The organism is Megasphaera vaginalis (ex Bordigoni et al. 2020) (assembly GCF_900240295.1).
GTDB classification, from domain to species: domain Bacteria; phylum Bacillota; class Negativicutes; order Veillonellales; family Megasphaeraceae; genus Megasphaera; species Megasphaera vaginalis.
Map to the genome: position 1 here is coordinate 1 of NZ_OEQB01000008.1, position 107,527 is coordinate 107,527.

Here is a 107,527-nt window from a genome sequence, read left to right on the forward strand (position 1 = left end):
GAGAGGAATTCAGTGACGATAGCTGTAGGGATCCACCTGTTCCCATACCGAACACAGCAGTTAAGCCTACAAACGCCGAACGTACTTGGGGGGAGGCCCCCTGGGAGGATAGGAAGTTGCTGATTACGAAAAAAGAGAGACACACGATCGTGTGTCTCTCTTTTTTTGTCACCAATGGGGTGTAACCACTAACTACTAACCACTAACTACTAACCACTAACTACTAACCACTAACTACTAACCACTAACTACTAACCACTAACTACTAACCACTAACTACTAACTACTAACTACTAACTACTCGCCTTGCTAGTGTGCAGGTGATGTATTATAATAATCATATATTTTATGTTTTTTATTTTAGGGAGGTACGATTATGACGAAAGAAGAGTTAGTACAGGTCGTTAAAGATATGATAGCAGCGCCTTCCTGTTATGGCGCGTTGAAAGAGCTGGGAGCGGAGTGGCTCAATGCAGTCGGCACGGAAAAAGAGGTCGCTGTATTCAAGAAACTGCTCGCTGAAGTGGAAGGTGATATCATGCCTGTTGACGGAGTGATTGCCTTTGCGGGATCGTCGGCTGGCATCTCCCTTTTCGGCGAAGAAAAAGCGAAAGCCCTTTTGGCGCATGCCGAAGAAATTAAGGCGGCAGGTGCTGTGTATTGCGATTGTCCGGCCTGTTCTGCCGGTATTAAACTATTAGAAAATAAGGGCGTAATTCTGGGGTAAGCAATTGGTTTTCATTAGAGAACACGGCTGTGTTTTTGTACGGCCGCGTTCTTTTTTTGCATTATGTTCGGACAGGAGGATTATGATGGCTCATATTTTACCTTTTAAGGGAATTTATCCTACCATTCATCATACTGCCGTGTTAGCTGACACGGCGGTCATCATCGGCGATGTCACCTTGGGACCGGGTGTCAGTATCTGGCCGAATGCCGTTATTCGCGGTGATTTCAGTGCGATTACAGTCGGCGCTTACACGAATATACAGGATAACGTTACCGTTCACTCCGATATTCGCACGCCTCATCATATTGGCGATCATGTACTGATCGGACACAACGCCATTATCCACGGACAGTCCATCGGCGCCGGCGCGTTGATCGGTATGGGCGCCGTGCTGATGAGCTACAGCAGCATCGGTGAAAACTCCATTATCGGCGCCGGCACGATTATTACGCAGGGGAAACAAATCCCGGCCGATTCGCTGGTATACGGAAATCCCTTCCGTATTATCCGTTCCGTTACGGAAGAGGAAAAGGAAGAGACTCGCAAAGAAGTAGAGGCATATCACCAGTTGAGTTTGCAATATCCTATGTGGAAGGGGTCTTGGTAATGTTTTCGTATGAAATGCCGACGAAAGTATTTTTCGGCAGAGATTGTCTGCAACATTCGGGAGAAGCGATCAGCGCATTAGGGCATAAAGCCATGCTTGTAACCGGACGCCGTTCAGCAAAGGCCAATGGCGCACAAGATGCTGTGCAAGCGTGTTTGCGGAACTTGGAAATAGACTGGTGCCTTTTTGATGAAGTTGAAAGCAATCCGTCGATTGAGACTGTGCGACGGGCCGCAAATTTGGCCAAGGCGGAAGCCTGTGATGTTATCATCGCCATTGGCGGCGGTTCACCGATGGATGCAGGCAAAGTGATTGCGCTGCTTTGTACGAATACATTGGATGATGAACGTCTTTTTACAGGACCCTATGCTCGGCCTTTGCCAATCGTAACGGTACCGACGACAGCGGGAACCGGTAGCGAGGTGACAAAAGTCGGCGTACTGACGAATCATTGTAAGGGGACAAAGGAATCGGTTGCCGATCCCCTTCTTTTCCCGACTCTTTCTTATGTTGATCCGTCTTTTACGATGAGCGTCAGTGAGAAGGTGACGATTGATACCGCCATTGATGCGTTGTCGCATGCCGTTGAAGGCTATCTTTCGAAAAGGGCGACGCCCATGAGTGACGTCTGGGCTGAAGAAGCGATGCGGTTTATCGGCGGCCATCTGACGGAACTGAAAGGGAAGCTTCCCTATTCTGTGCGCGAAGATTTGTTGTACGGATCGATGTTGGCAGGGATTACGATTGCGCAGACGGGAACGACGTTGGTACATGGCATGGGGTACCAGTTGACATATTATAAAGATTTATCCCATGGCCGTGCCAACGGGCTGCTGCTTCCCGCGTATATGGCGTTAATGTCGGAAACGATGCCGCATAAGACGGAACGCATATGGGATATCCTGAGCCTTTCCGGAATTACGGATTTCAGGGCGTTAATGGTTGATTTGATGCCTGAACACGTAGCGCTGACTGCGGCGGAAATCGATGCGTATGTGGAGTTGACCATGCGGAAGACCTCGGTGGCAGTAACGGCGTATCCTGTTACGGCCGCTGTCGTTGCCGAGTTGTACAAGAGTCTGTCGTAAGGCGTGGAAGAAATTTCGGCAGGTATGATATAATAATAAACTAAAGTAGAGATTACCTTAAGCAAGAGGAGAAATGCAATGGCAGAATTATTAGCACCGGCAGGGTCGCTGTCGCATGTTTGGACGGCGATCAACGCCGGCGCCGATGCCGTTTATTTAGGCGGCAAAGCTTTCGGTGCCAGGAAATTCGCACATAATTTGGATCACCGTGAGCTGGAGAGAGCCGTTGAAACGGCGCATATGTTTGGCGTCAAGGTTTACGTGACTGTCAATATCGTTATTGCCGATACGGAACGGGAAGACTTGAAAGCGTATTTGCAGTATCTGGACGTTATTGCCGTTGACGGGGTCATCGTCCAGGATCTTGCCGTCGCCGCACTGGCGCGTGATGTGGCGCCTGCGCTTCCGCTGCACGGCAGCACCCAGATGACTATTGCCGACCTGGCAGGCGTGCGGCAGTTGGAGGCCCTGGGATTTACGCAAGTCGTTTTGGCAAGAGAACTGTCATTGCCGGAGATTTCCTCTATTTGCAGTCAAACGAAGATGGCCGTCGAGGTTTTCATTCACGGCGCTTCTTGTATGTCCTATTCGGGGCAATGCCTGATGAGCAGTTTTATGGGCGGCCGCAGCGGTAATCGCGGTTCTTGCGCGCAGCCCTGCCGCCTGCCATTCCGACTCCTAAGGGACGACAAAGCGGTGACGACGAAGGACGTCTATTTGCTGAGCTTGAAAGATCTGTGCGCGGCAGCGTATATTCCGGACCTCGTGGCCGCCGGCGTTTCGTCCTTTAAAATTGAAGGCAGAATGAAAAATAACGGGTATGTCCGAAATACGGTTTTCGCTTATCGGCGCATTTTGGATTCCTGTACGTTGCCGGAGCGAAAGCGGCAAGAAGCTGTAGAAGAAGGCCTTCAACTGCTCAGGGAAACATTTAATCGTTCCTATCAGGCAGATTTTTTGGCCTACACGGTCGGGAGGAAGACCGTTACGGAAGGGGAGAGCGGCAACAGGGGCATGTATGCAGGCGTCTTGTTGGAATGGAACGAAAGGGAAGGACTTGCCGCGTTGACAACGGAGCTTCAGGCCGGAGATATCGTCAAGGTCTGTCATTCCGACGGCAGAGAACGAATTGATGAAATAAAAGCCGTCAATCCGTCAAAGGAGAAGGGGAGTATCCTGGAATTTCGCTGCCGTGATTTGTTTCCGGGGGATTTGTATCGCCTCGCGCGGCAGACGGATCGGGAACAGTCCGCTGAAGCGCTGCGGCAGTCGATCCCGCTGTATTGCCATTTGGGAACGACTGCCGACGGTCGTTTGGTTCTCACTGTTTGGGATGAAGCGGGGCATAGCGGCGAAGTTTATTCCGCTTATGTGCCGGAACCGGCGCATAAGCGTCCGGCGACGCGGCTTTGGCTGAAGACACAGCTTGACCGGTTGGGCGACACCGTTTTTTCATTGGCCGATGCAACCATATGGGATGAAACGATGATGATTCCCTCCAGTGTCATCAATGAGTTGCGCCGTCGAGCTGTTGAGTTGATGAAAGCGGAAATACGCGGCGAGTATAAACGCCCCCGCAGCGGTCAGGCCGTTTCTCTGGCCAGCCCCGTCAGCGGGGAGGCGCTGGAGGCTATGGAGGTTACGGTCCGTTGTGACACGGTTGCGGCTGTAAAGGCAGCTGCCGCCAATGGCGCTGATCGGGTCATTTTCGGCGGTGAATCCTATCATCACCGCCCGTTCGGAATCGCCGAATGGCGTGAAGCCGCCGCCGCCGTACGTGCCTACGGCTGTCAGTTATGGGCGTCGACGCCGCGGATAGAACGGCAAGAGAATGCGGAGGCCGTCAGCAGAGAATTGGCGCTTGCCGCCGCTTGCCATATAGACGGCGTATATATCGGCGCCTTAGGCGCTATGGAATTGTTGCGGCAGCTGCGTATCGACTTGCCTGTTAACGGCGATATGTACTTGAATATTTTTAATGCGACGGCAGCAGCGTATGTAGCCATGGGTTGTACGGGTCTTGCTCTTTCACCGGAACTGACGCTGCGGCAAATCGGAGAAATCGCGGCAGAGCTTGCTGTTCCCGTGGAGATCTGCGTTGCCGGCCGGCAGGAATTGATGGTAACGGAATATTGTCCTATAGCCGCATTTGCCGGCACAGGTCGGAAGCGGTCATGTCCCGCTGTCTGCATGACCGGGCATTTTTCGTTGGCAGACAGAAAAGGTGAATCATTTCCGCTTATGACGGATCAATATTGCAGGACGCATATTTTAAACGGGAAAGAGCTGAATATAGTTCCTTATTACCGCGACCTGCAAAAAATGCAGGCGATGCGCTTGCGGCTCGAAGCTCGCGGCTGCAGTCCGCAGTGGGTTGCGGCGACAGTGCGTCAGTACCGGAAAATTTGTGACGGTACGGAAACGATGCTTTTTACCAAAGACGACAGACATGTCACGCGCGGACATTTCTTTCACAGCATTATAGGAAAGTAGGCGTATCAATAGAATGAATAACCGAAGTATCCGCATTCTCGGATTTTATCAAATACAGAATATGCTCATTCAGCTGGCGCCTTCCAAGGTGTCGAAAGAGATCGCCAAGCATTTGCGTCCCAGCAGTGATGCGGATATGGTCCGGACAAGTCTGAATGATACGGAAGAAGCCCTGCATTGTCTGCAACGTGAAGGAACGGCTCCTTTCGGCGGCATTACCGAAATTAGGCCGGCTTTGGAAAAAGCGAAACGCAGTGTGACTTTGGAAGGTTATGAATGCGTCGATATTTGGCTGAACTTACAGCGCTACGGCGAAATTCACCGTTTTTTTTCCGAGAAAAGGGAAGCGTACAGTCAATTAGCGGAGCGAGCTGAAGGGATTGCCGATTTCACGATGCTCATTCATTCTTTTGCTTCCGTATTTGACAAGGACCACCAGTTGCGCGACAATGCGTCTCCTGAATTGCTCCGTCTTCGCAATCGCATCAATGATCTGGAGCGGCAGACAAAGCGATATATGAACGGCGTTCTCAACAATAAGGAGTATCAGAAATATTTTCAGGATGTTTTGGTAACAGTTCGCAATAATCGGTATGTCGTACCGATCAAGCAGGAATACAGGCACGCTTTTCCCGGCATTGTTCACGATACCTCTGCCAGCGGCGCGACGCTCTATGTAGAACCGTTGGCCATTGTGCAGGCGAATAATGACTTACAAACGGCACGCTTAGGCGAGAGCAGGGAAATTGAGCGGATCTTTCATCGACTTACGGCCGCCGTCGCCGAGGAGTATGAAGCGATCCGCACGGCGACGCAGGCAGTGGGGCAGCTGGAATTCGCTTTTGCCAAGGCTCAGCTGGCTGTTCGCATGAAAGCGGTCAGACCTGAAATATCGCCGACAGGCACAGTCAAACTCTATCAGGCCAGGCACCCCTTAATCGACGGCGACTGCGTTGTTCCGAATACGATCTTTCTCGGCGGCGATTACCGGATATTGCTGATTACGGGGTCAAATACCGGCGGGAAGACGGTTGCCATGAAAACGTTGGGGCTAATCGTTTTAATGCACCAGGCGGGACTGTTCATTCCGGGTCTCGACGGTTCGGAATTGCCGGTTTTTCGCAACGTTTTTGCCGATATCGGTGACGAACAGGATATTGCGCAAAATTTAAGCACCTTTTCCAGTCACATGAAGCAGCTCATTTACATCATTAACCACAGCGGTCCCGCCGATCTGATTCTGGCTGATGAGCTCGGTTCGGGAACAGATCCGGCCGAAGGCAGCGCCATTGCCATTGCGATCATGGAAGCACTTTATGAAAAGGGCGCGCTCGTCATGGTTACGACCCATTACAATGATTTGAAAAACTATGCCTATCAGACTGCCGGCATTGAAAACGGCCATGTCGAATTTGATGTGGAAACGTTGCGTCCTACGTATAAGCTCCGCATCGGTTCCGCCGGCAGCAGTCACGCTTTCAGCATCAGCGAGCGTCTCGGCATGCCGTTGCCGGTCTTGGCTAAGGCGCGGGAACTGCGCAGCCGGTCGCAAGATGTTGATATGGAAGCGATTTTGACCAAGCTCAATGCGCAATCTCAGCAAATGGATGAAGAACAACAGCAGCTGGAGCAACGATTGGCTGCAGTGCGGCAGCTGGAGGCGGAATTGCGTCACGAAAAGGATAAAGCGGCGGAAAAACGGCAGGACATCATTGCCGCCAGCAGGCGTGAAGCGATGGAATTAAAGCGGAGCCTGCGCTTGGAATCGGAGCGGATCATCCGCGAATTAAAACAGCAGGCCAGAGAAGGCGGAGAAAGTGACAGAGCCAAGGCGATCGATAAAGCGCGCCGCGCTGTTCAGCAGATCTCGTTGCCGGCAGAGGAAAAGCAGCGGCGTGATCCGGTCGATATGGCTCGGCTGAAGGTGGGGCAGCTAGTCTTTATTAATTCTCTTGACGGTTTGGGAACGGTTACGGAATGCAGAGGAAAGAAGGCGACCGTCTCTGTTCGAGGGATGACTGTGCGGGTGACGGATAAGGATATTAGCGCACCGTTTTTGGAAGAATTGAAACAGGAACGGCGGGCTGAAAAGAAAGCGGCGGCAGAATCGTCATTCAGGCCTGTACGGACCGTTCAGGTCAACACGGAAATCAACATTATCGGCAAGACGGGACAGGAAGCGATTCCTCTGGTGGAGCGTTTTTTGGATCAGGCGTTATCGGCAGGCTTCAGTCCTGTGCGTATCATTCACGGCAAAGGAAGCGGCGCATTGCGACGACAGATTCACGATTTTTTGTCGGAACAACCTTTTGTCACGCGTTTCGCACCGGAAGATTCGCAAAATGGCGGCGACGGAGTGACGCTTGTTTACTTTTAGCGGCAGCAATTTGATGAAGGTATAGTGAAGGGGCAGATAGAGATGAAAGAGTTGGAAGAAAAGATTTTGCAGGACGGGACAATCATTGATAATCGTATTTTGAAAGTTGATAATTTTTTGAACCAACAAATTGACGTTTCCCTGATGCTGCGCATGGGGCAGGAACTTGCCGCAAAGTTTCGCGATTGTAAGATTGATAAGATCGTGACGATCGAGTCTTCCGGCATTGCCGTGGCAATGGCGGTCTCCATCGCCTTAGGTAACGTCCCCGTCGTTTTTGCCAGAAAAAAAGCGTCGCTACTGATGAACGACGGCATGTATATGACGGAAATCTATTCTTATACCAAAGAAGAGACCTATATGGCATCAATCAGCAAACGATTTATTGCCAAAGGCGAGGATATTTTGCTTATTGATGATTTTTTAGCCAGCGGTACGGCGGCGTTGGGACTGTCGCATTTAGTCGAAGCAGGCGGCGCCCATATTGCCGGGATCGGTATTGTCATTGAAAAATCTTTTCAACCGGGACGGCATCTCTTGGAAGCGGCAGGCTTTCACGTTGAATCACTGGCGCGAATTCAGTGCTTTGAGAATAACCGGCCTGTCTTTGCACGGGACTGAAACAAAAAAACGCTCTAGAATCAGAGCGTTTTTTTGTTTCCGCTTTATATAACCAGTTGGCTGAATACGTTGCCGATGGCGTCGGAAATGACCAGATCGGCGGAGGTGTCAAAATCGGTCGGCGATTTGTTGATAAGAACCAGCTTATGCCCTTTGTAGTAGCGGATGAAACCGGCTGCAGGATAGACGACGAGCGATGTGCCGCCGATGATCAGCATGTCGGCGTGACTGATGTAGTAGAGCGCTTGTTCGACGACGCTGTTGTCGAGGCCCTCTTCATAGAGGACGACATCGGGCTTGACCGGACCGCCGCAGGCATTGCAGACGGGAACGGAATCGGCAGCTTTCATATAGTGGGCGTCAAAAAATTTATGACAATGCTCGCAGTAATTTCGATGGACACTGCCGTGCAGTTCCAGCACGTTTTTACTGCCGCCTTTCTGGTGGAGACCGTCGATATTTTGCGTAATGACAGCTTTTAACTTTCCGGCCCGTTCCAATTCGGCGAGTTTCAAATGGGCGGCGTTCGGCCGGGCGTCGAGACAGAGCATTTTGTCGTGGTAGAAGCGGAAAAATTCGTCTTTATTATGAACGTAAAACGTATGGCTGAGGATTGTTTCGGGACGGAATTTGTAGTGTTGATTATAGAGACCGTCAACGCTGCGGAAATCGGGAATGCCGCTTTCCGTCGAGACACCGGCGCCGCCGAAAAAAACGATATTATCCGATTCTTTGACCATAGCACAAAATTTTTCGATATCTGTCATTATCTGTTCCCCCTTTTAAATCGCAAAGGTATCCTGCAACAATGCGAGACCGCTTTTACTTTTGAAGAAGCGCTCTGCTGCAGCCATGATTCCCGTTGCTGTCAGACCGTCTTCATAAGCGTTGACCAGGAAATCGGCTTCCAGCAGAAGCTGCCAATCAATACCGTTTACACCGGTGTAGGTATGATGATGGCCGATGAGAAAACAGACGCGGTCGATCAATGCGGCATCATCGGTCAGGCTGGTGAGTATCTTACGCGCTTCGACGGGGCCCGTCTTTTCTTGAAACTTACCGGCAGCGGAACCGTACTGTTTTTCCGCCTGATGAATTCCTATATCATGCAGAATCGCCGCCGTGTTCAGGATCTCTTTCGTTCTGCCGTCAATGCCTTCCAGGGAAGCAAGCAGATCGGCATAGGCATAGACCTTTAACAGGTGTTGTATGCGTCGGGCGTCTCCCCGGTCATAGGCGATCACTTTTTTCAAGAGTAATGCTGTATCCATTAGCACCCTTCTTCCTTTTGTTATCACTATATCATGATTATGATGATTCTGCCACCGATGGAAAAAAAGGCGAGAAACAGGAGTCGGATAAATATGAAATAAATGTCGTATAATTTCATATTATGAAATTTCATATTGAGGAAATAATTTGTAAAAAAATAGAGAAAAAAGGAAAAAAATAGGAAAATAAGAGATTTTTTTGGTAGATAATAAAATGATGATATAGAAAAAACCTATTCTATGCCAAATCAATAAGATATAATCAGGTATAATTATTGACATTAAACAGAAAAAATATTACTATTTCTATATATGAAAACGAGTTTTATGTTTTGACTTGGCAACGATTGCGTGCTGGGGGAGCAATCGGCCGGTCTCATCTAAGGAGAGGAAGATTTATTATGGAGTCCAGTTTTTTTGATTCATTATCGCCTGTCGTTATGCCTGTTCTTGACTGGCTTGACGGGTTTTTGTATTACCCCGTTCTCGTTGTCGTGCTATTGATTGCCGGTCTGTATTTTACGTCGTTGACGGGATTGGTACAGTTTCGGATGTTTGCTGAAAGCATTCGCGTCGTCGCGGAAAAGCCGCAGACTGAAGGCGCCATTTCCTCTTTTCAGGCGCTGATGGTTTCCACGGCGTCCCGAGTCGGTACCGGTAATATTGTCGGTGTTTCGACGGCTATCTGTCTGGGCGGCGCCGGGGCCGTGTTCTGGATGTGGGTCGTAGCCGTTATCGGTGGCGCCAGTGCCTTTATTGAAAGCACCTTGGCGCAGATTTACAAAAAAAAGGATTCACAGGGCGGCAGCTACGGCGGTCCGGCGTATTATATCGAAAATGCGCTGCACAGTCGCTTTTTTGCCGTTATTTTTGCCGGATTGCTGATTATGACCTATGCAGTCGGTTTTAATCTGGTCGCTTCTTTCAACTTGCAGTCGACTTTTGCCGTATACAGCTTTTATAATCCCGATTCGACACCGATGGTGATTGGGGCCGTGTTGGCCGTTATTACAGGGTACTGCATTATTGGCGGCGGCAAGCGCATCGTTCATACTGCAGCGCTTATCGTTCCGCTCATGGGGCTGATTTATGTTCTTGCCGCCGTTATCGTCATCATCATGAATATTTCAATCTTGCCGCACGTTTTCGCCATGATCTTGTCCGATGCCTTTAATTTTGAGGCCATTTTCGGCGGCATTTCCGGTTCCTGTCTGCTGTACGGCGTTAAGCGCGGTCTTTTTTCCAATGAAGCCGGTATCGGATCGGCGCCGAATGCGGCGGCCACGGCTGATGTCAGTCATCCCGTAAAACAGGGGCTGGTACAGATGCTTTCCGTCTTTATCGACACCTTGCTGATTTGTACGGCAACAGCGATGATGTGTCTTTGCTCGGGGATTCCTATTACGAAGGAAGCGGCCGGCGCCGTTTATGTGCAGCAGGCCCTGACCGTCGATTTTGGCTCTTTCGGTCCGCTCCTGGTTACGATTTGTATGGTGCTTTTTGCCTTCACGACTTTGATCGGCAATTTGTTCTACGTTGATAATTGTCTGACCTATTTACACCGCAGAGAACCGAGTAAGGAATTCATGTTTGCTTATCGCATTATTGCAACATTCATCATTTTCATCGGCGCCATTATGCCGATGGCCGCCGTCTGGGATGTGGCCGATATCTTCATGGCCGGTATGTGCTTGATCAATATCCCCGCATGCGCGCTTTTGGGCAAGACGGCAATTAAAGCTATGAAAAATTATGAAGAACAGAAAAAGGCGGGGAAGAATCCCGTGTTCAAGGCTGCCGATATCGGTCTCGATTCGAGAGAACTGGATTTCTGGAAATAAGCGAAACGAACCGGGCCGCTCAGGTGGCAAGATCTCCGGGAGATGCCGTTCTTTTTCTTGACAAAGGCGTCAATAGCATTTACAATTTGTCTATATACAAGGCTTTCCTTGTAATATTACAGGTAAAAGCGATGAAAAAGACGGTCAATACGAAGGGTCTTGACAGCGAGCCGGAGAGAGTGGGAGTCCGGTGAGGACCGGTGTTGACAGATCACTTTGAAGCTGCAGCCGCGGGACGGCTGCCGGTTTGCACCGTTATCGGCATCAAGTGGCTGCTGCGGCAGTCAATAGGGTGGTACCACGGTGACTGGCGTCTTCGTCCCTTGCGGGGCGAAGACGTTTTTTGTTTATGTTGAGGAGGAAGGAAAATGGATTACGGTAAGACCTTGCATTTGCCGGAAACGGATTTTCCCATGCGCGGCAATTTGCCGAAACGGGAACCTGATTTTTTGAAGTTCTGGCAGGAAAACAATATTTATGAAAAGCGTTTGAAAAAAAGAGAAGGGGCGCCGAAGTTTATCCTTCATGACGGCCCTCCATATGCCAACGGCAAACTCCATATCGGCCATGCGCTGAATAAAGTGCTGAAAGATGTCATTTTAAAATATAAAACACAAACGGGGCATTATACGAAATATATTCCCGGCTGGGATACGCATGGGTTGCCGATTGAGCATGCCGTTATTAAAGATACCGGGCTTAACCGACACGAAATGTCGCCTCTCGATCTGCGGAAACGATGCCATGACTATGCGTTGGAACGCGTTGCCGAGCAGAAGGCCGATTTTATCCGCTTTGGCGTGCTCGGTGATTGGGATCATCCGTACTTGACGCTTCTCAAACATGTCGAAGTAGCACAGATCGGCGTATTCGGCAAAATGGCCAAGAACGGCCACATCTACAAGGGGATGAAGGCCGTATACTGGTGTCCTCATTGTGAAACGGCGTTGGCAGAAGCGGAAATCGAATATAAAGAAGTCAAATCCTTCTCTCTTTACGTTCGCTTTAAGGCCGTTGACCTCGGTTGTCATGGGCCGCACGGTTTCGATTTGGATCATGTTTATGCGCTGATCTGGACGACAACGCCGTGGACGATTCCCGCCAATCGGGCCATTTGCGCTAATGAAGAAATTGAGTACGTTTGGGTCAACGTAGGCGGCGACGCCGTGCTGATGGCTAAAGAACTGGTTTCCTCAACACTGGCTGCGGCCAAGATTACGGATTACGTTGTCTTACCGGAGGTGATGACGGGCAAGCAGATTGAAGGCCTTGTCTTCCAGCATCCGTTCTATGGCGATCGTAAAGTTCCCGTCATTCTCGGCGCCCATGTCACACTCGAAAGCGGTACCGGTCTGGTACATACTGCGCCTGATCACGGCGCGGAAGACTTTGATGCCTGTAAGAAATATGCGGCTTGGGATTTGGGGCCCATCGGTACTGTCGGTCCCGACGGCCGGTACACGAAAGCCGTGCCGCAGTATGAAGGCCGCTTCGTCCTTGATGACGATACCCAGGTTCAGATTATCAAGGATTTGGCGCATTGCGGCGCGCTGTTTGCCAAAGCGACGCTGCGCCATCAGTATGCCCATTGTTGGCGCTGCAAAAATCCGATTATTTACCGGGCGACGGAGCAATGGTTTTCTTCCGTCGACGGATATCGGCAGAAAGCGCTGGCCGCCATTAATCAGGTAAAATGGATTCCGGACTGGGGGCATGACCGCATTTACAATATGATTCGCGACCGCGGCGACTGGTGCATTTCCCGCCAGCGCGTCTGGGGTGTGCCGATTCCTATTTTTTATTGCAAAGAATGCGGAGAAGCTATCATTAATGACGAAACCATTGCACAGCTGCAGAAAATTTTTGCTGTAGAAGGTTCCGATGCCTGGTGGGCTCATACAGAAAAAGAATTGCTTCCCGAAGGCTATACCTGCCCTCACTGCGGCAGCGGAGAATTCCGCAAAGAAAGCGATATCATGGATGTCTGGTTCGACAGCGGTTCGACACATCAAGGGGTTTTGTGCCATGATCCGGACTTGGATTATCCCTGTGAAATGTATTTGGAAGGCTCTGACCAACACCGCGGCTGGTTCAACTCGTCTTTGTTGACATCCGTCGCCATCAACGGATATGCGCCGTATAAATCGGTTTTGACCCACGGGTTTACTGTTGACGGTGAAGGGCGTAAAATGAGTAAATCCGTCGGCAATACGGTGGCACCGCAGGAGATCATCGACCAGTACGGCGCCGACGTCATGCGGCTTTGGGTGTCATCTGCCGATTATCAGGGAGACGTCCGTCTTTCGCCGAAAATACTGAAGCAACTCAGTGATGTGTATCGGAAGATCCGCAATACGTTCCGGTTCCTGTTGGGGAATTTGGCTGATTTTGATCCCGAAACCGACGCGGTACCTTATGCGGCAATGGAAGAGATTGATAAATGGGCGCTGCTGCGGCTGGAACAGGTTTTTGAAACGGTATCGGAAGCGTATGAAAATTACCAGTTCCATACGATGTACCACGCTATTCATAACTTCTGTACCGTTGATTTGAGCGCCATTTATCTGGATATTATCAAGGATCGGCTTTACACGGAAAAAGCGGCGGCACCGATTCGCCGCAGTTCGCAGACTGCGATGTATCAGATTCTCGATACGCTGGTTAAAATCATTTCTCCTGTTCTTTCCTTTACGGCTGAAGAGGTCTGGCAGTATATGCCGGCAGTTTCCGGGAAAGAAGAAAGCGTACTGCTTACCGATTGGCCGCAAGCCCACCCGGAATATCTGGATGCTGATCTGGCAGCCCGCTGGAACAAACTCCTGTCTTATCGCAGCGATTTGACCCGCATTCTGGAAGGCGCCCGCAAGGACCATACGATCGGCCATTCTCTCGATGCGGCCGTCACGATTTATGCTGAAGGCGAGGCTTACGCTGATTTGAAGCCTTACGAAAAACGGTTGGCTACGCTTCTTATTGTCAGTGAAGTCGTTCTCGTTAACGGGACGTCTCCCGTTGAGGCGGTGAGCGGCGCCGACCATCCCGACATGAAGGCTGTCGTCGTGCCGTCACCGCATGCGCGGTGCGAACGCTGCTGGACGCACAGCGAAACTGTCGGTGCCGATGCCGACAGACCGACGCTCTGTGCTCGTTGCGCCGGCGTTATGAAAGACTAACGATTTACGGTAAAACGCTCCTGCAAACCGTCGGTTTGCAGGAGCGTTTTTTATCAAAAAAAGCGTCCTCTCTTGAGGACGCTTTTTTGCAGTCAGTCTTTTTCGGCGATACAATCGTTCAGGTCGGCGATGAGCGCATCGACGTCAATTCCGTGCGCGCCGGCGCCGTCGCCGATCGTTTCGAAATGGGAAGCCATGCAGCCTACGCAACCTAGCCCATAGGACTGGAAGATTTCAATAATCTGCGGGTATTTCTGTACTGCTTCAATAATACCTGTGTCTTTCGTAATAGCCATATTTCATTCCTCCTCAGAGAGTAGCAGCAGTTTTGCCGAAAACCATCGGGATGTGTTCATTATAACATACTTTACCGTCTTGACTAGTGGCAAATACAACAGCTGAAGAAATAAAACGCCTTCAGCTATGATTCGCGACGGTCAATTCCTTACTTTCGAACTTCGGCCGTATCGAGGAGCGTGCCGTCAGGCAGAAAGGCCTGGAAGCGAAGGCTGTCATCCGTCGCTTCCAAGGTCAGGTAGTTGTCGGTTTCCGGTTGCGGCGCCAGATACTCGTCGAGGGCATGTTGCTTCCAAAGCGAAGGATAGCGAACGTTGCCGGCGACGCCGGTCAGGATGTACAGCGGGCCGGCGTCGTCACGGCGGAAGTTTTTGATATGACCGCGATTGCGGTACGTATGCAGATGAGCGGAGAGGACGACGTCGATGCCGGCGGCGTCAAAAAGGGGCATGAAGGTTTTGCCTTCTTCGGAAAAGCCTTCTTCCCGCGGTGTCGATCTGGCTTCCGGATTAAAGGCATATTGGAGCGGGTCCTTGTGCATCAAAACGACTTTCCACTTTTTTTCGCTTCTGGCGACGTCTTCTTTGAACCAGGTGATCTCGTCCGCTTCGAGGGACGGTTCAAAGTCGGCCAATTCCGAAAATTGCGTATTGAGAACGATAAAATGCACGTTGCCGTAGTCAAAGGAATAAAACTGATTGGCATAGGCTTTGTTGCCGTTATCCGGCAGTGCAAACAGATGTAAATATGTTTCCGGCATGCAGACTTGCCAGTTTTTGTCATAGGTCTCATGATTGCCTACGAGGGGAACGACGGGAATGGCGGCGATCATATTTTCGACGGCTTCAAACCAGGCATTCCATTGATACGTGTCCTGGCCGTTGTCGACGAGGTCACCCATGTTAATGAAAAAGCTCGCGTCGCCGTTTCGTTGCCAGGCCGCTCTTGCCGTTTCCGTCCAGACCGCGTAGTCGCTGGATTGGGAGTCCGGGTAAATAAGGGCTTTGAAGGCGGTGCCTGACGCCGTTTTTAAGGGGAACCAGGGGCTGCGTTTACCGTTTGTACCGATACGGTATTCGTATTCCGTACCGGCGGTCAAGCCTTTGATGAGCGCACGGTGGATGAACGTCGTCTGCCCGTTATCTGTAAAGGACTCTTCGGCGGCGGGCAAGGTGCGGACCGTCTCGTCGCCGTTGACGCGATAGTCGACGACTGCGTCCGGCTCAGACACGGCCGATTGCCACATGATCGTCCGCGACGTCGTACTGTCGGCTGTAATTACTTGACGGATATTTACGGCGTCGACGGCGTCCAATAATTCGTAATGAGCGGCTGCAGCCTTTGTCGCCCGCAACGTCTGTTGTGTGACCGTTTTGGCGCCGGGGACAAACAGGTAGGTGCCGACGGCGGCTATGACGGCGACGGCGGCCAGGCTCAAATAAGTTCGTTTGGAAAGGAAGACCAATAAGATGCACCTTCTTCGTATGAAATGGGGGATATAACGTATTATAAAACAGCGTACCCCGGCGGCGTCAAGCAGTGGAACCATGCTTGTTTACAATGACCGGCCATGCCTTGACAGCAGCGGCGGAAAGGCGCTAAAATATGGCATATACAGTAATGTCTATGAACGGGAGTAAGTACCGATATTTCACCCCTTTGCAGCGAGTCGGCGGCAGTGAGAGCCCGACAGGAAGCAATATTGGGAATGGGCCCGGGAGATGCGGCCCGAAGTCAGTAGGCGCCGCCGGCGTTCCGTCGTTACGGGATGAAACACACGCAAGTGTGTGAGCCGGGCTTTGCGCCAACCGGGGTGGTACCGCGGAAACTATTCCTTTCGTCCCTTTTTTGGGGATGGAAGCTTTTTTTTTAGGAGGAATTACGATGTCAATTATTTTTTCCGGCATTCAGCCGAGCGGAAATCTTACGTTGGGAAATTATCTGGGAGCACTGCGGAATTTTGCCAAAGTGCAAGACGGCAATGAATGTTATTATTGCGTTGTCAATCAACATGCTATTACGGTGCCGCAAGATCCGCAAATGCTTCATGCGAGAACACGCCAGCTGGCGGCTATCTATCTGGCTGCCGGGCTGGATCCGGATCAATCGACGCTTTTCGTGCAGTCCGAGGTTCCTGAGCATGTGCAGCTCGGCTGGATCATGACGACCTTGTCCTATGTCGGCGAATTGGAACGCATGACGCAGTATAAAGATAAGGCGGCGAAGCGGGGAGATTCCATTCCTGCGGGGCTGTTGACCTATCCGCCGTTGATGGCGGCAGATATCCTCTTGTATCAGACCGAACTCGTACCTGTCGGCGATGATCAGAAACAACATATGGAAATTACCCGCGATTTGGCGCAGCGGTTTAATCGCCTTTACGGTGAAGTCTTCACGATTCCCGATATTCTGCTCGCCCACGACGGAACGCGCGTCATGAGTCTGCAAGAGCCGACGAAGAAGATGAGCAAATCCGATGAGAATCAGACGGCGACGATCTACCTTCTCGACGAGCCGAAGGACATCGAAAAGAAGATCAAGCGGGCGCAGACGGATAGTGAAAATGCCGTTCGCTATGACGTCAAGGCCAAACCGGGCATTTCCAATCTGATGGACATCTACGCGGCCGTTACGGATCAGTCGCATGAGGAAATCGAAGCGGCTTACGCGGGAAAAGGCTACGGCTCGTTCAAGAAGGACGTTGCCGACGCCGTCATTTCCGTTCTTGAACCGATCCAGCAGCGCTACGCCGCGTTGGTGGCGACGCCCGAACTGGACGATGTGCTGACGAAAGGAGCTGCCAAAGCCCATGCCAAAGCGGCTGCAACGTATGAAAACGTTATCCGCGCCATGGGGCTGTACCGGTAAGAAGCGATGAAAAGTCATTTTTTTGCTATCCTGGGGCGGATGAAATTCATTCGCCGTTGGAGCCTGATGCGGAATACGGAGGAAGAGAACATTCAGGAACACACGCTCCAAACGGCAATGATCGCCTATCACCTCTGTCTCCTGCGCAATACCTATTTCGGCGGCAAAACGGATCCGGCCAGAGCGGCCGTCTTGGCGATGTATCATGACGTGGCCGAAGTTTTTACAGGCGACATGCCGACACCTGTCAAGTATTTTAATCCCCTGATGCGCCGTACGTACGGCGAAGTGGAACGATTGGCACAAGAACGGCTGCTGCAAACGCTGCCGGTCGAGCTGCAGGACGCTTATGAACCGCTTATTTGCCGGGCTGAAGACGACGTCCTGTGGCCTTTGGTAAAGGCTGCCGATACCCTCAGCGCGTATGTGAAGTGCCTTCAGGAAAAGAATGCCGGCAACCGTGAATTCAATGCAGCTTATGTGACGATCGGCGAAAAGCTGCAAAGTCTCAAGATGCCTGAAGTTGACCTGTTTCTGCGTGACTATGCGCCGAGCTTTCTGTTGTCCGTCGATGAGATCAACGGCGGTAATGATGCGTAAGTCAATGTAAGTCGGGGAGGATCCTTTCAATGACACTCAGTTTGTTTTGGTCCCGTTATCTCGTTGAGCTTCACGCGGAGCATCTTCGCAAGATTGATGAAGAATACCGCTTTTTAATAGCCAAGGAGAAATGGTCATGGTTTGTTTCCAAGATTCCTGAAGACATACAAATCCGTATTTTGCGCGGTCACAATCACGGTCCGTCGTCCTGGACCTGCCGCATGTGGCTTAATCAGATGCTGGCGTGGTTGAAAGAAGATAAGCCGCAGGCTGTATATGAGGCGGTTGCGGCGCGAATCCGCGAGCTCGATAATAAAGGCGCCGATTATTTTGAAAAAACAGCGGCCCGCAGCCTTTCGCAAGAAGAGCTTGCCGCCTTTCGCAAGGCCGGTTATTTTTTATGCGATCAGCAGCGGCAGACAGAATATTGAGGAGGTAAAGAGATGAACAGAAAGCGCGTACGGCAGTGGATGCAGCGGCTTTGTCTGCTCCTTCTCTGCCTTTTATTGGCGCCCTTCGCTTATGCTGCCGGAGATGTGCATGTTATTGCCATTGACGGAGAAATAGACGGCACCCAGGTCGCTTTGGTGCAGCGTGTATTGGCCGATGCGGCGGACAATGATGACGCCGCCGTCGTCGTGTCGGTCAACACGCTCGGCGGCAGGGTGGACAGTGCTTTGAAGATTCGCGATGCGTTGCAGCAGGCGTCGATACCGACGATCGCGTATATTCCTTCGCGAGCCTGGTCGGCAGGTGCGCTGATTGCCCTTTCGTGCCGGCATATTGTGATGGCGCCCGGCAGCAGCATCGGGGCGGCGGAGCCGATTCCCGACACGGAAAAAAATATTGCCGCCTTACGGGCGGAGTTTGCCGCGACTGCAGGCCGGACCGGCCACAATCCCCGCGTCGCCGAAGCGATGGTCGATAAAACCTTGGGATTCCCAGGCTATGCCGAACCGGGGCAATTGCTTTCGCTGACGGACAGGCAGGCGGCGGACCTGGATATTTCTGAAGGCAGTGCTGCCGATGTCGGCGCCGCTCTGGGCCTTTTCAGCCTGGGCGACGCACGGCTGATCTATGAGGAACGCGGCCTTCGTGACGGAGCCGTCGGCGTTTTGCAATATGAATATGTGCGCATGGTGCTGGTTGCGCTTATTTTGATGGCGATTCTGGCCGAAATCAAGACGGCCGGCATCGGCGCCGGTCTGGTTACGGCCGTGTTGTTGGGCGCGATGCTTTTTGTCAGCGGCGACGGCTCCTTTGCCGATTCGCTGAAAATCGGCGCGGCCTTTATCGGCTCGCTGGTTCTTATCGCGCTGGAGCTCGTTACGCCGGGAGTCGGTATTTTCGGCATCAGCGGCGTTATACTGTTGTTCGCCAGTCTGTTCTACCTGCTGGGGGCTACGGCGGAAGCGGTCTATCTTTTGGCCTGCGCTGTCCTTATTGCGGCGATTTTCTTTGTCCTCGTCGGCCGCCGGCTGCCGCAGAGCAGACTGCTTAATAAATTGGCGCTAAAAGACCGTTCGACGAAGGAAAAGGGATATTCCTCGCAAGAGGACAAAAGCCGTTTTCTCCATCAAGAGGGAACGACGATCACGATCTTGCGCCCTGCCGGTACGATCCGTATCGGCAAAGAACGGGTTGATGCCGTTACGGACGGCGCGTTCATCGACAGGGACACGCCGGTTCGCGTCGTTCGTATCGACGGCGGCTGCGTCGTCGTAGAGCCTAGTGTGAAAGATTGTTAAGGAGGAGGGAATTCTATGTCACTCATTTCATTTTTGGCAGTGCCGATCATCGTCATCATCGCGGCGGTCGTCATTATCTCGTTGTTTCTCCATTTCGTACCGCTCGGGCTTTGGATTTCAGCGATGGCCGCCGGCGTTTCCGTCGGGATCGTCAATCTGATCGGCATGCGCCTGCGGCGTGTCGTGCCGTCAAAAATTATTTTGCCGCTAGTAAAATCGAATAAAGCCGGTCTCGATATCAACGTCAATCAGTTGGAAGCCCATTACCTGGCCGGCGGCGATGTGGATCGCGTTGTCGACGCCTTGATTGCAGCTCATCGAGCGGCCATGTCGCTCACTTTTGAACGGGCCTGCGCCATCGATTTGGCAGGTCGTGATGTCCTGGAAGCGGTGCAGATGAGCGTTAATCCGAAGGTTATCGAAACGCCGTTTATATCGGCAGTGGCGCAAAACGGGATTGAGTTGAAAGTACGGGCCCGTGTAACCGTTCGTGCCAATATCGACCGTCTCGTCGGCGGCGCCGGAGAAGCGACGGTCATCGCCCGCGTCGGCGAGGGGATCGTTACCAGCGTCGGCTCGGCGAGCGATCATTCGGAGGTTCTGGAAAATCCCGATGAAATCTCAAAAACGGTTTTAAATAAGGGGCTCGACGCCGGCACGGCGTTTCAGATCTTGTCCATTGATATTGCCGATGTCGATGTGGGACGCAATATCGGCGCCAGATTGCAGACCGACCAGGCCGAAGCCGATAAGCAGATCGCGCAGGCAAAGGCCGAAGAACGGCGGGCCATGGCTGTGGCCAAGGAACAGGAAATGCACGCCTACACGCAGGAAATGCAGGCGAAAGTCGTGGAAGCACAGGCCGCCGTGCCGTTGGCGTTGGCGCAGGCCCTGAAAGACGGCAATATGGGCGTTATGGATTACTATACGATGAATAATGTCTTGGCCGATACGAAGATGCGTACGGCAGTTGCCGATGCGGGCATGCCGCCGGTACAGGGCGGAGAGATCAGGACGAAAACGACACATGCGAATCGCGAAGAAGATTAGGAGGGCTTATGGAGTGGATCTGGTTGGTCATTCTCTTTATCGCCTTCTCTGCCTTGCCTGACTTGCTGCGCAAAAAACGCCGCTACAAACCGCGGCAAGTGCCGACGCCAAGGCCGCGACAGGACGCGGAGAAGGATGCCGCCGCGCGGCGCGAAGGGCCGCAGCCTGAAAGCAGACGGCCGGCGCCGTTGCACGTGTCGGACGAGGCGCCTGCCGAAAGGGCGGGACGATCGCCGCAGACAGAAGTAAGCGCGGTGACGGTACAATCGCAAACGACGGCGGTCAAGACCTTGCGCGAAGTCGCTTCCGAACAGGCTTGGAGCCGCCTGACACCGCCACATCGCGCACTTTACAGCGGCCTCATCTGGTCGGAGTTGTGGCAGCCGCCGGTGGCTGTACGGAGAAAGAGGAAGTAAATTATGATTGAAGAAAGACGGCTTACCATAAAAGGAATCCCCTGCCTGTCCGTTGTTGCCGATACGGCACCGAAGGGCGTGATCATTTTTTATCACGGCTGGTCGTCAACGAAGGAACTGCAGTCCCTTCGCGGCCGGATATTGGCGGCTTACGGGTATGATGTCCTGATTCCCGAAGCGGTCCATCACGGCGAACGGGGGACGATCGATTACACGGCGCCGGAAGCTTATGCGCTGTTTTGGAAAACGATCTTGCAGAATGTGGAAGAAGCGGGATGTCTTCTCGATTATATCGGCGGAGCATATCCCGACTTGCCGGTTTTTGTCATGGGGCATTCGCTCGGCGGTTTTTCCGCCTTAGGCGTGCTGACTTGGCAGGAACGGGTGCAGGCCGCCGTCGCGCTCAACGGTTCAGGCTGGTGGAACGAGTCGGAACGACGCTTTCGTTCGGCGCTGCATATAGATATTCCCGAAGGATACGAAGCGCTGCTGGCAGAAATCGATCGGTATGATCCGTATGGGCATACAGAACGGTTGGCAGGAAAAGCCGTTCTGGCTCTGCATGGCGGCAGTGATCCTACGGTGGATAAGGAGGCGCAGCTCCTGTTTGTTGAGAAACTGCGGCGGCAAGGACTGGCGTGCAGCCTGATCCTTTACGAGGGCTTGGGGCATTTCGTTACAACCAATATGTTGGGCGATGCCTTGTCCTGGCTGGAAACGATATAAATAAAAACATGCCATTTGCTGCAATTGCAGCAAATGGCATGTTTTTATTGCCGTCGGTAACGGCTGTAGGCGGCGCAGTGCGCATAAAGATTGGAGTGCAAAGAGCTGATTATGATGATAAAGAGGCGCTTCCGGCAGTCTTGACGAGAAAGAATGCGCCGCACTTATTTGGGCATAGGGCAGGAAGGGAAATTAAGAATGATTTTTTAAAAGATACGGATCGCACAGGGTGACTAACGTCTGTATCCGGTATCAACAGCGTGTGTTTTTATTGACAGTGAAAGATGAATGTGATATTCTTTTTTAGCAAACGCGGATGGTTTGCATTTGCAATTTTAAAAAGACAAAGGGAGATGATGATCTTGAAAAAATGGATCACGGCGCTGTTGGGAGCCGCATTAATGGTAACGATGCTGGCAGGTTGCGGCCAAGACGGTGCCAACGCGGATAAGGCCCAGTCGGGCGAAAAGCTGCAGGTAGCCGTAAGTTTTGACGCCGTAGGGGAATTTGTCAAAGCTGTCGGCAAAGATAAAGTGACGGTTAAGACGATTATTCCTGCCGGAACGGAACCCCATGAGTTTGAACCGACGACAAAAAGCCTGAAGGATATGGCCGGCGCCAAGGTGTTTGTGTATAACGGTTTGGGAATGGAAAGCTGGAAGGACAAAGCCGTCGAGGCGGCAGGCAACGATAAATTGATACAAGTCGACGCGTCCAAGGGCGTTCAGCCGATAGTCAATGAAGATGAAGAAGAAATCAAAGAACATGGGCAGTATGATCCTCACTGCTGGCTAAGCCTTTCCTGCGCGCAGATCGAAGTCCGCAATATTGCCGACGGATTGATCCAGGCGGACCCGAAAAATAAAGATTTTTATGAAAAAAATGCGCAAGAATATATGGCGCAGCTGAAAGCGTTGCAAGACGAATATGTAGGCAAGTTCCAACATGTGCAGAAGAAACAATTCGTGACCGGTCATGCGGCGTTCGCCTATTTGTGCCGTGATTTCGGCTTGGAACAGAATAGCGTTGAAGATGTTTTTGCCGCAGGTGAGCCGAGTAGCCAGCAGTTGGCCGAATTGACCGATTATTGCCGCAGAAATCAGGTAACTACCATTTTTGCCGAAGACATGGTCAGCCCTGCCGTTTCCGAAACGCTGGCCAAGGAAGTCGGCGCTAAGGTGGAACCGATCGAAACGATGGAAAGCAATGAAAAGGGAGAGTCGTATTTGGATCGGATGAAAGAAAACTTGGAAAAGATTTATACCAGTTTAAAATAATCGATTTATTAAGGAGTTTTACGTAAAGAGAGTCCTGCGCAGTCGTTTTATGTGCCGGAATGCGGCCCGTACACGGCACGTTCAGGTGTCGCGGCGCTGCCGTAAACAGCGAAGAAACGAGGTTCACGAAGAGAGTGGCTCCCAGGCGGAGCGGCTCTCTTTTGTTTGACCTGCTGCGACAGGAATTTGGAGAAGCGGGAGGGTCGATATGGGGCGAAGAGATTTTTTGAAAAGGACAGCGATGGTCTTGGCCGCTGTCATGGCATTCCCCCTGACAGCATCGGCAAAGGGAGGCACGGGGCGAAGACGCGTCAAAGCGCCGCCTGTCGTCAAAACCGAGTTGGCATTCAGCGAAAAGCTGATACGCCGCCGCATGACGTCAATGATCATCATCCACCACGCCGGCGGGCCGGATCGGGACGTCGGTGCCGCCGACATACATGCCTGGCATTTGGCGAACAAATGGGCCGGTGTCGGCTATCATTTCATCGTCAGGAAAGACGGCACGATCGAAGCCGGCAGACCCATGGATATGGTCGGCGCCCATTGCCTGGGCGCTAATGATGTCTCCGTCGGTATCTGCGCCGCCGGAAACTTTGAAACGGCGAAGCCTTCGGCGGCGCAGCTGCAGTCTGTCGCCAATTTAACGGCATATCTTTGTGATCGCTATGATTTGGAACCGAGCCGGCGCACTATCGTCGGCCATCGCGATCTTTGCCGTACAGAATGCCCCGGTAATAATCTGTATGGGCGACTGCCGGCAATACGGCAGGGCGTCCGCCGGTTTTTTGCAGATATGCGTTGAAAACGAAATGAAGCGGGAACGGAATAGAAGAGCGGCCTTGTCAGCGAGGCCACTCTTTTCGTTTTATGCTATTTATGGTACAATAACTCAATAGCAAGATTTTTACGATCACTGCTAGTGTTGTGATGTGTTCATCTCATATATAAGCACCTTTAGGAGGCACGGAAGTTGGAGAAGCTTGTTGTTCATGGTGGTAAGCCGCTGCATGGGACAGTTCGCGTCAGCGGTGCGAAGAATGCTGTGTTGCCCATTATTGTCGCATCCATGTTGGGCGTGACGAAAAGTACATTAACGGAAATTCCCAAGTTGGATGATGTTCATACTGTTTGTGACGTCATCCATTCTTTAGGCGTAAAAATAGAAAATCCCTGTAAAGGAACGCTCGTCTTGGACGGCAGTAATTTGAACAATTCCGTTGCTCCATATGATCTGGTGCGCCGCATGCGCGCGTCTTTCCTGGTTATGGGGCCGTTGCTGGCGCGGCAACGGCACGCCAAAATATCTCTTCCCGGCGGCTGTTCCATCGGCGCCAGGCCGATCGATCTCCACTTAAAGGCTTTCGAAGCGATGGGAGCGGTCATTGATCTGGCCGACGGCGATATAGAAGCATCCGTTCCCGACGGCCTGAAGGGGGCGCAGATATATCTTGATTTTCCCAGTGTCGGCGCGACGGAAAACATCCTGATGGCGGCGTCTATGGCAGAAGGGCGGACCATTCTCGAGAATGCCGCCGAAGAGCCGGAAATCGTCGATTTGGCGACGTATTTGAACAGTATGGGCGCCAATATTCGCGGCGCCGGTACGAATGTGATCCGCATCGAAGGCGTAAAGGAGCTGCACGGCGCTTCTCATTCCGTTATCCCCGACCGCATTGAGGCCGGAACCTTTATGGTCGGTGCGGCCATGACGGGCGGCAACGTTTACGTGGAAAACGCCTTGTCGGAACATTTAAAGCCGTTAGTCGCCAAGTTGAAAGAAGCCGGCGCCACCGTTGAAGAAGAGATTGAAGGGATTCGCGTCATCGGCAGCAGCGATTTAAAGCCTGTCGATATCAAAACATTGCCTTATCCCGGTTTTCCGACGGATATGCAGGCCCAGTTTATGGCGTTGACGACGATTTGCAAAGGAACGAGTGTCGTCACGGAAACGGTTTTTGAAAACCGCTTCATGCATGTTGAAGAATTCAAACGTATGGGCGCCAAGATCCGCATCGAAGGGCGCAGCGCTATTGTCGAGGGCGTGCCCCACCTGCAGGGGGGACGCGTCAATGCGACAGATCTCCGCGCCGGTGCCGCCTTGGTCATGGCCGGACTCGTTGCCGAGGGGAAGACGGAAATCGGCTCACTCTATCATATTGACAGGGGTTATGACAATTTTGTGTTAAAATTGCAAAGGCTAGGTGCAGATATTGTCAGAATCAATAGCGACGAAGAATAAGAAAACTATACATGCCTTGTCGCCGTTGCGGTACTTGTCGCCTGCTTACTGGCTGGGAACGGACGTTGCCATCGATTTGGGGACGACAAATATTATCGTCTATGTAAAGAAACGCGGCGTTGTCGTCAATGAACCGTCCGTTATTGCCGTTGACACAACGGACTACCGGATTGTCGCCATCGGTCAGGAAGCCAAGGCGATGATCGGCAGATCGCCGCGCAATATTCGGGCCTATCATCCGCTGCAATACGGCGTCATTGCCGATTATGACGCAACGGAGTATATGCTGCGATATTATATCCGCAAGGCTATTGGCCGACAGCTTTTCTGCAAGCCGCGGATGATCATCTGCGTACCCTCGGGCGTTACTAATGTTGAACGCCGTGCCGTCATTGAAGCGGCTATTCAGGCGGGGGCCAGAAAGACTGTCGTCATGGAAGAGCCCTTGGCGGCGGCTCTCGGCGCCGGCCTTGATATTGCCGCTTCCAACGGCTCCATGGTGATCGATATGGGCGGCGGTACGACAGATGTGGCCGTTCTCAGTCTCAGCGGCATCGTTATCAGCGAGTCGCTGCGTATCGGCAGCCATACCTTTGATGAAGCGATCATCCATTATTTGGAAAAAATAAAGCATATTACAGTCGGCTACCATACGGCGGAAGAATTGAAGACGCTGATCGGCACGGCGTTGCCTGACGGCCGCAATCTGACGGCAGACGTGCGGGGCAGGAGTACGGAAACGGGTCTGCCCACGACTGTCGACATCGATTCACAGGAAATTCGCCTGGCCCTGCAGGAACCGATCGAACGGATTCTGCGGACAGTCGTATCCATTTTGGAAAAAACTCCGCCAGAACTGGCTGCCGACATTGCCGATCACGGCATTGTCCTGACCGGCGGCGGCATGCTCCTGGACGGGTTTGACCGGCTCATTTCCCGAACGACGGGGATGGCGGCATACCTCAGTGACGATCCGCTTTTGTGCGTCGTTAACGGCGCCGGCAAGGCCCTTTTGGAACTGGACCGGCTGAAGGACAGTTTTGAAGATTTACGATAGGAGGAAAAACAATGAAAAAAGAATATAAAGTATTGGCGGCGTTAGGGTTGGCAGGTTCTTTGTTCAGTGCGCCGGCGACGGCGGCCGATGTGCCGTATACATCCGTATTGAGCGGTAACGTCGTTTCCGTCACGCCTGTCGGTACAGCCGTTAAAGAAGGCGATGTTCTGGTGACGGTCGATTCCCTGGCAGGCCCCATGGCGGCGGCTCGCGCCAACGGCGACGGAACGGTGAAAAGCGTTCACGTGGCGGCAGGCGCTTCCGTCGAATCGGGCGCAGTTGTCGTCGTATTGGAAGAGAAATAAGCGGTGAACATGATGGGAAAACGGTTTCTTTCCGTATTGGCGGCTTGTGCGGCCGCCCTTTGCCTGAACGCTTTTTCAGCGCCCGGAACGGCAGCTGAAGAGTTCATGAATATACAAGACCTCGAACCGGGGATGACAGGCTATGCCAAGACCGTTGTTCACGGCAGGAAAATTGAGACGTTTCCCGTAGAGATACTCGGTGTTATGAAGAACAGCGGGCCTTCGGGAGACCTGGTTCTGGCAAGGTTTTCCGGCGATTTGATGCAGGAAACCGGCGGGATCGCGCAGGGCATGAGCGGCAGTCCCGTGTACGTGAACGGCAAACTTGTCGGCGCCGTCGCTTACGGCTGGTCATTTACGAATTCAAAAGTCGGCATGATCACGCCGATTGCGGATATGGTGAAATTGTGGAATGTACCGACGAAGGAAGAAATCCGGCCTTTCAATGCGCGAGAAGCAGGACTGATACCGATAGCTACGCCGCTGATGGCTTCCGGGTTTGACGGGATTTCACTGGAGTGGATGAAGGGAAAGTTGGCGCAGTATCATTTCGTCCCCGTTAGTACGGCGACGGCTGCCGGCGATGAAACGGCGTGGCCCCTGGAGCCGGGCAGTTCCGTGGCGGCGGCTTTCGTCAACGGTGACATGAAGCTCGGCGCCATCGGCACCGTAACTTATGTTGACAGTGACCACATCGTCGCGTTCGGACACCCCTTTCTGAAGCGTGGCAGCATGGATTATTTCATGCATAATGCCTATATCTTTACGATCGTCAATAACCTGCAGAGTTCATTTAAATTAGGGTCCATCGGCTCGGAAGTCGGCTCAGTGCTGCAGGACCGCGGCGCCGGAATCGCCGGCGTCTGCAATCAGTTGGCGCCGGGTATCCCCGAATTCATTCGCGTACGGGACAACGACACCGATACGGAAAGTCTGCGGCACGTGAAACTCATTGAAGACAATGAACTGACGCCTGTCCTGGCGGCGACAACCGTATATAACACGGTGAATAAGACGATTGATCGCAACGGCGGCGGCACGGCGTCGCTGACGTATACGATCCGTTCCGCCGAAGGCAGGGACAAGGATATTACGCGTCACAATATGTATTATTCCGAAGATAACATTAATGAGAAAAGCATCGATGAATTATATACCGTGTTGGATATACTGAAACACAATGAATTCATCGACTATCCCGTTCTGGACATAGACATGAAGGTCGATATTACGCAGGCCAGAAAATCGGCGCGTATTATTGACGCGACAGCCGGTCCCGTCGTCGTTAGTCCCGGTGATACGGTTTATTTCAAGGTGACGCTCCACCCTTTCCGCGGTGAAGACGAGATCAAGGAAATGACCTTTACCGTGCCGAAAGACCAGCCGAAGGGGGACATGATTCTGGAAATTCGCGGCGGCGGCGTCGTACCGTTGCCGTACCTGATCGAAAAACAGCGGTATAATCTGACGGACGAGATTATTGAACGGCTTCGCCATTACAAGAATTTTGCTGATTTGAAAAAGGAAATTGAAACGGAAGACGCCAATAACGACTTGGTTATCGAAATCCTCGAAAGAAACGTCAGCATGATCAATGACAATAAGAAGACCGCTCCGAAAGCAAAAATTCAGGGAAAAGAGCAGGGTGATGCAGCGAAAGATATGCTCAAGCCTCATAAACAGTTGCTAGGTGACGAAAAAGCCAAGGAAGCCAAAGCGCGCCTGGCGACGCCGTATATCGTCAAGGGAGACGGGCAGCTGACGATCAAAGTCGTCGGCACGAAGGAACGGGACGCCATACTGAAGAAGAACCACAAACTGCAGCAAGGCAAAGCCCTGATCAGTGAAGAGGAAAAGGCCGACGGAGAAATGCAGTCGACTACTGCCGGTATTGCATCCGATGAAGCCGGCGACGATGCGGGCGGCGATAATTCCGACGCCAGGCGCAATGCCAGGCTGAAGACGATTTTTGACGCGGCTGAATAAAAAAATTCCTTTCTTTAGAAAGGAATTTTTTTTGAAAAGAAAGGGAAAAAGAGCTTGAAAGGCTCCTTTTTAATTGATATTTATGCTCTGTCATGATATCATCTAACGTGAGGAAACTGAGGCTGGTATTTAAGTTTCCTCACAGTTTTCTAACAATTGACGCGCCTTGTTTTACAGGGTCCGCCAATAATGGTATAGTTAGGTGTATTAATATGTAATGAGGAGGCGTGTTCGTGCAGGTTTTACTGGAGAAAATAGGACGGTTTACGCTGCATGTTTTCGCGCAAGTAGGCGTTCTCGCCATGCTTTTTGTGGAGACCTTGCGGCAGCTGCCGAAAATCCGGCGCTCGCTGACTGTCGCGCAAATGGCTCATTTAGGCGTCAATTCCCTGCCGATCGTCAGCCTGACCCTGCTGTTTGCAGGGATGGTCATGACGCTGCAGATCGTCGATATTCTGCTCCGCTACGGCGCCCAGTCGACGTTGGGCGGTATCATGTCCGTGGCCATGGGGCGCGAATTGGGACCGATACTGACCGGCGTTGTCGTAGCCGGACGGGTCGGTGCGGCTATGACGGCCGAAATCGGTACGATGAAGGTCACGGAGCAGATTGACGCGCTCCGTTGTATGGCGACGAATCCGATCTCCTATCTCGTCGTTCCCCGTTTTGCCGCTTGCGTGATCATGGTACCGATTCTTACTTTTTACGGGTATCTCATCGGTACGGGCGGCGGCTATGCCGTTGCTATCGTCAGTGCCGGATTGAGTCACTTTACCTATATTAATTCGATCGAATTATTCACCAAAGTCAGCGATATCGCTTTCGGCATGATCAAGGCCATGTTTTTCGGCGGCATTATTTCCCTCGTCGCCTGTTATGAGGGAATGCACGCCAGAAGCGGCGCCGAAGGGGTCGGAGAGGCGACGACGCGGTCTGTCGTGACGTCGATAATCTTTATTTTCATTTGCAATTATTTATTGTCCATTATTTTGTATTAGGAGAAGCTATGATACGTCTTCAGGATGTGACCGTCGCTTACGGCGAAAACGTCATCTTGAATCATATTGACCTGGACATTCGTGATGGCGAAACCCTGGCCATACTCGGCGCCAGCGGTTCCGGCAAGAGCACGATCCTGCGGCTCATCATCGGCCTGCAAAAACCGAACAGCGGTTCCGTGTGGATTGATGGGCAGGATATTACGTCCTATAATGAGGATGAGCTGGATAAGGTGCGGATGCGGATGGGCATGGTCTTTCAATATTCAGCCCTTTTCGATTCCCTGTCCGTCGGTGAGAACGTCGCCTTCGGGCTGCGGCAGCACCGCCGTTTGCCGGAAGCGGAAGTGCAGGCCGTGGTCAGGGAAAAGCTGCACCTCGTCGGGTTGGACGGCATTGAACAGATGATGCCGAACGATCTTTCCGGCGGCATGAAGAAGCGCGTCAGTCTGGCTCGGGCGATTGCCTTGGAGCCGCAGGTTATCCTGTATGACGAACCGACGGCGGGACTTGATCCGTTGCGTTGCCGGGATATTAACCAACTGATCGTCGATACGCAGCGGCACCTGCACACGACATCCGTCCTGGTCACACATGACATGGAGTCGGCTTTTTATGTGGCAGACCGGATGGCGCTGCTCGTTGACGGTACCTTCCGCTTGATCGCAGCGAAAGACGAATTTCAGCATACAAAGAACAGGGATGTACAACTGTTTATTCATGGCGGCGTACTTCCTGAAGAAGGAGAGAGAGCCATATGAATTGGAGTGCAGAAGCGAAAGTCGGCCTGGTCACTATCGTCGGCGTTTTGCTGTTTACCTTTGTCGTTGTTTCTCTGGCGCATACGGAGGTTTTCGGAAAGCCGGGCTATCCGCTGCATATCCTGTTCAAGGATGCCAACGGGCTACATCCGGGAAACTCCGTTCGCTATGTCGGCGTCAATGTCGGGAAAGTGGAGAGCGTGACGCCGTCGAAGGATGGTGTCGACGTCAGGATCAAGTTGAATAAGGGAACGGAAATTCCCCGCGATTCGAAAGCGTCGATTACGACGGACGGTCTTTTAGGGGAAAAGATCGTTTCCATCACAGCCGGTGAAGATCGTGAAAATCTGGCGGCAGAAGGCGACTATTTGAGCGGCAGTGATGCTAAGACCGTCAACGATATGATGAAGAGCGCCGATAAATTGCTGACTAACGTCAATCTGATGATGCGTAATGTCAATACGGTTATTGGCGATGAAAAGACGCAGGCCGCCATGCGCGGCTCTCTGCAGAATCTGGAAGCGCTGACAGGCAACGCCAACGGCATGATGGAAGCAAATGCCGGTAATGTGCAGCAAATGACGGCCAATATGGCCGCCATGACGACGGCGCTGAACGAGTCGGTGCAGCGTCTGGACGGTGACGGCTCCCTGTCCGATAATATGCGGGCCACTGTGGGGAATATCAAATCCATATCCGACCGTTTTGAAAACATAGCCCGTTCCATGGAGAGTATTGCAACGGATCCGCAAAGCAGTGCCGATATCAAGACGACGCTCCGCAATACGGCGCAGATATCGGACAAGGTCAACCATTTTTTCGGCGGTAAAGGCGACATCAAAATGGACGGCGATGTGGGCCTGTTATATAACGATACGAAAAATGAAAGCCGTGGTCACGTAAATTTTAAGGTGTACCGCGGCAATACATTCGCTCTGCTGGGAGCTGAAAATATTGGCGGCGGTACGGGGCTGGATTTGCAATATGGGCGGCGAAGCCGTTTTTTTGACAGTCGTATCGGCCTGATCAACGGTGATCTCGGCGGCGGCTTGGATTTCTTTGTCGATAAACCGTTCCGCTTGTCTTTGGAAGGATATAATCCTGATGACTGGCGGTATCGGCTGAAAGCGCAGTTCCGCCTGACTTCGAATATGTATCTTTTCGGCCAGTTTACGCGGCCCATGGACCGCAGTGACGGCGGCAATTATTACGGTATCAATTATGTCTTTTAAACAAAGACGGTCAGTTATTATGAACATGTGGGGGGATCCTGAATGAACAAGCATTTGTATACACGTATTTTGACGGCAATGGTGATTACTTCCATCGGTACGGCTGCATCTGCGGCGGCGCCCGTTCAGCCTGTCGCCTTGGAACAGCCGGTAACGGCCAATACGCAGGTTGCCGCCGGTCAGGCCGATCAAGCGGCGCGGCAGGCAGCGGCGGCGAAGCTCATTGCTGAGAGAAACGCCGATGTACCGCCTGCTTTACGGGAGGAACTGGCGCAAAAAATTCAGCAAGATATGCAGAAGCTGGCAGCCAAAGCGGCGAAGCAGAAAGAAGCCGATCCGGTCATCGTCGTAGGGCACGTAGCTTCGAACCAGGCTGTCGAATTGAACCTGCCGAAGACCGTGCAAATGGCTCTCGATTATAATCGCGATATCAAAATGGCGCATTATAGTTTGAAGTCGGCCGAATACGCCATTGATGAAGCCCGGGCCAGTAAAATGCCGCAACTGGATTATACATGGAGCAGCAGCCGTGCAGGCAGCGCATCGACAAATACCGTTAATAAGTTTACCAACGGATTGTCCTTGACGCTTCCGCTCTACACAGGCGGCAAAGCGGAAGGGAATATTGCCGTTGCTCAATTGAGCAAGACTTCGGCGCAGGAAGAAGTTCTGCGCGTCGAACAGGAAACAAAGCTGAATGCCATTTCCGCCTATTACGGTCTGCTGGCATACGAAGAATTGCAGGACGTGTACGACGAATCGGTGACCAATTTACAGGGGCATGTTGATAACGTATCGGCCCGTTATAACGTAGGTACCGTTGCCAAGGTAGACGTGCTTTCCTCCGATGTGTCCCTGGCCAATGCCAAGACGGACGCCGTAACGGCTGCCAATAACGTGGCCAACGCCGAAGCCAGCTTGAATAATATTCTGGGGCTGCCGGTGCAGACCAAGTTGGTTTTGGCCGATCACCGCCTGCCCTTCAATGAATACACGATATCGCTGGAAGAGGCGATTGATTATGCCATGAAGTATCGTCCTGACGTATTGCAGGCCGGTTTGGCCGTGCAGGAAGCGGAAGAGACGATCGGCATTGCCGAAGCCGGTCATCGTCCGACTGTCAGTATCGGCGCTTCCAACGGTTGGAGCGATACGTCCTTCCCCGGTTGGGATAATCGTGACTGGGCCATTACGGGCGGTGTTTCGTACAGCCTGTACGACGGCGGCGCTACGAACGCCAAGATCAAGGAAGCGAAACAATCGTTGCTGACAGCAAGGGAAAATGAGCAAAAAGTGCGCGAGTCCGTACAACTTGAAGTAAAAAAAGCTTATTTGGATATCCGCAGCGCGGCGCAGAAAGTGGAAGCGACACAGACCGTTATCAATCAGGCTGAAGAGAACTTCAAGATTCAATCTGTCCGCTATCAGGCCGGCGTCGGCATCAATCTGGATGTCCTCGATGCGCAGCTCAGCCTGAATGAAGCGAGAACCAATAATATCCAGGCGTTGTATGATTATAATGTCGGAATCGCCACGTTGGAACAGGCTATGGGGGTAGATGTCCGTTCCGGCGTCGTCATTCCGTCCGGCACGATAAATACGGTTGTTCAGTAGCGGCAGGCATTGCCGCTCAACTACAGGGGGAGAGAATTGTGATGATGCAATTCTCTCTTTGTGTTGTCTTTACAGGCAGGAGAGGTAACGGATGAAACGACAATGGATCGTGCCGGTCATAGCCGCCATATGCGTACTCTTTGTTGCGGCCTTTACAGCAGGGAGAGGGCTGTGGCTGCCTCAGGTGACCGCATTGGTGCAAAAAACTGCAAATGAAAGTATAAACGGTACGGTATCGTTTGCCGGCTTGGATGTTTCTCTTACCGGTCATGTCATCGTCCGGGAGCCTGTAGTGAAAGATCGGCAGGGACACATTACGGTGGAAGCGCAGTCTGTCGACATTACGCTGAATCCGCTGCAGCTGCTGCGGCGCAGTCAAACGGCGGCGATCGTCGATACTGTCGACATCAACGGCGCCGTCGTCCATCTTTGGCAAAATGATCGGACTCAGGCGTGGAATATAGAATCGTTGGTTAAGCCGAACCGGGATCAGACCGATTCCGGTTTTCGCGGTACCGTTAACGTTCATGACGGAACCGTGCGCGTGCAGCTTCCCGATTATTCCGTTTTCATCGGCACGAAAATCGAGGGAGCCGTTTCCTTCAGCGATTATCCGGGCCTTGCTGCCGATGCGACGTTCCTGGCAGATGATCAAAAGATATCGCTGTCCGGGCACTATCGGTCGAAACGGCAGTTCGATCTGACCGTGAATGGGGAGGCCCTTGAACTGAAGAGGCTCATGCCTTTTATGCCGGCAACGATTGCCGTCAAGATCACGGCAGGCAGGGCGGAACGGATTCGGCTGCGTGCCGTGCAGAGTCATAACGGGTTGTCGTTGAGCGGGCAGGCCGATCTCAAGGACGGTGCGGCGCAGGCTTACGGCTGCGAACTGTCGGAACTGTCCGGACGGCTGCAGCTGGACGGCCGCGACGTTATTCTGAAACAGCTTACAGGCGCTGTTAACGGTCAGTCCGTTACCGTCGGCGGCGTCATCAAAACGGATACGGGCGCGCCTGTCTTCAATCTGGATATTACGGCGCCGCAGCTCTCGGCAGATGCCTTTCGCAGTTTTTTGGCCGATTTGCCGTTAAGCGGTACGGCCGGGTTTACGGGAACCGTTTGGGGAACCGTCGATAACTTGCGTTTACAGGGAAATGTGACGCTGCATGACGCTTCTTATGACGGCCTTTTGATTGAACATGCCGGCGCCGTTGTCCGGTATGACGGACAGCGCGGCAGCCTGGATGATCTGCACGCTGCCGTAGCCGGCGGAACGGTCAGCGGCAGCGGCACATATGACAAAGAAACGGGCGCTGTCGCAGTGACGGCGCATGCCGATTCCGTCGATTTGAGCCGAATCCCGCAGCTTCCGGTTTCCTTGCTCGGCGTCGTCTCCGGTGACGTGACTCTTGCCGGCAACCTTAACGATTTGCCGGGCTTGACTGCCAGGGGATCCCTATCGGCCGGGGCGTTGTCGTACGACGGCATAGAAGTCGATTCGGCAGCAGGTGATGTTTTTTATCAAGATGGCGTTATTACGTTGCAAAACGGTACGGCTGCCGTCGGCGACGGCGTCATTCATGCAGATGGCGCTTATCATCTGGCGAACGGTGACGGAGCCGCTTCCTTTACGGCGGAGAAGGTTCCTTTAGCCATTTTCGCTTCTTATTTGGGAACGCCGCTGAGCGGCACCGTTTCGGCGGCAGGGCATATTTCCGGCAGCGAACCTCGTTGGGACGTTGTCTTTACGGCGTCTTCCGGTGAGGCGGCGGGAATGCCCTTTGATAGGCTTGAAGGTTCTTTACTGGGGACGGGAACTGCCGTTACGATTCCGCAAGTAGCGTGGTATTATCAGGACGGCAGTCATCAAGCGTCCGGTACGGCGGATCTTGGCAGCCGGCGCCTTGACTTTACGGTACAGACGAAGCACATGCGTCTCGAACGGCTTCTGCCGGCTATCGGCAAAGCGGATTTGCCGCTTACCGGCTGGCTTGATAATACGCTGACCGTCAGCGGTACCGTTGATGACCCGCAGGTCGCGGGGGCGGTGGAACTGACCGACGGTTCGGCAGCAGGTTTTCTGTATCAGCAGGTACGCGCCGATTATCGTTACGCCAACGGGGTACTTCTGGTTCAGAACGGGATGATTTCCGCTTACGATGCCGTACTGAACGTGGCTGGATCGATCGGCGACGCGCTGGATATCCGGATTTCGGGAAATAACCTGGACGTATCGCGGCTCATGCCGCAAGAGGGACCCAAACGGTCAGGGATTCTTGCGGTCGAAGGGCACATCGGCGGTACGCCTGCTGCTCCTGTAGGTTCGGGCACGATTCGTGCCGACCGGTTGGTCATCAACGATATACCCATTACGGATGTGAGCGGCGATATCGGCTATTTCGGCGGAATTCTGCGTTTGACAAATTTCCATTTTAAACAAAATAACGGTGTTTATGAAGCCAATCTCAGCCATAATCCCGCTACCGGCTGGATCATGGCAAGAGCTTCCGTAACGGGCGGTGAACTGGCCGACCTGATCGGTCTGACCACGTTGCCGTTGACGAAGGTCAGCGGTAAATTAGACGGCAAGATAGCGCTCGACGGAACTGTCGACGCGCCGCAGGTCAAGGTTACGGGAACGATCAGCGGCGGCGTCATGGACGGGTATGCCGTCGCTCCCGCCGATATCAATGTCACCTACGCGGATGATACGCTGCAGATCAATGCGCTGACCCTTTCCGTCAGCGGCGGCGGTTTATTGGCCGCCAGAGGAACGTACGCTATGCATGGCCCCGTTTCCATGCAGATAGCCGGTAAGAATTTTCCGTCCCGTATTTTATTGGATGTCTTGGGAAAAGATACTGTTCCCGTCGATACAACGCTCGATTTTGCCGTTGTGCTCAGCGGTACGGGCGACGCTCCCGATGCCGATATTTCGGCACTTTTGCAAGGCGGTACGATCAACGGCATTTCCTTTACGGAAGCGGCGGGACTGATGAACGTCAAAAACGGCGTGATCGATCTTCACCAGGCCTATATTGCGCGGGACCCGTATCGTGTCAGCGCCTCCGGAAAGATTCCCTTGGCGGCGATCAAAGGGGACGGCGCCGATCAATCTGTCGATTTGAATATTAAATTGGATCATGCCGGCTTGGATGCATTGACCTTTTTGACGCCGTTAGTCGAGACTGCCGACGGACCGATGGAAGGGCAGCTGCATTTGACGGGTAATCTTCTTGCACCGCAAATTAACGGGGCCGTTACGGTTAAAAACGGTTCGGTGAAAATCAAGGGCGTGGCGGATCCCCTGGAAAATATAAGTGCCGATATTCTTTTTAACGGAACGACGGCGACCGTTTCCAGCCACGGTACGATGGACAAGAGCGGAAAGGCCGACAAGGGATTTTATGACCTGAAAGGCCAGGTCGGTTGGGACGGTCCGGTTTTGACGAAGTACGAAGGAACGCTGCTGTTCAATCAGCTTCAGTTGGACAGCGATTATTATAAAGGGCCCCTTAACGGTGAATTGTCGATTACAGCGGGCGAAGCTTTGCCGAAGTTAAGCGGTACCGTTACGGTGGAAAATACGAAACTGGATATTCCGCTGAATTTCGCGTCGGGAAACAGCGCCGTCGACATGGAACTCGATCTTTCCGTCACGGCCGGAAAGAATGTCCGTTTCTATCATTCCGGCTTGTATGACCTGTTAGTTGACGGTTCCGTTCATTTCGGCGGGACATTGTCGAATCCCGTTCCGTCCGGGCATTTTGACGTGCAGAGGGGGAACATCCATTACTTGGATACGGATTTCCGTTTGACCAAAGGCCGCGCCGAATTTACGCAAGAAGGAACGTTGTTGCCGTACATCAATGTCGAAGCTTTCAGCCGCGTCAGTCACTATCGGATCTTTCTGACCCTGCGCGGCATGGCCGACGCCATGGACCTGATTTTGCGGTCCGATCCGCCGCTGACCAAGCAGCAGATCATCTCCTTGATTACGTTGCATAACGGCAACGGCCATAACAGCTCTTTGGACAAAGAAGATCTGTCGGGCCTGCTGGGAACGGGGCTGCGTATGACGCTGAACAGTCTGGGAATTACGGAGGGATTGAAAAACGCCCTCAAGCTGGATATGCTTACGGTTACGACAGGGTCGCTGGATCTTAACGAGAAGAATGCAAAAGTCGGTGAAAATTATTACAATATTGAAATGGGAAAATACTTATTTAACGATTTCATGATAACTGCGGCTTTCGGCTTGAATCATAATGACAACCGTGTCGGTTTGCAGTATGATTTAGGGAGCATGTTCAGTATCAATGCTTGGAAGTCTGAAGATAACGCTTTTATCGGCGGTATGTACCGCTACACGTTTTAACTGGGAGGCCGAATCCTTGCTGAATGCGTATATGGAGGAACTGCGAAAAATTTCATTATTGCCGGCAGCGGAAGAAAGGGCGCTTTGGATCGCTTATAAAGATCGGTCTGACGCGGCGGCACGGCGTTGTCTTATCGAGCACTATCAGCCCCTTGTTTTCAGAGAGGCTATGCGTTGGCACCTCTCTGCCGACGTATTGGCAGATGCGCTGCAGGAAGGTACGTTGGGACTGATTGAGGCGGTGGAACGCTATGACTATCGGCGCGGCGTCGCTTTTTCCGTTTTTGCCGTGCATCGTATTCGCGGTGAGATCATTGATTTTCTGAACCGCGAAGGAAAGGGAAAGGCCGCCTTATCTATTGATGAACCCGATGAAAATGGCATCACGCTGGCCGAATTGCTTTCCGACGGCAGTGAAGATTTGGCCGATCAGACCGGCAGAAAACTATTGTTTGAACATGTTTCGGCCATGCTGCCGCGATTGCCGGAAAAAGAAAAATTGGTCGTCGAAGGCGTTTATCTTCATGATCGGCAGCAAAAGCGGCTGGCAGAAGATCTGGACGTCAGTCTGCCGTATATCTATCGCTTGCAGAAACGGGGCATACGGCGTGTGCGCGGTATGCTGAGCCGTTTTATTCATGAAAGCAAAAATGATGAGTAAAATGATGAAAAATTGATATTTCGGAAAGATATTCAGTGGAAATGTACGATAACTCCGAATATTAACTTGTTGACAGTTGTTTTAAATCGCCCTGCCTTTCGGGATATTATGAACATGTTGAAAGGAGAGTAAGAGCATATGAGCAAGGCAGACAGCGACAAGGCGACGCGCGTCCGATCGGCAAAAGAATGGCTGGAAAAAGCGGAACGCTCTTTCAACGATCAGTCCGATATCAAAGGGGAACTGAGTTTACTTTTGGCCGAAGCGGAAATGAAAAACTTGCGCAAAAATCACGGTGCAGGTCAGAAAGTATTGCGCTTGGGGGCTTTTGGCACGGCGCTTTTCCTTGTTGCGGCTTTTTTCTACCTCTGGCCGGCGCGCGCGCCGGTTCCGGCCGTACCGCCGCCTGCGGTGCAGTCGGCGAGTGTGGAAAGTGCGGCGGCACGGACGATAAAGAAAGAGTCTGCTCCTGTTCAACCTGCCCCTTTGCCGGCAGCGGTTCCGCAGCCGCCGCCTCAGGAATCGGAGCCGGTAATTGACGAAAGGGAGACTGTTCCGGCAACCGCTACTGCCGTTATGGCGAATTCGGTAGCTGAACAACATAGTAATGAGAGTGCCGGTCAGGCGGTTCTTACGGACCGGCAAGTGGAAGAAGCGGTACAAGCAGGTCGGCATACACTGCGCAGTACACAGAAAAAATAGGTAACGGAGGCGTATTTATGAATACACAGAAGAAAAAACTTCTGACGACAATGATTTTGAGCGCAATGATAACTTGTCCCGTATGGGCCGAAACAAGCGACGCCGGTACGACGGGGTATGAGCCCTTTGCAGAAGGGCAGAACACGACGGTAAAGGCGGCGGCTCCGCTCCAGGAAAATGAACGGGCAGCTGTCAATGCGACGGTTATGGAAAAGACGGATGCTACGGCGACGGCCGCGATGGCAGGTGCGCAATCGGGGCTGACCGGCTACGAAACGCCGGAAGAATTGGCGGCTATCCAAAACGGCAGCGCCGTTCCCGCGGCGGCAACGACGCCTGCCGCAAGCTCCGCCGCAACGCCTGCGGTAACGACGCCTGCGGCAACCGCCAACACCGGGCTGACCGGTTACGAAACGCCGGAAGAAATCGCCGCCAGACAAAATGGCGCCACTGCTGCGGCCGCACCGGCTGAGGAGATAGCTCCGCAGCAGGCTCCGGCAGAAACGGCGACCGAAGAAAATACGGCTGCCGGTGTGCTGGCTGAACCGCCTAAGGGCGCCGTACCCTATATCGGCGGGTTAGGCGAAGTGCAAGTCGATTCTTCTCTGCCCAAGTACCCGATAGCGATACTTTCACAGGCGCAGGAAGCGGCGTTACCTTACGGCAATTTGGTCAGCGATACGGCGATGGCGCCGTATGTCGGCAAGGTTGCCGCATCCGTGGCAATCAGCCCGCTGCCGGATCAGGCGATCGGCGAAAAAATAAAGCCGCGCCTGGCTATGCGTGCCGGTGATACGATCGATTTGAATTATTTGCGCCACGACTTGAATGTCATCGGTTCAACGGGGCTGTTTTCCGCTGTCGTGCCGCAAGTCGCGGAAATACCGGAAGGCGTTGCGCTGACCTATGCCGTGCAGATGAATCCTATCGTTCACGGCATTGAAATCAAGGGGAATGAATCGATCAAAACGGAAGATCTGATGAAGGCGATTCATGTGCAGCCGGAGACCGTTCTGAATTCGACGATTCTCAGCAAGGATGTATATGAAATCAATACGATGTTGGCCAATTCCGGGTATTTGATGAGCCACATTGATTCCGTTCATATCGACGATCAAGGTATCCTGCACATTGATATGACAGAAGGTCATCTGGAAGATGTCATTGTCAGAGGCAATACGAAAACGAAGACACGTGTCATTACGCGGGAAATGCGCATGAAGAAAGGCGACGTGTTTAATAAGGCTCAGGCCAGCCGCAGCGTGCAGCGGATTTATAATACCGGCTATTTTGAAGACGTCAACGTTCGTCTCCTGCCGGGGCGTAAAAATCAAAATGACGTCATCATGGAAATCGACGTGGCCGAACAGAAAACGGGTACCGTTACTATCGGTGCGGGCTATTCCCAGTCAGACGGTCTGGTCGGCATTCTCGGCTTGAGTGAAACGAATCTGCGCGGTACAGGCGATAAGGCGAATATCAACTGGGAGTTCGGCGGCCATACGCATTCCAAATATAATTATACTTTCGGTTATACGCATCCGTGGCTTAACGATCACGGCGATTCCATCGGATTCAATATCTTCAACCGTGAAGGAGAGTACGAAGATTACGATGAAAAGGGGAATTCCGTATCCCAGTATGATAAGAAAACGTCAGGCTTCAATATCACTTACGGCCGTGTCCGCAGTGAATATGTCAGCGATTTTGTAACGGCAGAGTCGAAAAAGACGGAATATACAGGCTGGGAAGGCAGCGGTTATGACTATAAGGATTATCCCACGTATTTAGCAAATAACTTCGGTCGCACGAACAGTCTTTCGTGGTCCCATGTCTATGACAACCGCGATAACGTTTATGACCCGACGTCAGGTAAGCGCCTCTCCTTTACGACGACTTGGGCCGGGCACGGCTTGGGCGGTGACTTTGATTACTATAAGTTTCTTGCCGAAGAACGGCTCTATTATAAAGTCGGCAGTTCCCAGGTCATTGCTGTCCGCCTGATGGGCGGGATCGCAGACGGTGATATGCCGTATAATGATCTCTTCACCTTGGGCGGCGCCGATACGCTGCGCGGTTATGAAGACGATGAATTCCGCGGCAATAAGATGTATGCCGCGACGATCGAGTACCGGTACCCCATCGTCAAGAAGGTGCAAGGCGTCGTATTTGCCGATGCCGGTTCGGCATGGGGCGGCACGGAAAATATTCCGTGGTACCATGAAAGCAAAGGGATCCATTATTCCGGCGGTATCGGTTTCCGGGTCACGACGCCGATCGGGCCGATCCGTCTCGATTACGGTGTAGGTTCTGAAGGCGGCAAGTTCCACTTCAGCTTCGGCGGCAAGTTCTAGGTTGCCCTATGAAACGGCATATACTACGGTGTGTCTTTCTGTTCTTGGTGATGCTGTTCAGCGGCGCCGGCTTGGCTGCCGCCACTGCCGTGACAGCCGTCGACGTTCGCCTTTCCTCTACGGGAGAGGCGATTCCGCCGTTGGTCGAAAAGCGCATTGCAGCGAGTATTCAGACGATTGGGCGGCATGTGTTTGTCGGCCAGGATGATGGCGTCATAGCGGATCAGCAAGAGCAATACAGACGCACAGTCAATGATATTGTCAATCGTGTCCTCATCGGGTATACCGTTGAGGACATCCGTATTGCTCCGGGACAGGAGACGGTATTAGAAGTGCAGATCCGTCCTTGGGGCGAAACGATTCATGCAGTTCATACGAATTTCGATTTCGGTTCTTTGCCGGCGATGGGAAGAGAGTTGGCGCTGCGTGATCTGCAAGGTGCCGACACCTTCATCGAACAACTGCTGATCGGCTTGCCTGTCGATGCCCTGGACTGGGCCGGCGGCGCGGCGAAAAGCGTACTGGAACAAGAATTGGAAACGATGCTTCCGGAGTTTTATCCGCGCATCATCATCACGCCCGGAGAAGAAGCGACCGTTGCCGTTTATTTTTTGCCGAAGCTGCCTGTTGTACGCAACGTTTATGTTGATCTTGAAGCGGAAAATTTGCCGAAAATTATTTTTCTCAACGCGCGGCAACAGACGGAACGCCGTTATGGCGGATTAGCCGGACTGCCTGTTGCCTTCGTACAGCGCCATGCCGGTGATGTGCAGGAGGATTTGCGGAAAACACTGGCATCGCAATGGGTTATCCGCAAGTACAAGCTCCGCGTTTTGCCGACTGTCGAGATGGGTGAAAACATGCGAATCCATCTTCGTTCAGAAACGGATTTTTATGATATCCAGGCGGCTGCGTACATTGATGTGAACCGCCGTGAAGGAGACGGCTACAAGGGTGATGAGAACACGGTACTGAAAGCGCATTTCGGCCGCAAGCTCGGGGTCCATCACGAATTTTACGGTGAAGTGGAATTCAAGCCTTCGGCGCTGACGTGGAATTTCATTCCCGGTTATTTTTATCGCAGCGGGCCTTTCCGTGCCGGTTACCAGTATGAAACGGAAGACGGCAGTCATCATCTCTGGCTGCGGCAAGAATTGAACCGACGGTTTTACGGCAGGTATGACCACGATTTGACGCACCACGATAATGAATTCGCACTGGGATATAAGATCCACGATTATATCGGCTTGGAATATGTCGTTGCCGACCATGATCAGTGGCTTCGTGTGATTGGTTATTTATAATTTTTTGAATAAAAGGAGAACAACAATTATGATGTCAGAAATGGGTAAGAAAAAAAATGTTAAAATATTTTCTGCTGCTGTAGCGTTTATTTTTGTCTTGAGCGTTGCCGCAATCGCCATCATGCAGACCGGGAATCCCGTCAATGCCGCGCCGTCGAGCAATATCGGTGTTGTTGATATGAGCAAAGTATTTTCTCCGGACAGCGAAGACTTGGCGAATGCACAAAAACAATATCAGGCGGCTTCACAGGAAATGCAGCAGAAATTTGAAAGTCAGTCCGCCAATATGACTGATGAACAGAAACAGCAACTTTATTTGCAGATGCAACAGGAAATGTCACAGAAACAGGAAGAAATTCAAAAGGGGCTGCAAGATAAGGTTGACAGCGCCGTCAGTGATGTTGCCAATACGAAGAGCCTGAGCCTCGTCGTCGATAAACGCGTCGTTCTTTACGGCGGGACGGATATTACGGAACAGGTAGCCAAAAAATTGAGCGGTTCTTCTTCGCAGTAAGCAAGGCGATCGTATGAGACGGAAATATGCAGTTGTTCTGGGCGTATTGATCATTGCGGCTATCGTTGCTGCCGGTATTTGGTATTCGTATGCTCGCGGCGCGGTTTTTTCCAAAGCGACCGCTTCTTCCGCACGGGGCCTTACGTATGCATACGTTGACTTGGAGCATGTCGTTATGAGCCATCCGCGCTACAGTACGTATCATCGCCTGGAGATGGAATATAATTCGCTGTTGGCACAGTATCGCTTTGAGCAGTGGAATTATTCGCGGCAGGCTTCGTTGGCCGATAAAGCGCTGGATAAATTTGCGCTTACCGACGGACTGGCCGGCGCCGCCTTAGATCAGGAGCTGCAGGCCAAAGTGGCAATTAAACAGACTGAACTGAATGACCGTTTACAGCGTCGTTATGAGGAACTGATGAAGGCTCACCGGAAAAACGGGCCGTTATTAACGGAAGAAGAGAATTTGCGCGTCGTTAATTTGCAGTTGAAATTACAGACGGCTTCTCTTACTGCGGCAGAGCGGCAGGCGGTTCAGGCGGAATTGCAGGGATTGCTGCAAAAAAGCGACAAGACGAGCGCTGATGCGGCGGTGCCGGAAGACGTGACGACGGCGATGGCGGCAGAGAAGGAAAAAGCCGCTGCGGAGCTGACGGCCTATGCCGAAGATGTAAAGAAAGAATTGCAACAGCGCCGTGACGACGGTCACGAACTTTTTGCCGCGCAGATGGGAGCTTTGGGCGAGCGGCCGGATCCGTCTGTTTGGAACAATGAGTGGAAGGAAAAGTTGGAAGCTAAAGAAGGGGAAATGAAGGCGGAAAAAGAGGCCATCATGACCGATATCCGTGAAAAAGCGGCCGCCGTTGCCGAAGAGCAGGGGATTGATATGGTTTTCAGCGAATACTTGGGCACCGGCACGGCGTTGGATATAACGGATGACATTATTGCCAGACTGGCATAACAGGAGGCTTATTGATGAAGAAATCAGGAAAACGATTAGCGGCGGCAGCACTTTTCATGCTGACGACAGCATTGTTGTCAGGTTGCGGCGGTGAAGATAAAGTCGGCGTCGTCGACATGACGCGGGTACAAAAGGAAGCGCCTATTGTTCAGCAATATAAGCAGAAGACCGATGAAAAACGGGAAGCTGCCAATAAAGAGCTGCAGGAAGCGCAACAATCCATGTCGGCAGAGGATTTTCAGAAAAAGGAACAGCAAGTCAAGCAGGAATTAAATATTTATGCTGCCAGCATGCAGCGTCAATTTTTATCGGATATGCAAAGCAAACTCGGTGATATTGCCAAGGAAAAGAATGTCGGTATCGTTGTCGTGAAGTCTGCCGTTCCGCAAGGCGGTATCGATGTGACGGACGATTTGATCGCGAAGATGAAGTAAAAAGGAGTTGTACATCGTGAAAAAAACAGTACGCGAATTGGCACAATTGCTGAATGGATCCGTTGTTGGCGATGAAACCAGGGAAGTCAGTGATGTAAAGGGACTGGCAGAGGCCGGCGTAAGCGACGTCACCTTTGCCGTCGATCCCTATACGGAATATTTGCCGCAGATTCATGCCGGCGTTATTATCGTCGAAAAAGAAGTGCCTGCCGGCGACAATACGCTGATCGTCGTTGCTAATCCCCGCTTGGCTTTTTCGCAGCTCCTCGTGCTTTTTCATCCGCGTCAATCCGTTGTTGAAGGGATTCATCCGACGGCCGTTATCGGCGAAGATACACAGCTTGGCAGCGGTACTGCCGTAATGGCTTATGCCGTTATCGGCAAAAATGTACAGATCGGCGCCGATTGCACGATATATCCCTTTGTCTTTATTGGCGATCAGGTAACGATCGGCAGCGGTTCCACTATTTATCCCGGCGCCGTTATTCATGAAAACAGTGTTCTCGGCGAACGGGCCGTTATTCGGGCTCATGCCGTTATCGGCGGAGAAGGGTTCGGGTTCGCGACGAACGAAGGCAAACATACACGGATTCCTCAGATCGGGAATGTAGCTATCGGTGACGATGTGGAAATCGGAGCCTGTACGACGATCGATAACGCCACGCTGGAGAGTACCAAAATCGGCAGCGGTACAAAAATCGATAATCTCGTCCATTTGGGGCATAATGTCGAAATCGGTGAAGATTGTTTTCTCATTGCGCAGACCGGGATCGCCGGCAGCACGAAGGCGGGGAACCATGTCATTTTCGCCGGACAGACAGGCTGTACCGGTCATGTTACCATCGGCGACAACGCCGTCTTTGCCGGTAAATCGGGCATCGTCGGCAATATCAAGGCGAATACGGTCAACGCCGGTTTTCCGGCACGTCCTCATATTGAATGGAGCCGGATGCAAGTCCACTTAAAGCGGCTGCCGGAAATGGCAAAGACGATTAAGGCGTTGGAAGCCCGGTTGGCAGCTTTGGAAAAAAAGGATTGAAGAAGGTACGCTCTCATGTATATATTGATGAAATGTCTGAGTTTTTTACTCTGTCATCTCCCTCTTTCCTGGAGTCATGCATTCGGCCGCTGGCTGGGGCATTTCTTTTGGGCCTTCGTTCCCAAGAAGAGGAAGCTCTTGGCGCAGCGGCAGATCCTGGATTGCGCTATTACAGATGATCCTGACGAAGCGATGGCGATCGGCAAGGCCAGCGCCCTGCGTTTTGGCCCGATGATCGTGGAAGTCTTGCTCTTTCCGCGGTATCGCGGCAGAGAAAAGCTGCGTGAAATAGTCGAGATCAGGGGCAGAGAATACCTGGATCCACTCATCGAAAATCCGGCAGGCGGTGTCTTTATGGCTTCCCATGCCGGCAATTGGGAGCTCCTGGGCGCCGTTATGGCGACAGAAGGGCTGCGCTTGATTTCTGTTGCGCAAGAGCAAAACAATGCCGGCGCCGATCGCTTTATCAATGAGTACAGGCAGATGCAAAAGCAGCACGTAACGTATAAAACCGGTATTCGAGATATGATCCGCTTTTTGCGGGACGGTTATTATATCGGACTCTTAATGGATCAGGACCCTGGTTATGCCGGCATTATGGTAAAACTTTTCGGCAAGGATACGCTCACTGCTGACGGACCTGCGAAATTCGCTGTATTGGGTAACTACCCCGTCGTGCCGGTGTTCATTCATGAAGACCGGCCATACCACCATTGCATAGAAGTATTGCCGCCTGTATATCCTTTCGCATGTGACAAAGAATACACGAAAGAAGAAAAAAAAGAACGCACGTATTCGCTGACGCAGGAATTGAACCTGATCCTGGAAAACCGTATACGGACGTATCCGGAAGACTGGTTCTGGCTCCATAATCGTTGGAAATGGACAGACCGGTATAAGGCGAAAAAAGCCGGGAAAAATGAAAAGGAAAACAGCATATAAACTATAATTAAAAGAGACAACTGCACAGCAGTTGTCTCTTTGTTTAACCGGACAGGCGAAAATCATCTGATATTTCGGTTCTGATAACTGACTGCGTTACGGATAATCGCTTTTGCAAGATGAGCGATGTCGAAGGCGGAGATGATCACTTAAGAAAGGCGTTTAAAAAAATCTATTTTCTCTCCCATAGAGGGAGCGCTTTTCGGTTGACGGTTAGAAAAAACTGCCCGGCAGTATGGCATCGGTTTTTCTGCAAAAATACGTATGCCCTGTCATGTATACCGGCGGAAGAAGTTGCCGGATATGCATGGCAGGGCATATCTACGAATTACTGCGTTTGAGAAGGCGGCTGCGGCTGACTCGGATCCAACCGCCAAGTATTGCGCAACACTCTGAAGTTGATGTCCGTCCATTTTTTTTGAATGTCCTGTACCGATTCATTCAGGGAGTAGAGAAGATTATTGTAATTATTATAATCTTGTTCCAATTGGGCAATTCGAAATTCCTGGATATGGGAAAGGTTTTTCAATTCAACGACTTGCACGATGAGATACGATATGCAGAGCAGTTGGAGAAGTATCACGGCCAGGAGAGAAAAAGACAGTACGGCGAGCTTTTTCGGATCAGCACAGCGCTGCTGCAGCAACGAAAGGATATGATTCAAGATATTTTTAGGCGTGGAATACAAGGTGAGAACATCCTTCCGCTGAAAAGTTTACATATTAGAAATAGTGCGGGCTTTATTGCGGACAAAATCAAGCCAAAGCTGAGCGGCATGAGAAAGGTAATGGCCGCGCTTCCAAATGACATAGAGCACGTGCATGATTTCCGGTTCCACTAAAGGCCGGACCACGACGGAATCATAAATACGGGGCGACGTTTCCTTATTCGGGCAGAGCCGGCTTGGCAGCAGAGCGACCCCCAGGTCCGCGACAACTGTTTGAATCATCAGATCGCGCTGACTCGTTTCAAAAACGATTTTAGGCTGAAAACCTATTTTTTTGCAGTTTTGAATGATCTCGTCATGGAGGTTAAAGTCATCTCGATACAAGACCAGCGATTCATTGGCCAACTTTTTCAACGGAATCGTCTTTTCTTTGCTGAGCACATTATTTCGATGAATGATAACGTGCATCGGATCCTGGCTTAAAAAGAATGATTCAAATTCTTTTTCCTTTGGTTGTGTACACACGATCCCTAAATCGATCAGGCCTTCTTGGACGCTGATTTCTACTTTCTTGGAACCGTGTTCGTATAAATCCAACTCTATTTGCGGATATTCCTGCTTGAAAGCGCCGAGAAGATTGGCGAAAATAGGCGCGCCTGTAATCGGCGGCAAGCCGATCAGGACCGTACCTTGTTCCAATTTGAACTCATTTTCGAAGTCGACCTTTAAATGCTCAAACATAAAGACGACACGTTTGGCATGCGTTAAAAATATGGCGCCTGCATCGGTGAGTTCAACGGCTTTGGCGTTGCGCATAAAGAGGACGACACTCAGTTCCTCTTCCAAGGCTTTGATGGTACGGCTGATGGCCGACTGCGAGATATGCAGCGTTCGAGCCGCTTTGCTGAAAGATTTTTTGTCGGCAACCTCCACGAAATATTTGAGATGATGAAAATCCATATTGCCACCTCCCGGAATAATAGATACTGAAAAAGTATATGTTTACCAAATGACACATATTGATATTGAAAACGGTATGAGACGTCTATTGAATTCCCATTTTTTAAGGAATATAATTAAGTGGTAGAAGAAAGTTACAAAGTCGTTCGGGTATATTGGTCCGGAGCTAAAAATAAAAGTGTTGTTTTGCGAATTGGTAATATCACTATAATAATATTACATATTTAGTATAATAGCAATACTTTATTGAAGGTTTCCTGAACTGTCTTATGTTGTGATTGCAGTAACATATAGACACATGTATTGCATACTTATGCGGAATGTATTTTGTATACAGTATATGCGCGGATGACAATGGGCTTTTAACTTTGTCTGAACAGTACGGTTTCGCCGTATTGTCAATTATTTTGAACTCAAATAAAGGAGCGTGTTTTTTCTATGAGCAAATTTAAAACCATGGATGGTAATGAAGCGGCTGCATGGGCGTCCTATGCATTTACCGAAGTTGCTGCAATTTACCCGATTACACCGTCTTCTCCTATGGCTGAACATGTCGATGATTGGGCAGCTGCCGGTATGAAAAACCTTTTCGGCAGCACCGTAAAAGTCGTTGAAATGCAGTCTGAAGCCGGTGCAGCAGGTGCGTTCCACGGTTCTTTGCAGGCCGGTGCCATGACCACCACATATACAGCTTCGCAAGGGTTTTTATTGATGATTCCGAATATGTATAAAGTTGCCGGCGAATTGCTTCCCGGTGTCTTCCATGTAGCTGCTCGTGCTTTGGCTAATCATGCGTTGAGCATTTTCGGCGATCACCAGGACGTCATGTCCGCTCGCGCTTCGGGATGCTGTCTTTTGGCCGAATCCAATGTACAGGAAGTAATGGATCTGGCCGGCGTTGCTCATTTGGCCGCTCTGAAAGGCCGTTTGCCTTTCATCAACTTCTTTGACGGTTTCCGCACATCCCATGAAATTCAAAAAGTTGAAGTCATGGATTTTGAAAACTATCGCGATTTGGTAGATTGGGATGCGTTGAACGATTTCCGCAAGCGCGCCTTGAATCCGGATGCTCCTCAGGTTCGCGGCACTGCTGAAAACCCGGATATTTACTTCCAGCATTGTGAAGCAAATAACAAGTTCTACGAAGCGATGCCGGACATTGTTGAAGAATACATGGATAAGATTTCTGAAATCACCGGCCGTACATATAAGCCTTTCAATTATGTAGGCGCTCCTGATGCGGAACGCGTTATCGTTTCCATGGGTTCCTTATCGGACGTTGTAAAACAGGCTGTCAAATATCTCGTCGGTCAGGGCGAAAAAGTCGGGGCCATCAACGTTCATCTCTATCGTCCGTTCTCGGCCAAGCATTTGGCCGCCGTATTGCCGAAAACGGTTAAAAAGATCGCCGTTATCGACCGTACGAAAGAACCGGGTTCTCTCGGTGAACCCCTTTATTTGGACATCGTCGATTATGTCAAGGAAAGCGGTCTGGCCATTGATTTGATTGGCGGCCGTGCCGGTCTCGGCTCCAAAGACGTTGTTCCTGAAGATATTCTCCCCGTCTTTGAAGAACTCAATAAAGAACATTCTCTTAACGGCTTTACGATCGGTATCGTTGATGACGTTACGAATCTTTCCCTGGCACGGGCACCGAAGATGCCGATGGATCTGACGGGCCTGACATCTTGCAAATTCTGGGGATTCGGCTCCGACGGTACTGTTGGCGCCAATAAATCGGCCATCAAGATTATCGGCGACCACACGGACATGTATGCTCAGGCATATTTTGCCTATGATTCCAAGAAATCCGGCGGTGTCACGATTTCTCACTTGCGGTTCGGGACACAGCCGATTGAAATGCCGTATCTGATTGACGCAGCCGACTACATTGCCTGCCACCGTCAATCTTATGTACGTCGCTTCGATTTGCTCCGCGGCGTTAAAGACGGCGGTACGTTCATGCTGAACTGTACCTGGACGGACGAAGAATTGGAAAAAGAACTTCCTGCAAAGATTAAACGCGATATCGCTAAGAATCACGTTAAGTTCTACACGCTGAACGGTGATGCCATCGGCCAGAAACTCGGCCTCGGCACGCGTATCAACATGGTTATGCAGGCTGCTTTCTTTGCCTTGGCAAAGGTTATTCCTCTCGAAGATGCCGTTAAATATTTGAAAGACTCCATTGTCAAGAGCTATGGCAAGAAGGGGCAGAAGGTTGTTGACATGAACTGGGCTGCCGTTGATGCCGGTGTCGGTGAATTCCATGAAGTACAGTATCCTGCTTCTTGGGCTGATGCTGTTGATGAAGTGGTAGCGGGCCGTCCGACGAGCGAATATTTTGAAAATGTTGCAGCGCCCGTTCTCGGTCAGATCGGTGATGATTTGAAAGTATCCGACTTCGTAGGTCGTGAAGACGGTACGATGCCGTCGGGCACTTCTAAATTTGAAAAAGCCGGCCCGGCTCTGCATGTACCGGCTTGGGACAGCGAAAAATGTATCGGTTGTACGCAGTGCTCTTTTGTATGTCCTCATGCTACTATTCGCCCTGTTTTGACGACAAAAGAAGAAACGGCTGCAGCTCCGGCAGGGTATAAAGTTGCTCCGAAAGCAAAATCTGGCAAAGAATATGATTTCGCGATTGTCGTTGACCAACTTGACTGTCTCGAATGCGGCAGTTGTGTAAATGTTTGCCCTGTCAAGGCGTTGACGATGGTACCGAATACGGACGAAGAACGCGCTAAGATGGATCTTTGGTACTATGGCACGGAAACGGTAACGCCGAAAGCTAATCCGCAGAACAAGAAGACCGTTATCGGTTCTCAGTTCGAAACGCCTCTCCTCGAATTCTCCGGCGCTTGCGCCGGTTGCGGCGAAACACCGTATGTCAAACTCGTTACGCAACTCTTCGGCGATCGCATGATGATTGCCAATGCAACGGGCTGCTCCTCCATTTGGGGTGCATCCGCTCCGGTTGCTCCGTATACGACTAATGCCGCAGGTCATGGTCCTTCCTGGGCGAACAGCCTTTTCGAAGATGCTGCTGAATTCGGTCTCGGCATGTTCATCGGTGTAGATAAGGTTCGTCAGGATATGGCTGCTAAAGTTGAAGAAGCCAAAGCTGTTGCTTCTCCGGAACTTCAGGCTGCTCTCAGCGACTGGGCTGCCAACCTCATGGAAGGCGAAGGGAGCCGTGAACGCGCTGATAAAGTGGAAGCTCTCCTGAAGGCTGAAGCTGCAGGCAAGGCAATCCTCGAAGAATTCCTCGAAAAGAAACAGTTCCTCGTAAAACGTTCCCACTGGATCATCGGCGGTGACGGCTGGTCCTACGATATCGGTTACGGCGGTGTCGATCATGTCCTCGCTTCTGATCAGGACATCAATGTCCTTGTTCTCGATACGGAAGTATATTCCAATACGGGCGGCCAGTCTTCCAAGGCTACGCCGACGGCTGCTATCGCGCAGTTCGCCGCATCCGGCAAGCGGACGAAGAAGAAGGACCTCGGGATGATGGCTATTTCCTACGGATATGTCTATGTGGCTCAGGTATCCATGGGAGCCGATAAGAATCAGCTCATGAAAGCAATCAACGAAGCTGAAGCGTATCATGGCCCGTCTCTCGTTATTTGCTACGCTCCTTGCATTAACCACGGTATCCGCAAGGGCATGGGCAAGAGCCAGGAAGAAGAAAAACTCGCCGTATCCTGCGGTTACTGGGATCTTTTCCGGTACAATCCGGATCTGGCAGCTCAAGGCAAGAATCCGTTCAGTCTCGATTCGAAAGAACCGGACTACACGAAGTTCCAGGAATTCCTCCAGGGAGAAGTTCGTTATGCTTCCTTGGCAAAGGCGTTCCCCGATATGGCACAGTCTCTTTATGAAAAGACTGAAGCCGACGCTAAAGCCCGCCGTCAGACATATGTACGTTTCCAGAGCGGTTTTGAAGGCTAAGAATAAAAGCGATATGCTTGAAAAAGAGGACTCCATATGGAGTCCTCTTTTTTTGCTGGAATAAGCCTTGCTATCAGGAACGGGATCGCGTATATCGGATTTCATGGGATGGCCCACCGTTTAAAGCGATATAAGATTTTTAAATCATGGAAGCCGGAAGTCACGCCGGTTCGTATTAACGATATGGAATCTGTTGATACGGAACCTGTCGCCGGTGTTCCCAGTAACGTGCCCGGTAAGGAGCGTAGTAAACGGGGAGGACAAGCGTTATGGCGCCGGACGATGGTAAGCCGTCTATTGTCGGGATCCGAGCAAAGGGGCCCATAAAGAGGGGATAACCATTTTCCGGGATCACAGACTGCCTCTGTCTGGAGGCGATCATCAGGAGAGTAGGAACGTCCGTATTGCCGATAAACGCCTGGCTACGTCATGGGAAGCGAGAGTATATAGCGCGGCGGGCAGTCGACAGAGCGGCATAAATAGGTCGAAAGCGGGGATGGCGGAAACGTAGATAGGACATTCAGAAAGTATGTGTGCAGGTAAAAAGAAAGACAGGACATCATGTCCTGTCTTTCTTTTTTTGATTCCCTGTGTGAAAGAATCTTATTTGATCCGTTCGACGATGCAAGCCGTACCCTGGCCGCCGCCGATGCAGAGTGTAGCCAAACCATAAGTGCCGTCAACTTCCTGGAGACCGTAGAGAAGTGTAACGAGAATACGGGCGCCAGATGCACCGATCGGGTGTCCGATCGCAATAGCACCGCCATGGATGTTGACTTTATTCATGTCAAGACCGAGCTCACGGCAGCAATATACAGCCTGTGCTGCAAAGGCTTCGTTTGCTTCGATAAGATCGAGTTTGTCGCCTGTCAAGCCGGCTTTTTCAAGGGCTTTGCGGGAAGAGGGAACGGGGCCTGTACCCATGATAGCGGGATCAACGCCGGCAGAAGCGTAGCTTACGATTTTGGCAAGCGGCTTAATGCCGAGTTCTTTGGCTTTGTCAGCAGACATGACGACAAATGCGGCAGCGCCGTCGTTGATGCCGGAAGCGTTACCTGCCGTAACCGTGCCGCCGTCTTTTTTGAATGCCGGTTTTAATTTGGCGAGACCTTCGACTGTTGTGCCTTCGCGAGGGAATTCGTCCGTATCAACGATAATGTCGCCTTTTTTGCCGTGAATGACGACGGGAACGATCTGCGTTTTGAATGCGCCGCTCTTAATGGCTTCACAAGCTCTGACCTGCGAACGGCAGCCCAAAGCATCTTGATCTTCGCGGGTTACATTAAAGCGTTCGGCAACGTTTTCTGCCGTCATACCCATGTGATATTGATTGAAAGCGTCCCATAAGCCGTCTTTAATCATTTCATCAACGAATTTGCTGTCGCCCATACGATAGCCCCAACGAGCTTTTTGTACGAGATACGGAGCCATCGACATGTTTTCCATGCCGCCTGCTACGATAATATCAGCGTCACCGGCTTTGATCATCTGTGCTGCCAACGATACGCAACGAAGACCGGATCCGCAAACTTTGTTAATTGTCATGGCCGGGGTTTCGATGGAAAGACCGGCTTTGATCATTGCCTGACGAGCAGGATTCTGTCCGAGGCCTGCCTGGAGAACATTGCCCATTACGACTTCTTCAACGGCTTCCTTCTGGATACCGGCCCGTTTGATTGCTTCTTCAATAACGACAGCGCCGAGATCTACGGCAGGAACGTCTTTGAAAGCTCCGCCATATTTACCAACAGCTGTACGGCAAGCGCTTGCGATTACTACTTCTTTCATCTCATAACCACCCTTTCTGAATGCGAAAATAAATTAGGTATACTTTTTCATACAGTAGATGAATCTGCTGTTTCAAACATGAATATGATCGGACAATCCGGTAACGTCATAAATTCAGCAACTGCTGTAAAATATGAGTTCCAAATTTCACAATCTCTACATACATATAGTATATTTTTTCACAAAGAAAAGCAAGAGGAAAAAGGAGATATTCCTATGCTGATTAGTCATTGAATGATAAGATGCAAGGCGTAAAAAGAATGCTTAAATTTGGACTGGCCGAAAAAGGGAAAAATAAAAGCAGCAGTTCCTCTTATCGAAGATATGGTTCATAAAAATCTCGATATCGATAAGAGTAGGACTGCTGCTTTTGCCATGCCATTTTCCACTTAGAACATATTAACGATGAAGCTGTAGCTCATCAGAATGCCGAGGGAAATAATCAACTTGAAATTTCCGTTTAAACCGCTCATAGGGAAAGCTCCTTTCTGTCTGTAAATGCAATTAAATGAATATTCATAAGCTTAATTACTTTATAGCATATTGACAACAAAACTATAACTCATTAAGATTCCGAGTGATATAACTAATTTTACGTTTTCATTTAACTGTGTCATTGTATGGTCACCTCTTCGTGATACAAATTCGAGATACATATGATTTATAGTAAACAGATAGATAAAACAAAATCTAAAACGTTTAATCTATCTAAAATCATAATAGCACTAGCCATAAAAAATACAATAGGCATCTTAGGCATTAATACACACTCAAAATGATGCAAATGCAATTGTTGTTTTTCCGGTTATGCCAAATTAAGTTACAGGACAGATAAATGTCGGTGTTTTAACTGAAAAAGGCGGAATTAAAAAAGATTGAAAAATATAAAATATGTATAAATTTTCTAAAAATATTCAAAACTTTAATTGTTTAAGAAGAATAGCGATACAGAAAGGCAGGCCTTCCCTCGACAGCCGGAAGGGAACATCATATAATAAATAAAAGCTTAAATAAAGATTGAAAAGGAGAAAGAAATGGGGTTTTTAGATGCCTTTTATCAGAATAAACCGGCCGAATCGGGAAGCGATAAGATTTATAATCGCGCTTATCGGCTTTTTAATTCGCCGGAAGAGCAAAACCAATTGTTGCCGGAGAACATCAGAAATGCTTTGTTACAAGGACGAAACTGCGATGAAATAGATGGTAGCGGCGAATTTGGCAAGGTCCCGACCAATCCGATTCCCGTTAACGGGAGCTTTGGAGAATGGAGTTATTTATCCAAGTTGCGGTTAGCCGATACCGGCGGTCGGCTTTTTTTTCATAAAGTCCGCACAATCGGTGATGTAGATGTGTTTGTCGTCGTTAGCGGCAGCGGCAAACATGCTGCCCTTTTATATTTTGATCCCGGACATCCAAGGCCGTCGGGCTATTGCCCTGAAGGGTATATCCTGGAACGGGAGGCTGTTTTTCCGCGCGGTATTACCACTACGTATCCGGAGTTCCCAAAAGGATTGTACGGGCGCATCAAGAAGGAAGCAAAACAGCGGCTCCATGTCGACATTGCCGAAAAAGAAGCGAAACAGATCGCCGTTGCTGAAGTCCGGAAGGCGTTGCGTCAGTTAAAGGGGTACGAATCATGAAACGGAAACCGATTATTGAGTCGAACCGATGGTTGCAAATTGCCGTTTGCATCATTCTCTTGCTGATCTTTGTGGCCGTTCATTTTTTTATTCCCGATTTTTATCACAACTTGGTGGTATTGACGACGAGCGGAAATATTCGCGGTCTGATCGGCTATATCGGCTCCTTCGGCTACGGTGCGATGGCTATCAGTATTTTCATGATCGTTTTGACCAACATGACCGGCCTGCCGTCATTGCCTTTTCTCATTGTCAACGGCATCATGTTCGGGTTAATTCCCGGCATCATTATTTCATGGATCGGCGAGTTTCTGGGCAATGAAGCGGGGTTTCTGATCATGCGAACCGTTTTGCGCGGCTACGCGCAGCGCTTGATTGAAAAGAGCAATATGCTCAGCAAAATTGATTCGTACAGTACGATAAAGAATGTCGCTATTGCCAGAGCGATCCCGTATTCCCCCAACGTTCTCTTTACTGCCTTGATAGCGATGAGCAAGATCGGCTTTCGTGACCATACGGCGGCGACTTTTGTCGGTAAATTGCCTGCCGTCGTCATTGAAGTTTGGTTGGGGCATGACTTGATTCATATACAACAGCATGGCGGACGTTTACTGGTTCTCGTGATGGGGATTGCCGTGGCTTACGGAATTTATCACTATTACAAGCGGAAAAAATCCACATAAAGGAGGAACGATGAAAGGGTCTTTTGCGAGTGTGCGGATGGATGAGCAACATCCTCATTGGCGACAGGCAGTCGCCAGAAAAGGGCGTCTTTATCGGCGTGAAGGTGATTTTCGTACCGAGTTCGGACGGGACTACACGCGGATTATTCATTCGACGGCATACAGTCGGCTGAAACACAAAACACAGGTTTTTTTCACGACGAAGAATGATCACATTTCGACGCGTATCGATCACGTTAACCAAGTGAACTCCGTCAGCAGCACGATCGGGCAGTTCTTGGGACTGAACACGGAGTTGATCGGGGCGATCGCGCAGGGCCATGATTTGGGGCATTCCCCTTTCGGGCATTTGGGAGAACGGGTGTTGTGGGAAATCAGTAAGAAGGAATTGGGGGAAACGTTCTGGCATGAACGGCAGGGGTTGCGTGTAGTCGATTCCATTGAGACCTTGTTGGATCCTGCCGGCAGAACCAGCAATCTGATGTTGACGTATGCCGTTCGTGACGGCATTATCAGTCATTGCGGCGAAGTGCGGCAAACCGTATTGCGGCCGCGACGGGAAGGCCTTGATCTGGACGTGATCCGTCGCCCTAATGAGTATGAACCGTACACCTGGGAAGGCTGTGTCGTCAAAATTGCCGATAAGATCGCTTATCTTGGCAGAGATATTGAGGACGCCGTCAGGTTGCACATCCTTAAAGAGGACGGGCAGCCGCTGAAGGAGCTGTTGCGGCAATTGAACAGTCATCTGCGGATGAATCTCCAATCGGTTACGAATACAGCCATTATGTATCCGCTGGTAACGGATATTTGCCGCGAAAGCACGCCGGAAAAAGGGTTGGTCTTGTCGGCGTCACATTTGCAACTTATGGATACAGTCATGAAATTTAATTACCAGCATATTTATCGCAGCAAACGGTTGGAAATTTACCATGCTTACGCTCGTCTGATATTGGAATCAATTTACTCTCTTTTAAAAGAATGCTATGCCGGCGACGGAACCTTAGACAATCTTCGCCTTCTGCAGCACGATTACCCGACGCTGGGACGTCATTTTCTGGAACGGATGTACAAGTTGTCCGACGTCGGCAGGAAAACGGCGCTGCACGATAAATTCGGCAACGATTTCGGCAATACCGTGCTCTATCGCATCAGCTCGACGGAGCGCGATTACCGAATTGCCTGTATTGATTACATCGCCGGCATGACGGATACGTATGCGGAAAAAATATTTGTCGAAATGACGACTTTTTAGTCTCGGTGTGCTACAATGTAGGGCATAGTTGGCAAGTCGGACAAAAGGAGGAACGCATGAGAGATTTACCGCAAGAAAAGGAAATTTGGCTTCATTTCAAGGGAGGTACGTACCAGATCATCACCTTGGCCGAACATACGGAAACGGGTGCTCAATTCGTTATTTACAAAGCGCTGGACGGAAATCGGAAGACCTATGCCAGGCCGCTGAAAGAGTTTATGGGCGAAATTGACAGGAATAAATATCCGAAGGCGGAACAAGATTACCGCTTCGTGCTTCGCAAACGATGAGATTAGAATATTTTTCTTGACAGCGTGCGTATATATTTGATAAAATAAATTCGTTAAAATCAAGCAGAGGCTATCCGCTTCTCACCTTACACGACGTTACGTTACTAGGGTTTATGTTGTACGGTAAGAGCGGATAGCCCATGCTGTCCGTTCTTTTTTTATGGAGGTGAAAGACGATTAGTAAGGAACAGCGTATTAACGAACAAATCAGAGCCCGTGAAGTCCGCGTAGTAAGTGATACGAACGAACAGCTTGGCGTCATGTCGCTTCGTTCAGCTCTGCAGATCGCTGAAGAACGCCGGTTGGATTTGGTTGAAGTTGCTACGAATGCCAAACCGCCTGTCTGTCGTATTATGGATTATGGCAAGTATCGCTACGAACAGCAGAAACGCGAAAAAGAGGCTAAGAAGAAACAAAAAGTGCTGACGTTGAAAGAAGTCAAATTACGGCCCAACATTGAAGACCATGATTTCAACGTCAAAAAGAAGGCTGCAGAAAAGTTTTTAGGTGAAGGCAGCAAGGTCAAGGTGACGATCATGTTCCGCGGCCGTGAAATGAGCCATCCTGAATTGGGCAGAAATTTGCTGATTCGTTTCGCTGATGAACTGAAAGAACTTGCACACGTAGAAAAAGAGCCGAAAATAGAGGGCAGAAACATGACGATGGTTATGGCTGTCAATAAGGTGAAGTAAGAGGAGGATATTGTATCATGCGGAAATTAAAAACCCGCCGCGCTGCGGCAAAACGTTTTTCCTTGACGGGAACCGGTAAATTCAAACGTGCGAAGGCTTATAAGAGTCATATCTTGGAAAAGAAATCTCAAAAACGGAAACGGAACTTACGTAAAGCGGCATTAGTGGCCAAAACCAATCTTGATGCCATTCGTAAAATGTGCCCGTACGCATAAGCTGTCGTAGTTTGCAATTGTAAATTGGGAGGAATCATATAATGGCTAGAATTAAAGTCGGTGTTACAGCACACGCTCGTCATAAAAAAATCTTGAAAATGGCTAAAGGCTATCGCGGTACGCGCAGCCGTCTCTTCAAAAAAGCAAACGAAAGTGTCATGAAGGCGCTTTTCTATGCTCGTCGTGATCGTCGCACGAAAAAACGTGAATTCCGCAAATTGTGGATTGCCCGTATCAATGCCGCGTCCCGTGCCAACGGTATGAGTTACAGCCGGTTTATCTGCGGTCTCACGAAGGCCGGTGTTATCGTTAACCGTAAAATGCTCGCCGATCTCGCTGTCAATGATGCAGCCGGGTTTGCAAAATTGGTAGACGTAGCCAAAGCACAGTAAGAGACAGAATAAAAAGGTCTTGCCTTTAAGGCAAGACCTTTTTTGCATGTAAGGCGGCATTGCAATCAAGCGGCAGTTTTTTTCCGGACGGGGTACTGTCAAAGTTTGGGGTAATACATCATTACGAAGACAGCGGCTGTGTCCAGGCTGTCGTTGGAATACCAATGCGGTTTATCGCCGGGAAAGTGGAGAACTTCACCGGCCGCTGCCGTCAGATTTTCATCGGGAAGGTGCAGCGTGATGTTGCCTGATGCAATAAAGGCATACTCTTCGACACCGGCATAATGGACTTGTTTGGCTGTACAGCCGCCTGGCTGATAAGTACAGGTATATAATTCAATCCCTTTAGACTCGTCAAATTCCATGAGCGGATGATAAATGCAGCCTGTTTCATCATCGCCGACAGATGTCGCGACAGGCCGATAAATGACGGCCCCTTGCGTTCCTTGCGGTTTTAAGAAAAAATTCAGCGGTGTCTTCAACGTATTTGCTAAATTCCACAATATCGAAATTGAAGGATTTCTGATACCTCGTTCAATTTCGCTTATCATGCTTTTGCTGACACCGGATGCCGCTGAAAGCGATTCTAAAGTCAGGTTTCGCTGTTTGCGGATAAATTTGAGATTACTCCCAATATTTTCACTAATAGTATCCATAAAACACCTCACATATGACACTTGCCAAAACAAGAATAATAGACTATAATTCCGTTATAAAGGAAATAATTTCATTATATAGAAATTTCGATATAATGAAATTATAGTCTTAGTATACAATAAATAGCGCAAGTATTCCAGCAAAGGAGCGTGAGTGGCATGCAATTGTATTCGCAGACACCGCTAATTGAATTATTCAGTCAACATGCACAGGGCCGCAAGGTGGCGGTAAAAATGGATGCCTGGCAGCCGTCGGGATCGTTTAAACTGCGCGGTATGGAACGACTGTGCAGGCAGGCTGTAGCTGACGGAGCGGCTTGTCTCATTTCTTCATCGGGAGGCAACGCCGGTCTCTCCGCAGCCTATGTCGGTCATAAGTTAGGGATACCGGTTACTGTCGTCGTGCCGAAATCGACGGATCAGGAGACTGTTGCACTGCTGCGTGCACAGGGAGCGGAAGCCATTATTTATGGTGACGTCTGGGATGAAGCCGATGCCTATGCGCGGGAACTTTTGGCAAATCGACAGGGCGCTTATATCCCGCCTTTCGATCATCCTCTTCTTTGGCAAGGACACGCAACACTCGTCGATGAATTAAAAGAACAATGTGACAGCCAGCCTGACTGTATTATCCTTTCCGTAGGGGGCGGCGGTTTATTCTGCGGCGTCATGGAAGGGCTGATTCGCAATGGTTGGACAGACACGGTTGTTATTGCGGTGGAAACAGAAGGAACAGCGTCCTTAGCCGCCGCAGTCAAGGCAGGTCATTTGGTAGCGCTTAACGGCATTCATTCGGTGGCGACCAGTCTCGGCGCGCAGAAAGTGGCCCAACAGGCTTTGGATTATGCGCTGCAATATCGGGTTGTCCCTTGTATTGTCAGTGACGCCGCCGCGGTGCGGGCCTGCCTTCGCTTTGCCGATGAGTGCCGTACCTTGGTGGAACCGGCTTGCGGCGCTTCTTTGTCTGTCGTGTATGATAATTTACCGCTGTTGAAGCCATATAAAAATATTGTTGTAGAAGCCTGCGGCGGCTCTAAAATCAGTTTGAAAAAGCTTCTTCATTATCAAAAAGTCTACGGGCTGGAAAGGTCCGAAAAGAATTAGGCCCCTTTATTTTCAAGGTTGCCGTGAGAACGGCAGGCACAAAGAAATTTTGCCTGCTGTTCTTTTTGCTGCTGATAGAGCTCTCTCTCTCTGTACCGTGTGAATACCGCCTGTGTTCATAGCACGATCCGGTCATGCTTACAGCAAAAGGGCTTGCTCCAGTTTTTGCGGTACCGTATTTGGATTGCGCGTAATGTAGTAGCTGTCGACTTGAGGCGGCGCAAAATCAAGCAGGGGAATTGAACGAAGGCGGCGCTGAATGAGTTCTTCTTCAATCAAGCTTTCTGGCAGAAAGGTATAGCCAAGGCCGGCGGCAACGTATTGGGGCAGCTTCGTACTGTTGTCTATTTCTATGGGAAAACGATGATGTTTGGGGAAAAGGTCGCGAATGTAAAGGCCGACGCCTTGCAGGGCGAAATTGCAGAATAAGTAATCGATTGTCTGCAGATCGCGCTGGTAAATGCCGTTTCTGTATTCATCATTGGCGGCGGCGCAGACGAGGTGCATCGTGTCACAGTGGTAGGGGCGACAGATAAAGCCTTCTTTGTATAGAGACGTGAAAGAAAAAACGGCGTCAAGAAGACCGCTTTGCAGCATTTCCAACATTTCCTTCGTATGACTGATCGTAATTTCAACAGAGACAGGCGGTTTTGCCGTCAAATAGGCAAGCAATTTCTTTTGCAAGTGACATTCATAGATCGTATTGGTCGTTCCCAGACGAATCTGCCGCGTATAGGCAGGTGCCAACTGTAATTCCTGCAGGGCCTTTATTTCCAATTCGACAAAGCGTTGCGCGTAGTCGAGGAATGTGTTTCCTTCTCTCGTCAGTTCTACTTGTTTGTGGTTGCGCGTGAATAAGGCCGTACCCAGTTCCGATTCCAGATCGCGGATCCGATTTGTAACTGTCGATTGGGCAACGAAAAGTTGTTGGGCTGTTTTGGTAAAATTTTTGATCTGCGCCAGCGTAATAAAGGTGCGCAGCGTGATTGTATCCATGGCACATACCTCGTCATTCGAATATCAAATCAATCTTATTGATATAATCTATTTTACAAATTACCTTGCACTATTATATAATAAACGTGAAAAAGAGACAAGAATGGATGGATATAAGGGAAAGAGTTGCAGGTTTTTGCAGAAAGGATGGAATCGTTGTCATGAATGAAAAGAAAGTGCCTTTTACGGAAACGCAGATTCGCGAGATTATAAAGCAATATCCGACGCCTTTTCATATTTACGATGAAAAAGCGATTATTGATAATGTCCGTAAGCTGATCAATGCTTTTTCTTGGGCGTATGACTTCAAAGAATATTTTGCTGTCAAGGCGACGCCGAATCCGTATATCATGCGCCTGCTCCAAAATGAAGGCGTAGGTGCGGACTGCAGTTCTTTGCCGGAATTGATTCTTTGTGAAAAGGTCGGCATCGGCGGCAGAGATATCGTTTTTTCATCAAATGATACGCCGTACGAAGAGTATCAAAAGGCATTGGAAATGGGTGCGTTGATCAATTTAGATGATATTTCGCTGATTGATTACTTGGAAGAAAACGGGCCGTTGCCGGAATGGATGTGTGTCCGCTATAATCCCGGCCCGTTGTTGCAGGGCGGCAATGATATTATCGGTGTGCCGGAAGAGGCTAAATACGGTATGACGCGGGAGCAAATCTTTGAAGCTCTCACGATTCTTCAGACGAAAGGCGTAAAGCATTTCGGCCTGCATACGATGGTCGTGTCCAATGAACTCAATGCCGGCGGCCTGATTCATACGGCCAAAATGATGTTTGAATTAGCTGCCGAAGTTCATCACACTTTGGGCATCGATATTGAATTCCTCGATTTCGGCGGCGGTATCGGACTGCCGTATCGTCCGGAAGAAAACTTTGTCGATTACGCTGAACTCAGCGCCGGTATTCGGCGGTATTTTGAAGAGATTATGGAGCCTGTCGGACTTCACCGAACGCGCATTTCCTTCGAATGCGGCCGCGCTATTACGGGGCCTTACGGGTATTTGGTGACGACGGCGATTCACCATAAGCATATTTGGAAAGAATATATCGGCGTCGACGCTTCTATGGCCAACTTAATGCGTCCCGGCATGTACGGTTCTTACCATCATCTGACGGTTATGGGAAAAGAAGAAGCGCCTCTCGATCATGTTTATGACGTTACCGGATCGCTTTGCGAAAATTGCGATAAATTTGCAATTGACCGTAAGTTGCCGAAAATCGAAGACGGTGATATCCTGGCTATTCACGATACCGGGGCGCACGGTCATTCGATGGGATTTAATTATAACGGCAAGCTCCGTTCGGCAGAACTGTTGCTTCATGAGGATGGTACGGTGACGCAGATCCGCCGTGCGGAAACCGTTGATGATCTTTTTGCCACAATCGATTTTTCCGCGTTATAAACAGGTATTGCAGCAGAGTCTGCCGTAGGTAAAGTATACGGCAGACTCTTTTTTTGTCCGGTTTTGTATGCCTCTTGCAGGAAAATGTGATAAGATACTGGTATCATCAGTTGCCGCCGGAAGGAGAGAGGAGCATTGATCCAGTTATATACCTTGTTTACAGGATTCCAAATTACGGTAGCCGTCGTTTTGTTCCTGTATGTATGCCGGTTTCGCCGGCAGTGCATCTGCTCCGTGTGGACTTTTTTTTCTGCTCACGTTATGTATTTACTTTGGGCTGCAGCGATTATTTGTTATTATGCCCAGGCTTTATTTATGACGCTTTTGTGGTTTCTTCTCGGCGTGTTGATCGGTGGCGCAGTTTCCTTTTATCATCGCGATAAATTACCGCATTTTCGTTATTTTGCCGATATCGGAAAATTGCAATGCCCGCCTTTGAAGGGGACGCCGCTTTTTTATGCAAGTTGGCTTTTCTTTTTTATTGCCATTCAGGTATTTGCTTTTTATTATCCTCTGTATCTGTTGTCGTGGCTTATCCAGATCGGTCTTGGCACCGTTACCGGATTTTTTACCGGACTTTTATGGGGATGCGGCATAGCGTCTTTTTTTAGGGCCTCTTGGGAAGAGATTTCGCTGTATCACGAATTGGTTGAAATGGAAGGAGACGAGTGAAATGGATGGAGAGGAACGCCGGCAGGAAATCGTCAGGCTTTTGTCGTCTTCGCCCAACGCGTTGACGGGAACGGCTTTATCCCGGCAGTGTCAGGTCAGCCGCCAGATTATCGTCGGCGATGTCGCCGTTCTGCGTGCGCAAGGAGTGCCGATCATTTCCACACCGCGCGGATATCAGATGCTGACGTCGGCACATGGCCGCGTCCGGCGCGTTTTTGTCTGCTGTCATGGCGCCGACAAAATGAGGCAGGAATTAGAAGCCATTGTCGACAACGGCGGTATCGTTCATAATGTTGTCATTGAGCATGATGTGTACGGTAATTTGGAAGGCAGCCTGCATCTTCGTTCACGGCGCGACGTTAACGCATATTTGCAGCGCATGGCCGAGGCCAACGCCGAACTGCTCAGCAAGATCAGCGGCGGTATTCATACCCATTTGGTCGAGGCCGCTACGGAAGGAGAGTTGCGCGCCATTGAAGCGGCTCTGCGCCGAAGCGGTGTCTTATATGAGGATTGACGGGCAACGGGAAGTAAAGCAACAGGAATTCCTGTTGCTTTTTTTGTTTTTTCTGCTATAATTTGTATTGTTTACAGTTGTCATGACAGATGTATATATAGGGAGATGAACGTATGATTTTAGAACGATTGGAAGCTTTGCCTGTTGGTACGTTTCATTACAAACTGCTGACTGTTGCCGGCCTGGGGTGGCTTTTTGATTCCATGGACACGGGGCTGATCGCGTTTGTCCTGCCGGTTCTGGCCAAGGATTGGCAGCTGGCGCCGGCACAAATGGGATTTATTGGCAGCATCGGGCTCATCGGTATGGCTCTCGGTGCCGTTGTGGCCGGAACAATGGCCGACCGCTTCGGGCGGAAACAGATCTTTACGGCGACAATTCTGTTGTATAGCGTGGCTACCGGCCTTTGCGCGCTGGCCTGGAATTACGAAACGCTTTTACTTTTCCGTTTTCTCGTCGGCTTCGGGCTGGGAGGAGAACTGCCTGTAGCGGCAACGTTGATTACGGAATATTCACCGGCACGGGTTCGGGGACGTTTTCTGGTCCTTCTGGAAAGTTTTTGGGCCGTCGGCTGGATCGCCGCGGCGCTTATTGCCTATTTTTTCATTCCTCTTTATGGGTGGCGCTGGGCGTTTGCCTTGGGGGCTTTACCTGCTCTCTATACCTTCGTGATCCGCATTCATATGCCGGAGTCGGTGCGTTATTTGCTGAAAAAAGGTGATTTTGAAAAGGCGAAGACGATTGTTCGGGAATTGGAAACACGTCTTCAGGTACCGTCTCAGCCGTTTGCGGCGGAAGCCGCTTATGAGCCTGAGGAAGCGTCCTTTTCCCTGCTCTGGTCACGGCAGTTTCGCCGCCGTACCTGTATGTTATGGTTGGCCTGGTTCGGCATCGTTTTCAGTTACTACGGCATTTTCATGTGGCTGCCGTCCTTGGTGTACCAGCAAGGCTTTACTGTCGTCAAGACCTTTTCCTACGTATTGGTCATGACTTTGGCGCAATTACCGGGATATTATGCGGCTGCCTGGCTCGTTGATTTTATTGGTCGTCGGTATACGCTGTCCTTGTTTCTTTTAGGAAGCGGCGTTGCCGGATATTTTTTCGGTCATGCCGCGACGGCTGTCGCTCTGATGGGATGGGGCGCAGTCATGTCTTTTTTCAATCTCGGCGCCTGGGGCGTTATCTATGCCTATACGCCTGAATTATATCCGACACGAATACGCGCTCTCGGCAGCGGCTGGGCCGCCGGATTTGGCCGCATCGGCGGCATGACGGCGCCTCTCCTGGTTGGCGAGATGATTGCGGCAGGAGCACAGATGACGACGGTGTTTTATCTGTTCGCCGCAGTCTTTGTTGCCGTTTCCTGCATCGTCTTTTCGTTGGGAGTGGAAAGCAAGCAAAAGGATTTGGAAAGCATTTCTGCCGATCTCTGCCACAATCAAAAATAAGCATGTCGTTTTATAAATGACATTTGTCCTTTCCTTGACAGATGGCAGACGGCTGGATATAATAAGAAGAAATTATGAAAACGCTATGAGGGAGAAGCAAATTGCCATTCTTTTCAGAGAGCTGCCGGTCGCTGTGAGGCAGCATGACGGTGAGGCGTTCCACTCCGGAGCGGCAAATGATGAATTTGACGGGTATGCCCGGTACAGCTGGCAAAGATGGCCGTACGGCAAGTTGGGTGGCAACGCGGGAAATAGGTTCTCGTCCCTTTTCAGGGGCGAGAACTTTTTGTTTCCAGTACGGCAAATTGGGTGGTACCGCGAGATGGAGAAGCTCGTCCCAAAGGGACGACTTCTCCGTTTTTAATTTTTTCTGAAGAGGTGTCAGGGTATGGAACGAGTTTATAACTTTAATGCCGGACCGTCGGCGATGCCGCTCTCCGTCTTGCAGACAGTACAACGCGATTTTCTCGATTTCAATCATACCGGTATGAGTATCGTTGAAATCAGTCATCGCAGTGCGGCCTATCAGGAACTGCAGGCCGATACGATTGCGCTGCTGAAAAAGGTGATGCGTATTCCCGACGGGTACCACATCGTCTTTCTGCAAGGCGGCGGCAGCATGCAATTTCTGATGCATGGCGCCAATTTCCTGAAACGGCGCGGCGCGTATGTCAATACCGGCGTTTGGGCAACGAAAGCGATGGAAGCTGCCGCCTTTTTCGGGCCGGTCTATGAAGCGGCCAGCGGTAAAAAGGAAGATTTCGGAAGGATACCGGAAATCGACGCGATTCACCTTCAAAACGATACGGATTATCTTTATATTACGTCCAATAATACGATTTACGGAACGGAATGGCAACAGTATCCGCATCTCGGACTGCCGCTCATCTGCGATGCGTCGAGTGATTTTCTGGCGCGCCCCGTTCATGTGGCCGATTTTGATTTACTGTATGCAGGGGTGCAGAAAAATGTCGGACCTGCCGGCGCCGTTGTCGCGATCATAAAGGATACGCTGCTGCAGCAGGCGCGAACGGATATTCCCGTAATGCTGCAATATCGAACCTTTGTCGAACATGATTCGACGTATAATACACCGCCTGTTTTCGCCATTTATTTTGTCAATCAAGTTTTGCATTGGATCGACCGGAACGGCGGTCTGACGGCGATGGAAATGCGCAATCGGCAAAAAGCGGCTATCGTTTACGATGCCATTGACCGGAGTAACGGTTTTTACCGCGGTCATGCCGCCGTTAATTCGCGCAGTTTAATGAACGTAACTTTCCGGTTGGCGACGCCGGAATTGGAAAAGGCCTTCGTTGCCGCCGGCGCGGCGCGGCGGCTTATCGGCCTGAAAGGCCATCGTTCGCTTGGCGGCTGCAGAGCGTCGATTTATAACGCCGTCACCGTGGAGGCTTGTGAAGTGCTGGCGGAATTTATGGACGAGTTCCGCAAGAGACGGTAGGGAGCATAAGGAGGTAAAGGAAATGAAGATATTGGTCAGCGATGATGTATCGGAAAAAGGCGTGGAATTGCTGCGCCGGAACGGGTATGACGTGGAAGTGCAGACGAATTTGGATGAAGACGGTCTGATCGCCTGCATCGGAGAATATGACGGTTTGGTAACGCGTTCGATGACACATGTTACGGCTAACGTTATTGCGGCGGCGAAGAAGTTGAAAGTGATCGGCCGCGCCGGTGTCGGCGTCGACAGCATTGATATCAAGGCGGCCACACAGCGCGGCATTATTGTCGTTAACGCGCCGGAATCGAATACGGTGGCGGCGACGGAACATACATGTGCCATGATCATGGCTGTCACGCGCCATATTCCGCAAGCGTATAATTCACTTCTTGCCGGCGAATGGGATCGGGAACGATTTACGGGCATCCAATTGCGCGGCAAAACGATTGGTATCGTCGGTGTCGGCCGTATCGGCTCGCGTATTGCCAAGCGGATGCAGGCCATGGAAATGCGAACGATCGGTTGTGACCCTTACATTCCCGAAGAGCGGGGCAAGCAGTTGGGCGTTGAGCTCGTTGATCTGGATACGCTCCTGAAAGAAGCGGACTACATTACGCTCCATACGCCGCTGACGAAGGAAACGCGCGGCATGATCGGCGCCGCCGAAATAGCTAAAATGAAGGAGGGCGTCCGTCTTATCAATGTTTCCCGCGGCGCTGTTCTCGACATTGAAGCTTTGGCGGCAGCGCTGAAGAGCGGTCACGTGGCGGGGGCCGCTATTGACGTTTTTCCGACGGAACCGCTGACAACGGATATCAATCCGTTCATCGGCATGGACAACGTCGTCATTACGCCGCATCTCGGGGCTTCGACGATTGAAGCGCAGGAGGGCGTTTCCCTGGATGTTGCCGAAGGCGTCATGGCGGCGCTGCGCGGTGAACCGGTACCGACAGCCGTCAATATGGCGCCGATTCCGAAAAACGTGTATACGCTGATTCAGCCGTATTTTGATCTGATGGAACGGATGGGCATTCTCGGTGTTTATCTGTCTGAAGGACCGATGCGGGAAATCAGTGTCGAATATACGGGCAAACTGGCCGATACGGAAATCGGCCTTTTGACGACAGCCGTCCTGAAAGGTGCTCTTAATCCGATTCTTCAGGAATCGGTCAATTTTGTCAATGCGCCGGAAGTTGCCCGGACACGCCATATTTCGGTCAAGGAAATCAAGTCCCATGACGCAGGGTATTTCCTCGATGCCGTTACGGTTCGCATTAAGATGGACAAAGGAGAACACTCTTTAGTCGGAACCCTGTTTAATAATACGGAAGCCAAGATCGTACAGATCGATGAATATCGTGTCGATTTCACTCCGGAAGGCTATCTGCTGTTGGCGCCGCATATCGATCAGCCGAACATGATCGGCCAGATTTCCACGATCCTGGGGCAGGCTCATATCAATATTAACGGCATGCAAGTCGGCAAGATGACAAAAGCGGGGCATAATATCATGGCGATTGCCGTGCAGGATGACATTCCGAACGATATTATGTTGAAGCTTCGCTCTATAGACGGGATACTCGGCATGAAACTGATTCATTGCGAAACGCAGTCGTAGGAGGTAGGTATGGTACGAATCATTTTAATCAGACATGGAGAAACGCAGTGGAACATTGAAGGCCGTTATCAAGGGCAGGAAGATACGGCGCTCAGCGAAAAGGGGGTGCAGCAGGGGCATCTGGTTGCCGAAGGGCTGCGTCAGGTCCCGATCGATGTCTGCATTTCCAGCCCTCTGCGCCGGTCGTATCTTACGTGTACTTTCTGCGCCGATCTGCACCGGCTCCAGGTTATCAAGGACAAACGATTGCTGGAGATCAATCACGGTCTTTGGGAGGGATGTCTGGCCGATGAGATCAGGCGTGCTTATCCGGCGGAATTCGCGGCCTGGCATGAGCGGCCGGAGACGGTGACCATGCCGGGAGACGGCGGCGAGTCGCTGGAAGACGTGCGGCGTCGCGTCAGGGACGCCTTTGCCGAGTATGCCGAAGCGTATGACGGGAAAACCGTTCTGGTAGCGGCTCATGACGCCGTTAACAAAGCGATTATTTGTGATCTGCTGGGCTTGGACATGAGTCATTTCTGGCAAATTAAGCAAGACAACACTTGCATAAATGTCTTGGAATGTCATAATGGTAAGTGGCGTTTTGTGCTTTTAAATTCAACTCTTCATATGGGGTACCTGTACAGCGGTATTGAACAAAAAGGATTATGATTTCAAGACGGTAAAGGAGACGATCAGCGATGTTAGATACTAAATTTATACGTGAAAATCTGGCTGCCGTGAAGGCTAATATTGAAAACCGGCACGCAAAGGTTGATTTGGACGCATTTGCAACTTTGGACGGAGAACGGCGCGAATTGATCCAAAAAGCGGAAGCGATGAAGAATGAACGGAATACGGCGACGCAAGAGATCAGTCGTTTGAAAAGGAATAAGGAAGATGCCGGTGAACAAATCAAAGCCATGAAAAAACTGGGCGATGAAATCGATGCGTTCGATAAACAAATTCGCGATGTAGAAGGAAGACTCAGGGATATTCAATTGATGATTCCCAATATGTGTCACGCTTCCGTGCCCTTCGGCAATGATGACAGCGACAATCCGGAAGTGCGTAAGTGGGGCGAAGTGCGCAGCTTTGATTTCCAACCTCTCGATCATTGGGAAGTAGGAGAAAGACTGGGTATTCTCGATGCCGAACGGGCCGCTAAAGTTACAGGCTCACGCTTTTATTTTTATGTTGGCGCCGGCGCCCGTTTGGAACGCGCCGTCTACAATTTCATGCTTGACAGGCATACGGAAAAGGACGGGTATACGGAAGTGATCCCACCGTATATCGTCAATCGCGAATCCATGCAGGGAACAGGGCAACTGCCGAAGTTTTACGAAGATATGTTCCGTCTCGAAGGAACGGAATATTTCCTGATTCCGACGGCTGAGGTGCCGCTGACGAATTATTATCGTGACGAAATCATCGACGGTGCTCAACTGCCGATTTATTTGACGGCGCTGACGCCGTGTTTCCGCGCCGAAGCAGGTTCGGCGGGCCGCGATACGCGCGGGCTGATCCGTCAACATCAGTTCCATAAGGTGGAAATGGTCAAGTACGTAACGCCTGAATCAAGTTATGATGAACTGGATAAGCTGACACGGAATGCGGAAGACATTTTGAAGGAGTTGGGACTGCCGTATCATGTCGTGTGCCTCTGCAGCGGCGATATCGGTTTTTCGGCGGCCAAGACCTTCGATGTGGAGGTTTGGTTCCCTGCCCAACAGAAGTATCGGGAAATTTCTTCGTGCTCCAACACGGAAGACTTCCAGGCTCGCCGTGCCAATATTCGGTTCCGTCGTTCGCCGAAGGACAAACCGGAATACGTTCATACCTTGAACGGCTCCGGCCTGGCCGTCGGCCGGACGGTAGCCGCCATTTTGGAAAATTATCAGCAAGCCGACGGCAGCGTCATTGTGCCGGAAGCACTGCGACCGTACATGGGGTGTGACTTGATCACGAAACGCCTTTAAGCGTATCCGCTAAAACGGCGCCGCTTTTTTCAAAAATGCATCGGCCATTTAGGCGGAACGGCAGCTGTTCTGCGTCATGACTTGATTTTTCACATTAATTTGATATACTATACACAAGAGAAAACCCTACTGTGTGCGTAAATGGTCTCGATGTTTTGAACCAACACTTCATACATTGGGAGTCCGGGCTCTATTGCGGTAAAACAATGCCTTTTGCGGGACTGTTGAACCTCATAGGAGGACACCCACCTGCTTAGGCAGGCTCAAAACTCGGTTTATAAACGGCATGGTGGGGCTCTTTTTCTTATTTGTATACTGCTGACGATAGAGCCGCTGAGACATCTTGGCGGCTTTCTGTTTGATTGAAAAAGCAAATAAATGAACGGTTTGAGCAGATGTAAACTCGCTTTGGAAGGTGAACGGATTGGCACAGGGGAAAAAAGGTGCAATAAAGATGAAAGGCGCTTCGTCGGCGCGAACGGTGCGCAGGAGCGGTAAGAGACGTGGGTGCCGTGTCGATGCGGGGCTGATGAAATATGAGATCATTGGGTTGGTACTGGCTTTTTTCGGCATCTTCGCCAGTCTCGGCGTTATCGGTATCGGTACCGGAAACATTGGCGCCGGACTGGATTCCGCATTGGCCTGGGGGTTCGGTTTCGGTCGCATTGTATTTACTGTCGCCGTTTTGATACTGGGCTTAAAATATATTATTGTACGCAAGGCCTGCCCGGTGAATGGTAATTGGCTTGCCGCCGCCTTGGTATATGTTTTGCTTCTGGCTTTTTATCACCTATGTCTCAGTACGGAGGGAACGGAATTCGCGTCGGACGTCCTGCGTTTCGGCGGCGGTCTTGTCGGCGCCGTTGTCGTTTCCCTGCTGCGCACGTTTCTCGGTTCTTTTGCCGCAGGGCTGGCGCTGTTCATCCTTTTGTTCATTACGATCATGATTTGGAAGAAGTTTTCTATTTCACGACCTGTTGCCATTGCTTCCGACAGGGCCGCAGAAGAAGTGGTTAAGGTCTCGGAAAAGGCTGCCGCCGGTATTCACGAAGCTTCGCGGTCACTGCGCCAACAGTGGCAGGAACGGCATATCTACGACGTGGAGAAAGACCTTGAGGAGTCAAGGGGCAGGGAGAAGGCGGACGTATCGTTGCCGCAAAAAGACGAAAACGGGCCGGCTCCGCGTTCTGCCGATGAAACCGTGCCGGTCACGGCTGCGGAGGCGGCTGACGACGGGCTGAACGGACAAGCGCCGGCAGCGGAACCGGAGGAAAAAGGAGACGTGTTGCAGCCAGTGGCGGAAATTGCTGTTCCTGTCGCTGCCGCCACTGCGCCGGCGCCGCAGGAAGGAACTGCGCCTGTCGCCGACATCGCGCTTGATCTTCCCGATCTTCGTCCCGTTGAAGTGGAACGGATCGATGCTGCCGCTGATGTGGGAACACAGGGGCAGAGCGCCGTGCCGACAGCTCAGGGAGAACGGACGTACCGGCTGCCGCCTCTTTCCATTCTTCATGCCGGCAAGGAACAAGCGGCGGGACTTAGCGATGAAGTGCGGCAAAATGCAAAGATACTCCAAGAAACACTGCGAAGTTTCAATATTGACGCGACGATCATGAATGCCAGTCAAGGCCCGGCCGTTACGCGCTACGAACTGGAACCGGCGGCCGGTGTCAAAGTCAGCAAAATCGTTCACTTGGCCGACGACATTGCCTTGAAGTTGGCGGCAACGGATATTCGTATTGAAGCGCCCATTCCCGGCAAAGCTGCTGTCGGCATTGAAGTACCGAATAAAAAATTGACGGGTGTAGCGTTGCGCGACGTGCTTGATACCGATTCATTCAAGCATGCGGCTCGCGGCGTACCGGTCAGCCTGGGCAAGGATATTGCCGGCAACCCCGTTATTGCCGATTTGACGAAGATGCCGCATCTGCTCGTTGCCGGTTCCACCGGTTCCGGTAAAAGCGTATGCATCAATACCTTTATTGCCAGTATTCTTTTCAAGCAGCGGCCGGAAGATGTCAAACTGGTGCTGATTGATCCGAAGGTCGTCGAATTATCCAATTATAACGGAATTCCCCATTTGATGACGCCTGTCGTTACCGATCCCAAGAAGGCGGCAAATGTGCTGCGGTGGGCCGTTCGTGAAATGGATGACCGGTACAAACGGTTTGCGCAAACGAAAACCCGCGATATATCGCGGTATAATGAAATCAATCCGGAAGATGCCATGCCTTTTGTCGTGATCATTATCGATGAATTGGCCGATCTGATGATGGCGGCTTCCGGCGATGTTGAAGAATCCATCTGCCGTCTGGCGCAAAAAGCCAGAGCCTGCGGCATGCATCTGGTCCTGGCTACGCAGCGCCCTTCCGTCGACGTCTTGACGGGATTGATCAAAGCGAATGTGCCGAGCCGCATTGCTTTCGCCGTATCCAGTCAGATCGATTCGCGAACCATTTTGGATATGGCCGGCGCCGAAAAGCTTATCGGTAAAGGCGATATGTTGTTTTATCCTATGGGCGCATCGAAGCCGCTCCGCGTGCAAGGGGCCTTCATTTCGGATGGAGAAATCGACGAGTTGGTTGAATTTATTCGTTCTCAAGGTACTCCGGTGTACAGTGAAGCCGTGCAAAAAGCACAAGATGAGTCTGATGAAAAGGCCGATGCGCTTTTTGAAGATGAGCTGATGGAACAGGCTATCGCCATGGTGCTGGAAACGGGGCAGGCATCGGTATCCATGCTGCAGCGCCGCTTCCGTGTCGGGTTTTCCCGCGCTGCACGCATGGTCGATGCCATGGAAGCGCTGCACATCGTCGGGCCCGGCAATGGCAGCAAAGGCAGGGAAATTTTAATGACTGCCGAAGAAGTGGAACGGAAATATTTGCATTCATAAAAAGATATCAATTTTTGAGCAAGTGGTATATAATTATGAAAATGTGTAGTGGGGAAAGAAGGGAGCTGTTTTTTTGTCGTCTATCGGAGAAGTACTGCAGGCCGAACGGCAGCGGCAGGAGCGCACCTTGCCGGAAGTATCCCGTGCCGTACATATAAAGGAAGCGTATTTGGCAGCGTTGGAAGGAAATAGATTTGATGAAATACCGGGCGCTGTTTTTGTCAAGGGCTTTATCCGTACCTACGCATCTTATCTGGGCGTTGACGGTAAAGCGCTCGTGGAAGTTTACCGTCAAGGAATAACGCCGCAGCCGCCGCAGCCGGATGTGCGCCTGGTACAGCAGGCGCGGCAGCGCGATCTGAAGGGCAAAAAAAATGCCAGAAAGAGGCGAAATCAGGGACGGTGGCCGGAAATTACGATTGTTGCCGGTCTCGTTTTGTTTATTTTCCTCATTGCCTGGCTGCTCGTATAGGGGGACTGTATGTCACAGCAGTTTTTGGTCACGAGCCGCGCCGATATGGAAGAACGCGGTTGGGATCAGTTGGATTTCGTCTATATCAACGGAGATGCCTACGTCGATCATCCCGGCTTTGCCGCCGCTGTTATCGGCAGAGTGTTAGAAAGCCGCGGCTATCGGATCGGTCTCATTTCGCAACCGGACTGGCAACGGTTGGAACCGTTCAAGGCGTTGGGAAGACCGCGTCTGGCGGCGTTGATTACGGCAGGCAATCTCGATTCGATGCTGAATGAAAAGACGGCGGCCAAAAAGATTCGTAATAAAGACAGCTACTCTCCCGGCGGCGCTATCGGGCGCCGTCCGGAACGGGCTACCATCGTATACGCCAATCGTATGCGCGAAGCTTACAAGGATGTACCCGTCATTATCGGCGGCATTGAAGCCAGTCTGCGCCGCTTTGCCCATTATGATTACTGGTCCGATAAGGTGCGGCATTCGATTCTGCTTGACAGTAAGGCGGATATACTCAGCTACGGTATGGGAGAACGGTCGATAGTCGAAATAGCCGATGCGTTGGCTGAAGGAAAATCGCCGGCGGAAATGTACAACATCCGCGGCATCTGCTATGTTACAAGCCGAGAGCCGCGAGGGAAGAATCTCGTTTTCTGCCCTTCCTATGAAGAGGTGAAGAGAGATAAGAAGCTTTTTTCGAAAGCTTTTAAAATACAGTATGAAGAGCAGGATCCCTTTTACGGCAAGACGGTTGTGCAGGCGTCGGAAAATCGATATCTCGTCCAGAATCCGCCGGCGTTGCCGTTGACGACGGCTGAACTGGACGCGATATACGAATTGCCCTTTCAACGCCGGTGGCATCCCGCCTATGATGCAGTCGGCGGCGTCCCGGCTTTGCAGGAAGTCCAATTCAGCCTGACCAGCCATCGCGGTTGCTTCGGGAATTGTCATTTTTGTGCGATTGCTAGTCATCAGGGGCGGATTATTCAACATCGCAGTCATCAGTCCTTGCTGCGCGAAGCCGAGAAAATGACGACGTTGCCAGGCTTTAAGGGGTATATCCATGACGTCGGCGGTCCGACGGCCAATTTTCGCCATGCCGCCTGCCGTAAACAGGAAACGGAAGGCGCCTGCCGTAACAGGCATTGCGTCGGCAGTGAAGTCTGTCCGAACGTAAATGCGTCTCACAGCGATTACCTGGCACTGCTTCGGGAAATTCGCCATGTAAAAGGTGTCAAGAAGGTTTTTGTCCGATCAGGGTTGCGGTACGATTATCTTTTGGCGGATAATCCTGCCGAATTTATCGAAGAACTGTGTCGTTATCATGTCAGCGGGCAGCTTAAGGTCGCGCCGGAACATGTCGTCAAGCATGTGACGGATCTGATGGGGAAGGCTGGCGTACAGGATTTTTTGCGTTTTAAAGAACTTTTTGACGAAGCCAATCGGCAAATCGGCAAGAAGCAATATTTGGTTCCGTATTTTATGTCCAGTCATCCCGGCTGTACGCTGAACGATGCCGTGGCGTTGGCCGAATTTTTGCGCGATATGCATATGCAGCCGGAGCAGGTGCAGGACTTTATTCCTACTCCGGGGAGTCTGTCGACGGCAATGTATTATACAGGTGAAAATCCGCTTACGGGAAAGCCCGTTTATGTTGCCCGCGGCAAAGAAGATAAGCGCATGCAGCGGGCTTTGATGCAATATGCTTCTCCGGCCAATTACGATCTCGTCTATCAGGCGCTCTGCCGCGCCGGCCGCCGCGATCTTATCGGTTACGGGCCCAAATGTCTGATTGGGCCGCGTCGGCTGCCGGAAAAGAGAGCGGCGCAAGACGGCGGCCGGCCTGTCAAGAGACGTGCAAAGGTGAGAAAGAAGAGCAAGAACAGGTGAGTCTATGATTAAAAAACAAATGCCTTTCGTCGGCATCATCTTCTTTGTTATTTCCGTGTTGGCCTTATGCGCCTATGTCATTGAAGAGCAACAGGCGGCCAAGGCGGCGGCAGCTTACGAAGCGGAACGGCACCTGGTTGTCGTATCCGATTTGCCGGATGCCGTTAATCGGGATCTTGCCGCAGCCTTTTATGAGGAGACGAAACTGCGCATCCAGATACGCACGGAAAGCGACGATACGATACGCCGTCTTTTAAAAGACCCGAACGAGCGTATCCCGGATTTTGTTATTGCTTCGGAAGAAACGTTGTACAGCGAAGACGGATTACAACATTTGAAGGCCAGTTCGTCCGAGCGGGCAGCTGCGGTTCCGGAGCGGTTCAAAGCTGCTGACGGCAATTGGACGGGACTTTGGTTTGATCCTCTGGTTTTTGTTGTCAGTCGCGATTACTATGCCCGACGAGGTCGTGAGATCAACTATTGGGATGATTTGCTGACGGATCCGCAAGTCGTCGTTGCGTTTCCCGATCTGGCGGCTACCGATTTAACGGGAAATTTTCTGTTTCATTTCGTTTCACTGCGCGGTCAGGATAATGCGTCCTTGTATTTTAAGACCTTGCAGAACCACATCGGTGCTTACAGCACGTCTTTATCGCCGATTATTCTCCGCGTTGCCGGCAATGACGCCCAGATCGGCATTACCGACGGCGCTGCTGCCAGACAATATCGCAACGACGGGGCGCCGATCTACATCCTTTATCCGCAGGATGGGACCGCCTACTGGCTGACAGGCGCTGCACTTACGCAATGGTGCGCCGATGATGAGTTGGCGACTGCCTTTATGGACTGGCTTTTATCCTCACCTGTCGACGGCATATTGCAGAAAAATCATCTTTATTTAAACTATACGACCGATGCGTTACCGGCTCATGTTGATTCACGGGGCCACAGTCCGGTGTTTTTTGACATGGCACAGGTCGTTACCGAAAAAGAGCGGCGGCAGGTTCAGGATTGGTGGATCAAAACAATTCGCTTCGGGAAAGGAATGTAGATGGAAAATATAGGGTTTGTCAGTCTCGGTTGCTCTAAAAATTTAATTGATACGGAAGTGATGCTGGGGATTTTGAAAGATCATCATCTTCGCATTGTCGACGATTTGGCAGCAGCCGATATCATCATTGTCAATACCTGTACGTTTATTGAAAAGGCCAAAGAAGAATCGATTCGTACGATTTTGGATGCGGCGCGCTATAAAACGGAAGGGCGTTGCCGGATGCTTATCGTTACAGGCTGTCTCGGCCAACAGTATAGAGAAAGCCTGTTGGAAGAAATGCCGGAAGTCGACGCTCTTCTCGGTACCGGCTCATGGGATCGGATTTGGGAAGCCATTCAGGCTGTCAAACAAGGTCGGCGCGCCTGTTTTATGGATGACGTTCGTCACCTCTATGATCAGCATACGAGTCGGGTGCGAACGACGCCGACGTACAGCGCTTACGTCAAGATCGGAGAAGGGTGCAATAACGGCTGCACCTTTTGTATTATTCCTCAGGTTCGGGGACCGCTGTTCAGCCGGCCGATCGACTCGATTGTTGCGGAAGTGAAAAGGCTAGCCGCCGAAGGCGTAAAGGAAATTAATCTGATCGCGCAGGATACGACGAGTTACGGTGTCGATATTGCCGGCGTATCGTTGTTGCCCGCGTTATTGCGGCAGTTGGTGGAAATTGACGGTATCCGCTGGATCAGGCTTTTCTATTTATATCCCCATTACTTTACCGATGAATTGATGGAGCTCATGATTAGGGAGGAAAAAATCTGTCCTTACGTCGACTTGCCGCTTCAGCATATAGCGCAGTCCGTATTGGAACGAATGAATCGACGCGATTCACAGGCTGATGTCCTCGCCTTGATCCAAAAGCTCTGTCGGCATGGCCGTAAATTGGCTTTACGTTCCACTTTTATTGTCGGATTTCCGGGCGAAACGGAAGCGGAGTTTCAGGAACTCTGCAACTTTGTTGAAGATACGGCGTTTGATGCTGTCGGTGTTTTTTCCTATTCACAGGAAGACGGGACTGCAGCCGCCAAAATGCCTGATCAGATTTCTGCCGCAGTAAAAGAAGAACGTTATCATATGCTGATGTCGATCCAGGCTGCCGTATCAGAACGAAGGAATCGCAGTCTCGAAGGAACGTTGCATACGTTTCTGGCGGAAAAGATCGTTGAAGAAGACGGCGTCGTGCAGGCTGTAGGGCGGATTGAGATACAAGCTCCCGAGGTTGATGGTCTGACCTATGTGGATAATGCCGCCGGCCTGCAGCCCAGCGATATGGTTGTCGTTCGCATCGTGCAGGGCTTTGCGTATGATTTGACTGCAGAATTGGCGGAATGAGAAAGGAGCGGCTATGTTTGTAGAACTGGTGACGACAGGCTCGGAATTGCTTATGGGAGAAATCGGCAACGATAACGCCCGCTATTTGTCACAGCAGCTGAATCGCCTGGGATATTCCGTTTTGTACCAGACGACGGTAGGTGACAACCCGCAGCGCATGAAAGCGGTTTTGGAGACGGCGCTGCAGCGTGTCGACATCGTCATTACGACAGGCGGGCTCGGTCCAACGCAGGGGGATATGACTAAACTTGTCGGCGCAGAGGTGCTTGGGCTCCCCTTGGTCTATCATCATTCCGTCATGGCAGACATATCTTCCTGGCTTCAGGCGCACCATCCCGAACGGAGCTCGCTGACGGCTAACCAAAAGCGGCAGGCCATGATTCCGGAAGGCGCCGTTATTTTTTCCAATGAAGCCGGTACGGCGCCGGGGATTGCGGCGGAACAGGGGGGCAAGGTTTTGATCCATCTGCCCGGGCCGCCGCGAGAAATGCAGTGGATGTTTGTGCATCGGGTACAGCCGTATTTGCTGCAGCGGTTCGGACCGCAAGGGTACATTCAGTCTCTGTACGTCAATATTTACGATATGGGTGAGGCGCTGCTGGAAGAAAAGTTGATGGATCTGATTACAGCGCAGTCGAATCCGACAATTGCCATGTATGCCCGTCCCGGATTCGTCGAAGTTCGTCTGACGGCACAGGCGGAAACGGCAAACGCCGCACAGTCGCTGCTGCAGCCTCTTGAAAAAGAATTGCGGCGACGGCTGGCGCGGACGGCGGTCACTTTTAATGAGGAAACCATTGCCGCCGCCTTGGGACGGGAGCTGCGCAGACGCCGGTTAACTGTTGCCGCCGCCGAATCATGTACCGGCGGCCTGATCGGTTCGCTGATTACCGATATCCCGGGCAGTTCCGGTTATTTTCGCGGGTCTGCCGGGACCTATTGCAATGAAATGAAAGAGAAATTGCTCGGCGTGTCGCCGGCGACACTTGCGACCTTTACCGAGGTCAGCGCTGAAACCGCCGCTGAAATGGCGCGCGGCAGCCGCCGGCTTTACGGCTGCGATCTGGCCGTCAGCACGACCGGTGTTGCCGGCCCCGGCGGCGGTACGGAAGAACGGCCCGTCGGTTTGGTATACACCGGTATAGACGGTCCCTGGGGAACGGCCGTGCATCGCGATATTTATCCCGGCGACAGGATGGAAATAAAGTACCGCGCCGCGACGCGGGCAATATACTACGGATTACAATATGTATTGGAGCACCAAGAATAGGAGAAAACGATGGAAGCGAAACAAGCAGCTCTTGAGAATGCCTTGCGCAAGATTGAAAAGGATTTTGGTAAAGGTGCCATTATGCGCCTTGGCGACTTGGCCGGGAAGATGAACATGGAGGTCATCTCGACGGGATCGCTGGCCTTGGACCTGGCTGTCGGCGTCGGCGGATTTCCGCGCGGCCGCGTCATCGAAATCTACGGTCCCGAATCATCGGGGAAGACGACGTTGGCGTTGCACGCCATTGCTTCGGCACAGAAAAACGGCGGTATTGCCGCGTTTATCGATGCCGAACATGCATTAGATCCCGTTTATGCCCGGCATTTAGGTGTCGATACGGCTGATTTGCTGATTTCCCAGCCCGATAACGGCGAGCAGGCGCTGGAAATTACGGAAGAACTCGTGCGCAGCGGCGCTGTCGACATCATTGTCGTCGACTCCGTTGCGGCCCTTGTGCCGAAAGCGGAAATTGAAGGCGAAATGGGAGATTCCCATGTCGGTTTGCAGGCGCGGCTGATGAGTCAGGCCCTGCGCAAGCTGACGGGGATTATTTCCAAATCGAAAGCAATCGTCATCTTCATTAATCAGCTCCGTGAAAAAGTCGGCGTCATGTTCGGCAATCCGGAAACGACGACAGGCGGCAGGGCGCTGAAATTCTATTCGTCCATCCGCATTGAAATCCGCAAGGGCGAGGCGATTAAGAGCGGCGGCGATGTCATCGGCAACAGAGCTCGCGTCAAGGTCGTAAAAAACAAAGTCGCGCCGCCTTTCCGCAACTGCGAATTCGACATCATGTACGGAACGGGCATTTCCAAGGAAGGAACGATCCTGGATTTGGCGTCTTCTATGGATATTGTTGAGAAGAGCGGCACTTGGTATTCGTATAAGGGAGAGCGGCTGGGGCAGGGCAAGGAAAATGCCAAAGCTTACTTTCAGGAACATCCGGACGTGGCGGACGAAGTGGAAAAAATCATTCGCGATACGTTGGCGGCGGAACCGGAAAAGTTTGATGAAGTGCTGACGGATATTCCGGAAACGAGTACTGACGGTACCGATGCGTGACCATGGGATTTTCTGAGGCCTACAACGAAGCGCTGCGGTTTCTCCGTGTGCGCTTCCTCAGCGAAGCGGAGATGCGCGGCAAATTGACGCGTAAGGGAATTGACGGGCGTTTGGCCGACGCCGTCGTCGGCCGTCTTAAGGAAGAACGGCTGCTTGATGATTGCCGTCTGGCCCGCTCAGTATATCGTTATTATCGCCAAAAAGAACAGTACGGACATCGTTACATCTGTAATAAATTGCGTCAGCGGCACCTGCCGATACCGGCCGATGCGGAACCGGGCGATGAATATGAAACGGCTTGCCGGCTGTTGCGCAGACGCTTCGGGGAAGAAACGCCGGATATCCGGAAAATAAGCCGTTTTCTGGCTTATCGCGGTTTTTCGGGGGCCGTTATCCGCGCTGTGACGGAAACGTATTTTCCTTGACAGGAATGTGAAAAAAAACTACAATTAGAGTAGTCAGTTTCCTGACTGAAGATTATTTTGCATAGGTATAGGTTTTTTGAAAATGAAGTAAAGAAATTAATGATTCATATTAAAAAAGCCGGACAGTACGTTCGGTTTTTTTTATTGAAAAGGAGGTGAAATCAGGAATGTTGGCAATACTAGCTGCAGCAGTTGTCTTCGCCGTGATCGGTCTTGGCGCCGGTTATTATTATCGCGTGAAGATAGCTGAAGGAAAACTGGGTCAAGCTGAAGTCGAAGCGGAACGGATTGTTTCCAATGCCAGACAGACGGCGGAAGCCCACAAGAAGGAACTTATCCTCGAAGGGAAAGAAGAAGTCCACAAGCTGCGTGCCGACGTCGAACGCGAGAATAAAGAGCGTCGCGCGGAAATACAACGCATGGAACGGCGTCTCCTGCAGAAGGAAGAGCATTTGGACAAAAAGACGGAAGTGATTGAAAAAAAGGAAGAATCGCTGATTCGCAAGGAAAATGAAATCGCTAAAGTCAGAGAGAAAGTAGATTTGCTCCATGATCGGCAGATGGCGGAGCTTGAACGGATTTCGGGACTTACCTTTGAAGACGCGAAGGAATTGCTTCTGAACAACGTCAGAACGGAAGTTAAGCATGACACGGCAATTATGATTAAAAATCTCGAAGACGAGGCGAAAGAAGAAGCTGAAGGGAAGGCCAGAGAAATTATCTCGATGGCAATCCAGCGGTGTGCCGCCGATCATGTGGCAGAAACAACGGTTTCCGTCGTTTCTTTGCCTAACGATGAAATGAAAGGGCGGATCATCGGTCGTGAAGGCCGTAATATCCGTGCCATTGAAACGCTTACCGGCGTCGATTTGATTATTGACGATACACCGGAAGCGGTCATATTATCCTGTTTTGATCCGATTCGCCGAGAAGTTGCCCGTATCGCGTTGGAAAAATTGATCGTCGACGGTCGGATTCATCCTGCGCGCATTGAAGAAATGGTTGAAAAAGCTCGTAAGGAGGTCAATCAGAAGATTCGCGAAGCGGGAGAACAGGCAACGTACGAAACAGGCGTGCGCGGCCTCCATCCGGAATTGATCAAAGTTCTCGGACGTCTGCGTTATCGCACCAGCTACGGACAAAACGTGCTGCGTCACTCTATCGAAGTTGCGCAGCTTGCGGGAATCATGGCAACAGAGCTCGGCGTAGACGCAACGATGGCCAAACGCGCCGGCTTAATTCACGATATCGGCAAAGCGTTGGATCATGATATGGAAGGAACGCACGTTTCCATTGGCATTGATGTCGCCAAGAAGTACGGCGAATCAAAAATAGTCATCAATGCGATTGCCTCTCATCATGGCGATGAAGAACCGTCCACGATTGAGGCTGTGCTTGTCGCGGCAGCTGATGCCGTTTCGGCGGCTCGTCCGGGAGCGCGTCGGGAAACGCTTGAAAATTATTTGAAACGATTGACAAAACTGGAAGAAATCGCCGAATCTTTTGACGGTGTCGAAGACTGTTTCGCCATTCAGGCAGGCAGAGAAATTCGGGTTATGGTAAAACCGGAAAAATTGAGCGAAGACGACTGTGTCATCCTCGTTCACGATATTGTCAAACGGATTGAAGCTGAATTGGAATATCCCGGTCAGATCAAGGTTGTTATTATCCGCGAAACACGGATGATCGATTATGCAAAATAAAAGGCCCCATCAGAAAAGCCCCTTACCGGAAAGGTAAGGGGCTTTTACTGCGATCGGACTATAACCGCGTTTCCGGCGGGGATGGACGGGACGAAACGTACGTCTTTTTCTGCCGGCAAAAGAAGATGGAGTGCGGAATGGTATTTGCAGAGACTTTTATTTTTAGACTTGCCAAATGATTTCTGTCATGATATAATCTTCCTTGTTCGGAGTTATCGACTGTTCCGAATGGAAACGGCCCCGTGGTGTAGCGGTTTAACATGTCGCCCTGTCACGGCGAAGATCGTCAGTTCAAATCTGATCGGGGTCGCCATTTTGCTCAGGTAGCTCAGTCGGTAGAGCAGGGGACTGAAAATCCCCGTGTCGGCGGTTCAATTCCGTCCCTGAGCACCAATCATGCGGAAGTAGCTCAGTGGTAGAGCACCACCTTGCCAAGGTGGGGGTCGCGAGTTCGAGCCTCGTTTTCCGCTCCATAGTATGGCGGCATAGCCAAGCGGTAAGGCAGAGGTCTGCAAAACCTTCATCCCCAGTTCGATTCTGGGTGCCGCCTCCATAGTTTTTCTGTCATGCCGAGGTGGCGGAACTGGCAGACGCAACGGACTTAAAATCCGTCGGATAGAAATATCCGTACCGGTTCGATTCCGGTCCCCGGCACCACTCAATCAAACATTGTAAAGGGGCTCGGCAGGGGCCTTTTGCAGACGACCAGAAGGTTTGGATGTAGATCCAAGCCTTTTTTGTTACATGCCTTTGAAAGGGACGTTGCAGACGAGATGGGGGAATATCGTTACAAAGTATCGGATTTTGAAGGGCCGTTGGACCTGCTCTTATATCTGATCGAGAAGAATAAAGTCGATATCTATCATATCCCTATTGTGGAGATTACGGATCAGTTTAATGAGTACATAAGTCAGATCAAGTCTTTCGATGCTAATTACGGCAGCAAGTTTTTCTTGATGGCGGCAACGCTGCTGCAGATCAAGTCACGTCATTTGCTGCCGAAGGTACCGAAAGCAAGCGATGAGGCTGAAGACGATTTACAGGAGGCGTTGGTTCGTCAGTTGGTCGAATACAGGCGGATGAAGGCTCTTTCACAAGTGATGGGAACGCTTTGGGAAGCGCGCAGCTATATGTTGGACAGGGAGCGAACGCCGTTGCCGCATGAGCCGAAGTTTTCTGGAACCATTCAAAAAAATGCCCTGTATCAAGCCTTTCATACGGTTTTCCTGGCATTGGAAGAATCGACGCCGGCAGTTGTACGGATACGGCAGGAAATCTATACGGTCGATGAATGTATGGAGCGGGTGAAGGAACTGCTTGCCAGACAGCGGAAACCGGTGACGCTTTCCGACATTTTCCGCTCTTGCCGTACGAAATTAGAATTGATCATTACTTTTTTGGCTGTCCTGGAATTAGTAAAAATGGGACAATGCCGGACTATATCTGACGGAGACGATGGACATGCCCTTGCCTTGCAATACAACTGCAGAGCCGGAGAGAACGGCAATTTTGGAAGCGCTGCTCTTTCTCAGCGGTGAACCGCTGACCGTTGCGGATTTAAGCGCCCATACGGGATGGACGGCAGATACGGTACGGGATACGGCAGCAGCGCTGCAACGACTGTTACTTCATGAACAGCATGGCATTACGCTGCTGACAGTAGCCGGAGGGTATCAGCTGGCAACGAAGAAAGAACTGCACGACCGGATCAATTGGGTTCGCAGCGGGACGACGGAATTATCAGCTATGGCGTTGGAAGTGCTGTCCATCATCGCTTTTAAGCAACCGATAACAAGGGCGGAAATAGAAAAGCTGCGCGGCGTTTCGTCGGGACATATCGTTTCGGCTTTGTTGCAGCAGGGCCTGATCCAGGACCTGGGGCGTAAAGATACGCCTGGCAGGCCTATTTTGTACGGAACGTCACCGTACTTTTTGGAATGTATCGGCTTGAATTCATTAGATGATTTGACGATCCTTTTACGGGAAGAAAATTTTGACGCAGATGCAGCTGGCGCTGTACAGGAGGAAGAAAATGGAACGATTGCAAAAAGTGATGAGTAGTTGCGGTGTTGCTTCGCGGCGCGCTTCGGAGCAATTGATCCTGGATGGTAAGGTGCGTGTCAACGGCGTCATCGTCAAGGAATTGGGCGTAAAAGTCGATCCTGATCGCGATGTCATCGTCGTCAACGGGCAGAAGCTGGAGATGCAGCCGAAGCATTATTATCTCTTCAATAAACCGAAGGGGGTCATTACGACAGCAAGCGATGATCAGGGAAGAGAAACCGTTTTAGACTACTTTTCAGCCGTAAAGGACAGAATTTATCCTGTTGGCCGCTTGGATCAAAATACGGAAGGGTTGCTGCTGCTGACTAATGACGGCGCTTTGGCAAATATCCTGATGCATCCGAGCCGGCTTGTCGATAAGACGTATGAAGTCAGAATCAAAGGTCGCGTTGCCGAAGGGCATTTGCAGAAGCTGGCAGACGGCGTTAAACTCGTCGACGGAATGACGGCGCCGGCGATTGTCTGTTATAACGGATATGACGGTGCAAACGACATGACGACGTTGGAGATTACGATCCATGAAGGACGCAACCGACAAGTGCGGCGGATGGTTGAATATTTCGGCTATAAAGTGCATAATTTAAAGCGTGTACAGTACGCTTTTCTGACGCTCCATGGCGTCAAGCGCGGCGCTTACCGCCGTTTAACGCGCGAAGAAGTTAGAGAATTATATCGATATAAATAAAGGTACGCATTGACGATGAAAAACGTTCTGGTTGTCGGGGCCGGCGCTGCCGGTATCATGGCGGCTCTGGCCGCTGCCGAAGCAGGTGCAGCGGTCCGACTTTTTGAAAAAAATGATATTGTAGGGAAAAAGATGGGAATTACCGGCAAAGGGCGGTGCAATCTTACTAACTCTTGCTCCATGGCCGAATTTATCAGCCACACACCGGGAAACGGCAGATTCCTTTTCAGCGCTTACAGGCAGTTTACGAACCGGGATTTGATGGCCCGTGTGACGGCATGGGGATTACCTCTCAAGGAAGAACGCGGCGGTCGTATTTTTCCTTGTTCCGACAGCGCCGTCGAAGTGCGCAGACTTTTTTACCGGCAGCTCCGCGAGCATAGAGTGCAAATCCACTTTAACGAAACTGTAGAGCGCCTATGGCGGGAAGCTGGCGGCTGGCAGGTAGAAACGGTAAAGGGACGGTATGCCGCCGAGGCCTGCATCATTACGACCGGCGGCGTTTCGTACCCCGTTACCGGTTCAACTGGCGACGGCCATCGCTTTGCCGCCGCTTTGGGACATTCCGTCAGTTGCCTGAAACCGTCTCTGATTCCCTTTGTGACCGCTGAAGCGTGGCCCGGCGATCTTGCCGGTTTGTCTTTACGGAATGTGGCGGGAACACTTTGGCAAAAAGGAAAGAAAATAGATACTCGTTTCGGCGAAATGCTGTTTACGCATTTCGGCGTTTCAGGCCCGATCATTTTAATGCTCAGTGCGGCGGCAGCGCACGGAAAGGACATCGTTTTTCCGTTGGAACTGACATTGAATCTTAAGCCGGCGCTGACAAAGGAAAAACTGGATGCTCGCGTGCAGAGGGATTTACAGCAATATGTCCGCAAGCAAATGGGGAATGCGCTGAATGATCTTTTGCCGCAACGGTTGATTCCCGTTGTTTTGCGACAAGCAGGCATTGAGGCGAAACTTCCTGTCAGTCAGCTGACAAAAGAGCGGCGGCAGGATTTGGTGGAAACGTTGCAGGAACTCCATCTTACCATTACGGCGACGCGACCTGTCAGCGAGGCGATCGTTACGGCCGGCGGCGTTTCCGTCAAGGAAATCAATCCGCAGACGATGGAATCCAAAGTCGTTCCGCAGCTGTATTTTGCCGGTGAAGTTCTTGATATTGATGCGTTTACAGGCGGTTACAATTTACAGGCAGCCTTTTCCACCGGTTTTGTTGCCGGCAAGGCGGCTGCAGAGGAGATAGCGGAATGAGGAAAATAACTGTCGCCATTGACGGGCCGGCAGGTGCCGGCAAGAGCAGCGCCGCTAAGATTGCGGCAAAGAGGCTGCATTATTTATATATTGATACGGGAGCTATGTACCGGGCCTTTACGTGGGCATTATTGGAGCGGCAGCTGTCGATTGCTGATGAAGAAAAAGTGGCGGCATTGGTGGAAACTGTTTCGATCCGGTTGGAAGCAGGCGAAGAACGGTGCCGCGTTTTTGTCGATGCCAGAGAGGTGACGAAGGAAATCCGCAGTTATGACGTGTCTGCTCATGTTTCAACCGTTGCGGCTCTTGCAGTGGTGCGGCGAAAACTGGTACAATTACAAAGGGAAATGGCTGCCGGCGGCGGTGTGATTTTAGATGGCCGTGATATCGGCACAGTCGTTTTGCCGCAAGCTGATTTGAAGCTGTATCTGACGGCATCTGTCGCTTCTCGGGCGCGGCGGCGCTGGCTTGAGGTACAGGCGGCGGGAGGGACGGAAACCTTGGCGGACATTGCCGCCAACATTGCCGCTCGTGATCAGTTGGATTCGGAGCGGGAGATTTCACCGCTGCGCCGAGCCGATGATGCCGTTTTGCTCGATAACAGCGAATTGACGCTGGACGAAACGGCGGACATGATTTGTCGCTTGATTGAGGCGAGGGCGCGATGAGAGCTTTTTCATACAAGATCATTCGATTTCTTTTCAATGCAGTAACGTATGTTTGGCTGGGAATGAAGGTGTACGGCGCAGAACGGATACCGCAGTCGGGGGCGTTTATTGTGGCCTGCAATCATGCCAGTTATTTCGATCCGCCGTTATTGGGAACGGCCATGCGGCGGCGATTGATCCATTTTATGGCGAAAGAGGAATTGTTTCGAAATCCCCTTATGGGGCGGTTCTTGCGGTATGTTCATACTTTTCCCGTGCGACGCGGTCATGTCGATCGCAAAGCCGTCGTCGAATCGCTCCGAATTTTGCGGGAAGGGCATGTGCTGGGCATATTTCCGGAAGGGACGAGCCGCAATCAGGGGAAATTGGGCCGTTTTCATGAAGGAATGGCCGCTATCGCCATTAAAGCGGGCGTGCCGGTTTTGCCGGCGGCAGTCGTCAATTCGCGGACATTGCCGAAGAAGAGCGGTCCTGTCTGTGTTGCTTTCGGTGAACCGTTATATCCGCCTCGGGGAACAGGCGGCAAAGAGGATGTGGAAACCTTTACCGCTGCCGTTCATGCGGCGGTGGAACGATTGCTGGATCGTTATGGAGGTGCAGTATAATTGCGCGTGATTATTGCAGAGGCCTGCGGCTTTTGTTACGGCGTGCGCCGCGCCGTCGACCTTGCAGCCGAGGCCGTTGCCGGAACACATACACTGGGGCCGATTATTCATAACCCGCAGGTAGTAGGAGCGCTGGCGGAACGGGGCGTCTCACCGGTTCATTCCTTGGATGAGGTGGCCGATCGATCAAAGATCCTGATTCGTTCTCACGGTGTCGGTCCGGCCGTTTATCGGCAGGCGGAAGCGAAACGGTTGGAATTGGTCGATGCCACTTGTCCCCATGTAAAAAAAGCGCAATATGATGCGCAAAAAGTTATCGAAGAAGGCATTCCCTTAATTATTATCGGAGAAAAAACCCATCCTGAAGTAATTAGTATTTCACAATGGGGGGGCAATCGTGCTATTATAATAGATAAGGAAGAAGAAGCGCAGCAAATTCCGTTCTGTAAAAGAATGGGCGTCGTTGTGCAGACGACCTTTTCACAGGCGCATTTCAAGCGCATTGCCGCCATATTGGAAACGAAGACCGATCAGCTTGACGTTTATATGACGATCTGTACGGCAACACAGCAACGGCAGGAAGCGGCTGTGAAGCTGGCAGTAAAAGTGGACGCAATGATTGTCATTGGCGGCAAAAACAGTGCCAATACGGGACGACTGGCAGAGGTCTGCCGCGATGCGGGCTGTCCGACTTATCACATTGAGACGGCAGGCGAATTGCAGGAAAAGTGGTTCCGCGGCATGAAGGAAATAGGCATCACCGCCGGTGCTTCAACACCGGATTGGATAATACAGGAGGTTGTTAAGATTATGGAAAATTTGCAAGCAGAAGGCACAGAAGTAATGAGTGAAGAATTGTTGGACCAGTATGACTATGAAGAAAATCCAAAGAAAGGCGATGTCGTAAAAGGCACGGTTATTTCTGTGAACGATGATGCTGCCTATGTTTCCATCGGCACGAAGGCAGAAGCTGTTTTGCCGAAGAAGGAAATGGCTGTACCGGCGCCGGAAAAAGCGAGCGATTTTGTCAAAATCGGCGATGAATTGACGGTGGAAATTGCCAACAACATCAAAGAAGAAGGCGCTATTGTCGTTTCCCTCGTTAAGATGAAGAAGGTTGAAGACTGGAAGGAAGTTCGCGCTGCTTTTGAAGCGGATGAACTGATCGAATGTACTGGCAAGGAGATCAATAAAGCAGGTCTCGTTGTTTCCATTAAATCGCTGCGCGGGTTTATTCCGCTTTCACAGGGGGATGTCCGTTTCGTGAAGTCTCTCGATTATCTTGTCGGCGAAACGTTCCCCGTTAAAGTCATTGACCTTGATGAACATAAAAATCGTCTGGTTCTTTCCCGTAAAGCCGTTTTGGAAGTGGAACGGGAGAAACAGCGCGCCGAAATTTTGGAAAATATTGAAGAAGGGGCCGTTATGCACGGTACCGTTGTCAAGATCATGCCTTATGGCGCCTTTATTGATCTCGGCGGCGTAGAAGGGTTGCTTCATATTTCCGACATTTCGTGGAAACGGATCAGTTCGGTTGACGCCGTTTTGAAAGCCGGCGATGAACTCGACGTGCTGGTTCAAAAATTCGATCAGGAAAAGAACCGTATTTCTCTTTCCCTGAAGGCGCTGCAGAAAAATCCGTGGATTGCTGCAATTGAAAAATTCGAAGTCGGAGATGTTGTCAAGGGGGAAGTAAAGAAGTTATTGCCTTTCGGCGCGATCTTGGCTATTGATCCGGAATTGCAGGGCTTGCTCCACGTTTCCGAATTAAGCGAACAACGCGGCGCCGTCGTTAAAGATTTGGTGAATATCGGTGATGTTTTGGATGTCAAAATCATCGCTGTCGATACGGATAAGAAAAAGATATCCTTAAGTGTGCTGGCTGTCCAGAAAGATGCAGAAGCGCAGGAAGTCCGCAATTATTTGGAAAATGCGGCAGAGGAAGCGGCTACTATCGGGGACACTGTAGAAGATAAATAAGTTTTCGGGAAAGGATAGCCGGGGATTACCGGTTATCCTTTTTTTGCTTTATAGGAAAGGGTCTGCATGAAAAACAGATTGAAGCCTGTCATTTCGAAGGTAGCGGCAGGGAGCAGGGCGGCGCAAAAAGGATTGCAGCCGGGAGACGTGATCGTTTCCGTGAACGGCCAAAACGTGTCGGACCTGATTGACTTGAACTTTGCGTTGGCCGATGAAGATGTTCATTTAGTCGTTAAAAACGGCGACGCATTGCGGGACTGTTATTTTCAGAAGCGTTTTGGCGAGGATTTGGGAATAACGATGGAATCAGCGGTTTTTGACCATATCCGGCAATGCCGCAATAATTGCATCTTTTGTTTCATTTCTCAAATGCCGAAGGGAATGCGGCCATCTCTTTATGTTAAAGATGATGACTATCGCATGTCTTTTTTGACAGGCAGTTTTATTACCTTATCCAATATGTCGGAAGCCGATCTGAAACGGATTATTCAGTACCACTTGTCGCCGCTCCATATTTCCGTTCACACGACAAATGGTGCGTTGCGCAGTCGCATGATGCGGCAGGAACGGACGGCGGATATTCTGAAAGAATTGCAAAATCTTGCTGCCCATGACATTGATATGTATTGTCAGATCGTGTTAGTGCCGGGGTATAATGACGGCGAAGAATTTACGAAGACGCTGCGCGATTTTGCGTCGTTAGGGGATCATGTCCTCGGTGTTGCCGTCGTGCCCCTGGGCATGACCCGTTTCCGGCAGGATTGCGAGCCTTTGAATCCTGTAACAGAGGCGTGTGCCAAGGATATTATCGAGCGGGCGAAGCCTTTCATCATGGACAGCCGGGAACGGGGACGCGGCAGTTTTGTTTATCTTGCCGACGAATTTTATCTGAAGGCTCATGAGGCGTTGCCGCCTGCCGCCTGGTATGACGGGTATGAGCAGATTGAAGACGGCATCGGCATGCTGCGGCTGTTTGAGGAACAATGGCATCAGTGGGACGGCATGACGCGCGCAACGTACGCGCGAAAACTGAACCTGGCTTTGTTTACGGGAACCTTGGCGGCGCCATTTATTGAAAACCTGGTCAATGAAATCTGCATTGCCAATTTGCATTGCCAGATCATACCGGTGGAAAATGACTATTTCGGCAGTCAAATTAACGTTGCCGGTCTTTTGACGGCAACGGATATGTTGCGGACGTGGCGGGGGCTGTCGCAGCCTTTTGACGGCCTGATTATTCCCGGAACGGCGCTGCGGAAAGGCGAGAATATTTTTCTCGACGACGTGACTTTGGCGGAATTTGAAAAAGAGATCGGCGTTCCTGTCCGTGTCAGCGAATTTGCACCGGACCTGAAACAATTGTTATATCATTGGGATGAAGATAAGGAGTAATTGTGTATGTATAAACCCTTAGTGGCCGTCGTAGGCAGACCGAATGTCGGGAAATCAACGCTTTTCAACACAATTGTAAAGAAACGCATCTCCATCGTGGAGGATCTTCCCGGCGTAACGCGGGATCGGATTTACTTTGATGCTGAATGGCTCAACCAGGAATTTACGATGGTCGATACCGGCGGTATTGAGTTTGTTGATGAAAAAAATCATATTTTTACAAGCATGCGTTACCAGGCGGAACTGGCTATCCATGAGGCGGACGTGATTATTTACGTCGTTGACGGCAAAACAGGTATTCAGCCGCAGGACCAGGAAATAGCGACGCTTCTGCGCGCAAGCGGTAAGCCGGTTATTTTGGCGGTCAATAAAATCGACAGCGTTGAGCAGGAAATGAATATTTACGAATTTTACGGTCTCGGGTTGGGCGATCCTATCGGCGTTTCTGCAGTTAATCTGATGAATCTCGGCGATTTATTGGACGAGGTTTTGAAATACATTCAGAAGGTTCCGGTTCTTGACGAGGATGACGGCTCTATTCACATTGCGCTGGTCGGTCGTCCTAATGTCGGCAAGTCTTCAATGACCAATGCGCTGCTCGGTAAAGATCGCGTCATCGTCAGCAATATTCCCGGTACGACGCGGGATTCCATTGACACCCATTGGAAGCACGACGGTACGGAATTCGTCCTTATTGATACGGCGGGAATGCGGCGGAAGGGAAAAATTGACTTGCCTGTGGAACGGTACAGCGTCGTTCGGGCACTGCGCGCCGTTGACCGATCAGACGTTGCCGTATTGGTTTTGGATGGCCTTGACGGTGTGACGGAACAAGATAAAAAAATTGCCGGATATATCCATGAAGCCGGCAAAGGCTGTATCATCGTTGTCAATAAATGGGATCTGGTTCCGAAGGACAGCAAGACTTCTTTGAAATATACGGATGATATCCGCTGCGAACTGGCTTTTATGCAGTATGCACCGATACTTTACGCATCGGCATTGACGCATCAGCGAATCGATCGGTTGGCCGATCTGGTCAAGTACGTTTCGGAACAGCAGCACATGCGCGTGTCGACAAGTGTGCTGAATGAACTGTTGGAAGATGCGCAATTGACCAATCCGCCGCCGGCAAAGGGCGGCAGACCGCTGAAGATTTATTATATGACGCAAGCGTCGGTACAGCCGCCGACCTTTGTGCTTTTTGTCAATGACCCGCAGTTGCTTCATTTTTCTTATACCCGTTATTTGGAAAACCGTCTTCGGGAAACGTTCGGCTTTGAAGGAACGCCGCTGCGCCTGATCGTCCGCGGCAAGAAGGGAGACGATGCGTTATGATGTCGTTGTTGTATCTGCTTTTGGCGTATATTGTCGGCTCTTTCCCCAGCGGACTTGTCGTCGGCAAGTTTTTTTTCCATACGGACTTGCGGGAATACGGCAGTCATAATATCGGCGCGACAAATGCGTACCGCGTGTTGGGCGCCATGCCCGGACTGGCTGTGCTGATTCTCGATATTGCCAAAGGCGTGTCAGGTGTTTGGCTGGGGAAACTCGCCGGCGCCGCCGCTCCGGAATATCAGATTTATTTGATGATTGCCGGCGGGCTCATTGCTATTATCGGTCATTCCTGTTCGCTGTTTCTCCAGTTTAAGGGCGGCAAGGGGGTGGCAACGGGGTTAGGCGTTATTTTGTTTTTGGCGCCCGTTGAAACGGCGATCGTCTTTCTGGTTTGGTGTGTCATCGTCGCGGTTACGCGTATTGTATCCCTGGGATCAATCGTGGCGGCGGCGCTTGTTCCTGTTGCGATGTACTTTTTTGATGAACCTCTCCCGGTCACTGGTTTCGGACTGTTGGCTGCTGTCCTGGTCATCGTACGCCATAAAGATAACATTATCCGACTTCTTCATGGCAATGAATTAAAAGTGGAACGAATAAAAACAAAGTAGCTGATAAAATTTTAATCTGATGTTCCTTTCCTATTTGATATGTATAAAAAAACGTGTATAATTGATTGTGTACAAGCAGGTGGTGTTGTGAGAATTATAGCGGGTTCCGCGCGAGGGCGCCTTTTAAAATCGCCGAAAGGCATGCTGACGCGGCCGACGCTCGACAGTACGCGGGAAAGTTTGTTCAATATTCTCGGGCCCGGGGCGCTGAAAGATGCTGCCGTTCTCGATATCTTTGCCGGTACCGGTGCCTTGGGACTGGAAGCGGTAAGCCGCGGTGCGACAAAAGCCGTTTTTATTGACAGCAGGACCGGCGCTCTGATTAGGGAAAATGCGTTGTTGTGCCGTGCGGCCGATCGATGCACTGTCCTTGCCGGTGATTATAAGCGCATGTTGGCACATCTTCAAGGAGAACGGTTCGACTATATTTTTGCTGATCCGCCATATGTGAAGAATTTTGTCAATGAAACGATTGCCTTGATTTTTCGCCATACATTGCTTCGGTCTGACGGTCTGCTTCTCATGGAGCACAGCAGTCGGGAACCGATAGCGGATAGTCCCCTGTTTACAATTATCAGAAAAAAAACCTATGGAAGCGACACGCAGATATCATTTATCCGCGGTTGCAAGGAAGGGGTATAAAGGTGCGAATCGGAATCTGTCCGGGTAGCTTTGATCCGGTTACGAACGGACACATTGACATATTTGAAAGAGGCAGTAAACTTGTCGATCGATTGATTGTAGCCGTTTTTGAAAATCCAACGAAGAAACCGTTATTTTCCATGGCAGAGCGGGAAGCGATGCTCCATGAAACGACAAGACATATTGCCAATATTGAAGTTGTCAGTTTTGGCGGGTTATTAAATCAGTATGCGATTGAACGGGGAGCGACGATCATTATTCGCGGCCTTCGCGCTCTTACCGATTTCGAGTATGAGTTTCAGCGTGCTTTATTGATGAAAAAGGTGGAACCGACGATAGAGACGGTTTTTATCATGGCCAGTACACAACATTCGTATATCAGTTCGACGGGGATTCGGGAACTTGCTTGTTTCGGAGGCAAATTAGAGGGGCTTGTGCCGAGTTATGTTGAAGGTGAATTAAAATTGAAGTTTAAAGATAAATATAAGGCATAGAGGTGGAGCAGATGAATTCGGATAAATTATTGGAAGATTTGGAAAGCATCATTTTAAATGCGTCAAAAATGCCCTTTACGAACAAGAAAGTTGTTGAAGAAGAAGAAATCCTGCAAATCATCGACGACTTAAAGGTTTGTATGCCGGACGAATTGGATCAATCCAAGAAGGTGTTGGCCGAACGGGACAAAATCATCGCCGACGCACAACGGCATGCGGACAGTATGGTAGCACAGGCGAAAGATTATATTGCCAAATTGACGGAAGAAAGCGAACTGGTACGGCAATCGCAGGAACATGCCAATCTGATCATTGCCAATGCCAATCAGTCGTCTGAAGATTTGAAGAACAGTTCGATCACCTATGCCGGCGATGTCTTGAAATACGTGGAGTCGACATTGGAAAAAACCTTGTCCAGTATCCGGCAGAACAGAGAAAGTCTGATTCAGACGAATCGCGGAAAAGATGCCAAAAAGTAAGATAAATCAATTGAGTGGCGCAGTAAGTGCAATATCCTTGCGGTATTGCACTTATTTCTTACGCAAAAACGGCTTTACGTAAAGGATGAGAGAGTATGAAAGAAATTACTTCACGTGATAATCAATGGATCAAATTGGCTTGTGCAGTGAAACGAAAAAAGGAGCGTACTGCGCAGCGACGAGTTTTTCTGGAAGGCCGCCGTCTGGTGACGGATGCGGTGGAAAACGAAATTCGTGACGGCATTTGTTTTGTTTCGCCGAAAGGTCGTGAGCAGGCCGATTTTGACGATCTTTTCGCTCGCGGCGTTGCACTGGGCTGGGACTTTTTTTCCGTTACGGCGAGCGTGTACGATAAGTTGAAAGATACGCAGTCACCGCAGGGGATCGCCGCCGTCGTTCCTTTTTTTACGCATACGCTGCAGTCGCTGGAGAAGGATAACACGGCTCGTTCGTTGGTATACTTGCAGGCCATTCAGGATCCGGGGAATTTGGGGACCATCATACGGACGGCGGCGGCGACGGATTGCGGCGCCGTTATACTCAGTCCCGGCAGCGTCGACGTGTATAATGATAAGACGCTGCGCAGCGCGATGGGCGCTATTTTTAAAGTTCCCTTGATAGAGAATATTGACGAAGAAGAGATCTGTGCGTTTGTCCTGCGGCAAGGCAGGGTTCTGTTTGGGACCTCGCCGCAGGGACGTGTATCCTTCGCCGCTGCCGATTACAAACGTCCCGCTGTCCTGGCCTTCGGCAATGAAGGACAAGGGCTGACGGCGGCGTTTGCGCAGTGTTGCGACGAATTGTTGTCGATTCCGATGCGGAGCAATACGGAATCGTTGAATCTGGCGACAGCCGTAGGCCTGGTTCTGTACAGAGCATGGGAAGCGAACGGCTTTGCGAGGTGAGAAACGATGGATGAGATCAGAAAAATATTGGAAGCGTATAAAGCCGGCGTGTTCACGCTGGAAGAAGCCGCCGCATCACTGGCCGATGACCGAGGCGATACCTGTCATCTGGGGTTTGCCAATCTCGATTTACAGCGGCAGGAACGATGCGGATTTCCGGAAGTCGTCTATTGCGCCGGGAAGACAACGGAACAGTCGGTGAAGATATTGGCGTTTCTTATGGCGCGTTACGATAATGTTATCGGCACGCGTGCCGATCAGGCCGTTTATGAAGGGATTAAGCCGACTGTTCCCACCGCCTGCTACGACGCGACGGCTCGTATGGTGTATCAACATAAGGACCGGACGGTATTTAACGGAGAGCGGACAATTGCCGTCATTACGGCCGGAACCAGCGATATCCCCGTGGCTGAGGAGGCGGCGCTGACGGCAACGATTATGGGCAATAAAGTGGAGCGCATTTATGACGTCGGCGTAGCCGGGCTGCATCGGTTGTTAGCACGGCGCGAGGACATTTGCCGGGCTAATGTCAATATTGTCGTCGCCGGCATGGAAGGAGCGCTGGCCAGCGTCGTCGGCGGTCTGGTCGGCAAACCTGTCATTGCCGTGCCGACAAGTATCGGTTACGGCGCCAATTTTCACGGTTTATCGGCGCTGCTGGCGATGTTGAACAGTTGTGCCGCCGGTGTTTCCGTCGTCAATATCGATAACGGATTCGGCGCCGGGAGAATGGCGGCTATGATTAACGGCATGAGGTAGATCAATGGAAACATTATGGCAAATGGAAGCAAACATTGACGACATGAATCCGCAGCATCTGGAGTATGTCTTTTCACGCCTGCTGGAAAGCGGCGTCAATGATGTCTGGGCTGTACCGATGCTGATGAAGAAAGGGCGGCTGGCAGTGATGCTCGGTGTTCTCTGTAAGAAAGCGCTGCTAGAAGAAGTGGAAGCGATTATTTTTACAGAAACGACGTCCATCGGCGTGCGGCATTTTCCGGTCGAACGAAAGGCGTGCGAGCGCTTTTTCGGTGAAGTGACGGTCGACGGGGAACGGATCGGCTGTAAGATATGTTCCCATAACGGGCGCGTCACTACTATTTCCGCTGAATATGACGATTGCCGCCGCGCTGCCGAAAAAAGCGGTAAGCCCTTGAAGGAGTGGCAGCGGCGAGCTAAGGAAGAAGCGTATAAAATTTATGGATAAAGAACTGACACGGGTAGTAAAGAAATTTAGAGAAGCACTGCCGGCAAAGGGAATTTTCTGTGCGCAAGAAAAAGAAATCAATTACGGCTGCCAACTCATCTGCTGTAAAGGCGCGATGCGGAGTACCGTCAACTGGTATTACGGCAGAAAGGGAATTTCCGTCGTGTTGCAGGGAAACGACACGCCGTTGAAAGAAGAACTGCGGCAGTTGACGAAGGTGCTCGCCGACGGGAAAAAAGCGGCGGCTGCCGCGCCGGAAGAATTGATTCGCCCATACGATGTAAAAACCTGGATCGGCTGTGACGAGTCGGGAAAGGGGGATGTTTTCGGACCTCTGGCGGCGGCAGCTTGCCTTTTGACGGAAGAAGATGCTCTTTATTTCCAGGAAATCGGCGTTTGTGACAGCAAAACCCTGCCTGATTCCACGATTATCCGGCTGGCGGAACAGATAAAGGGCCGTCTCGGTGATCGTTGTACGCTGCGCGCCTATCCGCCGGAAGACTATAATCGGCGGTATGCCGCATTGAAAAAGGAAGGGAAAAATCTCAATCATCTGTTGGGGTGTCTCCATGCTGAAAACATTTGTGTACTATTGTCAAAGTACGAATGTCCCTGTATAATAGTCGATAAGTTCGGTAAGGACTCTTACGTACTGGATGCATTAGGCTGTCAGTGCGCGGGCAGGCAGGTGATACAGGTGCCTAGAGGGGAGCGGGATATTGCTGTCGCCGCGGCGTCTGTTTTGGCCAGAAGCGCGTTTATAGAAGGAATAGCCGCTTTGGAGCGAGCTTTTTCCCTGTCCTTTCCGAAAGGAGCTTGGGCCGGTATTGATGAGGCCATAAGGCTTTTTTTACAGACCCATGAAGCAGATGATTTGCAGTATGTCGGCAAGTTGAATTTTAAAACTTTTGATTTTCTACGGTGAACAGACGTGAATCGATTAATTATCAATGCCGATGATTTCGGTATCCATGAAGAAGTGAACGAAGCCGTCCGCCTGGCACATGAGCAGGGAATCTTATCGAGTACATCGCTATTGGCGTCCGGGCGGGCTTATGAAGAGGCGGTGGCAATCGCTAAACGGTTTCCGAAGCTGGGGATCGGCATACATCTTTGTCTTGTCGGTTCCTTGCCGCCACTTTCGGATCCCGGTGAAGTGCCGTCTCTGCTTGCAGATGACGGCCTTTTTCCTGAGAGCTATGCAACGTTTATTCAAAAAGCTTATAGGGGAAAAATCAATTATGAAGAGGTTTATCGTGAATTGGACAGACAAATGAACAAGATCATGACGTCAGGTCTGCCAATCACCCATGTTGACAGTCATCAGCATTTGCATGTACTGCCGCCGGTGTGGCGGATCGTCTGTTCGTTGATGAAAAAGTACGGTTTGCACCGCCTTCGGTTGCCGCGGGAAGCGTACTGTTTCAAGATGCTGACGGCACGTCCCGGACGCGTCTTGGGCAGAAACGGGTTGACCTTCCTCGCTGAAAAAGCGGCAAGGGATTTACCGGCCCTACGATTTTTGTCAACCGATCATTTTTGGGGCATGGTTGACGGCGGTAATATGAACTCTGCGAATTTGGCTTATATTTTAAAACAATTACCGTTCGGTATTCACGAAATCATGATGCATCCCGGCAGGAATAAGGAACTGCTGTCCCGCCGTTACGCTTGGCACTATCATTGGGATGAAGAACTGGCTGCACTGTTGTCGCCGGCGATGAAGGAGATTTTGCAAAAAAACAGAATAATGCTGATTACGTACGGTGATTTGCCGTAGCTTGATGGGAGGTATACGTTGAATATATTAGTAACCGGTGGAGCCGGATTTATCGGCTCTCACATAACTGATGCACTGATCGCAGCCGGGCATGCCGTAACCGTTGTCGATAATTTGAGCAGCGGTAAGCGGGAACATGTCCATGAACAGGCTTCCTTTTTTCCTTATGATATCCGCGATAGGGAAAAGATGGCCGACGTATTCCGGAACGGCCGGTTTGAAGTTGTCTTCCATGAAGCGGCGCAGACGTTGGTGCCGTATTCTCTGTCTCATCCGCAGGCCGATGCCGATCTGAATATTATGGCGCTCCTTGTTGTTTTGGATTGCTGTCGCACGTATGGCGTACGACGTATCGTCTTTTCTTCTTCCGCCGCCGTTTATGGTGATAATATGGCTGTGCCGTTGAAGGAGACGGAAGTGCCGGCGCCTACTTCTTTCTACGGGTTGACAAAGGCGACGGCAGAGTCATATTTGCAGCTTTACGAAAAGCATTTCGGCTTGTCCTACGTTATCCTCCGATATGCCAATGTCTATGGTGAACGGCAGGGGAGCAACGGTGAAGGTGGAGTCGTTTATGTTTTTGCCAAAGCGTTGGCACAGGGAAAAGACTTGACCATCTATGGAGACGGAGAACAATCGCGCGACTTTGTTTATGTCAAAGACGTGGCGCAGGCCAACGTAAAGGCATTGGAAAAAGAGGTGCCGTCCGGTATTTACAACGTCAGTACGGCGATCGAGACGACAGTTAATGCGCTCAAGGAAATTCTGATCTATTTTTCCGGAAAAGGGGTCTCCGTTTCATATGCAGACGGCAGATCCGGCGATATTTATCGCTCGTCTCTCAGTAATGATAAGGCCAGTGAGGTCTTGCACTGGCGCCCGGCAACGAAGCTTTTGCCGGGATTAACGGCGACTTATGCATACTTTGCCGAGGAGGAATGATGATGAAAGAGGATAAGGGATTAAAATTTTATCTTGTTCGAGAAGACATTCTGCCGGAAGCGATAAAAAAAACAATCAAGGTCAAGGAGATATTGAAACATCAGCAGGCGAAGACCATTAATGAAGCCGTGCGCATCATGGATCTGAGCCGCAGCGCTTTTTATAAATACAAAGATTGTGTCTTTCCTTTTTACGACGTTACGCAAGGTAAATTAGTGACGTTGTCTATGAATCTTTCCGATAAACCCGGGGAATTGTCACAAGTGTTAAATATGATCGCCGCCAGCAACGGCAGTATTTTAACGATCAATCAGGGGATTCCCCTGCAAGGGATGGCGAACGTCAGCATCGCCATTGAAACGAAAGATCTGCAATTGTCTGTTGAAGACCTGGTGAAGAAGTTGGAGACCTTATCGGGTGTCCGATCTGTCTATGTCATTGGCCAAGCATAAGGGGAGGAAAGAGAATGAAAACAGTATCTATTGCTTTATTGGGATGCGGCACTGTCGGCAAAGGCGTTATCGATCTGTTGGAAATGAACGGCAGCATTATTGAAGAGCAACTGAATACGCATTTGCATATCAAGTGGGTTCTTGTGCGTGATCTGGAAAAGTATCGGGAAATGAACTTGCCTCCATCGATTACGTTGACGACGGATTTCCAGGATATTGTCAGCGATCCTGAAGTCGAAATCGTCGCTGAAGTTATGGGCAGCGCAGATTTCGCCAAAGGATGCATCGAACAGTGTTTTACCTGCGGCAAGAGCGTCGTCAGCGCCAATAAGGATCTGATTGCCGACTATGGAATACCGTTGCTCAAGTTGTCACAAGAAAATGACGTCGATTTTCAATTTGAAGCGAGCGTTGCCGGCGGTATTCCGATTATCCGCTCGATGCACTCGTCGTTGAACAGTAATGCTATTGAAACGATCATCGGAATCATGAACGGCACGACAAATTATATTCTCAGCAATATGACCGAGCGCGGCTTGTCTTATGAAGCGGCCCTGGCGGAAGCGCAGCAGAAGGGATATGCCGAGGCGGATCCGACGAATGATGTCAGCGGTTATGACGCGGCTCGAAAAATAGCGATTTTAGCAACGTTGGGCTTCCATTCGGCCATTACTTTCCGCGACGTTTCCGTTGAGGGAATTGAGGCCGTAACCCAGGATGATATCGTTCATGCCACCGAAATGGGGTATGTTATCAAGCTGTTGGCGATTGCGTCACATGATGAAGACGGTATATCGTTGAATGTCCATCCGGCCTTTATTCGCAAAGGGCATCCGCTGGCCAATGTCGGCGGCGCTTATAACGCCGTTTTCGTACGAGGCAATTGCGTCGGCGATCTGATGTATTACGGGCAAGGCGCCGGAGCGCTGCCGACGGCAAGTGCTGTCGTTAGTGATATCATGAGCGTCGTCCTGCATTATAACTTGAGCATGACGGGCAAACGTGAATATGTATGGCATGAAACGCATATAAAATCGCCGCAAGCCAACAAGGCCCCTTATTATCTGCGCATGATCGTAGCCAACGCTCCCGGTGTATTGTCGAGCATTTCCGGCGTTTTTGCCAGGAACAACATCAGCATCCGTTCGCTTATCCAGAAGGATGAAACGACGGAAATCGCCGAAATTGTCGTGCTTATCGACAGCTCTGCCGACGGGTTGGTGCGTGAATCGCTTCAGCAAATCGCCGACCTTTCCTGTGTGCACCGCGTTGCCAGTGCTATTCGTGTAATTGAGGTGTAAATGATGACAAAAGAGCTGCATGTACGAATTCCTGCCACATCGGCTAACTTAGGGTCCGGATTTGACGCCATCGGGTTGGCCTTGAATCTCTATAATGATATGTATTTCACGGAGGACCCTGCAGCCGATACGATTGCAATTGAAGTTGAAGGAGAAGGTGTCGGAGAAATTTCGACGGACTTTGATGAGAATCTCGTCGGTAAATCCATGCGTGCCGCTGCTGTTCGCAATCAGCGGGCATTGCCTCAAGGCGGTCGCCTGAGACTGGTTAACCGCATTCCCACCAGCCGCGGTCTCGGCAGCAGTTCTGCGGCGATTGTCGGCGGTATTCTTATCGGCAACCAATTGACGGGAGGCGGGCTGTCCCGGCAAGATATACTGACGTTAGCAACGCTTATTGAAGGACATCCCGATAACGTCGCTCCGGCGATTTGCGGCGGTCTTGCCGTATCTGTCCTGGCAGACGGAAAAACGTTAACGAATTCGATTCCTATTGAAGAAGGGCTTTCTTTTATTACGGTCAGTCCTGAAATTTACGTTTCTACCGACATGGCTCGTAAGGCTTTGCCGAAGACGATTGCTTATCAAAGCGCCGTTTTCAATGTCAGCCGTGTCAGCTATCTGGTATCATCATTTATCATGAAACGATATGATACGTTGCAGTACGGTCTGGAGGACAGGCTGCACGTGCCGTATCGGCTGAAATTGATTCCCGGCGGCGCTGCCGTCCTGCAGGCCGCGTTGGCGGCGGGAGCGGCGGGAGCGACGATCAGCGGTTCGGGATCGACGCTGATTGCTTTCGCGACGGGCTGTGAGGCGGCGATAAAAGATGCTATGATCGGAGCTTTTGCCGCCCAGGGAATACGGGCTGTCGGTCATATTTTAAAATGTGATAATACAGGTGCCGTTATCCTTTAAACAAGTTATACGGAATTGAAGAAGGCGATAGATATGTTGCAGGATATTTCACCGCATCGTTTTTACAATCAATATCGGCCCGTACCGTTGCAAAAAGACGGGTTCATCCTGTCGTATAGAGAGCGTCAGGTGTTGGTTAAAAAGGATGGCGACAGTATTGCGTTGCCCCGCTTCGCCGATTATGCCGTTTCTTTGCCGCAGCCGTTACAATGGGCATTTCGCATCGATACTTGGCAGTTTTTTCTTTCACCTGCGGCATTACCGGAAAAGGACGAATTTACGTATTTGCCGATTATGGAGATGCGTCATCTGGAGCCGCGCTCGCTGGCTTTTGCCGCCGTTTCCGGTCTGTCGCTGCACAATTGGTATGAAAATCATCGGTATTGCGGGCAATGTGGCGCTCCTATGAAGCACAGTGATACGGAACGCATGGTGCATTGCGATACGTGTCATACGCTGATCTATCCGCGTATTTGTCCGGCCGTCATCGTTGCCGTCCGCAACGGCGATTCGCTACTCGTGTCAAAATATGCCGGCAGAAGCGGCAATAAGCGGTGGGCGTTATTGGCGGGATTTGCCGAAATCGGTGAAACGATAGAAGAAACGGTACATCGGGAGGTTATGGAAGAAGTAGGGATACGCGTTAAAAATTTAACTTTTTATAAGAGTCAGCCATGGGGATTTTCCGATTCGCTTCTTTTCGGTTTTTTTTGCGATCTCGACGGTGCTGCTGCGTTAAACGTCGATCATCGAGAACTGGCCGTTGCCGAATGGCGTCTTCGGCAGGATCTGCCGAAAGATGCGGAAGCGGCTACGTTGACGATGGAAATGATCAGCCTTTTCCGGCAAGGAAAAGCATAAACAGTTAGCATAGATAATCCTAATGTTGTGAACAGAACAGTTTCCTGTGGTGCTGTTCTGTTTTTCTCTGTATTATTAAAGAGGAACGGCGCTGCCGTGGTGTGCGACGGCTGTTCCGCAATAAGCCGGTCAGTCCGGAGAAGGGAGTTTTATGGGCTGCTTATTCAGAGCGATCCGCAATCTGTTTGTTGCGGCGCTTTTTCTCTGTCTCGTTGGCGGCGCCTATGTCGGCAATCGTACTTATGAAGCCTTTAGAGAGGCGCCGTGGGATCAGCTGTTGGGAATTGAAAATCATGGAAACGATACCCGGTTAATCGACAGGCTGGAACGGGAAGAACAGTGGCGGCCGGTGACGGTTACCGCTGCTGACGGGCTTCGTTTGCGGGGAACGTATATTGAGAATGAGGAATATACTGCCCATACAGTAGTACTGCTGCATGGCCTTTATCAAAACCGCGGGATGTGTTTGCCCTATATTCCTATGTATAAGCAGTTGGGGTATAATATTCTCCTTGTCGATTTGCGCGGTCATGGCGAAAGCGAAGGAAGACATACGGATTGGGGATTGACGGAAACAAGCGATATGGATGCTTGGTTTGCGTGGCTGAAAGAGCAAGATCGCGCGATGCAGATCGGTCTTCACGGTGTATCGCTGGGAGCGGCGATGGCATTGCTCTACGCCGGCGAAAAAGACAATGTACAACCGGACTTTGTCATTGCAGACAGCGCTTATGGGAATATTCCCAGTTTGGGAAGAGAAAAACTGCTTCGCTGGTCCGGTGATGAACGTCTCTTGTGGGGATATACCGTTTTGGAACCCTTTTTTCAAGGCGCCATGTTTATTCGAACAGGAAAAGTTTTGGCTGATATTGAACCGGCGCACGCCGCTCGTTCCATTCATGTGCCGATACTTTTTTTACACGGCGAAGCGGATACCTTGGTCCCCGTACAGACGGCGTATGCTCTTTATGACTCATGCGGCAGCAATGATAAACATATCTGGATTTTTCCCGCTTCTCCTCACGCTGCGGGGATTGAGACGGATCGTGCTGCATATGAAGAAAAAGTCATCAATTTTCTGGAAGAGCATAAATAGATTTCATGGCAGAATATCTTGACGCTGTTTATACATACTGTTATCATGATAACTGTTAGATACCATATGTTGTATTTAGAACGAAATGCCCCGTCAAGAAGCGACAGGTGTTAGGGAGGAACTGGAATGGATGAGAAAGAATGGCTTGGCGAAGAGAATCAGCTGGGCATGGATATCTGGAGAAATAAATATTGCAATGACGGAGAAACCTTTGCGCATTGGCTCGACAGGGTCAGCGGTCATGATCGGAACGTGGCGCAACTGATTGAAACGAAAAAATTTCTTTTCGGCGGACGTATTTTGGCGAACAGAGGATTGGAATATGAAGGCAAGAAAATAACCTTGTCCAATTGTTACGTTATCGCTCCTCCGGAAGACAATATTGAGAGCATTTTCGATCGCGCCGGAAAACTGGCCCGAACGTACAGTTACGGCGGCGGCTGCGGCATTGATATTTCCCGCCTCAGTCCGAAAGGAGCTAAAATCAACAATGCGGCGAAAGAAACGAGCGGTTCCATTTCTTTTATGACGCTGTATTCCCTAGTTACGGAGTTGATCGGTCAAAACGGCCGTCGCGGCGCACTGATGATTTCTATTGACTGTGCCCACCCCGACGTTTTGGAATTCATTAAGCTGAAGACGGATTTGGAAAAAGTGACGAAAGCCAATATTTCGATTCGTTTGAGTAATGCGTTTATGGAAGCGGTAAAGACGCGAAGCCAGTTCCGCCTTCACTATACGCGGGAAGAAACGGGAGAGACGATCGAGTCGTTGGTCGAAGCGGCAGACGTCTTTCGCTTGATTGCGGAAACGAATTGGGATTATGCGGAACCGGGAGCACTGTTTTGGGACAGAATAACTAGCTGGAATCTTTTAGCCAATACGCCGGCATTTTCTTTTGCCGGAGTAAATCCCTGTGCGGAAGAACCGTTGCCGGCAGGCGGATCCTGCCTTCTCGGCAGTATGAATTTGGCTAATTTTGTTACCGATCCGTTTACTCCTGAAGCAGCATTCGCATTTGAAGAATTTAAGCAATGTATAGTACAGGCTGTCAAGGCTTTGAATGATGTCCTTGATGAAGGATTGCCGCTGCACCCGTTGCAGGAGCAGCGGGACAGTGTCGGCATCTGGCGTCAGATCGGCCTCGGCATCATGGGACTAGGCGATATGCTGATCAAACTGGGCTTGACCTACGGCAGTCAGGAAGCTGTTGATTTCTGTCATCAAGTTGGTTTTGTCATGGCCGATACGGCGATTGCCGCTTCCGCGTTGTTGGCCAAGGAAGAGGGCGCTTTCAAAGGGTGTGTTGTCGATGAAATTATGGAAACCCCCTATTTTAAAGCCAATACGACAGAAAAAACGGCAGCACTGGTCAGGGCTTACGGTCTGCGCAATTCGCAGTTGTTGACGATTGCACCGACAGGGACTCTTTCGACGATGTTGGGGATTTCCGGCGGCATTGAACCGATTTATGCCAATTATTATGAACGGAAGACGGAGTCGTTGCACGGGTCGGATGTTTATTACAAAGTGTATACGCCGATCGTGGAGCGGTACATGGAAAAACACGGCATTAAAGATGATTCCCGGCTGCCCGGATATTTTGTGACGGCATTGACCTTGGATTACGGAGAACGGATTGCCATGCAGGCTGCATGGCAACAACATATTGACGCATCTATCAGTTCTACTGTAAATGTTCCTAACAACTTTACCGTAGAAGAGACAGAACAGTTGTATCTTATGGCCTACGAAAAAGGCTGTAAGGGGATCACAATCTTTCGCGACGGCTGCAAGCGTTCCGGCATTCTGACGACACATGGGGAAGAAAAATCCGTACCGACTGCCGGCGAAGGCTTGGCACGCGGAGAAATTGTCAGCATCGACGACAATGTTATCGGTAAAAAACGTAAACTTGTTACAGGCTGTGGCAGCCTCCATTGCATGGCTTTTTTTGATCCGGAAACGGGGGCTCTTCTGGAAACGTATTTGAGCAAAGGCTCTACAGGGGGATGCAATAATTTCATGATCGGCCTTTCACGAATGATCTCTATCAGTGCCCGCGCGGGGATCGATATATATACGATTATTGATCAGCTCAATTCCACGGGGAATTGTCCTTCTTATTCCGTTCGGCGCGCTACACGGGGAGATACAAGCAGAGGATCGTGCTGTCCTATGGGAGTCGGCAATGCCTTGCTGGATATGTATAATGAAGTGCAGCGAGAAATGCAGCGCGGAGACGCGGCCGATTCCGTTGTGAAAAAAGTGGCGGTAAAGCCGAAAGCAGATAAAAAAGTAACAGCTGAAAGCATTTTCTGTCCACAATGTGGTGAGCCTTTGGCTTTTGAAGGCGGTTGTACTACTTGTAAGAATTGCGGTTGGAGTAAATGCAACTGATCGGATGCCGGTATTAAAGGCGTTTTATGTAAAAAAACTGTCAAGTTTATCTTGACAGTTTTTTGTTTTAATGCTAAAATTCTTTACGTCGCAAGAGTTAAGAGCGGAGGAAAAATCTCGTAAGGGAACGTTCGTATTTTTGTCGATAACGGTGAAGTTTGAATAAAGCTTCAAAGAAAGATCTTGACAGACTAGGAATAGTTTGGTAAGATAAACGAGTCGCCAAACGGCGGCGTGGCCTTTGAAAACTGAACAATGCAACGAATGAAACGCCAGAGTGCAGGTCTCAAGAAATTGAGACAT

Annotated in this window: 97 protein-coding genes, 5 tRNA genes, 1 rRNA gene, 1 other RNA gene and 2 other annotated features; of the genes, 95 read left to right on the forward strand and 9 right to left on the reverse strand. The window is 50.8% G+C overall.

The window, feature by feature from the left end; genetic code table 11:
• Positions 1-8 precede the first annotated feature (8 nt).
• The 7 genes from rrf to C0977_RS09515 all read left to right on the forward strand — a co-directional run bounded on the left by rrf (position 9) and on the right by C0977_RS09515 (position 7,916).
• Positions 9-125: ribosomal RNA gene (gene rrf, locus C0977_RS09485) — 5S ribosomal RNA — on the forward strand.
• A gap of 251 nt (positions 126-376) precedes the next feature.
• Positions 377-727 (forward strand): hypothetical protein, encoded by a 351-nt coding sequence (locus tag C0977_RS09490; protein ID WP_023054147.1) that lies wholly within the window; start codon positions 377-379, stop codon positions 725-727.
• A gap of 82 nt (positions 728-809) precedes the next feature.
• Positions 810-1,337 (forward strand): gamma carbonic anhydrase family protein, encoded by a 528-nt coding sequence (locus C0977_RS09495; RefSeq protein ID WP_234987638.1) that lies wholly within the window; start codon positions 810-812, stop codon positions 1,335-1,337.
• Positions 1,337-2,425: an iron-containing alcohol dehydrogenase family protein gene (locus C0977_RS09500; RefSeq protein WP_101913227.1), complete on the forward strand. Its 1,089-nt coding sequence runs from the start codon at positions 1,337-1,339 to the stop codon at positions 2,423-2,425. The genes C0977_RS09495 and C0977_RS09500 overlap by 1 nt, the downstream gene beginning before the upstream one ends.
• A 78-nt stretch (positions 2,426-2,503) precedes the next feature.
• Entirely contained in the window at positions 2,504-4,918 is a 2,415-nt protein-coding gene (locus C0977_RS09505; protein WP_101913228.1) for a DUF3656 domain-containing U32 family peptidase, read from the forward strand.
• Between the two features lie 13 nt (positions 4,919-4,931).
• Positions 4,932-7,295 carry an endonuclease MutS2 gene (locus tag C0977_RS09510; RefSeq protein ID WP_101913229.1) on the forward strand — a complete coding sequence of 788 codons (2,364 nt, stop codon included), beginning with the start codon at positions 4,932-4,934 and terminating at the stop codon, positions 7,293-7,295.
• A 42-nt stretch (positions 7,296-7,337) separates the two neighbouring features.
• Positions 7,338-7,916, forward strand: a complete 579-nt coding sequence (locus C0977_RS09515; RefSeq protein WP_101913230.1) for a xanthine phosphoribosyltransferase — start codon at positions 7,338-7,340, stop codon at positions 7,914-7,916.
• Between the two features lie 44 nt (positions 7,917-7,960).
• On the opposite strand, the gene C0977_RS09520 is transcribed toward C0977_RS09515, so the two are convergent.
• Positions 7,961-8,683, reverse strand: a complete 723-nt coding sequence (locus C0977_RS09520) for an NAD-dependent protein deacylase (protein ID WP_023054532.1) — start codon at positions 8,681-8,683, stop codon at positions 7,961-7,963.
• Positions 8,684-8,698: 15 nt separating this feature from the next.
• The gene (locus C0977_RS09525) at positions 8,699-9,187 is read right to left on the reverse strand and encodes an HD domain-containing protein (protein WP_023054529.1); all 489 of its coding nucleotides are present in this window, start codon (positions 9,185-9,187) and stop codon (positions 8,699-8,701) included.
• Positions 9,188-9,588: 401 nt separating this feature from the next.
• Here C0977_RS09525 and C0977_RS09530 point away from each other — a divergent pair, with 401 nt between their 5' ends.
• The 3 genes from C0977_RS09530 to ileS all read left to right on the forward strand — a co-directional run bounded on the left by C0977_RS09530 (position 9,589) and on the right by ileS (position 14,201).
• A complete protein-coding gene (locus C0977_RS09530) occupies positions 9,589-11,028 on the forward strand; it encodes an alanine/glycine:cation symporter family protein (protein ID WP_023054528.1) in 1,440 nt (479 codons plus the stop codon).
• Between the two features lie 200 nt (positions 11,029-11,228).
• The gene (locus tag C0977_RS10905) at positions 11,229-11,384 is read left to right on the forward strand and encodes a hypothetical protein (protein WP_159459057.1); all 156 of its coding nucleotides are present in this window, start codon (positions 11,229-11,231) and stop codon (positions 11,382-11,384) included.
• Positions 11,385-11,396: 12 nt separating this feature from the next.
• A complete protein-coding gene (gene ileS / locus C0977_RS09535) occupies positions 11,397-14,201 on the forward strand; it encodes an isoleucine--tRNA ligase (protein ID WP_101913231.1) in 2,805 nt (934 codons plus the stop codon).
• A gap of 92 nt (positions 14,202-14,293) precedes the next feature.
• Here ileS and C0977_RS09540 read toward each other — a convergent pair whose 3' ends face one another.
• Together C0977_RS09540 and C0977_RS09545 are read right to left on the reverse strand one after the other, a co-directional pair.
• A complete protein-coding gene (locus tag C0977_RS09540; protein WP_023054530.1) occupies positions 14,294-14,497 on the reverse strand; it encodes a DUF1858 domain-containing protein in 204 nt (67 codons plus the stop codon).
• 149 nt (positions 14,498-14,646) lie between these two features.
• Complete coding sequence (locus C0977_RS09545; protein ID WP_234987639.1) at positions 14,647-15,963, reverse strand: purple acid phosphatase family protein; 1,317 nt, start codon at positions 15,961-15,963, stop codon at positions 14,647-14,649.
• Between the two features lie 152 nt (positions 15,964-16,115).
• Positions 16,116-16,346, forward strand: a binding site (T-box leader).
• A gap of 36 nt (positions 16,347-16,382) precedes the next feature.
• Between C0977_RS09545 and trpS the strand changes: the two genes are divergently transcribed.
• The 28 genes from trpS to C0977_RS09685 all read left to right on the forward strand — a co-directional run bounded on the left by trpS (position 16,383) and on the right by C0977_RS09685 (position 46,667).
• Entirely contained in the window at positions 16,383-17,366 is a 984-nt protein-coding gene (gene trpS, locus C0977_RS09550; RefSeq protein WP_023054527.1) for a tryptophan--tRNA ligase, read from the forward strand.
• 6 nt (positions 17,367-17,372) lie between these two features.
• Positions 17,373-17,966 (forward strand): 5'-deoxynucleotidase, encoded by a 594-nt coding sequence (gene yfbR, locus C0977_RS09555; RefSeq protein WP_101913233.1) that lies wholly within the window; start codon positions 17,373-17,375, stop codon positions 17,964-17,966.
• Positions 17,967-17,995: 29 nt separating this feature from the next.
• Positions 17,996-18,397, forward strand: coding sequence for a hypothetical protein (locus tag C0977_RS09560; protein ID WP_023054524.1), 402 nt, complete (start codon positions 17,996-17,998; stop codon positions 18,395-18,397).
• Between the two features lie 12 nt (positions 18,398-18,409).
• On the forward strand, positions 18,410-19,714 hold the full coding sequence (locus C0977_RS09565) for an NfeD family protein (RefSeq protein WP_234987640.1): 1,305 nt from the start codon (positions 18,410-18,412) through the stop codon (positions 19,712-19,714).
• Between the two features lie 15 nt (positions 19,715-19,729).
• Positions 19,730-20,764, forward strand: a complete 1,035-nt coding sequence (gene floA / locus C0977_RS09570; RefSeq protein WP_023054525.1) for a flotillin-like protein FloA — start codon at positions 19,730-19,732, stop codon at positions 20,762-20,764.
• Between the two features lie 8 nt (positions 20,765-20,772).
• On the forward strand, positions 20,773-21,180 hold the full coding sequence (locus tag C0977_RS09575; protein ID WP_101913234.1) for a hypothetical protein: 408 nt from the start codon (positions 20,773-20,775) through the stop codon (positions 21,178-21,180).
• Between the two features lie 3 nt (positions 21,181-21,183).
• Complete coding sequence (locus C0977_RS09580) at positions 21,184-21,906, forward strand: alpha/beta fold hydrolase (RefSeq protein WP_101913235.1); 723 nt, start codon at positions 21,184-21,186, stop codon at positions 21,904-21,906.
• An 8-nt stretch (positions 21,907-21,914) separates the two neighbouring features.
• On the forward strand, positions 21,915-22,139 hold the full coding sequence (locus C0977_RS09585; RefSeq protein WP_101913236.1) for a hypothetical protein: 225 nt from the start codon (positions 21,915-21,917) through the stop codon (positions 22,137-22,139).
• A 126-nt stretch (positions 22,140-22,265) separates the two neighbouring features.
• The gene (locus C0977_RS09590; protein WP_036243075.1) at positions 22,266-23,183 is read left to right on the forward strand and encodes a metal ABC transporter substrate-binding protein; all 918 of its coding nucleotides are present in this window, start codon (positions 22,266-22,268) and stop codon (positions 23,181-23,183) included.
• Positions 23,184-23,391: 208 nt separating this feature from the next.
• Entirely contained in the window at positions 23,392-23,988 is a 597-nt protein-coding gene (locus tag C0977_RS09595) for a peptidoglycan recognition family protein (RefSeq protein WP_023054175.1), read from the forward strand.
• Between the two features lie 168 nt (positions 23,989-24,156).
• Complete coding sequence (gene murA / locus C0977_RS09600) at positions 24,157-25,425, forward strand: UDP-N-acetylglucosamine 1-carboxyvinyltransferase (RefSeq protein WP_023054192.1); 1,269 nt, start codon at positions 24,157-24,159, stop codon at positions 25,423-25,425.
• Positions 25,397-26,482, forward strand: a complete 1,086-nt coding sequence (locus C0977_RS09605) for a rod shape-determining protein (RefSeq protein WP_419177287.1) — start codon at positions 25,397-25,399, stop codon at positions 26,480-26,482. Before murA ends, C0977_RS09605 begins: the two co-directional genes overlap by 29 nt.
• A gap of 11 nt (positions 26,483-26,493) precedes the next feature.
• On the forward strand, positions 26,494-26,787 hold the full coding sequence (locus C0977_RS09610; RefSeq protein ID WP_101913237.1) for a hypothetical protein: 294 nt from the start codon (positions 26,494-26,496) through the stop codon (positions 26,785-26,787).
• Between the two features lie 9 nt (positions 26,788-26,796).
• Entirely contained in the window at positions 26,797-28,773 is a 1,977-nt protein-coding gene (locus C0977_RS09615; protein ID WP_101913283.1) for a SpoIVB peptidase S55 domain-containing protein, read from the forward strand.
• 233 nt (positions 28,774-29,006) lie between these two features.
• A complete protein-coding gene (locus C0977_RS09620) occupies positions 29,007-29,771 on the forward strand; it encodes an MlaE family ABC transporter permease (protein ID WP_101913238.1) in 765 nt (254 codons plus the stop codon).
• A gap of 8 nt (positions 29,772-29,779) precedes the next feature.
• Positions 29,780-30,532, forward strand: coding sequence for an ABC transporter ATP-binding protein (locus C0977_RS09625; RefSeq protein ID WP_023054203.1), 753 nt, complete (start codon positions 29,780-29,782; stop codon positions 30,530-30,532).
• A complete protein-coding gene (locus C0977_RS09630) occupies positions 30,529-31,764 on the forward strand; it encodes an MlaD family protein (RefSeq protein WP_101913239.1) in 1,236 nt (411 codons plus the stop codon). The genes C0977_RS09625 and C0977_RS09630 overlap by 4 nt, the downstream gene beginning before the upstream one ends.
• Positions 31,765-31,806: 42 nt before the next feature.
• Entirely contained in the window at positions 31,807-33,378 is a 1,572-nt protein-coding gene (locus C0977_RS09635) for a TolC family protein (RefSeq protein ID WP_101913240.1), read from the forward strand.
• A 91-nt stretch (positions 33,379-33,469) separates the two neighbouring features.
• Positions 33,470-37,756, forward strand: a complete 4,287-nt coding sequence (locus C0977_RS09640) for a translocation/assembly module TamB domain-containing protein (RefSeq protein ID WP_101913241.1) — start codon at positions 33,470-33,472, stop codon at positions 37,754-37,756.
• 16 nt (positions 37,757-37,772) lie between these two features.
• Positions 37,773-38,417 (forward strand): sigma-70 family RNA polymerase sigma factor, encoded by a 645-nt coding sequence (locus tag C0977_RS09645; RefSeq protein WP_023054209.1) that lies wholly within the window; start codon positions 37,773-37,775, stop codon positions 38,415-38,417.
• Between the two features lie 138 nt (positions 38,418-38,555).
• Positions 38,556-39,119: a hypothetical protein gene (locus C0977_RS09650; RefSeq protein WP_101913242.1), complete on the forward strand. Its 564-nt coding sequence runs from the start codon at positions 38,556-38,558 to the stop codon at positions 39,117-39,119.
• A 17-nt stretch (positions 39,120-39,136) separates the two neighbouring features.
• Positions 39,137-41,473, forward strand: a complete 2,337-nt coding sequence (locus tag C0977_RS09655) for a BamA/OMP85 family outer membrane protein (protein WP_234987641.1) — start codon at positions 39,137-39,139, stop codon at positions 41,471-41,473.
• An 8-nt stretch (positions 41,474-41,481) separates the two neighbouring features.
• Entirely contained in the window at positions 41,482-42,777 is a 1,296-nt protein-coding gene (locus tag C0977_RS09660) for a hypothetical protein (RefSeq protein ID WP_234987642.1), read from the forward strand.
• Positions 42,778-42,805: 28 nt separating this feature from the next.
• Positions 42,806-43,291: an OmpH family outer membrane protein gene (locus C0977_RS09665; RefSeq protein ID WP_023054159.1), complete on the forward strand. Its 486-nt coding sequence runs from the start codon at positions 42,806-42,808 to the stop codon at positions 43,289-43,291.
• Between the two features lie 13 nt (positions 43,292-43,304).
• Positions 43,305-44,252, forward strand: coding sequence for an OmpH family outer membrane protein (locus C0977_RS09670; RefSeq protein ID WP_101913243.1), 948 nt, complete (start codon positions 43,305-43,307; stop codon positions 44,250-44,252).
• A 14-nt stretch (positions 44,253-44,266) separates the two neighbouring features.
• Positions 44,267-44,686 (forward strand): OmpH family outer membrane protein, encoded by a 420-nt coding sequence (locus C0977_RS09675; RefSeq protein ID WP_023054215.1) that lies wholly within the window; start codon positions 44,267-44,269, stop codon positions 44,684-44,686.
• A 16-nt stretch (positions 44,687-44,702) separates the two neighbouring features.
• On the forward strand, positions 44,703-45,725 hold the full coding sequence (gene lpxD / locus C0977_RS09680; RefSeq protein WP_101913244.1) for a UDP-3-O-(3-hydroxymyristoyl)glucosamine N-acyltransferase: 1,023 nt from the start codon (positions 44,703-44,705) through the stop codon (positions 45,723-45,725).
• Between the two features lie 15 nt (positions 45,726-45,740).
• On the forward strand, positions 45,741-46,667 hold the full coding sequence (locus C0977_RS09685; protein ID WP_101913245.1) for a lysophospholipid acyltransferase family protein: 927 nt from the start codon (positions 45,741-45,743) through the stop codon (positions 46,665-46,667).
• Between the two features lie 328 nt (positions 46,668-46,995).
• Here C0977_RS09685 and C0977_RS09690 read toward each other — a convergent pair whose 3' ends face one another.
• Both C0977_RS09690 and C0977_RS09695 read right to left on the reverse strand, forming a co-directional pair.
• Entirely contained in the window at positions 46,996-47,355 is a 360-nt protein-coding gene (locus C0977_RS09690) for a hypothetical protein (protein WP_023054170.1), read from the reverse strand.
• 27 nt (positions 47,356-47,382) lie between these two features.
• Entirely contained in the window at positions 47,383-48,294 is a 912-nt protein-coding gene (locus tag C0977_RS09695; protein ID WP_101913246.1) for a LysR substrate-binding domain-containing protein, read from the reverse strand.
• A 438-nt stretch (positions 48,295-48,732) separates the two neighbouring features.
• Here C0977_RS09695 and nifJ point away from each other — a divergent pair, with 438 nt between their 5' ends.
• Positions 48,733-52,248, forward strand: coding sequence for a pyruvate:ferredoxin (flavodoxin) oxidoreductase (nifJ, locus tag C0977_RS09700; RefSeq protein ID WP_101913247.1), 3,516 nt, complete (start codon positions 48,733-48,735; stop codon positions 52,246-52,248).
• 603 nt (positions 52,249-52,851) lie between these two features.
• On the opposite strand, the gene C0977_RS09710 is transcribed toward nifJ, so the two are convergent.
• Entirely contained in the window at positions 52,852-54,036 is a 1,185-nt protein-coding gene (locus tag C0977_RS09710; protein ID WP_101913249.1) for an acetyl-CoA C-acetyltransferase, read from the reverse strand.
• 1,034 nt (positions 54,037-55,070) lie between these two features.
• Between C0977_RS09710 and C0977_RS09715 the strand changes: the two genes are divergently transcribed.
• From C0977_RS09715 to rplT, 7 genes are all read left to right on the forward strand, one after another.
• The gene (locus tag C0977_RS09715) at positions 55,071-55,676 is read left to right on the forward strand and encodes a hypothetical protein (RefSeq protein ID WP_101913250.1); all 606 of its coding nucleotides are present in this window, start codon (positions 55,071-55,073) and stop codon (positions 55,674-55,676) included.
• Positions 55,673-56,359 carry a TVP38/TMEM64 family protein gene (locus tag C0977_RS09720; protein WP_023054207.1) on the forward strand — a complete coding sequence of 229 codons (687 nt, stop codon included), beginning with the start codon at positions 55,673-55,675 and terminating at the stop codon, positions 56,357-56,359. Before C0977_RS09715 ends, C0977_RS09720 begins: the two co-directional genes overlap by 4 nt.
• Positions 56,360-56,369: 10 nt before the next feature.
• On the forward strand, positions 56,370-57,614 hold the full coding sequence (locus C0977_RS09725; RefSeq protein WP_101913251.1) for a deoxyguanosinetriphosphate triphosphohydrolase family protein: 1,245 nt from the start codon (positions 56,370-56,372) through the stop codon (positions 57,612-57,614).
• 56 nt (positions 57,615-57,670) lie between these two features.
• Positions 57,671-57,904 (forward strand): DUF1653 domain-containing protein, encoded by a 234-nt coding sequence (locus tag C0977_RS09730; protein WP_023054220.1) that lies wholly within the window; start codon positions 57,671-57,673, stop codon positions 57,902-57,904.
• A 55-nt stretch (positions 57,905-57,959) separates the two neighbouring features.
• Positions 57,960-58,069: a sequence feature (ribosomal protein L20 leader region), on the forward strand.
• An 11-nt stretch (positions 58,070-58,080) separates the two neighbouring features.
• Positions 58,081-58,596 carry a translation initiation factor IF-3 gene (gene infC / locus C0977_RS09735; RefSeq protein ID WP_036243049.1) on the forward strand — a complete coding sequence of 172 codons (516 nt, stop codon included), beginning with the start codon at positions 58,081-58,083 and terminating at the stop codon, positions 58,594-58,596.
• Positions 58,597-58,613: 17 nt separating this feature from the next.
• Complete coding sequence (gene rpmI / locus C0977_RS09740; RefSeq protein ID WP_101913252.1) at positions 58,614-58,811, forward strand: 50S ribosomal protein L35; 198 nt, start codon at positions 58,614-58,616, stop codon at positions 58,809-58,811.
• Between the two features lie 41 nt (positions 58,812-58,852).
• Positions 58,853-59,203: a 50S ribosomal protein L20 gene (rplT, locus tag C0977_RS09745; protein ID WP_023054158.1), complete on the forward strand. Its 351-nt coding sequence runs from the start codon at positions 58,853-58,855 to the stop codon at positions 59,201-59,203.
• A 98-nt stretch (positions 59,204-59,301) separates the two neighbouring features.
• Here the strand turns inward: rplT and C0977_RS09750 are convergent, their stop codons facing one another.
• Positions 59,302-59,859, reverse strand: coding sequence for a helix-turn-helix domain-containing protein (locus C0977_RS09750; RefSeq protein WP_101913253.1), 558 nt, complete (start codon positions 59,857-59,859; stop codon positions 59,302-59,304).
• A gap of 159 nt (positions 59,860-60,018) precedes the next feature.
• Here C0977_RS09750 and C0977_RS09755 point away from each other — a divergent pair, with 159 nt between their 5' ends.
• Positions 60,019-60,963, forward strand: coding sequence for a pyridoxal-phosphate dependent enzyme (locus C0977_RS09755; protein ID WP_101913254.1), 945 nt, complete (start codon positions 60,019-60,021; stop codon positions 60,961-60,963).
• Positions 60,964-61,101: 138 nt separating this feature from the next.
• On the opposite strand, the gene C0977_RS09760 is transcribed toward C0977_RS09755, so the two are convergent.
• Positions 61,102-61,959, reverse strand: coding sequence for a LysR family transcriptional regulator (locus C0977_RS09760; RefSeq protein WP_101913255.1), 858 nt, complete (start codon positions 61,957-61,959; stop codon positions 61,102-61,104).
• 161 nt (positions 61,960-62,120) lie between these two features.
• Here C0977_RS09760 and C0977_RS09765 point away from each other — a divergent pair, with 161 nt between their 5' ends.
• The 48 genes from C0977_RS09765 (at position 62,121) to C0977_RS10005 (ending at position 107,224) form a co-directional block, all read left to right on the forward strand.
• Positions 62,121-63,374, forward strand: a complete 1,254-nt coding sequence (locus C0977_RS09765; protein ID WP_101913286.1) for a diaminopimelate decarboxylase family protein — start codon at positions 62,121-62,123, stop codon at positions 63,372-63,374.
• Between the two features lie 135 nt (positions 63,375-63,509).
• Positions 63,510-64,046 (forward strand): hypothetical protein, encoded by a 537-nt coding sequence (locus tag C0977_RS09770; RefSeq protein ID WP_101913256.1) that lies wholly within the window; start codon positions 63,510-63,512, stop codon positions 64,044-64,046.
• A gap of 1 nt (position 64,047) precedes the next feature.
• The gene (locus C0977_RS09775; protein ID WP_023054160.1) at positions 64,048-64,563 is read left to right on the forward strand and encodes a transcription repressor NadR; all 516 of its coding nucleotides are present in this window, start codon (positions 64,048-64,050) and stop codon (positions 64,561-64,563) included.
• Positions 64,564-64,676: 113 nt separating this feature from the next.
• The gene (locus C0977_RS09780) at positions 64,677-66,011 is read left to right on the forward strand and encodes an MFS transporter (protein ID WP_101913257.1); all 1,335 of its coding nucleotides are present in this window, start codon (positions 64,677-64,679) and stop codon (positions 66,009-66,011) included.
• A gap of 388 nt (positions 66,012-66,399) precedes the next feature.
• Positions 66,400-67,473, forward strand: a complete 1,074-nt coding sequence (gene serC, locus C0977_RS09790) for a 3-phosphoserine/phosphohydroxythreonine transaminase (RefSeq protein ID WP_101913258.1) — start codon at positions 66,400-66,402, stop codon at positions 67,471-67,473.
• 22 nt (positions 67,474-67,495) lie between these two features.
• The gene (gene serA, locus C0977_RS09795) at positions 67,496-69,091 is read left to right on the forward strand and encodes a phosphoglycerate dehydrogenase (protein WP_101913259.1); all 1,596 of its coding nucleotides are present in this window, start codon (positions 67,496-67,498) and stop codon (positions 69,089-69,091) included.
• 9 nt (positions 69,092-69,100) lie between these two features.
• A complete protein-coding gene (locus C0977_RS09800) occupies positions 69,101-69,745 on the forward strand; it encodes a histidine phosphatase family protein (protein WP_101913260.1) in 645 nt (214 codons plus the stop codon).
• 29 nt (positions 69,746-69,774) lie between these two features.
• Positions 69,775-71,052 carry a serine--tRNA ligase gene (serS, locus tag C0977_RS09805; protein WP_101913261.1) on the forward strand — a complete coding sequence of 426 codons (1,278 nt, stop codon included), beginning with the start codon at positions 69,775-69,777 and terminating at the stop codon, positions 71,050-71,052.
• A gap of 120 nt (positions 71,053-71,172) precedes the next feature.
• Positions 71,173-71,352: non-coding RNA, 6S RNA (gene ssrS, locus C0977_RS09810), on the forward strand.
• A gap of 154 nt (positions 71,353-71,506) precedes the next feature.
• The gene (locus C0977_RS09815; protein ID WP_101913262.1) at positions 71,507-73,945 is read left to right on the forward strand and encodes a DNA translocase FtsK; all 2,439 of its coding nucleotides are present in this window, start codon (positions 71,507-71,509) and stop codon (positions 73,943-73,945) included.
• Between the two features lie 73 nt (positions 73,946-74,018).
• On the forward strand, positions 74,019-74,417 hold the full coding sequence (locus C0977_RS09820; RefSeq protein ID WP_234987643.1) for a helix-turn-helix domain-containing protein: 399 nt from the start codon (positions 74,019-74,021) through the stop codon (positions 74,415-74,417).
• Between the two features lie 9 nt (positions 74,418-74,426).
• Positions 74,427-76,304 (forward strand): YgiQ family radical SAM protein, encoded by a 1,878-nt coding sequence (locus C0977_RS09825; protein WP_101913263.1) that lies wholly within the window; start codon positions 74,427-74,429, stop codon positions 76,302-76,304.
• A gap of 4 nt (positions 76,305-76,308) precedes the next feature.
• Complete coding sequence (locus C0977_RS09830; RefSeq protein ID WP_023054187.1) at positions 76,309-77,355, forward strand: ABC transporter substrate-binding protein; 1,047 nt, start codon at positions 76,309-76,311, stop codon at positions 77,353-77,355.
• A complete protein-coding gene (gene rimO, locus C0977_RS09835) occupies positions 77,356-78,690 on the forward strand; it encodes a 30S ribosomal protein S12 methylthiotransferase RimO (RefSeq protein WP_101913264.1) in 1,335 nt (444 codons plus the stop codon).
• A gap of 13 nt (positions 78,691-78,703) precedes the next feature.
• A complete protein-coding gene (locus tag C0977_RS09840) occupies positions 78,704-79,960 on the forward strand; it encodes a competence/damage-inducible protein A (protein WP_101913265.1) in 1,257 nt (418 codons plus the stop codon).
• A gap of 9 nt (positions 79,961-79,969) precedes the next feature.
• Positions 79,970-81,022 (forward strand): recombinase RecA, encoded by a 1,053-nt coding sequence (gene recA, locus C0977_RS09845; protein ID WP_023054174.1) that lies wholly within the window; start codon positions 79,970-79,972, stop codon positions 81,020-81,022.
• 2 nt (positions 81,023-81,024) lie between these two features.
• Positions 81,025-81,447 carry a regulatory protein RecX gene (locus tag C0977_RS09850; RefSeq protein WP_023054173.1) on the forward strand — a complete coding sequence of 141 codons (423 nt, stop codon included), beginning with the start codon at positions 81,025-81,027 and terminating at the stop codon, positions 81,445-81,447.
• Positions 81,448-81,614: 167 nt separating this feature from the next.
• Entirely contained in the window at positions 81,615-83,150 is a 1,536-nt protein-coding gene (gene rny / locus C0977_RS09855; protein WP_101913266.1) for a ribonuclease Y, read from the forward strand.
• Positions 83,151-83,386: 236 nt separating this feature from the next.
• A tRNA-Asp gene (locus C0977_RS09860) sits at positions 83,387-83,463 on the forward strand.
• Positions 83,464-83,467: 4 nt separating this feature from the next.
• Positions 83,468-83,543 (forward strand) — tRNA-Phe (locus C0977_RS09865).
• Positions 83,544-83,548: 5 nt separating this feature from the next.
• A tRNA-Gly gene (locus C0977_RS09870) sits at positions 83,549-83,623 on the forward strand.
• Positions 83,624-83,629: 6 nt separating this feature from the next.
• Positions 83,630-83,703 (forward strand) — tRNA-Cys (locus C0977_RS09875).
• Positions 83,704-83,718: 15 nt separating this feature from the next.
• Positions 83,719-83,807 (forward strand) — tRNA-Leu (locus C0977_RS09880).
• A 116-nt stretch (positions 83,808-83,923) separates the two neighbouring features.
• Positions 83,924-84,688, forward strand: a complete 765-nt coding sequence (locus C0977_RS09885; RefSeq protein ID WP_023054155.1) for a segregation and condensation protein A — start codon at positions 83,924-83,926, stop codon at positions 84,686-84,688.
• Positions 84,660-85,211, forward strand: a complete 552-nt coding sequence (scpB, locus tag C0977_RS09890) for an SMC-Scp complex subunit ScpB (RefSeq protein ID WP_023054182.1) — start codon at positions 84,660-84,662, stop codon at positions 85,209-85,211. Before C0977_RS09885 ends, scpB begins: the two co-directional genes overlap by 29 nt.
• Complete coding sequence (locus tag C0977_RS09895) at positions 85,183-85,899, forward strand: pseudouridine synthase (protein WP_101913267.1); 717 nt, start codon at positions 85,183-85,185, stop codon at positions 85,897-85,899. Before scpB ends, C0977_RS09895 begins: the two co-directional genes overlap by 29 nt.
• 15 nt (positions 85,900-85,914) lie before the next feature.
• Positions 85,915-87,156: an NAD(P)/FAD-dependent oxidoreductase gene (locus tag C0977_RS09900; protein WP_101913268.1), complete on the forward strand. Its 1,242-nt coding sequence runs from the start codon at positions 85,915-85,917 to the stop codon at positions 87,154-87,156.
• Entirely contained in the window at positions 87,153-87,824 is a 672-nt protein-coding gene (gene cmk / locus C0977_RS09905; protein WP_101913269.1) for a (d)CMP kinase, read from the forward strand. The genes C0977_RS09900 and cmk overlap by 4 nt, the downstream gene beginning before the upstream one ends.
• Positions 87,821-88,429 carry a lysophospholipid acyltransferase family protein gene (locus C0977_RS09910; protein ID WP_101913270.1) on the forward strand — a complete coding sequence of 203 codons (609 nt, stop codon included), beginning with the start codon at positions 87,821-87,823 and terminating at the stop codon, positions 88,427-88,429. Before cmk ends, C0977_RS09910 begins: the two co-directional genes overlap by 4 nt.
• Positions 88,430-90,409 (forward strand): bifunctional 4-hydroxy-3-methylbut-2-enyl diphosphate reductase/30S ribosomal protein S1, encoded by a 1,980-nt coding sequence (locus C0977_RS09915; protein ID WP_101913271.1) that lies wholly within the window; start codon positions 88,430-88,432, stop codon positions 90,407-90,409.
• 66 nt (positions 90,410-90,475) lie between these two features.
• Positions 90,476-91,801 (forward strand): DUF512 domain-containing protein, encoded by a 1,326-nt coding sequence (locus C0977_RS09920; RefSeq protein WP_023054179.1) that lies wholly within the window; start codon positions 90,476-90,478, stop codon positions 91,799-91,801.
• 6 nt (positions 91,802-91,807) lie between these two features.
• The gene (der, locus tag C0977_RS09925) at positions 91,808-93,139 is read left to right on the forward strand and encodes a ribosome biogenesis GTPase Der (RefSeq protein WP_101913272.1); all 1,332 of its coding nucleotides are present in this window, start codon (positions 91,808-91,810) and stop codon (positions 93,137-93,139) included.
• The gene (plsY, locus tag C0977_RS09930; RefSeq protein ID WP_101913273.1) at positions 93,136-93,747 is read left to right on the forward strand and encodes a glycerol-3-phosphate 1-O-acyltransferase PlsY; all 612 of its coding nucleotides are present in this window, start codon (positions 93,136-93,138) and stop codon (positions 93,745-93,747) included. Before der ends, plsY begins: the two co-directional genes overlap by 4 nt.
• Positions 93,748-93,834: 87 nt before the next feature.
• Positions 93,835-94,389: a 16S rRNA (guanine(966)-N(2))-methyltransferase RsmD gene (gene rsmD / locus C0977_RS09935; RefSeq protein ID WP_023054167.1), complete on the forward strand. Its 555-nt coding sequence runs from the start codon at positions 93,835-93,837 to the stop codon at positions 94,387-94,389.
• A gap of 2 nt (positions 94,390-94,391) precedes the next feature.
• Entirely contained in the window at positions 94,392-94,883 is a 492-nt protein-coding gene (coaD, locus tag C0977_RS09940) for a pantetheine-phosphate adenylyltransferase (RefSeq protein ID WP_023054198.1), read from the forward strand.
• An 11-nt stretch (positions 94,884-94,894) separates the two neighbouring features.
• Complete coding sequence (locus tag C0977_RS09945; RefSeq protein ID WP_023054185.1) at positions 94,895-95,362, forward strand: hypothetical protein; 468 nt, start codon at positions 94,895-94,897, stop codon at positions 95,360-95,362.
• 95 nt (positions 95,363-95,457) lie between these two features.
• Positions 95,458-96,267 carry a TrmH family RNA methyltransferase gene (locus tag C0977_RS09950; protein ID WP_101913274.1) on the forward strand — a complete coding sequence of 270 codons (810 nt, stop codon included), beginning with the start codon at positions 95,458-95,460 and terminating at the stop codon, positions 96,265-96,267.
• Between the two features lie 6 nt (positions 96,268-96,273).
• Positions 96,274-97,026 carry a nickel pincer cofactor biosynthesis protein LarB gene (gene larB, locus C0977_RS09955; RefSeq protein ID WP_101913275.1) on the forward strand — a complete coding sequence of 251 codons (753 nt, stop codon included), beginning with the start codon at positions 96,274-96,276 and terminating at the stop codon, positions 97,024-97,026.
• A 4-nt stretch (positions 97,027-97,030) separates the two neighbouring features.
• Entirely contained in the window at positions 97,031-97,474 is a 444-nt protein-coding gene (larC, locus tag C0977_RS09960; RefSeq protein ID WP_023054218.1) for a nickel insertion protein, read from the forward strand.
• A complete protein-coding gene (locus C0977_RS09965; RefSeq protein WP_101913276.1) occupies positions 97,467-98,399 on the forward strand; it encodes a ribonuclease HIII in 933 nt (310 codons plus the stop codon). The genes larC and C0977_RS09965 overlap by 8 nt, the downstream gene beginning before the upstream one ends.
• Positions 98,400-98,405: 6 nt before the next feature.
• Complete coding sequence (locus C0977_RS09970) at positions 98,406-99,254, forward strand: ChbG/HpnK family deacetylase (protein ID WP_023053302.1); 849 nt, start codon at positions 98,406-98,408, stop codon at positions 99,252-99,254.
• An 18-nt stretch (positions 99,255-99,272) separates the two neighbouring features.
• A complete protein-coding gene (locus C0977_RS09975) occupies positions 99,273-100,196 on the forward strand; it encodes an NAD-dependent epimerase/dehydratase family protein (protein ID WP_101913277.1) in 924 nt (307 codons plus the stop codon).
• Positions 100,197-100,198: 2 nt separating this feature from the next.
• Complete coding sequence (locus C0977_RS09980) at positions 100,199-100,648, forward strand: ACT domain-containing protein (RefSeq protein ID WP_036242581.1); 450 nt, start codon at positions 100,199-100,201, stop codon at positions 100,646-100,648.
• A gap of 14 nt (positions 100,649-100,662) precedes the next feature.
• Positions 100,663-101,949 carry a homoserine dehydrogenase gene (locus C0977_RS09985; protein ID WP_101913278.1) on the forward strand — a complete coding sequence of 429 codons (1,287 nt, stop codon included), beginning with the start codon at positions 100,663-100,665 and terminating at the stop codon, positions 101,947-101,949.
• The gene (gene thrB, locus C0977_RS09990; protein WP_306306244.1) at positions 101,950-102,867 is read left to right on the forward strand and encodes a homoserine kinase; all 918 of its coding nucleotides are present in this window, start codon (positions 101,950-101,952) and stop codon (positions 102,865-102,867) included.
• 33 nt (positions 102,868-102,900) lie between these two features.
• The gene (gene nudC, locus C0977_RS09995; RefSeq protein WP_101913279.1) at positions 102,901-103,728 is read left to right on the forward strand and encodes an NAD(+) diphosphatase; all 828 of its coding nucleotides are present in this window, start codon (positions 102,901-102,903) and stop codon (positions 103,726-103,728) included.
• 151 nt (positions 103,729-103,879) lie between these two features.
• Positions 103,880-104,824 carry an alpha/beta hydrolase gene (locus C0977_RS10000; RefSeq protein ID WP_101913280.1) on the forward strand — a complete coding sequence of 315 codons (945 nt, stop codon included), beginning with the start codon at positions 103,880-103,882 and terminating at the stop codon, positions 104,822-104,824.
• A 126-nt stretch (positions 104,825-104,950) separates the two neighbouring features.
• Entirely contained in the window at positions 104,951-107,224 is a 2,274-nt protein-coding gene (locus tag C0977_RS10005) for an adenosylcobalamin-dependent ribonucleoside-diphosphate reductase (protein WP_101913281.1), read from the forward strand.
• The last annotated feature ends 303 nt before the right edge of the window (positions 107,225-107,527 follow it).

Excerpts from the sequence above, each read along its gene's own strand:
- C0977_RS09800 (WP_101913260.1), top strand. The coding sequence starts at position 69,101 with ATGGTACGAATCATTTTAATCAGACATGGAGAAACGCAGTGGAACATT.
- C0977_RS09510 (WP_101913229.1), top strand. The coding sequence starts at position 4,932 with ATGAATAACCGAAGTATCCGCATTCTCGGATTTTATCAAATACAGAAT.
- C0977_RS09840 (WP_101913265.1), top strand. The coding sequence starts at position 78,704 with ATGTTTGTAGAACTGGTGACGACAGGCTCGGAATTGCTTATGGGAGAA.
- C0977_RS09615 (WP_101913283.1), top strand. The coding sequence starts at position 26,797 with ATGATGGGAAAACGGTTTCTTTCCGTATTGGCGGCTTGTGCGGCCGCC.
- C0977_RS09565 (WP_234987640.1), top strand. The coding sequence starts at position 18,410 with ATGAACAGAAAGCGCGTACGGCAGTGGATGCAGCGGCTTTGTCTGCTC.
- C0977_RS09500 (WP_101913227.1), top strand. The coding sequence starts at position 1,337 with ATGTTTTCGTATGAAATGCCGACGAAAGTATTTTTCGGCAGAGATTGT.
- cmk (WP_101913269.1), top strand. The coding sequence starts at position 87,153 with ATGAGGAAAATAACTGTCGCCATTGACGGGCCGGCAGGTGCCGGCAAG.
- C0977_RS09715 (WP_101913250.1), top strand. The coding sequence starts at position 55,071 with ATGGGGTTTTTAGATGCCTTTTATCAGAATAAACCGGCCGAATCGGGA.
- C0977_RS09670 (WP_101913243.1), top strand. The coding sequence starts at position 43,305 with ATGAGACGGAAATATGCAGTTGTTCTGGGCGTATTGATCATTGCGGCT.
- C0977_RS09775 (WP_023054160.1), top strand. The coding sequence starts at position 64,048 with ATGGATGGAGAGGAACGCCGGCAGGAAATCGTCAGGCTTTTGTCGTCT.
- C0977_RS09505 (WP_101913228.1), top strand. The coding sequence starts at position 2,504 with ATGGCAGAATTATTAGCACCGGCAGGGTCGCTGTCGCATGTTTGGACG.
- C0977_RS09630 (WP_101913239.1), top strand. The coding sequence starts at position 30,529 with ATGAATTGGAGTGCAGAAGCGAAAGTCGGCCTGGTCACTATCGTCGGC.
- C0977_RS09580 (WP_101913235.1), top strand. The coding sequence starts at position 21,184 with ATGATTGAAGAAAGACGGCTTACCATAAAAGGAATCCCCTGCCTGTCC.
- C0977_RS09695 (WP_101913246.1), bottom strand. The coding sequence starts at position 48,294 with ATGGATTTTCATCATCTCAAATATTTCGTGGAGGTTGCCGACAAAAAA.
- C0977_RS09760 (WP_101913255.1), bottom strand. The coding sequence starts at position 61,959 with ATGGATACAATCACGCTGCGCACCTTTATTACGCTGGCGCAGATCAAA.
- trpS (WP_023054527.1), top strand. The coding sequence starts at position 16,383 with ATGTCAATTATTTTTTCCGGCATTCAGCCGAGCGGAAATCTTACGTTG.
- C0977_RS09595 (WP_023054175.1), top strand. The coding sequence starts at position 23,392 with ATGGGGCGAAGAGATTTTTTGAAAAGGACAGCGATGGTCTTGGCCGCT.
- rimO (WP_101913264.1), top strand. The coding sequence starts at position 77,356 with ATGGAAAATATAGGGTTTGTCAGTCTCGGTTGCTCTAAAAATTTAATT.
- C0977_RS09945 (WP_023054185.1), top strand. The coding sequence starts at position 94,895 with ATGAATTCGGATAAATTATTGGAAGATTTGGAAAGCATCATTTTAAAT.
- C0977_RS09900 (WP_101913268.1), top strand. The coding sequence starts at position 85,915 with ATGAAAAACGTTCTGGTTGTCGGGGCCGGCGCTGCCGGTATCATGGCG.
- C0977_RS09665 (WP_023054159.1), top strand. The coding sequence starts at position 42,806 with ATGATGTCAGAAATGGGTAAGAAAAAAAATGTTAAAATATTTTCTGCT.
- C0977_RS09675 (WP_023054215.1), top strand. The coding sequence starts at position 44,267 with ATGAAGAAATCAGGAAAACGATTAGCGGCGGCAGCACTTTTCATGCTG.
- C0977_RS09825 (WP_101913263.1), top strand. The coding sequence starts at position 74,427 with ATGTCACAGCAGTTTTTGGTCACGAGCCGCGCCGATATGGAAGAACGC.
- C0977_RS09895 (WP_101913267.1), top strand. The coding sequence starts at position 85,183 with ATGGAACGATTGCAAAAAGTGATGAGTAGTTGCGGTGTTGCTTCGCGG.
- C0977_RS09920 (WP_023054179.1), top strand. The coding sequence starts at position 90,476 with ATGAAAAACAGATTGAAGCCTGTCATTTCGAAGGTAGCGGCAGGGAGC.
- C0977_RS09885 (WP_023054155.1), top strand. The coding sequence starts at position 83,924 with ATGGGGGAATATCGTTACAAAGTATCGGATTTTGAAGGGCCGTTGGAC.
- C0977_RS09625 (WP_023054203.1), top strand. The coding sequence starts at position 29,780 with ATGATACGTCTTCAGGATGTGACCGTCGCTTACGGCGAAAACGTCATC.
- C0977_RS09910 (WP_101913270.1), top strand. The coding sequence starts at position 87,821 with ATGAGAGCTTTTTCATACAAGATCATTCGATTTCTTTTCAATGCAGTA.
- C0977_RS09950 (WP_101913274.1), top strand. The coding sequence starts at position 95,458 with ATGAAAGAAATTACTTCACGTGATAATCAATGGATCAAATTGGCTTGT.
- C0977_RS09755 (WP_101913254.1), top strand. The coding sequence starts at position 60,019 with ATGCAATTGTATTCGCAGACACCGCTAATTGAATTATTCAGTCAACAT.
- nifJ (WP_101913247.1), top strand. The coding sequence starts at position 48,733 with ATGAGCAAATTTAAAACCATGGATGGTAATGAAGCGGCTGCATGGGCG.
- C0977_RS09985 (WP_101913278.1), top strand. The coding sequence starts at position 100,663 with ATGAAAACAGTATCTATTGCTTTATTGGGATGCGGCACTGTCGGCAAA.
- C0977_RS09660 (WP_234987642.1), top strand. The coding sequence starts at position 41,482 with ATGAAACGGCATATACTACGGTGTGTCTTTCTGTTCTTGGTGATGCTG.
- floA (WP_023054525.1), top strand. The coding sequence starts at position 19,730 with ATGTCACTCATTTCATTTTTGGCAGTGCCGATCATCGTCATCATCGCG.
- C0977_RS09655 (WP_234987641.1), top strand. The coding sequence starts at position 39,137 with ATGAATACACAGAAGAAAAAACTTCTGACGACAATGATTTTGAGCGCA.
- C0977_RS09515 (WP_101913230.1), top strand. The coding sequence starts at position 7,338 with ATGAAAGAGTTGGAAGAAAAGATTTTGCAGGACGGGACAATCATTGAT.
- C0977_RS09650 (WP_101913242.1), top strand. The coding sequence starts at position 38,556 with ATGAGCAAGGCAGACAGCGACAAGGCGACGCGCGTCCGATCGGCAAAA.
- C0977_RS09850 (WP_023054173.1), top strand. The coding sequence starts at position 81,025 with ATGGGATTTTCTGAGGCCTACAACGAAGCGCTGCGGTTTCTCCGTGTG.
- nudC (WP_101913279.1), top strand. The coding sequence starts at position 102,901 with ATGTTGCAGGATATTTCACCGCATCGTTTTTACAATCAATATCGGCCC.
- C0977_RS09780 (WP_101913257.1), top strand. The coding sequence starts at position 64,677 with ATGATTTTAGAACGATTGGAAGCTTTGCCTGTTGGTACGTTTCATTAC.
- rpmI (WP_101913252.1), top strand. The coding sequence starts at position 58,614 with ATGCGGAAATTAAAAACCCGCCGCGCTGCGGCAAAACGTTTTTCCTTG.
- C0977_RS09490 (WP_023054147.1), top strand. The coding sequence starts at position 377 with ATGACGAAAGAAGAGTTAGTACAGGTCGTTAAAGATATGATAGCAGCG.
- serA (WP_101913259.1), top strand. The coding sequence starts at position 67,496 with ATGAAGATATTGGTCAGCGATGATGTATCGGAAAAAGGCGTGGAATTG.
- C0977_RS10005 (WP_101913281.1), top strand. The coding sequence starts at position 104,951 with ATGGATGAGAAAGAATGGCTTGGCGAAGAGAATCAGCTGGGCATGGAT.
- C0977_RS09635 (WP_101913240.1), top strand. The coding sequence starts at position 31,807 with ATGAACAAGCATTTGTATACACGTATTTTGACGGCAATGGTGATTACT.
- C0977_RS09830 (WP_023054187.1), top strand. The coding sequence starts at position 76,309 with ATGATTAAAAAACAAATGCCTTTCGTCGGCATCATCTTCTTTGTTATT.
- der (WP_101913272.1), top strand. The coding sequence starts at position 91,808 with ATGTATAAACCCTTAGTGGCCGTCGTAGGCAGACCGAATGTCGGGAAA.
- C0977_RS09560 (WP_023054524.1), top strand. The coding sequence starts at position 17,996 with ATGACACTCAGTTTGTTTTGGTCCCGTTATCTCGTTGAGCTTCACGCG.
- plsY (WP_101913273.1), top strand. The coding sequence starts at position 93,136 with ATGATGTCGTTGTTGTATCTGCTTTTGGCGTATATTGTCGGCTCTTTC.
- C0977_RS10000 (WP_101913280.1), top strand. The coding sequence starts at position 103,880 with ATGGGCTGCTTATTCAGAGCGATCCGCAATCTGTTTGTTGCGGCGCTT.
- C0977_RS09525 (WP_023054529.1), bottom strand. The coding sequence starts at position 9,187 with ATGGATACAGCATTACTCTTGAAAAAAGTGATCGCCTATGACCGGGGA.
- C0977_RS09980 (WP_036242581.1), top strand. The coding sequence starts at position 100,199 with ATGAAAGAGGATAAGGGATTAAAATTTTATCTTGTTCGAGAAGACATT.
- larC (WP_023054218.1), top strand. The coding sequence starts at position 97,031 with ATGGAAACATTATGGCAAATGGAAGCAAACATTGACGACATGAATCCG.
- ileS (WP_101913231.1), top strand. The coding sequence starts at position 11,397 with ATGGATTACGGTAAGACCTTGCATTTGCCGGAAACGGATTTTCCCATG.
- C0977_RS09520 (WP_023054532.1), bottom strand. The coding sequence starts at position 8,683 with ATGACAGATATCGAAAAATTTTGTGCTATGGTCAAAGAATCGGATAAT.
- C0977_RS09585 (WP_101913236.1), top strand. The coding sequence starts at position 21,915 with ATGCCATTTGCTGCAATTGCAGCAAATGGCATGTTTTTATTGCCGTCG.
- C0977_RS09725 (WP_101913251.1), top strand. The coding sequence starts at position 56,370 with ATGAAAGGGTCTTTTGCGAGTGTGCGGATGGATGAGCAACATCCTCAT.
- C0977_RS09530 (WP_023054528.1), top strand. The coding sequence starts at position 9,589 with ATGGAGTCCAGTTTTTTTGATTCATTATCGCCTGTCGTTATGCCTGTT.
- C0977_RS09765 (WP_101913286.1), top strand. The coding sequence starts at position 62,121 with ATGAATGAAAAGAAAGTGCCTTTTACGGAAACGCAGATTCGCGAGATT.
- C0977_RS09730 (WP_023054220.1), top strand. The coding sequence starts at position 57,671 with ATGAGAGATTTACCGCAAGAAAAGGAAATTTGGCTTCATTTCAAGGGA.
- C0977_RS09965 (WP_101913276.1), top strand. The coding sequence starts at position 97,467 with ATGGATAAAGAACTGACACGGGTAGTAAAGAAATTTAGAGAAGCACTG.
- C0977_RS09540 (WP_023054530.1), bottom strand. The coding sequence starts at position 14,497 with ATGGCTATTACGAAAGACACAGGTATTATTGAAGCAGTACAGAAATAC.
- C0977_RS09720 (WP_023054207.1), top strand. The coding sequence starts at position 55,673 with ATGAAACGGAAACCGATTATTGAGTCGAACCGATGGTTGCAAATTGCC.
- C0977_RS09750 (WP_101913253.1), bottom strand. The coding sequence starts at position 59,859 with ATGGATACTATTAGTGAAAATATTGGGAGTAATCTCAAATTTATCCGC.
- yfbR (WP_101913233.1), top strand. The coding sequence starts at position 17,373 with ATGAAAAGTCATTTTTTTGCTATCCTGGGGCGGATGAAATTCATTCGC.
- C0977_RS09575 (WP_101913234.1), top strand. The coding sequence starts at position 20,773 with ATGGAGTGGATCTGGTTGGTCATTCTCTTTATCGCCTTCTCTGCCTTG.
- C0977_RS09685 (WP_101913245.1), top strand. The coding sequence starts at position 45,741 with ATGTATATATTGATGAAATGTCTGAGTTTTTTACTCTGTCATCTCCCT.
- rplT (WP_023054158.1), top strand. The coding sequence starts at position 58,853 with ATGGCTAGAATTAAAGTCGGTGTTACAGCACACGCTCGTCATAAAAAA.
- C0977_RS09610 (WP_101913237.1), top strand. The coding sequence starts at position 26,494 with ATGAAAAAAGAATATAAAGTATTGGCGGCGTTAGGGTTGGCAGGTTCT.
- C0977_RS09815 (WP_101913262.1), top strand. The coding sequence starts at position 71,507 with ATGAAAGGCGCTTCGTCGGCGCGAACGGTGCGCAGGAGCGGTAAGAGA.
- recA (WP_023054174.1), top strand. The coding sequence starts at position 79,970 with ATGGAAGCGAAACAAGCAGCTCTTGAGAATGCCTTGCGCAAGATTGAA.
- C0977_RS09710 (WP_101913249.1), bottom strand. The coding sequence starts at position 54,036 with ATGAAAGAAGTAGTAATCGCAAGCGCTTGCCGTACAGCTGTTGGTAAA.
- serC (WP_101913258.1), top strand. The coding sequence starts at position 66,400 with ATGGAACGAGTTTATAACTTTAATGCCGGACCGTCGGCGATGCCGCTC.
- serS (WP_101913261.1), top strand. The coding sequence starts at position 69,775 with ATGTTAGATACTAAATTTATACGTGAAAATCTGGCTGCCGTGAAGGCT.
- rny (WP_101913266.1), top strand. The coding sequence starts at position 81,615 with ATGTTGGCAATACTAGCTGCAGCAGTTGTCTTCGCCGTGATCGGTCTT.
- C0977_RS09640 (WP_101913241.1), top strand. The coding sequence starts at position 33,470 with ATGAAACGACAATGGATCGTGCCGGTCATAGCCGCCATATGCGTACTC.
- larB (WP_101913275.1), top strand. The coding sequence starts at position 96,274 with ATGGATGAGATCAGAAAAATATTGGAAGCGTATAAAGCCGGCGTGTTC.
- C0977_RS09495 (WP_234987638.1), top strand. The coding sequence starts at position 810 with ATGATGGCTCATATTTTACCTTTTAAGGGAATTTATCCTACCATTCAT.
- thrB (WP_306306244.1), top strand. The coding sequence starts at position 101,950 with ATGATGACAAAAGAGCTGCATGTACGAATTCCTGCCACATCGGCTAAC.